Genomic DNA, 115,343 nt, shown 5'->3' with positions numbered 1-115,343 from the left:
TACCCGCCAGACGCTTGGCGAGGACAAAGCGGTCATCCTGCAAGGCCAGCAGAGCTTCTTGGCAGACCCGAGCTTTTATCCGGAAATTGAACGTCTCGTGAGCTCCCAGCACAAGTCGGCGGAACTCGCGGTCAAACAGATTGTCGACCAGTTCGTCATGATCTTCGAATCGATGCCGCAAGAATACATGCGCGAACGCGCGTCCGACCTCAAAGACATCGGAAACCGCATGCTCGCCCACTTAAGCGGTGCGCAAGGCGTCCGCCTGTCGGAAATCCGCGAAGAGATCATCCTGGTCGCGGACGATCTGACACCTTCCGATACCGTCCAGTTGAACCGGCAGTATGTGCGAGGCATCCTCACCCGCATCGGCGGGAAAACGTCGCACACCGCCATCTTGGCGCGCTCGCTGGGCATTCCGGCGGTACTCGGGATCGGTGACGCGCTGGATCTCCTGCACGACGGGGACGAAGTGATCCTCGACGGCACCGCCGGGCTGGTCATCTTGAACCCGGAAGAGAGCACGCGCCAAACCTACGAGCAGAAGCAGCGCGAAGAAGCCGACTACTTGAAGTCCCTCGAAGAATTCCAGAACCAACCTGCGAAGACTTCCGACGGCAAAACGTTTGAAATCGCCGCCAACATCGGCACGCCGGCCGAAGCGACGGCGGCAGTGGAAGGCGGTGCCGAAGGAGTCGGCTTGTACCGCACGGAGTTCCTGTTCATGAACGCGACCTCCATGCCGACGGAAGACGAACAGTTTGAAGCGTACAAGTCGGTCGCCGAAACGATGGCGGGCCGCCCCGTCGTCATTCGGACGCTGGACATCGGCGGGGACAAGGAACTTCCGTACCTGTCGTTGCCGCACGAGATGAACCCGTTCCTCGGATACCGCGCGATCCGCCTGTGCTTGGATCGACCGGAACTGCTCAGCACTCAACTGCGCGCGATCTTGCGGGCGAGTCACTACGGCAAGTTGAAAGTGATGTTCCCGATGATCTCCAACCTCAGCGAGTTTCGTCAGGCGAAGGCGATCTTCCGCGAAGTCGCCGAGCAATTGCGCAAGGAAGGCGTGCCGTTCGACGAAGCGATGGAAGTCGGGATCATGGTGGAAATTCCTTCGGCGGCGCTGCTGGCCGACCAGTTCGCCCGAGAAGTGGACTTTTTCTCGATCGGGACGAACGATTTGGTGCAATACACGCTGGCAGTCGACCGAATGAACGAGAAAGTCGCTCCGCTCTACGACTACTTCCACCCGGCTGTGGTGCACTTGATCCACCGCGTCATCGACGCTTCGCACCGTGCGGGCAAATGGACCGGCATGTGCGGCGGCATGGCGGGCGACCCGCTCGCCGCTCCGCTCTTGGCAGGACTGGGGCTTGATGAATGGAGCATGGACGCGAATTCGATCAAGAAAGTGAAACACAAAATCTCCACGCTCCACCACGAAGAGTGCAAACAACTGGCAGAGCAAGCCCTCCAACTGGGCACCGCCGAAGAAGTTCGTGCGTTGCTTGGCGGGAAGTAAGCAAAAAAGGACATCGCGGAGATGTCCTTTTTTGTTGCGTATTTTTTTCTATCGGTTGTGCGATTCGTTTTTACCTGCTGTCGGCTTGGACACCAAAGTCAGGCTGCTTAAAATCAAGAGCGCACCCACTCCCTGCACCAAAGTCATTCCTTCAGAGAGGATCGTCCACGCAAATATCGCCGTCCACACCGGTTCCAAGTTAAACACCAACGCGGCCTCCGTTGCCGTGATCTTCGCTTGCCCCCAAGATTGCAGGAAGATGGCAAGCACAGTAGCCGGTAGAACCAAGTACGCGATCCACACCCATTCCGTGATGGACCAGTGAAACAGGCCCGTATAGATGGCAGGATGAAAGGCGCCTTGCAACACAACCGCCACGGTCATCGTAATCCCCGCCCCTGCGGACTGAAGCGCTGCCAACTGCACAGCCGGCACCGTATTGGAAAGCGACGTGGTTCCCATGATCTGTCCAGTCGCCGCCACCGCGGCCACAAGCGACCAGAGGATGCCGACATGCAGGTCTACCGTCAGCGTCCCGATCATCAGAGTAGCACCGATCAGGCTGATCGTGACGGCCAGCCACGTGAGTTTTGAAGGCAACTTCCGTTGCAGAATCGACATGCCAAGCGGAGTAAAAACAACATAAAGAGCCGTAATAAATGCAACCTCGCTCACGGGAACGGTCAACATCGCCGACCCTTGCGAGAGAACCGCAACTCCAAATAAAGCGCCTGTTCCAAGACCCGTCATCCAAATTCGGATCGACAGACGATTTCGGAACAGGACAGGCAGCAGGAACAGACCTGCAAAACCGAAGCGCAACCACATCAGCACGCTGGGTGCAATCGTCGTCTCCGCTTGACGAATCACAACATTGCTGTATCCCCAGATCGCGGTCACCAACGTGATGGCCAACATGCCCAAAAGCCATGATCCAAGTCGAGAACCGGCACGGTGTTCTACGCTGATCGGATTCAACTTCATCACCTCCTTGTCATTGTACACGCCGCAAACCATATGAAAAAGCATAAAAAGACAGGAGCGTTTCCGCTCCCGTTGTTTTTTATGCAGCCGTCTGCGATTTTTGATGGCGCGACAGGAACCAAACCCCGCCAAAACTAAGCAGCAACAAGATGAAAATGACAACCCCGACCACTTCGAAGTCCAATTCCGCCCACGGGTTGAAGAACGTGAACGCCTCATAGAAGGACACGCCAAACGCCAGAGCCACGATGAGCCAGCCCATGGCTCTCGAAGCGGTGCGCCCGAACTTCCCGGACTGAGCCAGCATCCGATACGCCACAAGCGAATCGATCGTGTCGGTAAGCATCATGCCCGCCATGAAGGTCAGTCCCAAGACGAACGGAAGATAGTTGCTGTGCGCGTTGCCGGATGCCAGCGCCCAAACCGACGTCTGACTTACCGTGTCTGCCGCCAGCGCGAACACGCCGCCGATGACGATGATCATCACAGGGTTCGTCGTCTCGCGAGCCACGCGGGGGATGAACCGCCCCTTGATCCCGCGAAGTGCGAAATCTCCTTGCTCCGAACGGCTGCGCAGCAAGTTGACCGTGTTCAAGCACCCGATGAGCGCCAGCGAACAAACCGACACCCAAGTCACGACCGTATCAAAGTAGTCCGGAAACGTGAAATCCTTGGAGATCATCGAGAGAATCACCCCGACTGTCGCCACGATCAATCCGTGGCCGAACGAGAACAAAGTCCCGACCCAACGCGCCGTTTTTCTGCCTTGGCGCAAGTTGTAGCGGGTCAAGCCGTCAATACTAGCCAGATGGTCGGCATCCAAACCGTGGCGCAGACCCAATACGAAGACAAGGGCAAGCAACGAGAAATTTTCCATGTGTGCAGTTCCTCCTCAGATGTACGCTCCTCCAACAGCAAAAAACCCCATCCAAACGGATGAGGTTACGTGAACAAGTGGACAGACGACACCCTGACAGAGAATACGAGTCGTTCCATTGCACACCTCTCCTTTCCGCGAAGGCATTTGGGTGTAGCGAACGTAGGTAGGTCTCCTGGCTTCCGGATCATCGCGCTCTCTCGTCTTCCCCGATCACAGTCGGATCGAGTGACATCATGGAGAGAGAACTCCTCGGTTACAGTGGCGGGACCGCTCGGGACTTTCACCCGATTCCCTGTTACCCCTTGCTTGTTAGACAAAGGCACCTCGTTGCTGACATATGAAGTTTTACTTCTATACATACTATTCGAGCACATCTCCCGTAATCCTTCTTGCTCACGAAGCTAGACGGCGCTTTCGTTTCTGAAAAACGAAACAAAGAACTGTACCTGCAACGGAGAAGCAAGCCATCAGCGTGTACAGCGTACTCCCGCCAAACTTGTCCAAAATCACCCCGCCTGCAAAAGAGCCGATGATGCCCGAAATTCCGAAAAATAAAACCGCAAAGATCGTCTGTCCCGTTGCTTTCCATTCAGCAGGGATGATGGAATACAGGTATTGGATTGCCGAGGAATAAAAGAGCACAAACGTGATGCCCTGAAACAGCTGAAGCAACACGAGGACATACGGGTTCTCCGCCACCGACATGGAGAAAAAGCGTATGGCGTAAAAAACACCCGCTACCGCAATCACCTTCAGTTCGTTCCCCGGCTTCAAGAACCGATGGACGATTGCAAAAAAAATTACCTCCATGAGGGTCATCAGAAACCAAGCATACCCCACCAACTGATAATTCCCGCCAAGCTTCGTGATGGTAATCCCGATAAACGTATCGTTCATGCGGTGCGGGATGGCCATCGTTAAAACCAAAGCGAGGAATCCAAAGGTGTTTTTTTGGAAAAGGAAGGCTTTCAAGTCCGTCACTTTTACGGGTCGATTCGTCGTCTGGACATCTGCCAACTGTGTGCAGATCGAAAAGGCCGCGATTCCATACCCCAAAAACAAATACGCGATACTCGAGATCCCAAATATGCTGGTAAGTGTGCCGATGATCAAGGAGGCGGTTGCGTACCCAAGCGCTCCAAACATCCGGATCGATCCATAATTCACTCGATACTTCTGAGAGGTTTGCACATTGAGGCTTTCAATCAGCGGGTCGGTCGGCACAAAGAAAACATACATGAAACCGACGAGCAACAACGAAATCAAGGAAGTGGAAGCGTGGAATAAGAAGAACCCTGCCACGACAGAAGGTCCCAATATGAACAGCAACACCTTTTTGATCGTTCTCTTTTTGTCACTGAGAATCCCCCAGAAAGGCTGCGCAAAGATACTGATGACCCCTCCGATCCCCACAACAATCCCGATCTCCGTTTCAGGAATCTGTTTTGCTGAAAGATAGACCGGCAAAAAAGATAGAAAGATGGCAAACAACGAGAAATACCCAAAGTTGAAAAAACGCAATTTGAAGACAGGCATCCGATAAGCTCCCTCCCTCAATGAATCTCCCCCCGAAAAAAGCAGCATCTCATATACTATCTATTTTTCTCCCTCGTTGGAAGGACGTATGTCCCACTTTTGAAAAAACCAATGAAAAAAACATCGAATCCCTTTGATGTTACAGGTGATCCGATGTTCCTTCTAAGGTCCGGCTGTTCCGACTGCCAAGGTTCTTGGGTCGCGCCGAGTTGAAAAAATTAATTAGATCGCTCTGACGCACATTCAGACGCCCGCTTCAGCAACAGGATGCGCTCTTGCTCATTGCGAGTCATCGACGCAGCGCGTTCGAACTCGATTCTTGCTTCCTCGTACCGCCCCAGCTTCACCAAGAGATCGCCGCGAACGCTCGGCAAGAGATGATAGCCCTTCAAGGAAGGTTCCGCATTCAATTCGTCGACGATCTGGAGCCCGAACGCCGGGCCAAACGCCATGGAGATGGCGACCGCTTTGTTTAATTCGACGATCGGCGAAGGCGTTACTCTGGAAAGCGCTTCGTAAAGAGCGGCGATTTTGATCCAATTCGTCTCCGCTGCCGTCGGCGCCTGCGCATGGCAAGCCGAAATCGCAGCCTGCAACGAGTACGCCCCCAGCGGCCGTCCAAGCTTCCGGCTGCGCTCCAGAGCCGCCAAACCGCGGCGAATCAGCAACTGATCCCACCGTGCCCGGTTTTGATCCAAGAGCAGGACAGGCTCTCCCTTGGCGTTTACCCTCGCTTGAAACCTCGAAGATTGAATCTCCATCAAGGCAACCAATCCGTGAACTTCCGGTTCCTGCGGGGAGATCTCGGCCAGTACGCGTCCCAATCGCAACGCCTCCTGACACAGCAGCGGACGAAACCATTGATCTCCGGACGTTGCCGAGTAGCCTTCATTGAACATCAGGTAAATCACTTCGAGCACCGCCGTCAGACGGTCTTGGAGTTCCGCCCCTGCCGGCACCTCAAACGGAACTTTCTCGGCGCTGAGCGTTTTCTTGGCCCGGACAATTCGCTGAGCAATCGTGGATTCGGCGACGAGGAAGGATCGTGCGATTTCATCGGTGGTAAGCCCGCATAACAGGCGAAGTGTCAGAGCCACTCGAGCCTCTTGGGAGAGTACCGGATGACAGGTCATGAAGATCAGACGAAGGAGATCGTCTCCGATCTCCCCGTCCAAAACAGCATCTATGTCGTCTTCTGTATAGAGCTCCTGATTACGGGCGACTTCTACGTACTTCTGATCCCGCACCTTGCTCCTGCGCATCAGGTCGATCGCGCGCCGCTTCGCCGTCGTCATCAGCCAGGCGCCCGGATTGTCTGGAATGCCGGTCTCCGGCCACCGTTCCAGGGCAATCACCAACGCATCTTGGGCAAGGTCCTCTGCGAGTCCTACGTCCCGTACCATTCGCGTTACCCCTGCGATCAGCTTGGCGGATTCCATTCGCCAGATCGCATCGACGGTTCGCTGTGTCGTGGACGATGTCACGCTTGCTTTTGCTCCTCAACTTGTTTGCGGAGGGCGGCTTCTTTCTCCAGCGATTCGGGCGTGTTCATGAGATCCTCCACTTCATAAATCTGTCTGAGTTCAATCTCGCCCTGTCCGAACCCGTGAGGATCGGGCATGCGCATCGCCCATTGAATCGCTTCTTCCCGCGATTTGACATCGATCAGCGTAAATCCGGCGATCATTTCTTTGGCCTCCGCGAACGGACCATCCGTAACTTTGGGTTTGCCACCGGGCTCCGGATACGAAATTCGAATGCCGCCGGAACTTGGCATCAGGCCGTCAGCCGCGAGCAACACGCCCGCTTTCACCAATTCCTCGTTATATTTTTGCATGGCATCGATCAGCTCTTGGCTGGGCTTCACCCCCGCCTCGGAATCTGTTGTCGCTTTCACAATCAGCATGAACCGCATAGATGAGGACCTCCTCTTTTCAACTACCCTTTACATTTTCGGTAATTGGATAAATGCACCTGCTGTTAAGCAAAAAATGCCGCAAGCTCCTTGGAAATTCGTTTCGAATTGAGCTTCTTGGTATGGCCAAGTCCTTTTTTACTCAGCAGTTGCGCATGGGGGAGCACTTCGGCAAGTTCCTTGGCAGCATGACGCAACGCGGTCGGGCTCTCCGTGCCTTCGAGCACCAAAGTTTGCATCGTAATTGAATTCCACGAGTTGCGAGGCAGCGGTTTTGCATCCAGATAACCATCCAACAACGCCGCTTCGTACGGGAGCGTGTGAGCAACGTCCAGAAGTTTCGACCACACGCCGGGCATGATGCGCATCAAGCGAACCACGAATTGCGGCGCCCCCATGCCCTGGGTCATAAAGTATTGAACGGCGTCGGACCGGCGATTTGAGGCGATCAACTCCGTTACGTGCGCTGTGAAATCTTTCGGCGGCATGTGACCCGCCGCATCGACCACGAATGGAGGTTCATGCAAAGCCAATTTCGTGATGTTTGCCCCTCTCGCTGCGGCTTGCAAAGCAAGAGCCGCCCCGGATGACAACCCCCAGACATACGCGGAGCCGCCTGCAGCTTCGATCAGAGCTTGAAGATCTTCAATCTCGCGTTCCACAACGTAAGGCTGGGTGTCTCCGCTGTCGCCGCGGCCGCGGCGGTCGTAGTTGTAAATCGTAAAGTGGTCTGCCAACAGATTCGCCAGTTGCACGACCCCGGGAAATTTCCGATAGCTGAACGCACCCGTTACCAAGATGAGTGCCGGACCATGACCCGCTTTATCATAGGCGATTTTCGTGCCGTCCTTTGATGTTACAAAATGCATGAGAATCCTCCTCTGCAATTGGACCGTCGTGGCCTTCTATGAAGACGACGAACCAGTGAGGGTAAAATCGACACATTTACAAAAAATTTTTTTCAGGAACAAAAAAAGCCTCCGTTCCAAGAGACGAATGTTTCCGGCTAATATAGTTCTTTTCTAAGAACCGACTCCTCTTCAATTCGAACAACAAAACAGAAAATAAAGTCCTTTCCTATAATAAAGTTCTTACCTTAGCTCTGCATAAAGGGTCAGGACATAACGTTATCATTGACTATCTTGTCGGGGACATCCTCGATATGGTAGTCATTTTCAAAGATCCCCCCTCAAAAAACCCTCCACAGCACATTTCTATGGCTGGAAGGGCTCCCTTATTATCTCACGATAATCATTTTTACATTTTGGGTGGCGTGTTTAAACTGCATAAAGCACGCAAGGTGCCCGCAGCCTCTGACTCCTGGCAGTTTAACCTTGAACTTGCTGCTTCTCCAATAGCCCCAGCTATATTGCCACGAACGGTGTCGTGCTGGCCAGCAAGAGCAACGAGAACAAAATCGCGACGAAGGCGATGGCCGACATCAACTTCGCGTCTGCCAAGCCGGAGCACCGACAATCCCGACCAACGCGGCGGCAATGACGCCCGTTTTACGTGTCCAGAACAGGAACAGAATCTCATAAAGCTCCCATCTTGCCTTGTGATCTGGAAGCAAGCAACTCAGCACGGGAATCGGTCGTGCGATGATCACAAAGACCAAGACGACGAGAAGCCCTTGCAGCTCGTTATTTAGGCACTTGTTATAAAACAAGATCTTTCTTCCGATTAATAGAGGAAGAGGCACCCGTTAAAACCGGAGCCTCTTCCTGCTTCGAACAACCATCCCTTATTCAAAAACCGTTTGATACAACAAGTAAGCATTGAGAACGAGTATGATTCCCGCCACTGCCCAAGATAGAAACGTGAGCCAGCGAGGGTTCACAAACTCTCCCATCTTCCGTTTGTCACTGGTGAATTGCACCAATGGAAGTACAGCAAAGGAGAGTTGCAAGGACAGTATCACTTGACTCAAGATCAGCAGATCTCCTGTGCCTTTGGGCCCTGCGATAACGGTGACGATGACAGCGGGAATGATCGCGATCAATCGCGTGATCAATCGACGAAGCCAAGGAGCCAAGCGGATGTTTAAAAATCCTTCCATCACGATCTGTCCCGCAAGCGTTCCTGTCAGGGTTGAATTTTGTCCAGATGCCAGCAGAGCGACTGCAAAAAGAACGCTTGCAGCCGAAGCCCCAAGGAGCGGGGAGAGCAGTTGGTATGCGTCCCCGATCTCTGCAACTTCCGTGTGGCCTGTCGTGTGGAAGGTTGCCGCGGACAAGATCAGAATCGCCCCGTTAATGAATAGTGCGAACAGCAAGGCAATCGACGAATCCCACGTTGCATATTTAATCGCTTCCCGTTTTCCAGCCGATGTCTCGTCATACTTGCGGGTTTGGACGATGGAGGAATGCAAATAGAGATTATGCGGCATCACAGTAGCTCCTAAAATGCCGATCCCGATGTACAGCATTTCGGGGTTCGTAAAAATCTGTGCTGTCGGTACAAACCCCTGCATTACTCCGCTGACATCCGGTTTGGAGAGAATCATCTCGACACCAAAACAGACAGCAATGGTTGCAATCAAGGTGATGACGATCGTTTCGATGTACCGAAACCCTTTGTTTTGCAAAAGTAGGATGAGCAGAATGTCAAACGCCGTGAGCAACACGCCGATGACCAGCGGAAGTCCAAACAGCAAGTTCAGCGCAATTGCCGAGCCGACCACTTCTGCCAGGTCACAGGCGGCGATTGCCAACTCGCACAAGATCCACAAGAGGATGACAACCGGCTTGCTGTAGTGGTCCCGACATGCTTGTGCGAGGTCGCGGCCAGTCGCAATTCCGAGCCGTCCAGCCAAAGCTTGCAACAAGATTGCCATGAGGTTTGAGATCATGATGACCGAAAGAAGTGCATATCCAAATTGTGCACCACCCGCCAAGTCGGTAGCCCAATTGCCGGGGTCCATATATCCGACTGCAACCAAGTAACCCGGGCCTGCAAAGGCCAAAAATTTCCGAATCCATGATCCTGTTTTTGGGATTCCCAATGATCGATAAACTTCAGGCAGACTCGATTGGGTTTTCTGTTGTCGCCAGCCGGTCTTCGATGACGTAGCGGAGGTTGCCTCTTGTTTCATCTTGCGATCACACCTTTCTTTTAGTTGCACGAAAAAGTTTTGCACACAGGAAACTTTTGATCAAAAAAATTTTACCGCACTACAGATACACGTAGGACGACCAAAACTAGCCTCGGCTAACTTTTTTAGCCTAAGGAAACTTTTGGCTACATATTAACTCCTACTGACCTGAAAAGTCAACACTCAATTTTCATCCTTTGCGGGGAGGAGCCAGTGCCTAACGACTATGAAGCGGTCTAGGCATTGGTGCATACAAAACTCCAAAACCATTACCAAAACAAACACATCGATTCCGAGTGTTGCCGCCAGAACAAGCAGTTCAAGTAATTCCTTATATTGTTTTAAATTTTCATACATGATGATCTCCTCCGATGAATGATCTCGATGTGGACTTGTCACCCTCTTTCATCTTTAATTAATAATGATCAGACTGAATGTCATTTTTTCCACGCACATCTATTTCGGTCCCTCCCCCCCTCGTTCTTGATGTGTAACGCAAAAAAACGTGCAGCCCTCGTACTGGTAAGTACTTGTCTGCACGCTGTGACCGCGATCTCAGCACGGGATTACGGTCTTTTTTTCAGGTTGCTTTGGCGCGGGATATGGACTTCGCTTTACGCAGGACTTGTTCCAGAACCAGTACGACAAGCATCGACGCACCAGCCAACGGGAAGAGCACGCCCAATAATATCACGAGGACCAGAATGCCTTTTGGCACTTTGTACGAGGCGGGCCAAGCCGGAGCACCAACTTTACTGGCAGGTTTGCGCTCCCACCACAAGATGACGCCCGTCGAAGAAAGGCCCACCACCCCGAGCGAAATCAGTTTGGCCGTCATGCCATAGTCCTTGTACCTGAGATCGGCAAGCACTTGACCGCTATATTGGTCGATGTGCAACGTCGCCTGATCTTGCGGCCGTTCGGTGGACACGTACACTGTATACACGCCACTCGGCCCGCTGGGCATGTCATCGAAAGCCGCCATTTTGGACAACAGGTACGAGACGATGAAGACATCGTCGAAAAACTAGGCGTCAACAGCACGCCCATGCAGAATATCCTCCCGTACACCAGCGGAGTGCCGAGCAACGGCCAATATATCAACTGGTTAGGGTTCATCACAATTCCGTTTTTGGCTCTGGTGGGGTTTCTTCTGATCACGACCTTGCTCTCCTTACGCGTGAATGAGCAATAACCTGAAAAATCCAAAAACAAAACCCCAGTCGTCGGACTGGGGTTTTGTACTCTTTTTCCCTTTTTCATTCTTGCACGTTGAACTCAAACGTCGTCATCTGATGCAGTTCGCTGCTGGTGGTGTGTACCGTCGCATGATACTTGCCCGCTTTGTCGAATTTTTTCTGTACAAGAAAGCCGCCTTTTTGGTCCGAGGTCGCTTTTGCCGTTTCGTGATTGTTGTCTCCGTCGGCCCATGTCTCGATCTCCACCGTCACGTCGGCGGCCGGTTTGCCGCCGACCATCACGTTGGCCTTGAGTGTCCCCTCTTGACTGACGACGAGCGGTTGCGGCACCGTCTCGAAGGTAATGTCCATTTTTTTCACCGTGCTGCTCGTCCCATGCATCATATGCTCGTGGTCCATTTGACTGCCGCAAGCGGTCAGCATGACGGATGAGAGTGCGAGGGCTCCCCACAACTTGTACTTTTTCATGTTCATCTCGGTTCTTCTCCAAGTTCTTTTTGGATCCATCCTTGTTCATGCGCATAACTTGTGAGTTGCACTCTATTTTCCAAGTGGAGTTTTTGCAGGATGTTTTTTAAGTGGTTTTTCACGGTGTTCTCAGAGATGGAAAGTTCTTCGGCGATCCGGCGGTTTTTGTACCCGGATGCCACGTACTTCAAGATGTTCCTCTCACGGCTGGACAGCGGGTTTTTCTTGCTGGGTCGGCGCTCGACTTCAATAAACTCTTCCAACAGTTTCGTTGCCAGCCCGCGGGACATCGGCACTTCATCCATCACCACTGAAACCAGATACTCCACCCAAGATTGCGGGTTCAGGTTTTTTAGCAGATACCCTTGCGCACCTTTTTTCAACGCTTCAAACAGGTACGAGACATCGTCTGATACGGTGATCACCACGATTTTCACATCGGGATACCGAATCTTGATCTCTCTGGTTGTGTCCAATCCGTTCATGACCGGCATGTTGATGTCCATGAGAATAAGATCGGGCAGCAGGGCGCCCGTCATCTCCACCGCTTGCAACCCGTTGCAAGCTTCCCCGATGAGCACTTTCGCCGCGCGCTCTCGGTTCAGCTCGTTCTGCATGCGCTCCATCAAGGAGAACAACCCGAGCAGCAACGTCAATGTCACCACCAAGACGATCAGTGGAGACAGCCAATTTCCCATCTCCATCGAGATGTACGGCAGCAGATAGGAATGCCGCACATATTCCCAGATCCCGGTCGTCACCGTTGGAATGATGAGAATCAACCACTTCAATTGTCTATATGTCAATTCAATTTCCGCCCTGCATCACAGGTGTCATCATACCGTGTGAAACGCCTGGCACCTATAGCCCATGCTGGCTAATCTGCCGAGGCTGGGAGAAACCCTGCTGGGGATCATTGGCGTTTTGCAACAAGCGCAACCCGCAACAAGAGAAGCGGAGTGTCGATCACTCCGCTTCTCTTGTTCGATTTCGTTGGAGAGAGGTCTGAAACGCCGCAGACAATCCGTCTGGAAAACTCGGAACGCTGCCTTGGCTGATCACACGTCCTCGATTGAGAAAAACCACTTCATCTGCAACCGCTTCCGCAACGTCCAGTTGATGCGTGGAGAACAAAACGGTTTGTCCTTCCGCTTTCAATTGGACCAACAGTTCGGCAAGCGACTCCATCCAATAGGGGTCAAGGCCGTTCGTCGGTTCATCGAGAACCAGAAGGGCGGGACGTGCGAGCAAGGCTTGTGCGAACAAGAGGCGCTGCCTCATCCCTTTGGAAAAATCGGACACTTGTTTCCCGCACGCTTCCGTCAGCCCGACGATTTCCACGACTTCCGCCACCCGTTGTTTCCCGACACCGCGCAATCCACCGTAAAAGCAAAGCGTTTCCCATGCGCTCACACCGGCCGCGAATTGGAAATCATCCGGCATGAAACCGATCCGTCTCGCATATTCCATTCGATTACGCCGCCACTCCAAGCCTTGCACACGAATGGCTCCAGTCGTCGGTCTGCTGACCCCCACAACCATTTTGATGAGGGTGCTCTTCCCCGCACCGTTTCCTCCACAGAGGGCCATGACGCGACCCGGTGGAAGCGACAACGAAAGCGGCTCGACAATTTCTCTTCCGCCGGCCACTTTGCTCACCTGATCCACTTCCAAACAGAAGCTATCCACGTCCCCGCCCCCTTTCCCAGATCCAACTTGCCGCTCCTACGCATCCGTTCAACCAGAGGAGCGCGAACACGAGAGCCGAGACGGTGCCCCATTTTCCATGAATCCAATCGATCCATTGATAATACTCGGGCCCGAACACGGCGCCTCCCCCCAGTTTGATCACGGTCACGACTCGCACAAGTTCTGCCGGATTCAGCAGGGTAAGGAGCCCCAACGTCGGCTTGATTGCCGGATAGGGCAGCAGGTTCAAAACGGCGATCAACAGCGTCGGCCATGCCAATACGGTAATGAACCAAATTCCCACCCCATACGTGAGGGCTTGCCATCTGTTTTGGGCAATTGCGCCGACAACCAGGGCCAACCCGAGATACAAAACCAACACCGCAACAGAAAACAACAGGAACGTGAGCAAGCCGGTCAGGGTGACCGACTGACCCAGCAGAACACCGACCACGCCGAACAGCCCAAACCCGGTCGCCACGATGGCTAGCAAAACCGCCGTCAACCCGAGATATTTGCCGATCAGGTACGCACTTGTGGAGACCGAATACGTGGAGAGCAAGTGCCAACTGCCATCTTCTTTCTCACCGGTCAGAGAAAACGATCCCAGCAGCAAGGTCATCATCGGCAAGAGATAGAGCGTCAAGTTGATCATCATGCCGGTCGCATGCGTATACCCTTGCAACCCCATCGAGTTGTTCGATTGGATCAACAGCATCGCCAAACTAAAGACACTGAACAAGAGCAAAAACGAATACGACCACGGATTGCGAAACCCCAGCTGCATTTCACGTCTAGCGATGATCCAGACATGCATCGATTACATCCCCGATTTCATATCCGAACCCGACATGCCGTTTCCGCCGGACATGCCTTTGTTCATGTCCATCATTTTTTGCATCATTTCTTTGTTCGGTTCCCAGATGTGCTGCATCAGCTCTTGATAGGTGAGCAGTTCACCGTGCCCTTGCTTCTTCAAAAACGCCTCTGCATCCGATTTCGCTTTGAAGGAGATCACGTTATACGCCATCGGGGTGACGACATCCTTGTCAAATACGTAGGTGGCATCGTCCAACTTCACCCATTCCTGCGTGTTGTAGTCGCGAACAAACTGTGTGTCCACCTGCTCCAACCCGTTTTTCTCCGTCCATTTGAAGAGACATCCAAGATCGTCAAACTTCATCGCCTTGCCGTTTTTCTGCACCACTTCCACCGCGAACTGGTTGTTTTTCACCAACATGTTGCAGACGTCACACTTGTCCACTTTTTCATCGATCGCGACCGGCTTGGTTTCGTTCCCGCACCCGACGAGCCCTGTGCCAATCACCATCGCCGCCAAAACCGCATAGAGAATTCGTTGTTTTTTCATCGTTGCACTCTCCTTCTGATTCTTCGCCCAAACGGCATGATGCCTGCCCCGAGGAGAAGCAGGGAAATGCCAATCAACAATCCTCGTGACGAGGTTTTCTCTCGAACTCCCCTCGATGCCGGAGACATAAGCGGGGACTCGTCACGCAACCAGTTATCGGTACCGCTGGTAAACAAGTCTTGCAAAATTGCCAAACCCGGTGTCTGGAAGAACAGTTGATACGCCGGTACCGCCTCCGTCAACGACAGAAAAAACGGGGAAGCCTGATAGGAAATCTCAGAATGACCGTCTCCGTTCAGATCGAGCCCTTGATGATCCTCCCAGTAGTTCCCCTTCATGAGATTCTCATGGCTATCCGCTGCTTGCGCTTGAATCACATTGCCCGCCCAGGTGTTCGCCAGAAACTCGTTTCCGGTAGAATCCTTCATTTGCAACCCCAGAAAGTTATGCATGATTTGATTTCCCTCAACATAATTGCCTGTGGACGAATCGACGTACAGCCCGATGCGGTTTCCGTCCACCGTGTTTCGAACCACTTTGGCACCTTGGACATGGTAGAGCAGGATCCCTTGGGACTGCACATGCTCGGCCTGTTTGGTGATGGAGTTGCCCGCAATCTGACTCCCGCTGTCCTCCATCACCATCGCACCCGTCACGTTGTGCTCCAAGATGTTGCCCGCCACTTCGGACGAGTTGGAAAACATCATGTGCACCGCATATCGAGAATTTGAAATGTGGTTAGTACGCACGAAGGTACGAGCGCTGTTGTCCAAATATACGCCGTCTTGCAAGTTGTCCAGAGTAGACTCCTCGATGAGATTGTCTTGGGAATTCCGAACTTCGATCCCGTTTCCTCGTTGTTCGAGATCGGCTGTCCTCCCGTTGATCCGCACTCTCTGTACCAAGTTCCGGTTCGATTTCTCCAGTTTTATCGCCGTTTTGCCGGTCGAGATCGAAACATCTTGGATGCGGTTGTTGTCACCGTGCACCACGAGCCCCGCTTGGTTTCCTTCAAGTTGCAGTCCACGCACTGCAGCTCCGTTCGTCTCCACGAGCAACAGCGGTTCCTCGTTCACAGCGTCCCGCCGCGAAATGATACGCGTCTCGTCCCCTTCCACTTGAATGGGTTTCCGAATGTGGAGCGTTCCCTCGTACGTGCCGGGGGGCAACTTCACCAGTTCTCCCGCCTCGGCCCGATCCAGCTCCACCTGCAACTCCGAGATGCTCGTCGAGGCGTATGCCGATGAACAAATCGCCGAAACTACGACAGCAACACTGCAAAAAATCACGCGAACCGATCTACGAAGTGCGCTCATGATTCCCCACCTTTCAAAACAAAACGATTATAGCGTGACACGGGGAATCGCCGCATGACTCAATCGGGCTACTGATGTTACTTGTTTTTGACAAAACATAAAAATAGCCCAACTAGGCTATATAGGCGAAACACACTTGGGGATAGACTAAGAAACGTACGCTGGACCTTAGGAGGAACATAGATACATGAAAAAAATGAACTGGTTGGCCGCCTTCATCGTAGCAGGCAGCCTGATCACCGTTACTCAAGTTGCAAGCGCTCACGTCACCGTTTGGCCGAAAGAAACGACCACCGGTGCCTATGAAAAATACACCGTTCGAGTCCCCGTTGAAAAAGACCTCAACACCATCAAAGTTCGTGTTGAGTTCCCGGCGGGCGTCAAAGTATCCACCGTCGAGCCGATCGCCGGATGGGACTATTCCTACGAAACGAACGCAGACGGAACCAACAAAGCCATTACCTGGACGGCAACCGCAGGCGGGATCAAAAAGGGCGAATTCATCGAGTTCAACTTCATCGGCGCCAACCCCAAAGAAGTGGGTACGGGCAAACTCGCGTGGAAAGCCTATCAAACCTATGCGGACAACTCTGTCGTCGAGTGGACCGGTGAAGAAGGTTCCAAAACTCCGGCTTCTGTAACCACGATCAAAGCGGCCGGCACGACCGAGACCGATCACCATGACGAAGCGAAGAACACCACCGAGGCTTCTGCGCCGTCCACCACAACCGAAGACACCAAATCGAGCAACACCATTCCGTACATCATCTCCGGTGCGGCCCTGTTGCTCTCGTTGGTTGGCCTGTTCCGGAAACGCGCGTAAGACTCCAACCGAGAAGGGGAGCCCCATGCTGAGAAAAAGTCTGCTGCTTCTCTTGCTTCTGACCGTCGCAGTTACCTTCACCGGATGTGGGGGCGCTCATCCGGAACTGTGCGGACCCCCCAAGATAAAGGCCCACTAAAAAAGACCGTGCTCCTCTTCTACGGAAGATTGAGCACGGTCTTTTTTACGAGTACGATCGTCCAACCTCACACAAGAAATCCGAGCCCAAACATGTCGCTCCAACTCCCCACGAACAAAAAACAGCAACACCGCGAGGCACATCAGAATCCCGATTTGCGCCAACTGCAAGATCGGCCTCGAAGTGCATCCAAGTGTCGCTTGATGAGGAAGATGTCTCTCTGGTCACCTGCCCTGCGAAGCTGCCGATCCCCTTCGGCTCGATCGCTTCGAGCTTTTTTAGAAAGTCCGCCTGTGCTTCCAACAGTTTGATCTTGACCTTCGCCCATTTCAATTCTTCTTCCACCGATAGCTCGCCAACTGATCCCGTACTGCTTTTACCCCGTCGATCCGTGGCAAGTCCTTCTTCGCCGTCCCGACCATAGATCGTTGGGATTTGACTCCGACTGCCTCATCTGCTCTTCTGTCAAAAGCACTCGTTTCACTTCCCCCATCTTCCTCTCGCTCCTCATCTTTACCTCGAAAAACACAAGTGACCCACAAGAGGGACACTTTTTTCAAAGTGTCCCTCTTGTGGGTCACAGTTCAAGGACGAAGTGTTATGTAATAAAAAAGTTGTATCATAGTAGGACTCACCAACCCTGATTCCACCGTTGTGGAAAAGACCGATAATGATAATAAAGTTGTATCATGAGATGCCCATATCAAATGAGTTACGATTTTTTCGTGATAAAAAAGTTGTACCATGAAAACAAAAAAGTCGCTTAACTATAACAGGTCGGGCATCGTTGGTTTCTTTAGAGTAGGAAAATGAGACTACGACTTTGTTATTCGGGATGCAACTTTTTGTCCAGAATGGGCACTGGCATTGACCCGGCCGGTGGTACAGTTTCTCAGTTGATTTCGCAACTCTCGAATGTTGGGCGTACTTCCGTTACCTTCGAGTACCACTATGACTCGATCTTTACAACACGTTGCACCGATCCAATCCCAGTAGCCCGTAGAAAAAGGAGACCTCAAACGTGGTGTCCTTTTTCTACGGGCTACCGCCTTTGTAACTACTGGATAGCACAGTCCCGTTCCTTGATCATACTCATAACCTGTCAACGGTTCATGGAAAGGTGAGACCTAAGACAACTGGGGAGAAGTTGACACATCCCCACCCCGCGCTGCTGCTTCGACCCGCCGTTTTTGGCACCACCTCCCCGGTCGGCCCGCGCGACAACCGCATTGCTAGTACCACTCGATGCGATTTTTAGGAGTTAGTTGTATACCCACATACGAAAAATAGCGCTATAAGCCTTCTAGAGGCCATGCGCTATTTCAATTATTTTTTGTTTTTCATTCCAAGGACTTTTCAGTGGCTCCTACTAATTGGATGAATTGCCAACTGTATTGATTGCAGAGATTAAAAGTAATAAGTAATCATAATTGGGCTTGTTTCTGTAAGACGGATTTTCGCAAACCATCCGGCGTCTTGAATTAAGGCAATATCACTATCAGATAATTTGCCCTCACCGCAATAAGGACCGCCACAATCTAATTTCAGGACCCCTTGTATTATTTCGGCCCGATGAGTAGCGTTATAAATCTCCGTATCTCCTCTTTTAGCTACTACGTTTACTTTGTACGCCATCTCTTCAATCACCTCCCATTCCTTTTACTTCTACATCTAAGAATGAATACCTGTTAAACAGAGGTTAGGTTCGCAAAAGAAAAACTCCTGAATGAGTGCTTGGTGTTAAACTTGACGAATGTGGTATACACGCGTACGCTCCGTTGGAATCATTACGACTTCTCCTCCGCAATCTCATCGCTCAATGAGCATCCAATTCCATTTTCACCAATGATCTCGCACACCTTCGGCAACTCAGTTCAACCTTATTACCCTAGCGGCGTAACGGTAACGGGCCGATCCACCCACTGACACGTCGCGCGTGACAACGAGGTTGGATCCCCCAGGATCAAGTGAGCGCCACATCCCCCGCTACCGTATTTCGGTGCGATCCCCCCTGTATCGCCACTTCGCACGCGACATCGCCGTACATCCTCACCCGCTGGCTGCTTCCTCAATGTCTATAACCATCGCAAAAATCTTCCGGAATGCACGGCATTTCCAAAAGTCGGGAAAAATTGTACTTAAATTTTGTCTGCAGTCGCTGCTTCGCGGATATGCCCGATTGTAGTAATATGACTTCCTTGAACTCACCACGTTCTGCCACTGTACTGTATTGCATATTTAATATGGATGGCATTTCGGTAGGAATGTACGGTCTGCGGAACGCTGATTTATCAACAATCACACGCCGGATTGTGAGAAGCCCATTTCCATGTGGCACCTTATCGAGAAACTCACCCATATACTCGATGTCAAATAGATCATCACGAAACTTTATTGGATTAACAACTGGAGCCTCTCGACGGTCGCCCTCTTGTACTCGTTGATATCGATGGAATAGCCTGTTATTTTTTAAAGTTGTGGTGTTGAACACATGTGCCAGATCGTTGTAACGTGCAACTTCTGAATCATTTGAACGCCTGAAGAAACCATGATGGATCTCACCGTTTTTAAACGCCTCTATGTATTCACAAGTAACTCCCAATGATAAATTCATTCTTTCGCCTCCGTGTGAAATGTACGCTGATCTCATCGAGGAACCACAGGTCAAATTGAGCGTTATGAGCAACGAGGATACTGCCTCCGTGGTTCATGTGGGGTTATAGCTCCCTCCATGTCGGAGGTATCTCCGGTCGCTTGTAGACACCGCGCACAGCGTCAGTCTTAGCTCCTGCAAATCATCCCTCGTCATCGCAAGATTGCGATTGTTCGCCAAGTCAGCGCTGAGATTACTGGCCCCTCCCCATTACAGCTCCGTCTTCGGGATCGCAGCCACCGCTTCGCAACCTCCACCCCATGTATTATTCGATAAATGGATTGATGATTGCTTCGATCACCGAGAGAGACTCCCAATCGATCTCCTCTGATCTGTATTTTTCTACTTGATCCGATGCGATGATTTGTTCGCGGGCATCAGTCAGCACTTGTTCCAGCGTACACGGTCCTGAGCTTGTAATTGTGATTTCTCGGTGTTCTTTCATGCTGCCAAGGAAACCGTAACTAACAACGTAGGAGTATTTGTCCAAATAAACCCGACTTCCACTAGTCGGTTCTAGATATTTGTACGTAAATTCGACCCCTGGAACCTCGTCGAACTCACTCTCCATAGAACAGATTATCCTATATGCTTCCCTGAGCCTTGCAACCGTCCATTCATCATATCTCTCAAAGTCTCCAGAAGACTTTTTTTGCCCCTTGAATCGATCATGAAACCCCCTGTTCTTCGTGACTATGACCGGAAAATCAATTTCGCTGAATTGATCCGCTGTGATATCTACGATCCACCCGTCACATTCTATCCACGCATGAGACTGCCTACCATTCATGCCATAAACGTACGACACATTGGCAAAACCGTGATCGATTAAATACTTTGCCAGAAGATCAGATGAATCGCCACATGTACCCCGTGGGAAATTTGCAAGCGCCGGAATCTGTGGTATCCCTGATGGATCACACTTTTGCATCATCCTACGAAAACGCGATGCCAACTTCACAAGTTCGATTTGGACATCACTTTCTCCCATCTCGCATCAGCCCTCTCAGATATTGATTTTGATCGTTTCCCCTAGTTGTCACTCGTAACAGAGCAGTAGATCCACATCGGGCCGATGGAAATTAGTTCGCCGTCTTCATCAATAATGTTGTCCCCTCCGCCCTGTACAACGAAGCGGTTACAACCGGTGCAATCATCGATCATACTTCAGTGCTACTTGCATTCATCTTCAAAATTACATCGTAAACAGCTTTCGGTATTACAATTAACCGATTGGTTTGTGTTTTCGCTAGATGTAAAGGATACCTCTCTCGGTTGCATCATTCACTTCGAGCTCATTGATCATTTTCTCCGCCAATGTTCTTAAACCCTTTTTATTTAACTTCGTATTACAAAATCTGAAATCCTTCGTTTCAGATCTATGTTCTTATTGCGAGCTGGCTCTCCCTGCAGACCTCTGTTCACTCAAACTTTCAGTCCTTCTACGTATCACGTCATCAGTAATTTGAGCGAGAGCGGCGTGTGCAATCCTTGCCATAGTGCAGCTCCTGAATTGAGCGGAGAACATTGGACTTTGCCTTTGCCCTTCGAAACCAATATAGAAATGCGAAGTTGTCAATTTGGTATGGTATGACTTGTACTGTCTCTCCCCTGAGCTCGAGACAACATGTGTAGCCCCGGCACTCCCCACCGCTGGGTTTTCTTGGCATTTTGAACGCTAAGCCTCTGGTGTATCCGGCAAATAAAGTGTAGAGTGACAAAAAAGTTCTTTCAAAACGAGCTCGTGACCCGCAACACAATCACATACAGCCCTTCGTGAAGTTGTAATGAGGAGGGAAAGACGAAAAATTTAGAAATCCCCCCCTTAATACAAAGTCGCTATTTCAACCCATTTCTCATTATCTAATGATTTGTATGATGTAAGTATCCCAATAATTTCTTCAGCAAATTTCCCAAACCTACTGATGACCTGCTTGGCAATTTCATTTGCCTCTATTTCGATACATCGCCCTTTATATGGAATTTTTAGAATCTCCCCCCATTTGTGCATTGTAAGTTTCCCATCTTTAAATTGTTTGACGTGAACTAGTTCGTGAACCAATACGAACTTCGCACACAATTCAACAATTTTATTAAACCCCTCGCCATGAGCTCTAAAGAATTTATTGTTTATTGTCCTAGAAAAAGCCTCGTCATAGAAGACAACCTTCTCGATACCCTCCCAATCTTCACGAAAAATTGCCCTTGCGTTTATATTTTCCAGAACAAAACCCTCTTTGTCATATGCAAAACCTTCAAGCACAAGCTCATATTCTTTATCTTCAATATCAAGTTCTCTTTTCATTGACAAATGGAACTGTTTAAAGTCCTCACCATGTATCAACTCAAAAATCTGATCTTTAGTTACTTCTGAAGGGAACATCGCCATTTAGCACTCTCCTATCTTTACCAACTGAAACATCTTTAGTATTATCCTAACTCTATTAATCTATTATATACCAAGTTATTGAATTAGATCTCCATTGACCCCGAAATGACGCAGTCAGATCACTCAAGCCTGATGCTGCAAATCCGGTTAGCAGCAGCGCCCGATCCCGAAAACCTTTCACCTTCATGAGATCAGCTCCCTCAACCAAGTAGGCGTTTTTCACGCTTGTGCTCGACCGATGTAAGAATACACAGGCCCTCGTGCTAACGCAACGAGGGCCTGTGATCCATTATTGTTGTACAAAGTCATTTTTAGATTTGGTAGCACGAATTGACCAGGGTACACACAATGTCATCTATCACGCATCTCATCCTCACTGAACTAGGCGGACCAAACTGGCCGTCTTGGGATCATAGGCCATATTGGTAATCGAACCATCACGAATACAGATCACTGCTTCGTCAATCACGTGCAGCGGCACGAAGAACCATTCCTTCGGCCTTACAGGGTGGCCGAAGCGGTCTTGGATGGTGAGGTCGAGCTGAGCCGGTGCAAAGATACGGTGGAATATACCTTCCAGCTTTGTGCGGTTGATACCGGCCAGTTTGTAGCTGGCGACGACTTCGACATCAGCCAGCAGGTAGGTCGCATCGTTCGCCGCATTGGCGATGCGTGTCTCAACTTTGCCGCCAGTAACGCCTATTTTGTGAATCAGTTCGCGGTGCTCCGCTACGAAGGGATGATTGGACAGGCTGCGCAGGACATAGATAGTACCACTTTCAATATCGCCTTCGTCCCAGGTTGAGCTGAACAAAGGCCCGAAATCCGGCTCCGTTAAGCGTCGCCCAGCCTCATCTTTGTACAGCGCGCGCTGCAAAGACCTGAGCAGGAGATTACTTTCGGTACCATTGGAGTAAATGACTCTAAGGCGGGCATCAGGATGGCCATTCGGTGCTTGAAATTCCTCCCCCTTCTCAGCCACGTAGACAAGTTGGCCTCCCAAAATAAAGAAGTTACCCGTATTGACGCTCGCATCCTTGCCAAATGGGCGAGTTTGTCGAACGCCAGATTTGAGTTCACGCTCAGCCTGCTCAAACAGCGGCTGGAAGCGACCGAAGTCCTCACACTTCTCACGATTAGCGATTTCCTCGGCCGCACGTATTTCGGCTCGGGAGCGAACATGGCGCAGTTCTGTAATGCCGGAAGGGCCAGCCGCACCTTCGAGTTCTGAGAGCAGTGCGTCATCGTCCAGCAATCCCACTGACTTTGTATGGGACATCCCACCCCCACTCAGCAGCCCCTGGTGATCGACCGGTGCAAGAAGGGTCCTACATTCCTCTAACTCACGAATGCGATTGAGTCGCACTGCGTAGAGCCGCTCAAAAATATCTTTATCTTCCCCATACTGCGGAGCACGACCATACTGATCGACGAATCGTTGAATTTCTTTGAACCCCGCGATGATACGTTCCTCGCGCGGGGAATGGGCACTTGTCTTCACTATCTCCTGGTCCACACCAAGCAAATCGAGTAGTTCGTCATCAGAAAGCTTAGGCATTTACATCCCCTCCATTGCCTTCTGCGGCCTTCTGTTGCGCGCGATAGCGTTTAAAGGCTGCAACACCTTCGGCCATGCGCTTCTCCCATGGATCTTTCGCATTTATGTCTGGTATACGCCCACGTTCATTCTTGAATTGCAGGGCACGTTCGGCCAGCTCTCTGGCATCCTCGTATGAAATGCTTACACGCTTAGCCGCAATCGCAGCCGCAACCTGTTTCAGACTGTCCTCGCTTAACGCCTTTGCGAGGATTGCGTATGCCTCGCTGAATGGATTGATGCGGTCGATAAGATCGATGTCTAGTTCACGCACGTCCATCACGAACTTGCGCACTCCGTCGATGAGGGCAGTGTTGGCGGCCGTTTCGCTGCTGCCCACATTGCCGCCAAGTGCCGTTTGCTTTGCCTGTTGCGTCAGGTTGAGGGCAGCGATGGCGTGCTGGCGTACCGCTTCCTGATCCTCTATATCGAGGTCGGGGTACTTTTCCTTGATGATCTTGCCCATCCGAACCTGGGTCAGTTCCTCCGGCACCATTTCGCGGTCAAACAAGCCGCGCTCGATGGTGGTCTTGTCCTGAACGAATGTCGCGATCACTTCGTTCAGGTCCTCTCGACAAATGCGGACGGCTTCCTCGCTCTTGGGATCTGAGAGACCCTTGATCTCGATCTGCAATTGCCCCGTTTCGCGGTTGAAACCAACATTACATTTTTCCGGGTCATAACCGTCGTCACCGTAATCGAACCCTTGCACCGGACCGCTCGCTGGATTCTTCGGCTTGAACTCGAAGCGAGGAGAAAGGACCTGCTCCATCAGCAGGCTGGCAGCAATAGCCTTCAAGGTATCGTTCACGGCCTCAGTTACAGCCTGCTCTGAGGCGTCGGGCTCGGCGATCAGGTTGGTGAAACGGGCGCGGGTTTTGCCTGGTGCATCGCGAGTCGCGCGCCCGATGATTTGTACGATCTCGGTGAGACTCGACCGATAGCCAACCGTCAGTGCGTGCTCACACCAAATCCAGTCGAAGCCTTCCTTCGCCATGCCGAGGGCGATAATGATGTCTACATGGTCACGGTTGTTTTTATGCGCAGGGTCTTTCAGCGCAGCGGACACCTTATCTCGCTTGATCGGGTCATCATCAACCAGGTCAGCGATCCGGAGGATTCGACCACCTGGAGCCTTGACTAGCTGGAAGCCGGTTGCGGGATCTGTACCTTGCCATTCGCCCAGCTCTTCGACGATGTGCTCGACCTCCCTGATCTTGTCCTTCGTGCTCTCGCGCGAATTGACGTTCGGAATGTGGATGATGGTCTTCTCAGCCGGGTCGAGCACTTTGAGGATGTCATCGGAATATGAACCGGAGTAGAAAAAATAGCCAATGTCGAGTTGCTTCAGGTGCTCGTAGCCGTTAAGTTGCTCGTAATAAGTGTAGGTTACGGTATCGAACTTCGACTCGTCCTGCGGGGCCAACACTGCCTCAGCATCGCCCCGGAAGTAGGAACCTGTCATTGCCACGATATGCACACTGTCGCGAGCGATGAACTGCCCGAGATACAAGCCAAGTTTGTTGTCAGGGTTGGCAGAAACGTGGTGAAACTCGTCCACGGCGATCAGCCTGTTGTCGAACGCACCCACCCCGAACTTATCGACAGCGAAGCGGAAGGTGGCGTGGGTACACACCAATACCTTGTCGTCGCCTTCTAGGAATGCGCCCACCGAATTAACCTTCCCGCCATTATCGGCGCCAGGCGCGTTACACAGGTTCCATTTCGGCTCTACGCTCCAGTCGGCCCAAAAGCCAAACTTACTTAGCGGTTCGTCGTTGAAGCTCGAACCGATTGACTTTTCCGGTACAACGATAATCGCCTGCTTGAGCCCTTGATTCTGGAGCTTGTCGAGGGCGATGAACATCAGCGCCCGGCTCTTGCCGGATGCCGGCGGTGACTTGATAAGAAGGTATTGCTCGCCGCGCCGCTCGTAGGCGCGTTCCTGCATAGGTCGCATTCCCAGAGTATTGGCCTTGGTTGAACTTCCGTTACAGGCGTAGGACACCGAAACGGAAGGGATTGATTTATTCCCGTTGGTCATTCTTCTGCCTCCCTCTTGCCCTTCCTGGTCGGTTTTGTTGATGTCGTCATCTTGGTGTAAAGATCGAACAACTTTTCCAGACGTTCGGTGTCGTTGCGAAAACGACGGCCGATATAGATGCGCTCCAACACTTCGTCGTTACGTTCATGTGCCTCGCGTAGATCAGCAGGCATGTTCTCTGGATCATAGAGATCGGCGATCGTAGCCGGGAAATGCGCCTCGCGTGCCAGCAGGATGTCCTCGGCGCAGCGGGTCAGGTCGGCCATGTTCTTCTCGGTCAAAGCAGGAACCGGAAAGGTATTCCAGCCAAGTGTGTTGGAGTAGGAGAAGTCAGTCCGGAGTCTCACACAAACGGTACCGATCCAAACCCAATGCAAGCGTGAGGCAATCAGCGCCATGTTCCAGAGAGGCGCGTCAAAAATGCCGAACGTCTTGTTGGAGATGATGGTTTCTGCATCCATCAAAGTGACCGGCAGATAGTCGCGGTTCTCCGATGAAACAGATGCAACAACAATACAGTCCCGTTTTGGACGGCCCGCAATCTGGACGAATCGATGCGGCTGTGATGCAAATTTCCTAGTCGATTCAGCGTCCGATTGGAGGCGGTTCTCTGCCACCAACTTCAGTCGCTGCGCGATGAAGTCACTTTTCTTGGCGTCCTCTGCCTCATCATCCTCAATCCACAGACAATACCGCCGCCTGCCGTTGATCAATTCGTCCGAGCCGACAAAACGCTTGATGAAGGGTCGAGCAGCAACATCTTCAGCCATAACCTTCGCTACCAGTTCACTATCCAAAAACAAATGCCCTCCATCGCGCGGCATGTTGCCGAACAGCATTGGTGACTGCTGGCCAATGGGTGTCTTGGTCTTCTGCACATGGGCTACGCTATTTGGTACCAGATACGGGCTTATTGCCGAGCACTGCTTGAGCAAACCATCCTGGTACAACTTTTTCGGCGCAGAGGAACCCTTTCCTAATCCGACGATCACCACTGTAACGCCGGCGTTATGGCTGGCAAGGTTGGCCCACTTAAAAGACGTGTGCGCAAAGCGAATTTCACACCCTCGTTGAAACACCGCTGGCCACACATCAATAGCCTGCTGACCTTGACAAACGCTGTTGGTGGCTACAAATGCGCCAAGAGTGTCTTTCTCGGCATCAACGTAGTCCAAAAATTTGGCGATCCAACCTGTGACGTAATCCGTCGTCTTGGCGAGCTTGGGGTGTTTCGTCCATGCATTGATCAGGTCCTCTTTTTGCTCGTCAGTTTGCCACTTACTGCCCTTGTACGGTGGGTTGCCACAGATGTACGTTTCTCCACCCTCATTCTCAAAGTCAATCTGCGCCTGATCTAGTGACGTTTGGAATAGGTCATCAGCGTGGAGCTTCACACCTGTTCCAGTCGGTGGACAGATACTAAGCCAATCTAGTCTTAGAGCATTGCCGCAGGTGATCCAGTTGTCCGATGAGAGCGGCAAAAACTCGGATAGTGCTAGCTGCTTTCCACGATAAAGAACGTCACACTGGAACTCCGCGATGATGAGGGCCAGACGTGCAATTTCGGTCGAAAAGTCGCGTAGTTCGATCCCGCGAAAATTGGTCAACGGTATGTCACTCTTACGCCCACGGTCGCCACGTCGCTCGTTAATGGTGTTTTCAATCTCCCGCAACTGCTTGTAGGCGATGACCAGAAAGTTGCCTGAGCCACAGGCAGGATCAAATACCCGAATCTTCGATAGGCGCTTGCGCAGGTTGAGCAACATGCGAGGGTTGTCGCCCGCTATTTCAAGCTGCGCTCGTAAATCATCCAAGAATAACGGATTGAGTACCTTCAGTATGTTTGGCACGCTCGTGTAGTGCATACCGATCGCACCACGCTCCTCGTCGTCAGCCACCGCCTGAATCATAGAGCCAAAGATGTCGGGATTTATCTTAGTCCAGTCCAGATTACCAATGTGTAGCAGGTAGGAGCGCGCGATCTTGCTGAACTTTGGAACGTCTACACTACCAGAGAAGAGTCCGCCGTTCACGTAAGGGAACGCGTCTGCCCAACGTGGCAAATTTACTTTCGGGCGGTCAAGAATCTTCGTGTTCATGGCGCGGAAGATTTCGCTAATCACTTCATGCGTGTTCGAGGCGTCACGCGCGCTCATCTGCTCAATGGTATGGGTGAACATACCCGTCCCGCTGAAGATGTCGGTGTCCTCTGCAAAGAAGCAGAAGATCAACCGTGCCATGAAGTGGTTCATCTCGTGGCGCCGTTCGGCGGTTCCCCATTGCGGGTTGTCTTTCAACAGCTCGACATAGAGCCGATTCAACCGGCTCGTTGCCCGGATGTCAAAAGAACTTTCGCGTACCTGCTTTACGGTCGTGATCCCAGCGAGCGGCAGGAAAAAACCAAAGTGATCTGGGAAATCCTGATATTCACAGGCAACTGTCTCACCGGACTCCAGATCCTCTGCCTCAAAGTCTACCCCGTCAGTGGCGAGGATAAAGCGTGCCTTCGCCCTGGTCGTTGCTGGGCTTGCTTTCAGTGCGGCAAAGGTCTTGGTAACATTGTCAAGCTTGGCGACCGCAATATGGATGTTGTTCGTCTGTAGGACGCCGCCTAGATCGGACTTATTCGATTCGCCCGTACGCAGGCGCTTGATTGTCGTCTCCTTGTTCCCGAACGCCCGTAGGAAGGCAAACGGGAACTCCTCCTTATCAAAAGGCTGGATCGCCAAATCGGAGACTGCTGCTTCGATTTCTACTGGGTTCATGGCGTGTTTCTTACCTCCTCCGGCTTATCCTTAGTATGTCTTCTTTAAGGTGTCTTTTCACTTCACTTCAGCAAACCGTACTTCAGAAAAGTACGGCATGTAGGTCAAGAAATATGATGTCTCAAATGGAAGAGGTGAAAATGCTGGCTTGACACGCGAGACTTCTGAAACAGTACTTCGCCAAGAATGTTCATCATTACTCATCATATTTTTGGAGGTGCCGATCCTATTTCTATTAAACACGCTGAATAGGTGTAGCCACAAGTATGATATTTGCAGAACCTCTTTATTCCCGAGAGGTTTCTGACGAATGGAATCGAACAATCACATCTTTCTCCCTCTACCTATTGTTCAATTGTTTCCTTCTTATGTGTATGACTTGTTGAAACTGCCACAGTGACCACAGCTATTCTCCATACTTCTATGGGAACGTTACAAATCCACTATTGTTCATAAATCCCCCCAAGTTTCTATCCCCCTCCTCCAAGTTTCAAAGTTGCGCTTGGAATATCCAAAATTCGGTTTAGATAATTCTAATACAAATTAGGATGTTCTTATTTAGTTCCACACCTTCCCGCACCTCAATAAATGTGTTATAATAACCTTGAAAGAATCACCTGGGGACGATTTAGGAGGTCCAAACCCAATGAAAACAACATTCGAAATCGACATGAACGATGTTACAGAGGTCAAAAACTTGCGTAATCTGCTCTCCCTGCAATTGAAACAGTTGGGGTATGAAGAAGAGACGGAAGATGATGGCGAGGAGCTTCAACGTCCAAATATCGAATATCTGAGGGAGTTTGTGAAATGGGCATCTGATAACCAAAAAGAAGTTCTACGTTATATGAAGGCACACCCCGGCAATGTGTCTTCATACGAACTAAAACAGGCTCTTCCATTCCTAGCTCCGCAAGGAGCCCTAAGCGGTGTTTTTAGATCTGGACGGTGGATCAAACTGACCCGAGGAAGCAAAACAGGATTTCCGTTTGTCCAAGTTGAATGGGACCGCGAAAACGGCTGGGGAATCTACCGTGGTTTGACAGCAGAGGAAGCTGCGGTACTTGAAGTATGATCCTAACAAATCAATCAGGACATTAATGATGCCCTAGCAGATTGCAGACATGAGCCCTATCTATTGGTGTTACAAGACAAAATGTCCTTTACTTTGAGGCCCGACGAAACCTTGATGTACCTTTCTGAACAAACCAATATAAGTAAAAAAGTTTTTTACTGAAAATGCAGTCCTGATAGACTTCGGAATTTTATAGGGCAATAAGTTCTTTACTTGCCTTTACGGACTCAGCAAAGCGCCAGAGCGGCAGGCACCCGGTAGAACTGGCGTACTATGCGGCAGCCTGTCGGCGCGATCGGCGTGTAGACGTGCAAAACACCACAGCGACCCGGTCGCGTACGCGGCAGGCCAACTTCGAGCTCTTGCGTGCTGACGGCTTACTGTTGTTCCGTGTAGAGCTGCGCGAGGAGTTCTGCTTGGGCGGCAAGAAGGCGGTCTACGCGCAGGATGCGCTCGTGGCGGAATCGTACGATATTACTCGTAGTCCAGCTCTCCGCGTTGTCTACGGCGCGTTAGGGCGAGAAGTGGGCGGTTGCGCGCGAGTTCTTCGGCAGTAGTCATCACGCGAAATTGTCATTTCAAGTCGTCTGAGGACAAACGCTACGGCCGTGCATCCGAGATCACGAGCCAACCGGCAAACGTCGTGTGTGGCGCGACGGAAGGCTTTCCCGTCATGGTGGCGCGGAGCAACGGGGAGGTCGTCGTGACGGCGGCGTTTGAAGCGGGCAAGGAGCACAGGAACAACAATCCAGCGTAACTGGGCACAAACATTACGCAGCTATAATATTTTTGAAAAACTAAGAGAATGAAAGTTAGAGTTGGAAAAATCGCCTAATTTGACCCTTTTCATAGAGACGTGTATGCAGATATGGAACTTGCATTCGATGCGGACATCGGATACCATGGTTTTAGCAACTGGGCGTTGCTGACCTATCTTTTGAATGAATACTTGTCTAAAGGGAAGATGTCTTAGGTTATTGTAGCTGACTAGATAAAGTCATGGTGTTCCACAACGAATATCTGCCATTGAATTTTGGGAATTTCAATTTCTAATCCATTTACTGTTTAGTTTTTCGTGCGAATGTATACATATTACATGACCCAATAAGCGTTCGCACGGACGGATTGAAATTGAACATGTCTCTTTTCAAATGGCGGTAGTACCGTTGTTACACCAACGACATCATCTTGTCTCTCAGCAACCACCGTGCCACCCTCGACAAGATTTTCGTTCAGATAGATCAGCAACGCCCTTTTTGCTGCGTTGACTACGAGGAGAGGAGGAACCTCGCTATGACGCTCTTGCAAATCATAGCTGACCATCCGATCGCTAGTACGGCAGCTGGCGCACCGACGCTGGCTATCGTATGGTCATGCCTCAGGCGCCTGGGCCGCTGGCTCAAGCGGCACATTCAGTACGACATCACGCTCAGCTTCACCAACAAAAAAGAAAAAGGCGACCTCACGACGGGATCATCGCAAGCATCGCCCAACAAGGAAATGTAACACAAACGCGGGTGTGGCGGTAGGACGCCTGCACTCGCACATCAATACTTTGCGTTACAACGATCATAACACGTTTGCCAACACGGTAAAACCAACGCCCCGCCACGATAGACCGCGCAAAGCGGCAGGCGGGGCTTCTTGGCGTTGCTGTGTGGTGAAAATCGCTCTTGACACGCTGTATCATCTTCGAGATAGTCCGACGTGTACCGTGCATCGATACTACTTCCAGTAACTGATCACTACAAGCCGATGTTCCCGTAAACCACGTTATCTCAAGGCTGCCTTTTTTCACATCTGCCAACCACCCTCCTGCTGTTATACACCGTGTCGTTACTTATGGCTCCAGGCAACCATCTCTTAGGAAATCCGTAGCACGTGATGGCGGCCACTGGTGCCAACCCCAGAAAAGATCTTTTTGTCCGGTAAAGAACTTTATTTGATAGTAAACAACTTTACTTACATGAATCAATAGGGATCCTTTTACTTCACTATCGTTCTGCAACTTTCATGGCTTCAAAAATTTTTTGATTCGAAAAGCGGCATACTAGGCTAACTCCCTCAAAAAGACGCGTTTTTCTTCACAAATCCCCGCCACTTAATGAAGGGGTCTTTCTTCAACGGCTCCATTGCATACCGCAAAGGAGAAAGAAATGCAGCGACCACCAAACAATCGCAACAACAAACACGACCCAATCCAGCAACCGCCAACGACGATTCCCCAAAATCGTCGAAAATAATCAATGGAAGGGGAAAAGCAGAAGATGAAGCTTCATACCAAATAAGACAACGGTACGAACACGTTTGAAGTCAAGGCTCGTGATTGGACAGCAATCGCCGGACTTATCGCCGCAACCAGCTTCATAAATTTGATCGCACTTGAAATGATCCTGACTGCCATGATCATCCTAGCGCTCATCCTTAAGAAATAATCGTGAAATTTGGAAAGCCTGTCGTCTTCAAACGGACGTCAGGATATGTCAGCAGTCTTGTGAAAAGCCGTTGCCAGCATCCTTGGCAACGGCTTTTTTCATACAGATGATCGTTCATTCGTAAACTCATAATACTCTAAGGGCGGAAATTTCCTTGCGAAATCCAAAACAGAAGTCGATTGCAATCCAAGAAACAACTGTTCCCAGGTTATTTCATCACCGACATGAAATAACGGCCCAAAAGAATAGACCAAGTCATACACATCAGGAATTTCCGTTGAACTTACATAATGTATTTCCAGGTCTCCATAACATAAGACAAGTACGAGATCTTTGGCTAAAAGTACTCCTCTTACATTGCAATAACCTCCAACTTCTTGATCTTCCCATCTTACCGTAACTTCCTTCACACAATTATCCATTCTCTTTCCCCCTTCACGACCGAAACCCTCTTCAAAAGGTATCCATTAGTAATAATTTCACTGAACCGTTGTTGTTGTTATCACAACTTGCTACGATTTATTTGCAGGGGAGGTCATCCACTCACGTGATGCTACCGGTTGCCCTTGCAAGCTGTTCAATTTGCAGGACTCTCACCTTGGTAGGGGGAGAGAACGACATTTTGGATGGCCTCCCTAATGTCGCTTTGGTATCCCCTGGGCGACATAGATTGAAGCAAGGTAGCTAGGCGCTACCTTGTTTTTTTATGAAAGGTGTGACGGTCTTTGGAGGACGAACTCACGCTTGAGACCCAAATCAACCAATTACGCCGGCAGATGTCACTAGCGTATGAAGAAAAGGGCACCCTTACGGATGCCTGCGTCGTGGCAATCAGTCAAGAACTGGATCACTATATCGTGATCGCCCAGCGACGCAAATCAAACGCAATCACTGATACCGATCAACAAACACCAACAGAGCTTACGTAATCAAGACCCCGCGCTCGCGCAGATTTTCCATATAGGCAGCATTCATGAGATTCAGGTATTGAGTGGCCTTCTGGTACTCTCCGGTCGCTTCATGCAGAGCAGCGATTTCTTGATAGGTCATGGCCAAGTCAAGATGACGGCTGTGTTCCCGATACGTTTTGACAGCAACTTCAAAGTTTTGAAGCGCTGAAGTCGTATTCCCGCAAGCCACTTCAATTTTCCCCAAGGTCTTGTACAGGTGTCCTAAGGGCAGAGAATCCATCGCTTGGGAGGCAAAACCGTGTTGAACCGCATTTCTCGCTCCATCGAAATCGCCTTTGAAGTAATGATGAAGTGCTATTTCTCCATAGATTCGGCAAAGTTCTTCTTCGAGTGATTGCTGATTGCACGTTGTAAGGCAAGCTTCAAGGATTTGTAGCGATTCATCGGCGTTTCCTTGTTCCCGGAGCATGACTGCGTACTGGACATTGATTTTTACCCGAAGTTTGATCACGTTCAGGGCATCAAAAATCGCAATGGCATGCTGCGCGTACTCCCCTGCCTTTTCATACTCTTGGGTCTTCGCGTAACTTGACCCCATCTCCATGTAGATCAACCCGATCTCCTTGAGCTTGTTTGTTTTGTTTAGGGCTTTGTAGGCCTCTTGGTAATACATGAGCGAGTCTTGGTATTCTCCCATCTGGTTGGAAACATCGGCGAGGTGCATCAAAACTTCTGCTTTTAGCAAGGGTTGCGTATGCAACAGGTTTTCAAACAAGGCCAACGCCCGTCTCCACTCATAGATCGATTTGTGGGGCTTCTTCGACTTCATGTAGACGATCCCCAATTGAATCTGTGCTTGGATCGTACCCTCGTAGTCGAACTTTGACTCGTGCATCTTGGAAGCCTGGATGTGCAATTCTGTTGCCCGCTCCATCTCCCCCAAGTTCATACAGCAAATCCCCAATTGATATCGGAGTTCCGCTTCATTCAAGTTGGATGACAACTTCTCCTCCAAGAGCTGTTCCAACAACGTGGCTGCTCGATCGTACATCTCAGAACGAATTAAGGTACATGCCACTTTGAAAGCGTTGTTCTGCTCCATCTGGGTTGCGATATCTGCCAAGAAATACTCCAACGGTTCCTCCAGTTTTTCCGCGATCGCTTCAAGGACTTTGTAGGAGGGATTGGCCTTGTCCGATTCAATTTGCGAGATCATGCTGGGGGTGACCAGTCCTGCCCCCAATTCAGACTGTGTAAGACCTTTGGCGAGCCGTAACTCTCTGATTTTTGTACCAAGCGACATGTGAAAAACGCCTCCTGTTTCGTAGAGTTAAGGGGTGCCTTTGCAAGTTGTTGATGTCCATTGCTGTTAGCTCGGAACCCTTTATATGCAACAATCTTAACCCGTACCGAAACAACAATAAATCTTTAGTTAATTGTAGAAAAGCGGCGATTTTGAACAAAAAAGCTCCCGCAATTGCGGGAGCTTGATCAAATATTTATCACATATTAGCGAACCTTAGCAATGCCCATCGGGCCAGGATCTTCAATTGCAGCAACGTAGGATATTTGTTTGGTTATGAACAATGGACCCGGTTCCTCGACTGCTGCTGTCGAAGTAAAAGAGACCGTAAGACTTACAGCACCCCATGCTAAACAAACAGCAGCAACTGCAAGTAGCATTTTCTTCATCTTTCATCCTCCTTGGTTAGGGCATAACCTGCGGTCTCATTGTCCGGAACAATACTTTATTGATATGTTCCGCTGTCTCTAAAGCCTTAGTTATATCGCCTTTCGCTTTATAGGCTGCTTTGACAAGTTCCAATGATTCCGCCAATTCCCTGTCTAGATCCATTTTACCAAGAATCTCAGCAGACTTGAATGCCAGTTCAATGCAGTCATCAAATTTATTAATTTGTAGATGGTACCTTGAACTCGTTGTCAAGACATGAGCCAAATACTCCTCATTAGGCGCTTCAATGGCATGATCAAACAGACTAGCTGCCATTCCGATAAACCGGCCTGCTTCACTCGTCTGTTTTATCTCTAAAAACAAGTCGGCAATTCGCGCGTAGGTTAATGCCAACGTATTGAATTCCTTTGCCTCTTTTAGATTTATTGCTTGCGCTTTCAATTCTTCAATTGCTTCGTTAGGATGGTCCTGTGATAAAACATAAAATGCATAAACTCGTTTTGCTGTCCCAGCCAAATCGAAGATCTCAAGTGATTCATAGAGAGCTAATGATTGTTTTAGATACTTCCCAGCATTTTCAAGGTCACCTAAATTTCGATGCACAATACCTAGCATGTATAAGGAAGTAGCCAAGCTCAGTTGATCAGACAATTGATCGAAGTACGCTCTGGCAGACTCAAGGTACTGCTTCGCTTCCTCATGATAACTTAGTTGTCGACATGTATTTCCGATATTGTATGTGACCTGTGCTAAGAGTAGGTCAAGTTCATGGAACTTATTGCAATACTGAAATGCCATCGAATAATTCTTATAAGCATCTAGGTATTTCTTTGAGTAGTACCAAGCGTTCCCTAGCTTGTTATAGAGCTCCGCCAAAAGACGTCCGTAAGCTTCACGTCTACCTTGTAACTCTCCTGCAAGTTCTGTAAAAATCTCAATGGCACGATCTAATTCACCTTTTTTAAGATGGTATTCTCCAAGGCACAGGGTGAGCCGATACTTTTGGTGTTCAGCAACATTGTCTCGGCTAGCGAGTTCTTGAATCGATTCATAAGCCGGTTCCAGTTCTTTTTGGTGCAACAGGACCTTAATCAGATCGAGCATCACCTCATTGTCCCAAAGTCGCCTGTCGATACCGGCCTCGGCGAACAATTCACTGATCGGCTTGCCCAATTTATTGCAAATCCCCACCAAGATCTCCTCGTTCGGCAAGGTGGGGTACGAATTATTCTCCAACTGACTAATCAGTGATTCTGAGGTTACTCCTTCTGCCAGCTCTCTTTGAGTCATGCCCGCTGCTTTTCGCCATTCACGGATTTTTTGACCCAAAACCAGCATGTTTATGTTATCACCCACGCAGAGCCCTCCCGTTTCATTTTTGACTAGATAATTATAACAAAACGATAGTGTATATAACAGTATTCTAACTAATTTCCATTACTAGCTTATGCTACAATACAAAAAAGCCTCCGTCCCAAGGACGAAGGCTTTTTCTCATCTATTCAATTACTCAACCGTAACCGACTTCGCGAGGTTGCGCGGGTTATCCACATCATTCCCGCGAGCCACAGACGCGTAATACGCCAGCAACTGCAGCGGAATCACCGCGAGGATCGGCGCGAGGAACGCGCTGACTTTCGGGATGTGGATCACTTGGTCGACCGTCTTGCCGATTTCCGTGTCGCCGCTCCAAGCCAGTGCCAGCACGAACGCGTCGCGCGCTTTGACTTCTTGGATGTTGGAGATCGTCTTCTCGTACAGGTCGTCTTGCGTGACCAGCGCGATAACCGGGATGTCTTCCACGATCAGCGCCAGCGTGCCGTGCTTCAGCTCGCCTGCCGGATACGCTTCAGCGTGCATGTAGGAGATCTCTTTCAGCTTCAGCGAACCTTCCAGAGACACTTCGTAGTCCAAGCCGCGGCCGATGAAGAACGCGTGCTCACGGGAGCTCCAATCCTTCGCGAACGCTTGGATCGCCGGAGCGGTTTCCAGCACGGTTTCCGCGTGTGCCGGCATGTCGCGCAGAGCCGTCAGCATCGCCGGAACTTCCGCAGCGCCTGCCGCGCCGCGCTCTTGCGCCAGCCAACCTGCGAACAGGTACAGAGCGGTCAACTGCGTGGTGTACGCTTTGGTCGAAGCAACGGAAATTTCCGGGCCCGCCCAGGTGAAGATCACGTCGTCCGCTTCACGAGCTGCCGAGGAACCGACCACGTTGGTGATCGCCAGAACGCGGGTGCCTTGCTCTTTCGCTTGACGCAGCGCCGCCAAGGTATCCGCCGTTTCACCGGATTGGGTGATCGCGATCAACAGGGTGTTCTTGGAGACGATCGGGTCGCGGTACCGGTACTCCGACGCAATTTCGCAGTCGACCGGGATGCGGGTCAGCTTTTCGATCGCGTACTTGCCGACCATGCCGGCATGCCAAGACGTGCCGCACGCGAGGATGTGGATGCGGTCGATGTCCTTCGCGAAACCTTCCGGGAAGTTCAGTTCGTCAAACACAACTTTGGTACCGTCTTCCGAGATACGGCCGGTCAGGGTGTCGGAGATCGCTTTCGGCTGCTCGTGGATTTCCTTGAGCATGAAGTGATCGTAGCCGCCCTTCTCCGCAGCAGATGCCGACCAGGTCACTTCGAATACGTCCTTCTCTTTCGGGTTGCCGTCGAAGTCGAACAGTTTCACCGCGTCTGCCGTCAGCACCGCGATGTCGCCGTCGTCGAGGATGTACACGTTGCGGGTGTACTCGAGAATCGCCGGGATGTCGGACGCGATGAAGTTTTCGCCTTCGCCCAGACCGATAACGAGCGGGGATTGCTTGCGAACCGCGATCAGCTTGCCCGGTTCTTGCTTCGCCATGATGCCGAGCGCGTACGCGCCGTGGATGCGCTTCGATACTGCCAGAACGGTGTCAAACAGGTCGCCGGTCCACATGTCGTCCAGCAGGTGCGCCACAACTTCGGTGTCGGTTTCAGACAGGAAGGTGTGGCCCTTCGCGATCAGCTCTTCACGCAGGGATTGGTAGTTCTCGATGATCCCGTTGTGCACGATGGTGAAGTTGCCGTTGTCGTCTTGGTGCGGATGGGCGTTGTTGTCGGACGGACGTCCGTGCGTCGCCCAACGGGTGTGGCCGATGCCTTGGGAGCCGGAGAGACGGTCTGCGCCGTCGACCAGTTCCACGAGGTTTGCGAGACGGCCGACCGATTTCTTCACGGAAACCGCACCGTTTTCAAAAATCGCGATGCCCGCCGAGTCATACCCGCGATATTCCAATTTGCTCAACCCGTGCAAGAGAACGTCCTGCGCTTGCTTGCTGCCGATGTAACCTACGATACCGCACATAATCAAAAATCCTCCTCGTGGTTTGGAGGCAATAGGAAACCGAGCCTGTGCCGATGGCTACAAGCGCCCTGTGCCTCACTTCTATTATTTTTCAAAAAGCTGTGTACCATAAGCGTCTCTTGTCCCGTCAGTCGCCCAACGGATTTCGAAAACCGCTCTGTCGGTGTGGCACAACGCTCACCGGGAGGCATCCGCCGAAATCTCGATACTCCTCCACCTCGTCAACTGCCCGTGGTCTTTCTCCGCTCATACGGTGCAGTTCAGGCGCTTTACAAAAAAACAATCTGTCCTATGCCCCCGCATCACCTCCCCTAAAGGTATCGTATGCCGATCAAGGAAAGTTGGGGAGCCGAAAAGCTCCCCTACCCTTTATCTTTCGCCTTGTACTCGGCGTACGACTTCTGCGATGTCGTTCACATAGCCACGCAGCGCTTCCTCTTCCGGACCTTCCGCCATCACGCGGATCAGCGGTTCCGTACCGGACGGACGCACCAGCACGCGGCCGTCAGCCCCGAGGGCTTCCTCCACGCGTTGGATCGCCGCTTTGATCTCTGCACTCTCCTGCCAGCCGTCCTTGGTCGCCACGCGGACGTTGACCAAGATCTGCGGGAACGAGCGCATGATCGAGCGAAGCTCGCTCAGCGGTTGCTGCGATTCTACCATGATATCCGTGAGATGCAGGGCTGTCAAGAGACCGTCCCCGGTGGTGTTGTGTTCCAGCAAGATGATGTGGCCCGATTGCTCGCCGCCGATCGCGTATCCGCCCGCGCGCATCTCTTCCATGACATAGCGGTCGCCGACCGCCGTGATTTTCACGTCGATGCCCTGTTCGCGCATCGCTTTGTGGAAGCCGATGTTCGACATGACGGTGGAAACGACGGTGTTGTGCGTCAACGTCCCGCGCTGTTTCATCGCACGCGCCAGAATCGCCATGATGTAGTCTCCGTCGACGATCTCGCCCTTCTCATCCACCGCGATCAAGCGGTCCGCGTCGCCGTCAAACGACAGCCCGAGCGCCGCTTCGTAGCGCAGCACCGCTTCCTGCACTTGCTCCGGGTGCGTCGAACCGCAGCCGACGTTGATGTTCGTGCCGGTCGGCTCGGAGAAGATCTCCACCACCTCGGCGCCAAGCGAACGGAACAGATCGCCCGCGATGTACGACGCCGCGCCGTTGCCGCAGTCGAGCACGACTTTCACGCCGTCAAACGAGTTGCGGATTGTCGACTTGTGGAAGTTGATGAACTGCTGGTAGGTGTCTTGGCGCTCCAGCATCCGGCCGACGTGCTCGCCCGTCGGGCGCGGCAGTTCGTCGACTTCCGCGTCCAAGAGGCGCTCAAATTCCGCTTCCTGCTCGTCGGTCAACTTGAACCCGTCGCCGCCAAAAAACTTGATCCCGTTGTCCGGAACCGGGTTGTGCGACGCGGAGATCATGACGCCCGCGTCACAGCCCAGTTTGCGGGTCAAGTACGCCACGCCCGGCGTCGGAATCGTGCCTAGGCGCACGACGTCAACGCCGACCGACATAATGCCGGAGATCAGCGCCGCGCCGAGCATTTCCCCGGAGATGCGGGTGTCCTTGCCGACTGCGATCTTATGACGCTTGCCGGTTTCCCCGCGGGTCAAAACGTACGCGCCGGCGCGGCCGAGTTTGTACGCCAATTCGGGAGTCAGTTCTTGGTTCGCAACACCGCGAACGCCGTCAGTGCCAAAATAACGTGCCATGTATGTGTTAGCTCCTTCGCTTGAGAAGTTCAAAGGTACGCAAAAAACAACGCAATACTCCCATTCTCCCATACCTTGTAAGGATTCTCAACAAAAAAAAGTCCCATACCCGCAGTTGCGAGGCTGGGACTTCGGTTATTTCTTGAACTCAAGGGTCATCTCGGCAGGCGTTACAGACACCGCTTTGACAAAGTTCGGCGTCGTCACCTGCACGCGCATCGCATGCTGCCCGGCGGTTTGGTTGCTGCCGTCGACGAACACTTGCAGATCGGACGGCTGCAGCTTGTCCAGCAGAGCCTTGGCGCCTTCGACCGTCACGGAAACTTGCTCCGGCGCGCCGATGACGTTGTACGACTGGCCTTCCTTGAGCCCCGTCACTTTCACCGTCAGACCGTCAAACGTCCGCCGCACCGCCGCGGTGACGTTGACGGTGATCTCCACTTCCGCCGGTTCCAGCGCCGTCAAGCCGTCCAACAGCGGGAGTTTGATCTTCTGTGCCGTGGTTTTGTTCAGACCGGTCAAGTCGATCACCGGCACCGGATAGTTGTCGAGCGCTTCCAGCGCCGTCGGGTTGCCGTACGCGGTGACGGTCTGCGTCTGCGTGACGCTCTCCACCGCAAAGCCCGGCGCGAGATCGCCCTTGAACTGCAAGCGCAGCGGCAACGCTTTGGACGGGTGGTTGACCGGAATCGTCACGTCCGCCCGGTCGTGGTTCAATTTCACGCCCTTGACCGCTTTGCCGGACTCGTCGAGCGGCGTCAGCGGCACCGACGTGTGGATCGACTCCTCGGCGTTGTCGAGCGTCACCGTGGCGACGACAGACGCCACCGTGGAGAGCACCGATTTCGGACCGGAGACGACGACGCTCTTCGGCGAGATCACCGCTTCGCCGACGTTAAGCCCTTCCTTGGGCTTGCCTTCCGCGTTCAGCGTCACTTGAAACTCCTGCACGACGTTCGCTTCGAGCTTCACCGTGACGGTCGGGTTGTCGGACGTGACGCCGGAGGGCAAGCCTTGGACGAACACCGGCACTTCATGCGTGCCTTCGCCGAGCTTCGTCGCGTCGGCGATCACGTTGATCGAGTCGCTCTGCGCGATGGCGTTCATCACGTCAAAGCCGGGACCGCGCAAGTTCAGCGTGACTTTCGGCTCGCCGTCGAGCGTGAAGTTGTGCTCGTCGTACAGCACTTTCACCGGCTTGTCGCGCAAAGGCTGCGAAATTTGCATGATGCCCGAGCCGACCGACGTCGTGCCGTCCTCGCCGGAATGCACGATCAGCCAGAGCAGCACCGCGAGGATCGACGCGATGATTTTGACGACGGTGTTGTTGCGCAAGAGGCGGTCCATCATCTCAAGATCCCGCCTTTCCCTTGAACAGTGTGAAGCGGTCCGTTTTGACCGGCACCAACAAGTTCGTCAAAAATTCGCGGAACGATTGCTCATCGAGGTTGCGTGTCAATTTCCCGTCCGCCGCCAAGGAAATCTGCCCCGTCTCTTCGGAGACGATCACGGCGACCGCGTCGGACTGCTCGGAGATGCCGATGCCCGCCCGGTGCCGCGTGCCCAGTTCCTTGGAGATCAGCGCGTTGTCGGACAACGGCAGAAAACACGACGCCGCGATCATATGTTGCCCGCGAATGATCACCGCTCCGTCGTGCAGCGGCGTGTTCGGGATGAACGTGTTGATCAACAATTCCGAAGAGACGACCGCCCCGATGGGAATTCCGGTCTCAATGTGGTCGGAGAGGCCGGTTTCCCGTTCGAGGATGATCAGCGCGCCGATTTTGTTCTTGGCGAGTACCGATGTCGCTTTGGTCAGTTCATTGATCGTCTTCGGAATGTCCTCTTCCTCTTGGAACAGCGTCGTCCCGCGCGACGAGAAGAACTTGCCGCGTCCGAGCTGTTCAAGACCGCGGCGCAATTCGGGTTGAAACACGACCGGAATCGCAAACAGCCCGATCGTGAGAATTTTGTCCAGTAACCAACTGAGCGCGCCCAATTGGAGTGTGTGTGCCAGACCCGTCGCCAACAGAATCATGACGACACCCTTCAAAAGTTGCACGGCCCGGGTGCCGCGAATCATCATGATCATGCGGTAGAGCACGAAGGCGACGATGATGATGTCCAGCGCGTCTAATAGCCGAAAGGAACTCACCATGTTCGTAAATGTCGTCTGCAAATCCGCCACCTGCTGCCTTCTCATCGGATTCCACGGAAATCAATCTTATCATGTCCGTTCGTACCGTATACCATTTCGCTTTGGAAGGTGGTTTCCCTTTTACAAAACAACAAAAAAGAGCAGAAAACTTCTGCTCTTTGCACAACAGCTTTACAACCTCTCCAAAATCGGCTCTATTTGACCAATCCGTCCCAAACCCGCTTGGCGTAAAAAACGACTTTCTCCATCGCCTGGTCGACTTCCTCGGTCTCGCCTGAGATGTCCGCGCCCGCCATCCGGTAGACTTTGCCGTTGAGCGCAATGACATTGCCGTTGACTTTGCCCCGCACTTCGACATCGCCGTTCTCGATCGTGATGTCGCCGTTGTACTCGGTGCCCGCCGGAACGATCACTTTGTTGTCGGCGACGATCAAGCCTTGAGTGTTGTCCGCTTGCAACGCAAATTTCGACGGCGCCGACAGCGAAATGCCCAAGCCGAAGACCAGCAAGACAGCGGCGGCGATCCCGGTGTACTTCATGACCGGCACGCGCCAATTGCGCTTGGGCGGATGCATCGTGTTCAACTCGGCCATCAGGTTCTCCGTAAACCCGGCCGGCGCCTTGACCCATACCGCGCCGGTGAGAAGTTGAATCCCGCTCCCCATCGCTTTGAGTTCTTCTTGGCAATCGGCGCAGCGGGCGAGGTGCGCTTCAAACTCATCCCGTTCGGCGGGGCTTAAATCTTCGTCGAGGTATTGGTGAATTCGTTCGTTCATGTGTTGGCTGCTCACTCCTGACACCTCCTAACGACTGTGGTGTTTTAACCCTTCGCGCAACGCTTCCCGTCCGCGGTGAATGCGCGTCTTGACGGTCGAAACCGGGACTTCGAGGATGTCGGCGATCTCCTGCAGCGACATGTCGTGCAGGTATTTCAAGATCACGGCCGCCCGATAGTTCTCCGGCAACGAATCGATGGCTTCTTGGACTTCGCGCTGCGTCTCCGTCCGCACCACCTCTTCTTCCGGCGTCCGGTCCGGGGCCGCGATGCGGGTGTACATGTCTCCGCCCTCAATTCCGTCGACTTCCGCGTCGAGGGAGTAGTCGGCTTTCTTCTTTCGCATGCGGTCGATGCACAAATTCGTGGCGATTCGGTAGATCCACGTCGAGAACTTGTGCGTGTTGTTGTATTTGTCTAAGTTCTTATAGGCTCGCAAAAAAGCTTCTTGGGCGATGTCTTCCGCCTCTTGCGGGTTTCCAAGCATCCGATAGGCGAGATTGTACAGTTTGTCCTTGTACAATTCAACCAACTCGGCGAACGCGAGACGGTCGCCTTTTTGGGCTCTCTTGACGATCCGGATTTCAATGAGTTCCATTATCTTCCTCCGCCGTTTTCCTCCGGCTTACAGGGTATACGAACCGGGTCCGAAAAAGTTTCACATCTCATTTCTTTTTCCCCTTCGCCTAAATAATTCCTCCTACCCCCGCGATTTTGACACAGGAGGGCGTGTTCTTTCAGTTCCTCATTCCTCGTTTGTAAAAAGTGATTAACCTGTATTGATTGAATTTAATGTACGTCTTATACTAGATGCTAGTTGAGAAATTTGAAACTTTTTGTCTAAAAGGCGGTCGATCAGCGTGCCGGAACATCAACTGACTCAGATGGGCTCTCGCATCCGCATGGCCCGATTGCAACAAAATCTCTCCATGGATGAAGCAGCGCAGGGTTTGTGCACCGTCGAAACCTTGCGACGAGTAGAGGAGGGACGGGGGTTTGCAACTGTAGATTTGCTTGGAAAGCTGGCTTTGCGATTGGGGGTCGCAGCCGATGAATGGTTGAGCGAGTCGGAAACGTTTCCCACGTTGTCCCCGGTGCCGATGGACATCGGGCAGGCGTATTTTGTCCGCGAGACGTATCGGCATATTCTGGACAGCATCGCGGTGCAAGAGCAAGACCCGACGCTTCCGCTCGACGCAAGACGCCATCTGGTGTTGGTCAAGACCGAAGCCCTGCTGCGCTTGGATTTCGTCAAGGAAGCCCTGCGCGAGCTGGTCGAAGCGATTGCGACGGCGTTTGGGAAGAAGACGCCCGAAGACAAGCTCTACCTCGCCAAACTGCATCTGCGCTTGGGCGAAGTCTATGAGCGCAAAGCCGAACGGGTCGTCGCCAAGCATCGGCCGTCGAGACCGGGCGGCGAGTCGGTGACGTTTTTCCTGCCCGGCAGCGGTTCTTCTCCTCGTGAAGAAGCGCTGGTCGAAGGGTATCTGTCGTATATGCGCGGCTATCTGCTGGTGGACAGGCTCCAGCATCCCGAAGCGCACGGGTTGGCGGATCAACTGGCCGACGGTCTGAGCCGCGTCGCCGACGCGATGGGCGGTGCCCGTTCGATCACCGCGCGCCTCCTTGAGTTGGCGCACGATGCGTCCGCGCGCGATCCGCGTCTGGCGTTCAACTACCTGACGCAAGCCAAAGCGCTCCAGCGGTCGCTCGACCGCCGGGAGATGCGGGACGAGCTCTCCGAAGCCCTGCAGGAAGTCCGCCGCAAGCAAGCGAATCCCGAAGCGGTGCTGCGCGACGTGTTGCGCGACGTGCGCAAGGGACCGCTTGGCGACGATGACCGCATCCGCTTGATCAATTCGTTTTCGAATGCAGCCGAGCACTGTTTTTCTCAACAACGGTACGAAGAGACCGGCGAGCATCTCAAAAAAGCGCGCGACTTGATCGGCAACGGGGTGTTGCCCATCTTCATCACGCGCACGTATTATACGACGCAGGCGCAGTATTCGCTTCTGTGCGGGGAGTATGAAACAGCTGTCGAGCACGCCATGATCGCCTACGAGAAAGCCCAGGAGATGAATTTCCCCGAAGAGGCTGTCTCGGCTCTGCAACTCGCCGCCGACGCGTACAAGAAACAGGGAGAGGCCGCCAAAGCGGTCGACGTGCTTCGTCAGGCAGGAGATTTGCTCGCCCGCGGGGAGAGCGCCGCCACGAAGTACATTCACGAATAAGGGTGATAGGAAAAAAAGCCTTCGACACCAAACCGGGTCGAAGGCTTTTTTTGTGTGCAAATGGAGTTAGACGGACGCTTTCTCGCGCAGCCCTTGGATGAGAACGGCAGCGACTTCCGGGCGGGTGAATTCGACCGGCAGCGCTTCGCCGTTGCGCAGTTTCTCGCGGACTTTGGTGCCGGAGAGGGTCAGATGGTCTTCCTTGCCGTGCGGGCACGTCTTGGTCGAAGCCATCGACTGGCATTTCGTGCAGTAGAAGCTGTGTTCAAAAAACAGCGGCTGGATGCCCAGTTCTTCGGCGGTGAAGTTCGAGAAGATCAACTGCGCGTCGTACGTGCCGTAGTAGCTGCCGACACCCGCGTGGTCGCGGCCGACGATGAAGTGCGTGCAGCCGAAGTTTTTGCGCACCATCGCGTGGAAAACCGCTTCGCGCGGGCCCGCATAACGCATCGCGGCCGGGAACACGCCCAGTTGCACGCGCTCCGCCGGGTAGTAGTTTGAGAGCAGCACTTGATACGATTCCATCCGCACGTCCGCCGGAATGTCGTCCGACTTCGTCTCGCCGACGAGCGGGTTCAAGAACAGGCCGTCGACGATCTCCAGCGCGGATTTTTGAATGTATTCATGCGCGCGGTGCACCGGGTTGCGGGTTTGGAAGCCTACGACCGTCTTCCAACCGCGATCCGCAAACAGCTGACGCGTTTCTTTCGGGTCGAAACGGAAATCCGGGAAGTCCTTGTTCGGGTCGCGCTCCAAGAGCCAGATCGGGCCTGCGAGGTAGACGTTCGGGCGGGCGTAGAGCTTGGCGACGCCCGGATGCGCGTCTTCGGCGGTGCGGTAGACGTTCTCTGCTTCCCGGACTTTATCCGGCGTGAATTTTTCGGTGACGTCGAGCAAGCCGTAGATCACGCCGTCCTCGCCGACCAGCGCGACGCTTTCGCCGACTTCAATCGCTGCGGCCGCTTCTTCCGTGACCGGCAGCGTGATCGGCAGCGACCAGACGGTGCCGTCTGCCAAGCGCATGTTGTCTACCACGTTGTTGTAATCGGCACTGCCCATAAACCCGGTCAGCGGCGAGAACGCACCGACGGCGATCAGTTCCAAGTCCGACAGCGCGAAGGCGTCCAACGCGACTTGTTTCAGCCCCGCCGCGCGCTCCCGCTGTTTTTGAAGTTCCTCTCCTGTCAGCACGCGGTCGATCAACGTGCCTCCGTGTGGTGCAATCAATCCGCTCACAGCAGCAACCTCCCATTTCCTGTTTATTTCATCAACATCTTATACCCTGCCATGAAGATCAATAAGAACAGGGCGCTTTTGACAAAGCCTTCCGGTACTTTGGTGGTCATTCGGCTGCCGATCAAGATGCCGGGGATGGAGCCGATCAACAGCTGGCCGACCAGCGTGAGGTCGACGTTGCCCATCGTCAAGTGCGCAAGACCCGCCACGCCGGTGACGAGCACCGCTTGCACGATGTCCGTACCGACCAGTCGAGCGACCGCAATCGGATAGATGACCACGAGAAACGCCATGAACAGCGTGCCGGAGCCAACCGAGGTCAACCCGACAACAAACCCGGCGATCACGCCGAGCCAGATCATTTTCTTGGCGTCCGGACGAACGACTGCCGCCGCTCCGGTCTCGGCAGCGGCGGCCGTCTCCAATTCGCTTCTGCGGCGTTGCCGCTGCGCCAAGGCGCGGTACAACTGCCAGATCATAAACAGCGCGATCGCCAAATAGGTGACGCCGAGCAGTTTGCCGACGATGCTTTGCACGGAATCGGCAAAGCTTTTTTGCAAGAGCATCATGGTGACAGCACCGGCCAATGCGCCGGGGACGCTGCCCATGGAGAGCAAGCGGACGGCGACCCAGTCGACCGTTTTCTGCCGCCAATGCTGCCAGGCGCCGAACAGTTTGGTGATCGAGGAGTAAATCAGATCCGTTCCCACCGCCACCGTCGGGTTGACCCCGAACAGGAAGATCATCATCGGCGTCATGACCAATGCGCCTCCCATGCCGGTCAACCCCACCAGCAAGCCCACGACAAAACCGCCTATCGACACTTCCCAATTCATTGCACAGCCTCCTCCAAGGCAAGATAAGCCGTTCTAGAGGGGCGGTCCTGTCGGGGGCTTACATCCGTATGCAACCCTCGCAAGTCCGCCTTATTTATGCAGACCGCACTCGGTCTTGTCGTTGCCGGACCAGCGTCCTGCGCGCGGGTCTTCGCCCGGTGCGACGGCGCGGGTGCAGTGAATGCAGCCGATCGACGGATAGTTTTGATCGTGCAGCTTGTTATACGGAACATCGTTGGCGCGGATGTACGCCCATACGTCTTCCCACGTCCACAGCGCAATCGGGTTGAACTTGATCAGGTTGAATTTGGTGTCGACTTCGATGACGCCGGCGTTGGCGCGCGTCGGTGCCTGATCGCGGCGAATGCCGGTGATCCATGCGTCGAGCGTGGAGAGCGCACGCGTAAGCGGCTCGACTTTGCGAATGTTGCAGCACGCGTTCGGGTCGTTCGACCACAGGTTGTCGCCGTGCTGGTCGGCTTGTTCTTCCAAAGTCAGCAGCGGAGAATACTTGATCAAGTTCGCGGAGTACTTGTTCAAGATCTCATCGCGCACTTGATAGGTCTCTTCGAAGAGTACGTCGGTGTCGAGGTAGAAGATCTTGGCATCCGGCTTGATTTTGACGATCATGTCGACGAGTGCGACATCTTCGGCGCCAAACGAGCACGCGAACGAGATGTTGTCGAACTTCTCGAAAGCCAGTTGCAGAATTTCTTGCGGAGTCTTGCCTACGTATTGTTCATTCAATTCAGCCACTTGTTCGGCTGTCAGCAGCAATTGTTTGGTGCTCATGCCACACGCTCCCTTTTCCCATGTTCTTTGTAAGATATACAGGTCAGATGCGTAGGGTTCCTACTCTCCCAAACCCGACTTTTCAGGTAATTATATCCCCCTTTTCTCCAAACCGTCAATACCAATGTGGTTACTTGGGTTTAAGCTAAAAAAAAAGACACTCTTGCACAGGGCAAAAGTGTCGATTTTTATACTTCGTGTAAGCACTTACATCTACATCACCGCTTCGCCGAGCAAGGAGCAGACCAAGTCGACGGCGGTGCGGGCGGTCTTGTTGTGCTCGTCGAGGATCGGGTTGACTTCGACGACATCGCACGAGACGACTTTGCCGGACTGGTAGAGCAACTCCATCGCGAAGTGCCCTTCGCGGTAGGTGATCCCGCCCAGAACCGGCGTGCCGACGCCCGGTGCCATGTCCGGGTCGATCGAGTCCAAATCGAGCGACAAGTGGATCCCGTCCGTGCCGTTTCCGGCGACGGCGATCGCTTCTTCCATGACTTTGTGGATGCCGAGCTTGTCCACTTCGTGCATGTCGAACACTTTGATCCCGTGCTTTTTGAGCAAGTTGCGCTCTTCCGGGTCCACGGAGCGCGCGCCGACGATGACGACGTTCTCCGGTTGAATCTTCGGCGCAAACCCGGCGACGTTGACGAGCGTCTCGTGCCCGACGCCGAGGCAGCACGCCAGCGGCATGCCGTGGATGTTGCCCGACGGCGTGGTGTTCTCGGTGTTGAAGTCCGCGTGGGCGTCAAACCAGATCACGCCGAGTTTCTTGTACTTCTGGGTGATGCCGGCGATCGACCCGATGGCGATGGAATGGTCGCCCCCGAGGATGATCGGGAAGTGATCCTGTTCGAGGACGTTCGCCACTTTCGAGGCGAGGTCTTCGGAAACTCGGGTGACTTCCGGCAGATATTTCAATTTCTGATTTTCGACTTCATGTGATTCTGCTTGCGGTACGTGTACGTTGCCTTGATCAAGCACGGTGTAGCCGAGGCGTTGCACGCGCTCTTTGAGTCCGGCATAGCGGATTGAGGCCGGGCCCATGTCGACGCCGCGCCGGCCTTGGCCGAGGTCCATCGGCACGCCGATGACGCTGATCGTTTTCTTCATATGCAGTCCCCCCTGTATCAACGCTTACTGGTTTATCATACCATATTTGCTCGGTGTTAACTCGACCAGCTGGACGCGTTCGCCGCCCGCCCGCAGCACCCGCTCCACTTCTTGCTCGCGGCAGGTGAACAGAAAGATCTGGCGGTTTCGAGCTTCTTCGAGCAGCACGGTCAGCACGGCGTCCAAGCGCTCGTCGTCATAGCGGCGGAACGGCTCGTCGAGCAAGAGCGGCAACGTCTCGCCGCCCGGAATGCTCCAGCCGGACAGTGCCAAGCCCATTGCAAACGAAATCTGGTCGATCGTGCCTTCGCTGAGCGACGCCAAATCGACGGTGTGCCCGGAGTCCGGCGAAATCGCTTGAACGCGGTCCGCGCTGTCCAAGGTGAGATCGCCGTAGCGGCCCTCGGTGATGCGCGCCGCCACGCCGGCGAGAGTGGACGCAAATTGCGGGGCCACCGTCTGATAGAGTTCCTCCCGCACTTCGCCCCATACTTCTTGAGCGAGCAAGAGGGCGCTGCGCTGTGCTTCAAGGTGCGCGAGATCCGCTTCCGCTTGCTCCTTCTCCATGAGCAGGTCGGAGAGCGACTTCTGGCCTTCCACCAGCGTGCGGTAGCGAACGGCGGCTTCCGTGACGGTGGATTTTTTTTCGAGCAAGAGGCGTTCGGCGGCGTCCCAACTCTGGTAGAGTCCCTCCAACTCGGCTGTCGTCACGTCTTCCGGCTGGTAGAACAGCGACGGCGTCTCCGTCTGCACGCCGAAGCGGGCGGCGATTTCCTCCCAGCGCGTCAGGTCGGTCGCCAGCTGTTGCAGCTCGAAGCGCAGTTGGTCCGCCTCGCGCTCCCAGATCGACGCTTGCTGCTGCAGGGCTTTCGCTTCGCTGAAGCGGCGCTCCCACGACGAGATGACGTGGCGCAACTGCTCGGTGTCCATGCGCGACGCTTGCGACTCTTCGCCGCCGATTTGGCGGAGCATACGGCGGGCGAGGATGTCGCGCTCGCCCTTCGCCCGCGACACTTCGCCGGAGAGCCACAGCGTCTGCCGTTCGTACAGCGCCGCTTGTTCGCGGGCTTTCAGCAGGTTGTTCCACTTCTGGCGGTACTGGCGCGGCGTGTCGACGTTGAAGTCGGCGAGCAGGTCTTGGAGGTACGCTTCCAAGCGCGCTTGCTCAGCCTGGTCTGCTTCCTGCTCCAACGCTTCCCGCTCCCGTTCGGCGTCCCAGTGTTCGATCTCCGTCTGCAAGCGCGGGATGCTGAGCGCGGTGACGACCGCAAGCGCCAAGAGCGCGAGCACTGCCAAGATCGCCGCCCAGTGCAGGAAGGTGAGCGGCGTGCTCAACACCGCCGCCGCGCCGAACATCCAGACTTTGCCGCGGGCCTGCTTTTGCTTGGCGGCGAGCGTCTCGCGCTCCGCCGGGTCGGCCGTCCGGGCGGCGGGCTTTTCGTTTTCGTACCACTCCAAGCGCTGGGCGGTGCGTTCGACTTCCAACAGTTGGCCCTCGTCAAAACGGCGGTGCTCCGCCACATAGCGCATCGCTTCCTGCGACTCCTCTTGAAGCACGTCGAGGCGCTTTTGGTAGTTGTCGAGTTCCTTCTTGGCGTTGAGCAGGCGGTTGAAGTCGTTCTGCAGTTCGCGGTACGTCTCTTCGTTGAGGCCGGAGAGCTCTTCAAGCTCGGCGGATCGGTTTTGCTCCAGCAGGAGGGTGAGGTGGTCGATTCGCCCTTGGACCCGACCGCGCTTCGCTTCCTGCAGGCTTACGTAGTGCGTCAGTTTTTCGATCAGTCTGCCGCGCAGTTCCTGCTCCTCCCGCGCGAACTCCTGCCACTCCGTCTCGGTCTGCTCCGCTTCTTGACGCGCCCCCGCTTGCGTGCGCTCGCGCTCCAAGGCGTCGTTGAGCGCGCGGCGGCGTTCGTCGACCAGCTTCACCGCCGCTCCGTACGGCTTGGAAGCGGCGCGCTCAGAACCGAGAGCGTCCAGTTGCTTTGCGATCGCTTCTTCGGCGAGGCGCATCTGTTGCTGGTCTTGCGTCGCCATCTCCCGCCCTTCGCCCGCCTGTCCGCCTTGGCGCACGGTGCTTTTCAGCCACGCCAGTCGGTCGCGCTCCGCCACCGGCCCCACGCACAGCGCATGGGAAAAAAGATCGCGGTCCGCCCCCAACAGGCTTTGCGCAAACGCCGGTTCCTTGCGGGAGTCGAGGTCAAACCGCCCCGTCACCTCTTCGCCCGTCGCGTTCAGAAACAGCCGCACCCATTCGTCTTCGCGGCGCAAGTTGCGCTCGATGCGATAGTCCGCTCCGTCTGCGTGAAACCAGAGTTTGCCTCCGTAGATCCCCGTCTGCCACGGGCGGTACTTCTGCTCCTCGTCCAAGTAGACGGTGCGCTTGCGCTTGGGGTTTTTCTGGCCGTAGAGCATGGCGAGCAGGAAATGTTGCAGCGTGCTCTTGCCCGCTTCGTTTTTGCCGTAGATGACGTTGAGGCCGCCGCCGAACTCAAAGTCTTGGTCGGCGTAGCGTCCGAATCCATCGATTCGGGCTTTTTGAATCTTCATGAGGTCACCGCCTTGCCGCGTTCATACGCGTGTAGTCCGATCACCAACGCTCGCTCCAGCAAGCGGCGTTTCGCTTCGTCCGGCTCTGCGGCGAGCCGCTCGCGCATCTTGGCGACGAACCGCCCCGGAGCCGTGGCGGGCGCGTAGGCATCGCCGTCGAGGTCCGGGTGCGTGCGGTCGGTCAAGCGCAAGTGAAACGCGAGGTCGGCGAGGCGTTCGGCGAGGTCTTGCAAATCGAGCTGCAGCGCCGGGTCGACCGCGCCGACCAGCACCGCCTCAACCAAGTCTTGACCTTGCCAATTTGCCGGAACGGCTTCGCGAATCCGGTCGGCCGCTTCCAGCAAGTGACTGCACCCGTCGAGGTCGATCTCCAGCCGGCGGTAGGCGCGCTGTGCCAGCGCAAGCCATTCGACGCGGGCACCGCCCCGCCCCACGTGCAGAAGAAACGCGCCGTGCTCGTCCGTCTCGTCAAAGCCCAACGGCTCCAGCGACCCGGCGTACGCCGCTTGCAAGAGTCCGCCTGCGTCGAGCAGGACTTGCGCTTGGTGATAATGGCCGAGGGCGACATAATCGGCACCCAAGGACAGGAGTTCGTCACGGGACACCGGCCAATAGGGGGTCTGTTCGGGAGATTCATAGGAGCCGTGAATCATCACGACGTGCAGACCGCCGTCATCCGGCACTTTATACCCGCGCATCGGGTTCTCGCGCACCCACTTCTGCCCGTAGCCGTAGCCGTGCACGGTCAAGCCCAGCTCCGGCAGGCGTTTGGCTTCCACTTGCGGGCCGAAGATGTGCACGTTCGCAGGCCACTCGCCCCACGAATAGGGGTTGCCCGGCAAGAGGGCGTCGTGGTTGCCGGGGGTGATCAACACCGGGCACTCGAGCAGCCCGAGCAGGTGCCGCACTTCGGCGGCCTCCGCTTCGCTGACCCACTCCGCTTCAAACAGGTCGCCCGTCAGCAGCACCCCGTCCACTTGATACGTTTGCGCCGCTTCGCACAAGAGGCGAAACGTGCCGAGCACTTCCCGACGGCGGCGGCGGGCTTTCTCCACCCCGAACCCGCTCCCGGAAAATGCCGTCCCGATATGCAAATCTCCTGCCTGCAACAGTTTGACTCTCTCGCGCATGTTCATCCTCCGCTCCCTTGTGTCCGACTCCATTTTCTATCGTACTAGTTCTGGACGAGCGCCGTTTTTCCCTTCTGCAACAGGGGTTTGAGGGTTGTGCAGGTGCAAAATGTGGTAAGATAAGAGATAGCTTTGAAACGAGAGAGGGATTTCTGTGTCTGATATCGTAGACGATTTTGAAGTGGAAATGATGCCGGACCTCGACCTGCTCCTGCTCAGCTGGACGCAGATGGTCGCCATCGAGATGATCGCGCCGGACGAGGAATCGCAAGCTGCCAAGACCGACCTCGCCGCGAAGTTGCAAACCGACTTCGGCGTGACCGACCTGCTGTTGAAGGAACGCACGTATACGCATTATGTCGTCAGCTTCCGCGAGAAGAACCGGGAGCGCGAGATGGAATTTGAAAACGAAGAAGTCGAGAGCATCTACAACCTATAGGGAGGTGCCCCCATGCGCAGAGGTTTCCTGCGGGGCCTGTTGATCGGCATCGTGAGCGCGGTGCTGATCGCACTCTATCAATGGCTGCGCTACCGCCCGGACACGTTCGCCGAATTGTCCACCCGCATCTCGAACGGGGTGTTTCAAATCGGTCTGATCTACTTGATCATCGGGGTCGTGGTTTTCTCGCGCCTGTTCAGTTTTCGCCGCCGGATGGGCGTGCCGAACTACTTGGCGATGATGAAGTTCAAAACGATCGAAGAGAAGCGTGAATACGAAGAAGCCAACCGTGCACTGAACGAACGGGATGCACAATCCCTCCGAGAGCGCGGGAGGGACATCACGATGTTGATCTCGGCGCTTTTGATGATTGTGGTGTCGATTGCGTTTTCGGTCAACCAGCTGTAAGCTTCCAAACCATACCTAGCAAAAAACCGCACGTCCCTTCGTCAGGGCGTGCGGTTTTTTGCATTCGTTGCAAGAGGATTAGACACTCTTGTCGAACAAAAGGCCGATCGTTTTCACGAATTCCTTTTCGAAATCGACAAAGTCCTTCGAAGGGATTTGGTTGATGACTTCACCGTTTGTGGGCGACACGTATTTGACGATGACGCGGTCAATCTCTTCGTCATAATTGATCTGCACTTGCGATTCGTTCATTTGTTGCAAATACTTCCCCATCGTCTGAACGGCCTGGTGAACCTGATCCTCTTTGACGTTTCCTCCGGTTGCAACAGGTTGAGGTTGAACGTGTCCGGCTGCCGTTGTTGCGGCAACCGTTTCTGTCATACGAGTTGCTTCTGTCGTCAATCGCATGTCAGAGGATATGTGCATCTTCATTCACTCCTTCGGTTGTATTTCACGCAACCGGTTCCTCAGGCTAAGATGTTATCCACAGACATTCGAGTAAGAATTCAACAGATTTGAGGAGGTTCCGTCACGTAATCCACAAGAATTGTGGATGATGTGGATAACTTATCCACATCGTGAAGCACAGATCAATTTTTACGGTCAAAAAAAGCAGACCCTGCCATCATCGGGGAATTGTAACTTTCCTGCGCCCGCCTTGCCGTTTGCATCTTGGCGTTCTTGCTTTGCGCCTCCAGCAGATGCTCCCGCAACATGTCGCGCATGCGGCTGTCCGCCACCTGCGCCTGTTGGACGCGCTCCCGTTCATCAGCTGAAAGCTCCTGATCCGGTTTACTCATGCGGGCCAAAACGGTGCCGCGCTCCGTCAACAAGTTGGTCACGCGGTCAACATCGAGGTCTTCGCCAGACTGGTGAAGGAGCTCAATGATTTCGAGAGTCTTTCCTTCAAAAGCTTCAACATGCTTCAACATAGACCACTCGCTCACGCCGATCATGCCCCATTCCCAGAGGCGACGCGAGCCCCGCCTGCTTGTTGAACGCGCGCCAGTTTGATCGCCTCGTTCCACGTATCTCGAAGCTCTTCCAGCAAGCCGATCACATCTTGGATCGGCGTCTGGTTTTTTTTGATGTTCGCTTGTACGAGCTGTTCATACATGAATTGATAGAGCGGCATCAATCCCTGGGCGACTTCATATTCCATTTTGAGCGTAGACATCAGTTCAAGCAGGATGTTCTGCGCTTTGAGCAGGTTGGTATTGACCGTTTCATAGTCTTTATCTTCAAGACCGATCGATGCTTGTTTCAAGAAACGGATCGCCCCGTTGAACAGCATCAGTGTCAACTCGCCGGGGGTTGCGGTCATCGCTTGCGTGTTGCTATACGACTGGTACGGATTCTTCATCATAGAAACAAGTCCCCCTATTGGTCATTGTTTAGTTGCTGGACATCATGCTGGAGAACATGGAGCTTTGCGAGTTTGCTTTGTTCATGGCAGCTTCCAGTTTCGAAAATTGGTTGTAATACTGTTGTTCATAGGTAGACAGTTTATTGTTGGCGTCTGTAATTTTGGTGGACCAGGAACTAATCTGCAATCCCAACGTACTGGTGTCAGCCTGCGAGGTCGTACTGCCTGCCAAGCCGGTAATCTCTTTCATTTTCGCGTTCAGCACCGTGTACAGGTTGGAGGCGAACCCGCCGTCCAAGTTGGGCTTGACCGACGTGCTGCCGTCCGGTTTGGTCACCGTCGAGACCGTATTGGCTTTCCCGAATAAGCTCATCACTTGGTCCGGGTTCGACATCAGCGTTTCTCTCAGCTTGGCTTCATCGAGATACAGCTTGCCGTGTTCCATATAACTGGTGGAGTTCCCCGGCTTGGCCGTCGTGATCCCCACCTGATCCAACGAATTATACTGGCCCGCCGGCACGCCCGTCATCGTTGCGCCCAGCACAGAGCGGAATTGGTTTAACGCGCTGTTGAGCGTCATGTCGTTTTGCAACAAGCCGGACTGCGCTTTGTCATTCCAGTTCGCGATGTCGGTGTCTTTCATGGACGCTTTCTGATCATCTGTCAACGGAGGAAAATCGCGGTACCGCTGCTCATGGGTTTTGTCGTACACCTTGGAGATGATATCGTTGTAGGTATTGACAAAGTTTTTCACGGCATCCACCGCTTTGTCCACGTCTGCCGTCACGGTGATCGTGACATCGTACGGCACGTTGTTTCCGGACGCATCCTTGGCGGGAGGTTGCAACAGTTGGAAGTTGATGTTGTTGAGCGTAAAGGAGTTCGAAGACTGATGGATGTTCGAAACTCCGTTAAAATTCACGATCGCGTCTTGACCTGCAGCCGTTGCGGTCGTCACACCCGTCGCCGCCAACCCAAGGTTCGACAACAAATTGCCGTCTCCGCCGGTATCCGCGTCCGTCACGCTCAAGTTGATCTGCGCGACGGCGCCGGTTTTGCTCGTGTTCAGATACATACGTTGCGTCGTCGTGTCGTACGATGCGCTCACACCGGTCGTACCGGATTGCGCGTTGATCGCTTTGACCACATCGCTGACGGTGGCGCCGTCGTTGATCGTGATGTTGGTGCCGTTGACGCTGAGCGTGGTCGCACTGGCGGCCATGCTTGCCGTCGAGGAGACGGTGGATGAACTGACCATCGCGCCGCCGGTCGCCAGCTGTTGCACGGTGAGAGTTTGCGTTCCGATCACAGCGTTCGGATTCCCCGACACCGAGACGGCCGAGCTGCCCGCCGTGACTTTTTTCGCAGCCAACGTCGAGGAGAATCGCAGGGCGTTTGCAGCGTCCTTCAATTGAGAAAGCATCGTGTTCATGCTGCGGTACTGATCGCGTTTCCAGACCAGCGTCTGTTGCTGTTGTTTCATTTTGTCAACCGGTACCTTTTTCGCTTGCATCATCTGTTTGACGAGCGAGTCAACGTCCAATCCAGACGCAAAGCCGGAGATATGTGTCGTCATCCTATATCACCCTTTCACGCAGTCTACTTATCCAGTTATTTCGACGAAATCCGCCCGCTTTTTCAGCGGGAAATTCCCTCAAAAATCTCGATAGTCGCTCTTTTTCACCGATTTGCGCAGGTTTTGATGCCTTATTCCCTAGCGAACCCATTTGCAAAGGGGAAATGTCCGCGCAATCGCCGATTTGATCTCTTGCAGACGTTCTGTTTTTCCCAATTGCTCGTACAAGCGAGCCAAACGTTCATGGTTGGCGTACGTGGCCTCCCGCTGGAACGCTTTCTGGTACAGCACTTCAGCGTCCTCCGAAAAATGACGGCGGAAGCAGAGATCTCCCAGCGTCAGCAGCACCTCCACGGAAGGTTGCGTCCCTCCATACAGCGGAAGCAGCAGGTCCAGCGCCGTTTGCGTATGCCCGGCGTCATCCAAGGCCTTGGCCATGCTGCATTGGAACGCGACCGGCATCTGGGTCAGATACGGGGAGAGCCATTCAAACAGATCATATTCTTTCAAGACCAGCAGCTGCACGGCGAGATGAAGCAACAGATCGGCTGCGTCTTCAGTCAGGGGTTCTTGTTTCGGCGTTTGCCGCTTCATCAGGTCCCCGATAAACTTTTTGTCCTTGGTACGAAGATTGAGGAATGCCTCCGCCCGTTTGAACAGCGACAGATCTTGCAACAAGAACGCGGTGAGCATCAGGTCTTTCAACACATCGGGTGAAAACGTCTCCTGTTTGCTCCACTCGTCGCGTGCGTCCTCGTAACGTTGGGCATACAAGCGGGAAACCCCTCGAATTTCAGGTGAGAACACCTCATCGGGGAACAGTTGCAAGTACCGATCCAACAGCGGGTGCCGAATTTCGTAGCAGACCGCAATGATCGTTTTCAACACGGACAAGTCGGAGAGCGGAACGACGAGGTTCAATTGCTGATACATGTCTTCCGCCGAAACGCCCGATTCAAACATGGTCTTCAGATAAAACTTCAAGGCCGGGCGATAGTCCGGTTTTTGTTGCAAAGCCTGAAATGCCATGTCAAAAGCCTCTTCGAGCCGACCTTGTTTTTTATGGAGAACGGCTAACCTGTAGACGGATTGGTAGGAGCCTGCCCCTTCAAAGGAGACATCGTCTCGGGTGTCGCCGAGTTGTAAGCAAGTTTGATAAATCTCTTCTGCATCTTTCCAATATCCAAGCTCTTCATACGCAATTCCCATCGCGTAATAATAGTCGGTAAACCCTGGATGAACGGCAATCGCATCTTGCATGATTGAGATGCTTTCTTCGTACCGCTTCATGTAGTGCAAACATTGCGCCATGTTCAAAAGCAGGAAGCGGACAAACGTGTACTTCACGCTTAACGGGTACGCTTTTTTGAACGACGCGAGCGCTTTTTCATACTGACCCGTGTTCATCAAGGAAACGCCGTAGTTGAACAGATTATAGCCGCTCGGGTTCTCGGAGACCTCTTGTTCCACGAGTTCCAGATTCCGAATCTTTTTGTTTTTGCTTTTCACCACATCCGGCAGATACCCTGTGTGCAGGATCGTAAACGTCGCATCTGCGTTGGTAAGATCTTCGTGTTCCAAGACGTACAGGTTCTCATGCAATTTATTGCGGTAGGTGAGACCGGCGCTGCGTTTGAACAGTCGAACGGCCATATGCACGACGACCGAATCGGTCATCAAATTCTTGATCGGCACTGAATAATAGTCGGCCGAAAGTTTCAAGTCTTCCGGAAGGGTTGCATTCTTCTCCAAGTATTCATCGGCATCGAGCACGAGGATGTAGTCGCCTGTTGCCTGTTGCAGAGAGAAATTGCGCGCCGCCGAAAAATCGTGAATCCACTCAAAGTGGTACACCTTGGCTCCGAACTGCTTGGCGATTTCCACCGTCCGATCTGTTGATCCGGTATCGACGATGATGATTTCCTCGACAAGTCCTTTGACGCTCTCCAAACAGCGCGGCAGAACTTTTTCCTCGTTTTTGACGATCATGCACAATGAGACGGACGGTGTACGCATGAGTTGCCCCTTCCCTTTCCATACAGAAATTCGATTGAAATAAAAAGGACTCTAGGAAACCTAGAGTCCTTTTCCTGAAACCGGCGATTAACGCAGGAGTTGGAGAACGCCTTGCGGTTGTTGGTTCGCTTGTGCCAGCATCGCTTGGGAAGCTTGAACCAGAATGTTGTTTTTCGACAGAGCCATCATTTCTTTCGCCATGTCGGTGTCGCGAATGCGGGATTCCGCAGCGGTCAAGTTTTCCGAGGTAGATGCCAGGTTGTTGACGGTGTGCTCGAGGCGGTTTTGCAGTGCGCCGAGGGTGGAACGAGCTTTGGAAACGGTGTCGATCGCAGTGGTAGCAGCATCCAAGTCAGCCGGGTTGACCGAGGAGATGTCGGTGGTCATTTTGATGTTCATAACGTCGGTGGAAGTTTCGTTGATTTGGATCGAAACGTCGAGGGAACCGTCGAGCAGGCTAATGCCGTTGAACTTGGTGTTTTTGCCGATGTTGCTGATTTCAGCGGTCAGCGCTGCGATTTCAGCGGTGATGTTCGCTTGGTCGTTTGCGTTGTAGGTGCCGTTTGCATTCTCGGTGTACAGTTCTTTGATGCGAACGAGCATGTCGGAAACTTCGTTCAGCGCACCTTCAGCGGTTTGTACGAGGGAGATGCCGTCTTGCGCGTTGCGTTGAGCTTGGTCCATGGAGCGGATTTGGCCGCGCATTTTTTCCGAGATGGAGAGACCTGCAGCGTCGTCAGCAGCGCGGTTGATGCGCAGACCGGAAGACAGTTTCTCCATGGATTTGGAAGCTTTGTCGGTGTTTACAGACATTTGGTTGTGGGTGTTCAGAGCGGAAATATTGTGGTTGATAATCATTTCGTTTTCCTCCTTGAAATGTCGCCCCGCATCCGTGCGGGACCCTTGTGTAGTGACGAACGGTTGTGCCGCTCGCTCTACTCTATCTATCGTCTGGATAGACGGGTTTGATTAGAGAGATTCCCCATGATATCCACTGATTTTCGGCAATTACAGCATTTTATCTCCGCTTTTCTTGCCTACTTGCTCACTTTTCGTCGTTTTTCAAGTTTTTGTACTCAGACAGCAAATCTGCAAACGGCGAGGTCTCCAGAGCCCCTTGGTTGGCTGTGACGATCTCGTCAAAGATCTCTTTGCGGAGGACGCGAACAGAACGCGGAGCCTGAATCCCGATCTTGACGGTGTCTCCCTCTTTTTCCAAAAAGGTAATTTCGATGTCGTCGCCGAACATCAGCGACTCTCCGATCTTGCGCTTGAGCACGAGCAATGGTTATTCCTCCTCGGGGCGCGGGAACATCGGCACCTTCGTTTTGTAGGAGCTGTTGTGCAACACCACCTGCGAAGCCACTTGTTGTGCGGTGTTGAATACGAGCGGAGCCAACAAGTTCATGGTGGCGTCGCGCAACGATTCGCGCGCGGAGACTGTCACCCACACGGCCAGTTCCTCCGGTTTGACATTCGAAAGCCGTTCAATTTCCTCTTCCGGCAGCTCAAACTCATAACTCGAATCAAAGGCGAACGGGTCCGCCAACAAAAAAGAAACGCTTGGGTTGTCGATCGCCTGCAAGTAGGCAAACGGTGTCGCGGCATCCGGTCGAATCAGCGCGAATTGCTCATGCCGCTCAAAACCGAGCAACGGTTTGGGAAACGCAAAAACGGCAGTCTCCTCTACATCGACACTTCCCAAGCGGTGAGATTGAATAACCATCGTGTCATTCCCCCATTCTCATAAAGAAGGAGCGGGATGACCCCGCTCCCTAAAACTCCATATTCATGTATTGCCCTTTGACATCGATTTGCAAACCGTTCTGCTGCGCCACATACGTCCGCACGTTGCCGGGACTGTACTGGGACTCAACAGGATGCGGAGTCACCTGAATCACAGCTTTCTGCGGCTGCACTCGAATGTCCAACGGGTGCGGGGCGTACGATAGTTTCACATACGGCCCCGTATACGGACCGACATAGTCGATCGGCATCGTTCCTTCATTTTGCTTTTGCAATGCCAGATCCCCGATCGAAGGCCCGCTGATCTCCGCCAATTGCCAGCCTTCTTCCGCAATCTTGCCAATCGCGTCGAGCACGCCGCTGCGGACTTGAGAGGCCACCGAATCCAACATCCGTTGCGAAGAACGATAGCCCAGCGACGATTGTCCTTCCGTCGAGTCGATCTCCAGCTTGCCCGTTCCTTGACTGATCTCCAAGACCGCCGCCGGCTGTTCGATCTGGAGATCAGCCGGGCGTTGCCGGAGATCCAGCTGCGCGCGAGTGCTCTCGATACCCAGCTTCGCATATTGTTGGCTGATCTGCAAAGTCAACATGGACAAGCCCTCCTCATCCTTCGTCTGTCATCCCTCTAGCGCAGATAATCCACCAACGTCGGCTGAATGATCCGCGTGCCGGACGCCATCGCGGCGCGCTGAACCGACTGCGCGGTCGTCATGTCTGTAATCGTCTGCGCGATATCGGCGTCCGTTGTTTTGGAAAGCAACGTGGTGACGTTGAGGTTGACATCCTTCAAACGGTTTTGAATCAATTCCAAGCGGTTGCTTCGAGCGCCGACGCTCGAACGAACTTGCAGCACGCGGTTCAACCCCGTTTCCAACTTGTCCATGGCGCTGGCAATGCCGGCCGCGTCGCTGGAATTGAGCGAGTCTGTCAGGTTCCTCATCACGGCAAACAGGTTGTCGGACGTCGGCATTCCCGCCGCCGTCGTAGGGGGCCCAAACACTTCATCGCCGTTGACGTTGACCTGCAGAGAAACGCCCTCGCTCATCTGATAGTTAATCACTCCGTCGTCCGTCTGTTGATACATCGCGTTGGCGAGGTCATACGGACGCGTGTCGGTTTTCTGGCCGTTGAAAATGTAGCGGCCGGAAAACTGCGAGTTGCTCAGGTCGACCAACTGCTTATACAGTTGATCCATCTCTTCTCCGATCGCTTTGCGGGCGTCGGCGGGCACCGACCCGCTGGCTCCTTGCACCGCCAATTCCTTGGCGCGTTGCAACACTTCGTTGATCTGGCCGAGCGTGGTATCCAAATACTCCAATTGCGACTGACCCGCCGACGCGTTGCTGACGTATTGATCATTGGCGGCCAGTTGCGCGGTATAGCGCATGGCGTACCCGACGCCGACCGGGTCATCGGAGGGGCGGTTCAGCTTCAAACCGGAAGACAAAACCTCCTGGTAGGTGTTCATCCGTTCGTTGCTGAGGTTTAAGTTATGCATGAATTGGTTGTTCATCATCGATTGCGTGATACGCATGAGAATAGCCCCTCCTCTTAATTCGACATCAAGCGGTTGATAATGATATCGAGCATGCCGTCAATCGTGTTCACCAGGCGGGCGGCGGCGCCGTACGACTGTTGGAATTTGATCATGTTCGCCATCTCTTCGTCGATCGACACACCGGAAATCGATTGCCGCTGGTTGTCAATTTGCATGAGCAGCGTATCTTGGTTCTTGACTTGACGATCGGCCGCTTGCGCTTGCGATCCCAATTGGCCGATCATCGCGCGCATGTAGTCCGATACGGTGCCGGTGGTGAGAATGGCGCTGTTCGGCGGCAGGCCGTTTTTGAAGTCGATCTTCGCACTGTTGGCTTCCCCCAGCATGAACGCCACGTCGCCGTTGCCGACTTTGACTTGCGTGTTGTTGCTGCTGTCTTGGTACGTGGTATAGGAAGCCGCCAAATTGCGCACGTCATCGGTGATCGCTTTGGACAGACGGATGTTCCCGGCGGTGAACGTCGTCGAACCGTCCGAGGTTTCAAAAAGCGGTCCCGCCTGCGTGGTCGGCTTCTGCATCGTAAAACCGAATTGGTGCATGCCGTTCAACCCGTTAAACGTGATCATCGAACCCGCCGGGATCGTGTAGCCGGCCGGAATGGCGTCGCCCTGTTTCATCGTGGTGCCGTTGGCCAATTTCACGTCGAACGGAAGCGTCGTGACCGTCGAGTCAAACGTGTAGGAATTCGGCAACGTTGCATCGATCTTGCCGTTGACCAACCCGTTGACCAACGAGTTGAGCTGATCGCGGTAGATCGAAACATATTGGGAGATCGAAGCCTGCATCCCGCCCAATTCGCCGCCCACGACCGGCGGATTGACCGTGTTGGTCGTCGAGTCGTAGGCGAGGACCACCGGCGGGTTGACACCGTCCACAACCATCGTGGAGCCGATCGAAACTTGGTAAGTTCCGTCCGGAAGTTCCTTCGCGGTCGTATCGGCAGCTTTGGACAAGAGATCGACCAGATAATCGCGGCGGTCTCGAAGATCGTTTGCTTTGTCCCCCAACACTTCCAACGTCTTGATCTGTTTGTTCAAATCGACGATCTGGCTGGTGTATTGGTTGATCTCCATCACTTTCGTACCCGCGTCATCGCGTAAGTCGCTGTCGAGTTCCGAAAGCTTCGCATCCATCGTGTTCAAGGTGTTTGCCAAATCGAGCGTCGCTTGCTTCACCACAGAACGAGCTTCCAGCGAGTCCGGATTGCGTCCCAATGTCTGCCACGAGGTGTAGAAATTCGTGAGCACTTTGGAAAGCCCGGTGTCTGACGGCTCGTTGAAGATCGCTTGCAACTTATCGAGCGCGTTCTGACGCACTTCCCACTCGCCGGAAGTTTTGTTTTCGTTGCGGTATTGCGCGTCGAGGAAGCTGTCGCGAATCCGCTCAATGCTCACCACGGTCACGCCGGTGCCAAGTTGCCCCGCTTGCGTCGATTTCGCGAGGCCCGGATATTCCATCGAAGGCGTCGCCACCAAGTCCACGCGCTGACGGGAATAACCCGGCGTGTTCGCGTTCGCGACGTTTTGCCCCACCGTGTTCAGACCTGCTTGTTGGGCAAACAGCGCGCGTTTCCCAATCTCAAGACCGTGAAAAGTAGATGTCATCGTCAGAACCTCCGTTATGCTTTTGAATCAAAAAAGGACGTGCGCCCCGTCTGATAAGGCGAATTGCTTTCCCCGCTGTCGCCGTAGGTCGGGACAGAGGGCGATTGCGTCAAAAGTTCTATGGTCAAGTCGACCAACTGCATCGATTGATCCAGCAACAGTTTGTTTTGTTCGTTCAAATCCTTCAGATCAAACAGCACTTTGCGCAGACGAGCTGTCAATTCTTGCAGCGTCGAGGCTTCCGGGTCGTTCTTGGACAACTCGTGCAGCTTCTCGGCGGTCATGTCATCGGCCGAAGCCCCGACTCGCAAAGCGTACAATCGAACCAAGCCGGCGCGCTCCTTCTCCAAGCGGTCAATCGTCGGAATGTGCTTCATCTCCCGTTGCACGAGGAGATTCAACGTTTCTATATCTCCTTTGATCAAACTGTCTCGTTTCAGTTGAGACAGTTTCAACAAAGCTTCATGCTCTTGCAGCAGGGACTGGATGACATTGCATATCGGCTTTAATCCACTCACAGCGCGACTCCTCTCTAGTACCCAGTCAAAACGTATTATGAATAGCCTTCTTATCGGCAGCCCCTTACCTATGGATGACTCTCAAAATCTGAATTCTGAAAAAAGGAGCGCCCGAATCCTCTCGCATGCTCCCATTTTCATAGAGATCGCCCTTTGCAATCCGCGGCTCAGGAGTCAAGACAAACCAGGAGGAATTGTCAAACCGTACCCCTTGTTCTATAGTAATCGTGAAGGGAAGTGTCCCGATGGATTTGTTAAGTGAATTAATGAAAATTCAATTATTAAGAGTTGAAGATACCACGAAACTTTGGCAACAACGGCATCCGGGCTCTACTACGAAACATGTCGACGAAACATTTCAAAAAAAGCCCGCCTCTCAGCGTCTCCATATCGCGTATCTGATGAATCATTCGCGCGTTTGCGGAGGCGTTAAAATCATTTTGGAGCATGCGAACCAACTGGTCTCCCGCGGTCATGCAGTGACCCTCTTAAGCAGAGATCCCCGACCTGACTGGTTCGATCTCAAGGCGGACTACGTGGAAGTGCCGAGAGCGGCCTCTTTTGGACAAGTCCTGCCCAAAGTCGATGTGATCGTCTGCACGGTCGTAGAGCAGGTGCCGGAATGCTTTCTTCAGCAGCAAGCCCCGGTGGTTTTGTTTGAGCAAGGCGATTCCTATTTGTTTGAATTTGACAAACTGGACGCCCAGGAACAAGACTATTTCAAACAACTTTGGTCGTTTCCGGTGCCGAACGTTGTCGTCTCCTCCGTTTTGGTGTCCGCACTTCAGCGCAATTTCGGACGAGGTGCAAACGTGTTGCCGAACGCGTTAAACAACCGTGTTTTCTACCCTCGAACTGAACAGCCGGAATCTCCCTCATCTCCTAAACCGCGAATTCTCTTTCTCGGACAGGAAAATCACGACTTCAAAGGCATTCCTTTGATCCGCGAAGCATTGCGTCAAGTCCGTCAAACAGGGCGCGAGTTCGGGGAGGTCTGGGTGTCGCCAACTGCTCCCGCTTCCGATTTTGACGGAGAGTTGATCGTGAACCCCAGCCAAGAGACATTGGGCAACGTCTATCGGTCGTGCGACATCTTCGTTTCCGGTTCGTATTATGAATCGTTCTCTTTGCCGCCTCTGGAAGCGATGGCTTGCGGCTGCGCGGTGGTCTCGACCCACAATCAAGGCGTTCAGGAGTACGCCGTGAACGGTCATAACTGTCTGCTGGGACAAATAGGCGACCCCACCAGTTTAGCCGAACGGATCATCGACTTGCTCGATCATCCCGAGAAGCGAAACCGGTTGGTGCTCAATGGCTATCAAACCGCTTCGTCCTATAAGTGGGAAGCCGTCATGCAAGAATGGGAGACGTACCTCTCCGGCGTCATCCACTTATGGAACACCCAAAACGCACAAACAGTCCCTCTCACTTTGCGTATCGAACAATTGCCCAAAGGGCTTCTTCCTGAACAAGTTCGCGCCAGAATTCATGAAATCCAAAACTCCATGCAGGAAGACTGGTGCCTCTGGCTGGTCGCAGGAGAGTCGATTGAAGAAGAATCTGTCGCCTCTGTCAAACGCGCTCTTCAAATCGGACTCCCCGCGAGATTGACTCTTCAAGTCCACTACGAAAGCGATGTCCCTGAACATCCAATTGTCCGCAGGGAGGATCGATTGTTCCGACGCGGCGAACAGCAGTCCCCTCCGGCAAGCGAGCGATTCACGCTCCCGGTTTCCATCGTTGGCGGCAGCGAAAGCTACTTCCTCCCACCGTGGCTTTCCGAACTTCGTGACGCCTATGTGACGAAACAGTACCAGGAAATGATCACGCTTGCGCAAAAGCGATTTCCCGAACTGTCCGCACGAGAACAATTGGTTGCGATCAAATGGCTTGTGCTGGCTTTGTTGGAACTCAACCAGTTCCAACAAGCGCTCTCCTTGATTCAAGAAGGGCTTCAGATGGACGGCTCGTACAGCGATTTGTTGTATCTTTACTCGCGCATTGCGATGATATTGAACCGTCCTGATCTGAGCAAACCGATCCTTGAATCGGCAAGTTTGATCGGCACCGCTTGGCATTACGACGATTCATTTCTCGAAATGAAAAAGCTCTGCGAACTTTACTTGTAATCCCGATCAGCAAAAAAGCCTTGGCCGCATACGATGGCGACCAAGGCTTTCTCTTACTCTCCGTAGGCTTCAAGAATTTTTTGAACGACAGCGTTCGTTTCAACTTGATAGGTGCCGTCTTGGATCTGCTTCTTGACAGCCGTGAGCCGCTCTGCGTGATCGACACTCTCCGACTGCGAGACCTCACGTGCTTTCTCCAAAGCTTCTGCCGAGATCGATACTGCGTCTTGCTTGTTGTATGTTGACGAGGACGTGCACTTGTCTTGATCCGTGAACCGGTTGGCTTGCTGATATTTCTGCACCTGAGAGATGCGGTTCGATTCATTAATTTTCACGGCAATCACCTCACAATAAAAAACCGACACTTAGTTATCCCCAGTATCGGCTCTTGCATGCATGAAGTTGAGGCTTGAAAAAAGACGTTTTGCAAGATCAAGGTAAAAATACTCACGTATGCTCTCTCTTTCGCGCCGACAGACCTATCCTTGCGCCGCCTATCGATCGCGTTTATGGAAGTAGTCCGCTCGGGGACCTTTCAATTCCTGATGACGCAAACTTTCCTGTGTCGCGGACAGTCCTTTTTGCAGCTTGTCCTTGCACGATTTGCAAAAGCGATCGATCTGAATCGGCGTGCCGCAGTTGTCGCACGGGTAGTTGAGGTTCGGGTTGTCCAGGGTCTGAACCCGACCTTCGCGAATAAAGCGTATGATCGTCGAGACCTCTACGCCCGTCCCTTCGCTGACTTCGTACATCGACGCGCGGCGATGCTCTTGCAAGTAGTCGCGAACGAGAAAAAACAACTCGTCGTCTTCCTTGCTGCATTCTCCGCAGATCTCCGAAAACATGCGATTGTATAATCTCCCGCAACGTTTGCAGTTCGCGAGTGCCATCCTTCACCCTCCTGTCCCATTCGTCATTTATTATATCAGACGTTCTCAGGATGCAAAAGATGATTCAGACTCTTGAAAATCGGCGCATCACCAAAACGGCGTTGTGACCGCCGAACCCGAGCGACTGCGACATCGCCGTCCGCAGCCGCGCGGCGCGGGCGACGTTTGGCACCACATCAAGACCGCAAGCCGGATCGGGCTCGCGATGGTTGATCGTCGGCGGCAAAAACCCTTCGCAAAGCGCCAAGATCGTCGCGATCGCTTCCACCGCTCCGGCGGCCCCGAGCAGATGTCCCGTCATCGACTTCGTGGACGAAATCGGCACGAGATCGGCGTGCTTGCCGAGTGCATTCCTCACGGCGAGGGTTTCAAAGCGGTCGTTGAGCACGGTAGCCGTTCCGTGCGCGTTGATATAGTCGAGATCGGTTGACGCGACACCCGCGTCTTGCAACGCGCCCGCGATCGCTTCGGCAAGCCCGACCCCCGTCGGAACGGTGATGTGCGACCCGTCGTCCGTCTGCGCATAGCCGAGAAGTTCCGCCAGCGGCTTGGCGTTGCGGGCGCGTGCGTGCTCTTCGGCTTCGAGGATCAGCACGCCCGCCCCTTCGCCCATCACGTAGCCGTCGCGCGTGCGGTCAAACGGCCGGCATGCGGACGCCGGGTCTTCCCAGCGCTCGCTCATCGCTTTGGACGAGCAGACGCCGGCAAACGATACCGGCGTGAACGGCGCTTCCGCACCGCCCGCAATCACGGCGTCGCAGCGGCCTTCGCGAATCCACTGCGCCGCTTCGCCGATCGCAATCGTGCCGGACGCGCAAGCGGCCGACATCGTGCCGACCGGCCCCGCCGCCCCGCATAGTTTCGCAAGTGTTGCGCCGAGCCCGGAAGAGCCGAACAGAGGGAACAGCTTGGGCAACAATTGCGAGAGTTCCGGAACTGCACCGTCTCCAAAACGAAACCCGCACGCAGCCGGATCTCTTCCGTCCCGCAAGACGTGCGCCAATTCCAGTTCGCGAATCGCGCCGCGCGAAGTGCCGAGCAGCACGCCGAGGCGCGCCGGATCGACCGCCCCTTGCAAGCCCGCTTGGTTCCACGCTTCCTGCCAGGCAAGCCTTGCGAATTGCACAAACCGCAACTCCCCCGGCTCCGGAAAAAACGGAACTTCTCCGCCGCCCTTCGTGCGCACGCCGGACGTATCCAGTTGTCTCAAGAGGGAAATTCCGCTTCGCCCCGCCCGCAGCGCGTCGGCAAACAGCGGCACGCCCGCGCCAAACGGAGTGACCGCGCCGATGCCTGTCACGACGACGCGGCGTCGCGTGGAGTTTGTTTTTGTCATATGGGCTCTACCACCTGTGCATTCGAGTATCGGCCTCCAAGACTTGACCGGAAATGGAGGACGCTTCTTGAGAAGTCAGCCAGACCGCCAACCGCGCCGCTTCTGCGGACGTTTGCATCCGTCCAATCGGAATCGCGGCAAGCAGGCGTGCTCGTTCGGAATTCGAGAGGGCGTCGGTCATCGCCGATTCGGTGACGGACGGTGCGACGGCGTTGAGCGTGATCCCGTGCGGGATCTCTTCCAACGCCGCCGCTTTGATCAGCCCGATCAGCGCGGCTTTGCTCGCCGCATACGCCGATTGTCCGGCGCGGCCGTGCAGCGCGGCGTACGACGTGAACGCGACGATCCGCCCGTACCGGTGCGAGCGCATGACGGGGAGACACGCTTGCAACAGTCGAAAAAGCGACGCGGTATGAATCTCCAGCGACTCGTCGAAGTCCCGCTCCTGCGTTTGAATCAACAGTTTATCGCGCGCCACTCCCGCGCTGTGCACGAGGATGTCGAGCCTTCCGCTTTGCTCGTGAATCTGTTGCACGGCGCGGCGAATGCTCTCCCGGTCGAGCAACTCCAGCGGAAGGGCGACTGCTTGGACGGCATACGTTTCGCGCAGATACGCCGCCCGTGCTTCGGCGCTCTCCCGCTGCGAGCGATATCCCAGATAGACATCCTCGCCCCGTTGCGCCAAGAGTTCCGCCACAGCGCCTCCGATCGCGCCGGACGCGCCGGTGACGAGCGCGATGCGTTTCTTACCGGACTCTGGCATACCACACCAGCCCTTCTGCGAGTTTGCGCGTTCCTTGCCAGACGGTGCCCTGGCGTTTGCCGATGCCGCGCCGCTCGCCAAGCAGCGCGACTTCGGCGTACAGCGGTTCGTCGACGTTGCCCGCCTCGAACAGCGTAAAGTCGTCCAAGCCCGTCATCAGCGTCCGTTCTCCGACAGACGCTGCCGACAACACGGCGAGCGCGCCCGTCTGCGCGAGAAATTCAACGGCGTACCAGAGCGGGACGCTCGGGAGAAGACCTGCGCCTAGCGCTTGCAAGTCAACACTTGGAACATGCGATTTCGCCGTGGCCCGCTCTCCCGGCACCAACTCCACCACAGATTCCACAAATAAAAAAGGCGCTCGGTGCGCCAAGATGCGCAACACGTCTTCAGACGCCATCTGTCTCCATCCTTCGTCCTCAATCAAATTGTCAACCGCACAAGAAAAGCAGGTTAACAAAACCAGTCTAAAGCCTCTACCTCGCCACCGTCAACACGTACACCGCCCGCGCCCCGGCTTCGTGCAGTTTTTTTGCGCAGGCGTTTGCCGTTGCGCCTGTCGTGTACACGTCGTCCAGCAGACAAACGACTTTGCCGGCGACTTCCATGCTGAATTCCGTAAGCCCCAGTTCCCCCTCCATGCCTTCCAACCTCTGCTGCCGATCCCGCGCGATTTGCGCCCGTCGTTTGCCGAGCCACTTCAACGCTTCACACACGTCCACCCGAACCGCACGTCCCAATTCCCGCGCCAACAATCCCGCTTGGTTGAACCCGCGCTCGCGGCGCTTCTCTTCGGAAATCGGCACCGGCACCAACAGTGCGATGTCGCGGTCTGCCAACTGCCCCGCCCAAACGTCGGCGAGATATCCGGTGAGAATCGGCAAGACTTCCGTGCGGCGGTCTTTTTTTAACGCGAGTATCAGTTCGCGAAGTCTGCCGTGATAGGGACCGTACGAGCAAGCTTTGAGAAAAAACGACTCCTCCCGGCGGCGGCAGTCGTAGCAGACCGACCGCCCCGGCGAGTGTTTGCCGCACGAACGACAAAGAGGCGGTGCGCTCGCTTGGACTTGTGCCAAGCAGAGAGCGCAAACCGCCTCTTCGGTGGTGTGTGTGAAGTTTTGGCGGCACAGCAGGCAATGCAACGGGCGCGGGAACAGCAAGTTCAGCAACGCCTCCCGCCAGCCGCTCTGCTTCATCGGATCGCGTAGATGACCGCAAGCAGGCCGGGGCCGACGTGCGTCCCGATGACCGGGCCGAGCTGGGTCAGTTCCAATTGTGCTTCCGGGAATGCGTCTTGCATTTGCGCAAGGAACGCTTCGCCGTCCGCTTTCACGTCCGAGTAGACGACGGACGCGTGAAGTTTGCCGTCGGTGCCGACTTTCTCATGCATGAGTTCGATGACGCGGGCGAGGGCTTTTTTGCGGGTGCGGACTTTTTCGAACATTTCCAGTTTGCCGTCGTTGACCCGCAGCACCGGTTTGACTTGGAGCAACGAGCCGAGCATCGCCGAAACGCCGGACACGCGGCCGCCGCGATGCAAGTGTTCCAAGGAATCGACGACAAAGTACGCGCCGATCTGGTCGCGCAACTGAAGCAAGCGGGAGACGATCTCGTCCTTGGACAGACCTTCTTCGCGCAGTTTGGCAGCTTCGAGCACCATGTAGGCTTGGCCCCATGCGGTGATCTTCGAGTCGATGACCGAGATGTCGCCGCCGACCATCCTGGCAGCCGTTTCCGCCGAGTTCACGGTGCCGGACAAGCCGCTGGAGAGCAAGACCGCGATCACGCTGTCGTGCGTTTTCAGGAGTCTTTCGAAGTTGGTCACCAACTCTCCCACGACCGGTTGAGAGGTGGTCGGCAGGGCTTTTTCCGAAGCGAGTCGCACGTAGAAGTCGTCCGAGGTGATGTCAAAGCCCTCGCGGTAGGAGTCGTTTCCGAAGTTGACCATCAGCGGCACGACGGTGATGTTGTATTGCTCAAGAATATCAAGCGGCAGGTAAGCGGCGCTGTCCGTTACCAACGCGATTTTGCTCATGGAAGAGTCCCTCCTATGTAAAAATCGATCCCTTTTCTTACAATTCCGTGTGTACAGTATACCCGATTTAGCAAAATCCCCCAAGGGGGTTGTTCGTTTCCAAACGGCAAAAGCACATCCTGTGCGGATGTGCTTGCTTTTACTTGATTTTTTTGATTCTCTTGATGCGTTTACATTTCCGGTTGCTTCTTGGGCAAGTACACGCGAAACCGACTTCCCTCTCCGACTTTCGAGGAGACGTCCACCCGCCCGTGATGCACCTCAAGGATGTGCTTGACGATCGAGAGGCCCAGTCCGGTGCCGCCGGAGCGGCGGGCTCGCGCTTTGTCGACGCGGTAGAAGCGCTCAAACAGCCGCGGCAGATCTTCTTCCGGAATCCCGATCCCCGTGTCTTGCACTTCCATCAGCACTTCGTCGCCCAAGTCTTCCACGCGCACCGTGACATGACCGCCGGCGGGCGTGTACGCAATGGCGTTGCCCAGCAGGTTGATCAGCACTTGCTGCACGCGGTCGGCGTCCGCTTCAAACTCGACTTTGCCCGGCGGAAGTTGCATCGAAAGCTGAACGTCCGCTTGCTTGGCTTGGTGGCGGTACTGCACCAGCGTGCGCTCCACCACGTTCACCAAGTCGACCGTCCCCAAGCGGAACTGGATGTGCCCGGACTCGATCTTGGAAAGTTCCAACAGCTCGTTGATCAAGCGGGTCAAGCGCGTCGATTCATCGTGAATGATCTGCAAAAACTGCTTGGTGATCTCCGGGTTTTCCATCGCGCCGTCGAGCAGAGTTTCCGAGAACCCGCGCACCGCCGTGATCGGCGTGCGCAATTCGTGCGAGACGTTGGCGACAAATTCGCTGCGCATGCGCTCCAAGCGCCGCCAGTCGGACACGTCGTGCATCAGCACCACCGCGCCGGCAATGCGGTTGTAGTTGGAGTGAATCGGCGTGATGTAGACTTCGACGGTGCGCTCAACCGGCTTGTAAAACGTCACTTCCTTCTTCTGCTCCGTGCCGACGAGGATCGCTTCGTCGACCAAGGAAGACAGCCCGAAGTTGCCGCCCGCCTCCCAGTGCCACTTCTGCATCATCTCGTCCGCTTTGACGCCGATCAGTTTTTCCGCCGCTTGGTTGACCATCGTCACACGCCCCGAGCGGTCGACGACGAACACGCCGGAGACCAAGTGCGAGAGAATCCCTTCCACTTTGCCTTTTTGCTGCGTGAGGTCTTCAATCTGATCGGACAAGCGTGCCGCCATCGCGTTGATCGAATCGGCCATCAAGCCGAGTTCATCCCGCCCGCGCTGGTACACCCGCTCGTCGAACGCGCCCTCGGCGATCTTGCGCGTCGTCTGCGTGATCGCTTCAATCGGAGCGGCGATGCCGTGCGCAAACCGCAAGCCGAACAGCGACGCGAGGACGGCTACGATCAACAGCGAAATCCCGATACGCCCCCACAGCCACGTCAGCGTGTCGTGCGCGACTTCCAGCGGCACCGCCATGCGCACGACGGCGACCGGCTTGTCGTCGCCGAGCACAGGGACGGCGAGGTAGAGCATGTTGAACTGCGAGTACGACGCTTTGCGCACGTTCGTGCCCGTCGTGCCGTGCACCGCCGCCGACACTTCCGGCAAGCGCAGTTGGTTTTCCGACGATTCGCTGTCCAGACGCGAATCGACCAACACGTTGCCCTCCGTGTCGAGGACGGTGACGCGCCCGCCCGTTTCCAGCGACGTGCGCGAGACCATGTCTTGCAGCTCTGTGGACGGTTCGTGCGCTTCGTTCAATTTCAAATACGGAACGACCCATTTGGCGAGCAGGGAAGTTTCTTCCTGGACTCGATCCTGCATGGAATCCATGTACATTTTTTCAATGAATTGCAGGGTGTACACCCCGAAGACCGAGAGCGCCAACCCGATGAGAACCACATAGGTCAGCACGATCCTTCCGCGAATGCCCCTGAGTCCCATCATTCACCCCGAACGAGTTTGTAGCCGACGCCGCGCACCGTTTTGATGTACTCCGGCTGTTTCGGGTCGCGCTCCAACTTGTCGCGCAAGTGCGAGATGTGCACGTCGACGATGCGGGTGTCGCCCGCAAATTCATACCCCCACACTTTGTCGAGCAAGTGGTCGCGGCTCATCACGCGGCCCATGTGCTTGGCGAGGTAATGCAGCAGTTCAAATTCGCGCGGCGTCAAATCGACGTGCTGTCCGCGAATGGAGACTTCGTAGCGGTTCACATCCAGCAGGATCTCACCGCAGTTGTACACGCCCTCTTCTTCGCCGCTGTCTTCGTTGGCGCGGCGCAACACCGCTTTGACGCGGGCGACGAGTTCGCGGGGCGAGAACGGCTTGGTCACGTAATCGTCCGCGCCCATCTCCAGACCCAAGATGCGGTCGACCTCGTCCTCCTTGGCTGTCAGCATGATGATCGGCGTGGAGATGCCCTCTTTGCGCAGTCGCTGGCACAGCTCCATCCCGCCGATGCCCGGCAGCATCAAGTCGAGCACGACCAAGTCCGGGCGCGGCGTCTCTTGCAAAATTTCATACGCGCGCGTGCCGGTGTCGGCCGTCAGCACGTCAAATCCCGCTTGCTGCAAATTGTACTCGACCAGTTTGGAAATCGATTCTTCGTCATCTACCACCAGAATGCGGGAAGCCGCCATGGGGGAACACCTCCTGGATGTGTACCTGCTAGTGTGAAATCCGATCGCAGAGACCGGAGTATCGGTGTTGGTTGTCGGCGTTCTGCACAGCGTATTGCAACGCGCCTTTGTTTCCGACGAGCATGACCAACTGCTTCGCCCGCGTGACGCCGGTGTAAAGCAAGTTGCGTTGGAGCATCACCCGGTGCTGAAACACGACGGGAAACACGACGCAGGGATACTCGCTGCCTTGGCTCTTGTGCACCGACACGGCGTACGCGAGCGTCAAGTGATCCCATTCGCCCGCTTGATACGTCACCAGCCGCGACTCGCCGCCTTCGGGAAACTCGACGGTGAGGTCTTCCTCGTCCGGGTCGAGCGACACGATGCGTCCGACGTCGCCGTTGTAGACGTCCTTTTGATAATGATTGCGAATTTGCATGACTTTGTCGCCTTCGCGAAACTGCTTGTGTTCTCGCTTGTCCAACGACTTCGGGTTGAGCGCCGCTTGCAAGTGCAGATTCAGCGCGTCCACACCCAGCGGCCCCTTGCGCATCGGCACGAGCACTTGGATGTTGTCGAGCGGATTTCCCTGCAAATAGTTCGGCAGACGGCGCGTGACCAGATCGAGCACGTACGCGATCACGTCGTCCACACCCCGCTGTTCCACAAAAAAGAAATCCTTCGCCGACTGCGGCAACTGCCCTTGGTTGATGCGGTGCGCGTTTTTGACGATGTAGCTCTCTCCCGCCTGGCGGAAGATCGTCAGCAAGCGTACCACTTTGGCACGGCCGGAGTCGATCACATCCTGCAAGACCCGGCCCGCGCCGACGCTCGGCAGTTGGTCGATGTCGCCGCACAGCACCAGCCGCGCGTCGTCGGGCAGCGCCCGCAACAAGCAATAAAAAAGGTACAGGTCGATCATCGACGCTTCATCGACGATAAACACTTTGCCTTCCAGCCGGTTGTCTTCGTTGCGTTGAAACTTCAAGCCTTCGCCCTCGACCTGCCCGTATTCGAGCAAGCGGTGCAACGTTTTCGATTCCACGCCGGTGCTTTCCGTCATGCGTTTCGCCGCTCGCCCGGTCGGGGCGGCGAGCACGGGGCGGATGCGCTGTTTGGCGAGCGCGGCGATCATCGCTTTGACCGTCGTTGTCTTGCCGGTGCCGGGGCCGCCTGTGACGACGACGAGCCGCTCGGTCAGCACGGCCTCCACAGCTTCGCGCTGCAGCGGTGCCAGCGAGAGCCCTTCTTCGCGCTCCACGTCGTCGATCACGCCCGCGTCCAGTTCGTCGATGGCGCTTTCGGCGTCGATCAGCCCGCGCAGGCGCTCGGCTGTTTTTTCTTCCATAAGATAGAAGCCGGTCAGGTAGACCCGCCCGTTCTCCACTTTGACCCCGCCGGTGCGCTCTTCCGTCAAACTTTGCAGCGCGGCAGGGAGATGCGGGGCAGTGTCGGGGCCGAGCAGACTGATACTTTTTTCCAGCAGCTCTTGGAGCGGAAGGTAGACGTGACCGCTCTCGTCGGCGGCGGTTGAGAGCGCAAATTTCAGTCCGAACTTCAAGCGCGAGGGCGCGAGCGGCGGGATGCCGATCTGCTGCGCGAGCGCGTCGGCCGTCTTGAAGCCGATGCCCGGCACTTCGTCTGCCAACCTGTACGGGTTCTCTTCCAAGACCGACACCGATTGGGCGCCGTAGCGTTTGTAGATGCGCCCGGCGATACCGGTCGAGACGCCCTTGGACGCCAGATAGTAGACGAGCGATTGCACGCCGCGGTGTTCGCGGAAGCTCGCCAGAATCCGCTCCGCTTTCTTCTCGCCGATCCCTTCGATTTCCGTCAGCCGCTCGGGAGCGCGCTCCAACACGTTCAGCGTCTCCAGCCCGAAGTGACCGACGATCTTCCGGGCGGTCGCTTTGCCGATGCCCTTGACCGCGCCGGACGAGAAGTAGTCCAACAGGCCGTCGACCGTCTGGGGAATCACTTTCTCCCACGTCTGAACTTGCAGCTGCGGGCCGAACTTGTCGTGGCGCGTCCACGTGCCGGACACGCGGACGGGGTCTCGTTCCCTGATCCCGGGCATGAGACCCACGATCGTCAAAATCGACTTGGAGTCTTCCGTTTCCAGCGTGGCGATCGTGTAGCCGTCGTCCTCCGCTTGAAACGTCACTTTCTTGACGCGTCCTTCATATGTTTCCAAAAAAAATCACCTGCTCTCCGTCCAACACGTCTGTACTGGATTTCGAGCAGGCGACCCTCATGTCCTGCCCGTCTCTGTCAGATATTCAAGTCGGTGCGGTCTCCGCTGACCATGTAGATGACCCATTCGCCGATGTTGGTGGCGTGATCGCCGATGCGCTCAAGGTTTTGGCACACCATCAAGAGCAAGATCGCTTGCTTGACGTTCGACGAATCGCGCTCCATCAGCTCTTGCAGTTCGTTGAAGATCTGTTTGTACAGCGCGTCGACTTGATCATCTTTCTCCGCCAGGGACAGCGCCAGTTGAACGTCGCGTTTGACGTAGGAATTCAGAGCTTCGTGCAGCATCTCTTTGATCATGCCCGCCATCTTCGGAGTGTCGACCAGCGGTTTGACCAGCGCTTCGCCCTGCAGGCGGCGCGTGGTCTTCGCGATGTCCACCGCGTGGTCGCCGATGCGCTCCAAGTCGGTGACGATCTTCATCGCCGTGCCGATCACGCGCAGGTCGGATGCCATCGGTTGCTGCAGCGCGAGCAACTTCAAGCACAGCGATTCGATCTCGATCATGCGCTCGTTGATCTGGCGGTCGTTTTGAATGACGTGTTCTGCGATCTTGAGGTCTTGGTTCGCCAGAGACTTCACGGCATGGTAGATCGCTTCTTCGACCAGCACACCCATTTTCAAAATGCTTTGCTGCAACTCTTCGAGTGCGTAGTGAAATCCTTTTCTAGCGTCCACAAGGTTTCGCTCCTTTATCAACAAAATCGTGAATCAACCGAATCGGCCGGTGATGTAATCTTCCGTGCGCTGGTCGCCGGGGTTGGTGAACAGTTTGTCGGTCTCGCCGTGCTCCACCATCACGCCGTTTAGGAAAAACGCCGTGGTGTCGGAGATGCGTGCCGCTTGCTGCATGTTGTGCGTCACGATGATGATCGAGTATTTGTCTTTGAGTTCTTGGGTCAACTCTTCCACTTTCAGCGTGGAGATCGGGTCGAGCGCAGACGTCGGTTCGTCCATCAAGAGCACGTCCGGGTCGACGGCGAGCAGGCGGGCGATGCACAGACGCTGTTGCTGGCCGCCGGACAGACCCATCGCCGATTTGTTCAGGCGGTCTTTGACTTCTTCCCAGAGCGCCGCTTGGCGAAGGGATTTTTCCACGATTTCGTCGAGGTCGCGCTTGCGCTTGATGCCGTGGATGCGCGGGCCGTACGCGATGTTGTCGTAGATCGACATCGGGAACGGGTTCGGGCGCTGGAAGACCATGCCGACGCGCTTGCGAAGCGAGACGACGTCGGTGTCGTCCGCGTAGATATTCTGGTTGTCGACGAGCACTTCGCCCGTGATCTTCACGCTCGGGATCAAATCATTCATGCGGTTGAGCGTGCGCAGGAGCGTCGATTTGCCGCAGCCGGACGGACCGATAAACGCCGTGATCGAACCGGCTTGCATCGAGAGGTCGATGTCGTAGAGCGCTTGGTTGTCTCCGTAAAACAGGTTGAGGTTCTGGACGCGGATTTTTTCTTGAACGGCGGTCATAGTCACAATCGTTCCCTCCTTAAGTCAAGTGCAAAGATTAGGAAGATTTCCCGGCCATCTTGCGCTGCAAGAAGCGGCTCGGCAGGGCGATCACCAAGTTGAGAATGAGGACGACGAGAACGAGCAGAGCGGCTGTGCCTTCCGCGATTTGCGTGGCATCCGGCACGAGACCTTCCGAGCGCACATACCAGAGATGCACGGCGAGCGTTTCACCGGACGCCATCACGTTGAAGTCCGGAGCGAAGCGCGACACCGAGACGCCGGCGGTGAAGATCAAGATCGCCGATTCGCCGAGCGCGCGGCCCGCAACGAGGGTGATGCCGGTCACGAGGCCCGGGAGCGCCGTCGGCAGCAAGACTTTGCGAATCGTCTGCCACTTGGTGGCACCCAGTGCCAAGGAAGCTTCGCGGTAAGAATCCGGCACGGCGCGCAGGGTTTCTTCCGTGACGCGCACCAAAACCGGGAGATTGAGCAACGAGAGCGTGAGCGCCCCGCCGATGATCGAGTAGCCCATGTGCAGCGTCGTGACGAACACGAGCAGACCGAACAGGCCGAAGACGATGGACGGGACGGACGCGAGCATTTCGGTCGCGAGGCGGACGAGGTCGGTGAAGCGGTTTTTCTTGGCGTATTCCGAGAGCCAGATCCCCGCCCCGACGCCAAACGGAATCGAGAAGAGCAGCGACAGCGCCAAGATGTAGAACGAGTTGAACAGCTGCGGCCCGATGCCGCCGCCGGAGAGCATCTCTTCCGGCTTCTTGGTCAGAAACTTCCACGAGATGTGCGGGAGACCGGCGCTCAAGATGTGCCAGAGAAACCACGCGAGGATCGCGAGAATTCCCAGGCCGACCAGCCAGAACATGCCCGTGGCGAGTCGATTCGTCAGTTTGGAGTTCATTACACAGCCCTCCTGCGTGCCACGATTCGGATGATGAGAATCAGAGACAGAGAGACGAGCAACAGCACAAGCGACATCAAGAACAACGAGTTGCTGAGCGTGGAGCCAAACGGCGCGTTCAGCATCTCTTTGACGATTTGCGTGGTCAAAACGGACGTCGGGTCGCCGAGACCCTTCGGCAGCAGCGGCGCGTTGCCGATGACCATCTGCACGGCCATCGCTTCGCCGATCGCACGGCCCATGCCGAGGATCACGCCCGTCAAAATGCCCGGCGTCGCCGCGGGAATCAACACTTTGCGAATCGTCTGCCAGCGGGTGGCGCCCAGCGCGTAGGACGCTTCTTCAAGCGACCCCGGCAACGTGCGAATCGCGTCTTCGGAAACGGAGAGGATCGTCGGCAGAATCATGATCGCGAGGATCAGCGCGGCCGGCAAGACGCCGAATCCCGCCGTGCCGGTCAGTTTGCCGACGATCGGCACGAACGTGGTCAAGCCAACCAGACCGTAGACGACCGACGGGATGCCGACGAACAGGTCGGTCGCCGGGCGCATGATCTCGCGCATCCAGTTCGGCGCGATCTTCGACATGAACACGGCACCCAAAACCGCAAACGGAACGGCGAGCACCAGCGCAAGGCCGGTGACGATGAACGACCCGAGGATGAACACGCCCGCGCCGAACTTGTTCTCCGACGGCGTCCAATCCAGCGAGAAGAATTGCAGAACGCTCACGTCGGCAAACGTCTTCAGCCCTTGGCTGCCGACGAAGAGGATGATCGAAAAAATAATCAGCGACACAAACGCCGCGCTGCCGATAAACAACCAGTGCATCATGCGGTCTGCCCGGCGGCGGCGGTTGTTCCAGCTCGGCGGTGCCGATGCACAGCGATCATCGTGCGTTTCTTTGATCGCGATATCCATGGAGAGAACCTCCTGTTCATTACCTAATTTCATGAATATTTTAGACAACTTTTACAATTGGTTTTTGACATAGGGGTAGGGACGATGAGCGATCACCGTCCCTACCCCCGTGGTGTTGCTGAAGGCTTGAGCTTACTTTTTCATTTTGTTGACCGGAATGAACTTCAGGTCTTTGACGTCTTTGCTTTGGAACTCGTCGGACATGATGTAGTCGAGGAACGCTTGGGTTGCTTTGTCCGGCGTTCCTTTGGTGTACATGTGCTCGAACGCGAACAGTTTGTAGGTGCCGTTGTAGATGTTGTCTTCGCTGTACGCGACGCCGTCAAACGACAGCACGCTGATGTCCGGGGTGATGTACGGAGCGTCGATGTAGCCGATCGCGCCCGCGGTTTGTTGAACGGTTTGACGAACAGCGCCGGTGGAGTCTTGCGCGATTGCGTCTTTCGCGAAGTCCTTGTCAGCCGGGAGCACCAGTTGCTTGACGAGTTTGCGGGAGCCGGACGATTCCGGACGGCCGACGATGGTGATCTTCTCGTCTTTGCCGCCAACGTCTTTCCAGTTGGTGATTTCGCCGGTGAAGATCTTGCCCGCTTGATCCTTGGTCAAGTTGGTGACGTTTACGTCCTTATTGGTCACGAGCACGAACGGTGCGACGACGACTTGGTGGTCGACGAGGCCCTTGTCCGCGTAGTCCTTGCCAGATTCAACATCGGACATCCCGATCGTGACGGAGCCTTCTGCCACTTGCTTGAGGCCGGTGCCGGAGCCGCCGCCGGAAACGTCGATGGTTACGTTTTTATTTTTATCTTGGAACTCGGTCGCAGCTTGTTTGACGAGCGGAAGCAGCGCCGTGGAACCGGAAGCGGTGATTTTGCCAGAGATGTCAGTTTGTGCGGTGTCCGTGGTTTTGCCTGCGTCACCGGTTTTCGAACCGCCTTGAGCAGAAGAATCAGAAGATCCGCAACCTACCATCAGACCAGCGGCCAACGTTGCTGCCATACCCATTGCGACCGCTTTTTTCGACACGTTCAACACGGAAAGTCCCCCTTTTAGGTCCCTTAGAAATGTTCTCACATTAGATGTGTTTGATCACTGCCCTACGACTACTATCCTATCAGCCGAACGTAAAGCTAGTTCCGCCCTTTCGTTAAGGGATTGTAAAACGGGACACAAAAAAAGAACCCGACCCGCACAGGCGGCATCAGGTTCTCATCTGCAACTCGGAAGCAAGCAAGTTCTCAAACTCCGCCGCCGGCAGCGGACGGGAGCAGAGATAGCCTTGGTATTCGTTGCAGCGGCGTTCGCGCAGGAACTCCAACTGCTCTTCCGTCTCCACGCCCTCGGCGATGACGTTCAAGTTCAACGAATGCGCCATCGCGATCACCGCCGTGGCGATCGCCGCGTCGTCGGCGTTTTTCGTGATGTCGCGGACGAAGCTCTGGTCGATTTTCAGCGTGTGGATCGGAAATTTCTTCAGATACGAGAGCGACGAATAGCCCGTCCCGAAGTCGTCGATGGAAATCTGCAACCCAAGGCTTGAGAGCTCAAGCATCGTGGAGATCGCCCGGTCGACGTTGGTCATCGTGATGCTCTCCGTCAATTCCAAATCGACGTACTGCGGCTCGATGCCCGTCTCTTCCAAGACGGCGCGCACTTTGGAAACCAGCGTCGGCTGGGCAAACTGGTGCGCGGAGAGGTTGATGGAGACGCGAATCGGCGGGTATCCGGCGTCCTGCCAGCGCTTGGTCTGCTCGCAGGCGGTACGCATCACCCATTCGCCGATCGGCACGATCAGATTGGTTTCTTCCGCCAGCGGAATGAACAGTCCCGGCGAGACCATGCCCCGCTCGGGGTGCTGCCAGCGCACGAGCGCTTCCATGCCGATCATCTGTCCGGTCTCGATGTCGATTTGCGGTTGGTAGTAGACGCGGAACTCCCCGCGCTCAATCGCTTTGCGCAAGTCCTTCTCCAATTGCAAGCGCTCGACGGCGTGCACGTTCATCACCGACTCGTACTGCTGGACGTTGTTGCGTCCGTGGTCCTTGGCGCGGTACATCGCCATGTCGGCGTTCTTGAACAGGGTTTCGGTGTCTTCCCCGTCGTCCGGGTACCACGAAAGCCCGATCGAAGTCGTGATAAAAAGTTCATGCTCTTCAATCCAAAACGGCTCTTCCATCTCACGCAACAGGAAATTCGCCCGCTCCACGCCGTCCGACTTCTGCTCGAACTCCGCGACGATGATAAACTCGTCCCCGCCCAGACGATACAGGGTCTCGCCGGTCTGCAAAACGCCTTGCAGACGCCTCACCACCGCTTGCAAAAGCAAATCCCCCATGCGGTGCCCGAGCGTGTCGTTGACGAACTTGAAGCGGTCGAGGTCGAGGAACAAAACCGCGAGCCGCTTGCGTTTTTTGTGAACTTCGGCGAGCTTTGCGGTCAACTGGTCCTGAAACAAGATGCGGTTGGGCAGACCGGTCAGCGAGTCGGTGATCAATTGGTTGTAATACCGCACCGACATCTCTTCGGCATCTTCCAAGCGATTCTCCACGCGGCGGTAGATGATGACCAGCAAATACATGCCGTACAGCGTCGCCGGGATTCCGACCAGCCCGACGAGACCGCTGATTTGCGCGAGAGCTTCGGCGGTGGGCCCCGAGAAGTACTTGAGAACCAACCCCAAGTACGAAAGCAGCAACAACACGGAGTACAAGATGTTATAGCGGCGGCGCAAGCGCTTCGAAATCACGTCATAGCCGCGGAACAACAACCGCAAACAGAGCAGCCCCAGCTGAATCGCGTTGATGATCAGCGCGCGCAACGCCACATTCTCCGGGTCAGCCTGAACCCAAGGCAAGCCGAGCCAACGATGGTCTTCCGCTCGCTCCAATCCAAACGTCACAAGCAGCACAATCGCAAAGGAAGCGATGCTGCCCAGCAGCAGCGGCTTGACGATTCCGCCAAAACGACGGGACGTGTGCAGTTTTCTCTCCGGCATTCTCAATCCCCCACCTTATAAACGAAAGGGCCGATACAATAACCCCGACTCATTCACGTAACTTGATCTACTATTATCCTTTCAACGAAGTTTCTTTTAATCCTTCCGTATTCTATTTTAGAACAAAAAAAGCAGAAGCGCATTACGCTCCTGCTCCATTTGTCCGAAATTGTCGAATGCTCTTCTCCAAAAGGACAGCTGTCTGTTCCAAGCGTTCCACCGCCTGGTGCACACGCTCCATCGCGGCGAGCTGTTCCGCAGACGCCGCCGCGCAAAATTGCGAGGAGGCAGCCGATTGTTTGGAGTTCATCGAGAGAGCTTCCACCGCCTGAACGACGCGCCCGGCTTCCTCGTTCATCACTTCCGACAGCCCGGTGATCGCCTCGATCTCCTCCGCAGCCGTCCCCGCCGCCGCCACGATGCGCTCCAACACGACTCCCGCAACGCCTACCAACTGCAACCCGGTCTGCACGTCTTGGGTTCCGGCGGTCATCGCCTGCACCGCCGCGCGGGTGTCTTGTTGAATTTCATCGATCAGCAACGCGATTTGGCGGGCGGAACTCTCCGATTGCTCCGCCAGTTTGCGCACTTCGTCGGCGACGACCGCAAATCCGCGCCCCTGCTCGCCGGCGCGCGCCGCTTCGATGGCGGCGTTTAACGCCAACAAGTTCGTCTGCGAGGCGATCGACGTGATGGCGTCCACGATCTTCTCCACTTCCTCCGAACGCCGTTCCAAGCGGGCAATCGCCTGTCCGATCCCGCCGACTGTCGAGTGAATGTCGTGCATCTGCCGGACGGCGCGCTGCACCGCTTGGTTTCCCTGCTCCGCTTCTTGCGCGGTGGCGTTGGAAATCTCGGTGACACGGTGCGACGTCTGGACGATGCGCGACAGCCGCTCCGCCATGCTCTCCAACGCTTCGGCGTTTTGCAGCGTCGAGTGCGCTTGCCATTCGGCGGTGCCCGCCACTTCCTGCACGACCGCCGCCACTTGCTTGATTCCGCCTGTCGTCTGCTCGGCGTCCACCAACAGCTCTTGTGAAGACGCCGCCACTTCCAACACCGTTTGTTCGACGCTTTGAATCAGACGGCGCAAGTTGCGCACCATCTCGTTGACGGTGCGCCGCAGCGCGCGAATTTCCCGCACGCCCCGCTCTTCGTTGAGTTCCACGGAGAGGTCGCCCTCGGCGACGCGCTGCATCACGCCTTGAATCCGCATGATCGAGCGGCGCAGCCGCACGGCGAACAGGCGCACGCCGAGGAAGCCGATCCCCATCACCGCGATCACGAGCCCGGCGGTGACGTTGCGCACGTGCATCAGCGGCTGCAAAATTTCATCGTCCGACACCGCCGCCACATACAAGAGACTGCGCTCCGGCAAAAACTGAAACGCATACGTCCGCGCCGCTCCGCTTTCCGAGCTGCGGAGGACGCCGGACTTTTCCTTCAACATCTGTTCATACAGCGGCATCGAGATCTCCAGAGGTTCTTGGGTCTCCAACGTCGAAATCGCGCCGGTTTTTAACAAGTTCGATTGCAACGACCACCCCAGTTGGGTGAACTGGCGCTGCTCGCCTTTCAACAGGTATTCCACATTGCGTTCAAATTCACGGTTGTCAGAGGTCTCCAGCAAGAGGCTCATCTGCTTGGACACCGCCGCCGCGTGTCCGGACAGCTGAAACTCCGCCGTTGCTTTCAAATCTTTTGCCACGACGACGTAGACGGCCGCGCCCATCGCGACGACGGCCAGCAACAACAGTCCCGTCACAAACAGCGTCAATCGGGTTTGCACAGACATGCCCTTGAGGTGGTTGTCATTTCTCATCTGCAGATCACCCTCCTTAACCAGTATCGCAGGATTAAAGGAAGGGAATATAGACGAACCGTGTAGTTCACGTTAACACCTTGTAAAAACGGAACAGCGCTTGACGGACGGCGTAATAAACTTTCAATTCTGAAAATACAGGTCACTTTGGCGGCTTTTCTGCATACACTGTAGCAAGGACGACAACCATTGTGGCGAGTCACTTTTTCATTACCTGACCTCCTTCTACACGATTGGACCTCTTCTGCTGGCGGAAGAGGTCCCTTTTTTGCGAGTTGCGTGCAAGCAAAAAACCCCCAAACGCACGAAGAGAGACGCTTGCGGGTTGGGGGCCCGTCAAGGTCTCTCTTCGCTGTGGGGGGTAGGGGGATTACAAAAAGGGAAAAAATGAGAGAATGCTAACCGGATGAGTCAAACGCTGAAAATAAAAGTATCCTCTTCGGACGCTTGCCGAAAAGGATACTTAGCGAACCATGGGGTGGTGGTCCGCAACCGTATCAATCAGCAACCTGGCAATCATGACCGAGTTAGGGAGACTCGGTGTTAGACCCATGGCTTTGCGTCCCCGCCTTTCAACGGGTTTGCCTTTATTGATTGACTCATCATCTGATTTCATTATATGTCGTGTAAGAGCTTGTTTGCATGGGTCTAAAGACCCAATTCGCTCCAAAATCCGGCCAAAGTCGGCACGACTTCTTGCGGCGAGACGCGGCCTCGCAAATCGAAGATGCACGGTACGTGCCGGGTGCGTTGCGCAAGGTGCGGCATCATCGCTTGGTAAGGATCGACGCCCTGCGCGTGCAAGAGCCGGATCGTCGGACGACGGCTGGAAATCGCTTCGACGATGCGGGTCGTCTCATCCCGCGAGCCGCAGTCGATGACGAGAATTTCCAATTGACTTCCGACAAACGGTTCGGCGGTCGTCAACGTCCGGAGGATGCCTTCCATGTAAGAGGCCCCCTCCTGGACGATCATCACCGCCGTGACCGGAACTCTCTTGCGGCTCTTCGACATCAAAAAACGAAAGATCCGCCAGAGCATGACACAAATCCCGTACAACGCAAATCCCCAGATAAAAAGGGCGAGCACTCTCAACACCTCCTCCGTGGATGGTATCAAGATATGCCGCCCTGCTTATCCAACGTGTCGTTTCTGCTCGAAATACTCTTACAATTTGACCCAGCAGCGCTTGGCCGCCGTGATCACCGCTTGCGTGCGGTCGTCGACGCCGAGTTTGCCCAAGATGCTGGACACGTGGTTTTTGACCGTCTTCTCCGAAATGAACAGCACTTCGCCGATCGTGCGGTTGCTTTTGCCCTCGGCCATCAGCTTGAGAATCTCCATCTCGCGCTGGGTCAAGATGTCCTGCCACTCCAGCGACAGAGAGGGTTCGCTCTGCTCAAAGTCGCCCTCGTACACTTGGTTGCTCAAGCGCTTGAACTCGTCGAGCAGCTTCGTGGTGATCTGCGGGTGGATGAACGACGAACCGCCCGCCACTTGGCGAACCGCTTCCACCAACGTGTTCGATTCCACGTCTTTGAGCAGATAGCCGTTGGCGCCGGCGCGGATCGTTTCAAAAATATACGCTTCATCGTCATGAATGGAGAGAATGAGGATCTTGATGTTCTCGTCTTGCAGTTTGATATCCCGCGTGGCTTCCACACCGGTTTTCTTCGGCATGTTGATGTCCATCAGCACCACGTCTGGGCGCATGTCGAGCGACTTGTGGACCGCCTGTTCTCCGTCTTGGCACTCGCCGACGATGTCCATGTCATCCTCTAATTCAAAAATCCGGCGCAACCCCTGCCGAAACAGCGTATGGTCATCTGCTAAGAGCAGTCTGATTTTTTCTTTCTGCATCTTGGCCTAACCTCCTCATTCGTCTGTGATCGGCAGCGAGAGAATCACCTTCGTGCCTTTTCCCCGATTCGATTTGATCTCCAACCGCCCTTCCAGCAACTGGATGCGTTCCTTAATGCCCAAGAGTCCGAAATGCCCGCCTTCGGGTCCGGACGTGGCTTCGCTTACATCAAATCCGATTCCGTTATCTTCTATATGCACGTTGACTTGCTTCTCCGTCAGCTCCAAGCGGACGGTCGCCGTCGACGCTTTTGCATGCTTCCAGATGTTGTTGAGCGCTTCTTGGATCGAGCGGAACACCGCCACTTCCAAGGAATTGTTGAAGCGCTTCTCCCGCCCGAAGACTTTCAGCTCCGTGGCGATCTTATACTTATCTTGGAAATCGGCCATGTAGCGTCGCAGTGTCGGTGCGAGTCCCAAGTCGTCCAACGCCATCGGACGCAGGTCGAAAATGATCTGGCGCACTTCCGAGAGCGAAGCGCGCACGCTGTCTTTGAGTTCGCGCAACTCGCTGCGGACTTTCTCGACATCGCGGTCGAGCATCTTCTCGCAGATTTCCGCGCGCAGCACGACGTTGGCCATCGTCTGCGCCGGCCCGTCGTGTATCTCGCGGGCGACGCGCTTGCGCTCTTCCTCTTGCGCTTGAATGACGCGGATGCCGAGGAAGCGGCGCTGCTCGACGTTCTTCAAGACATTGCCGATCTGACTCAAATCCCCCGATAGATAGGAAAACGCAACGCCCAACTGGGTGATCAGCGCTTCGGCACGGGCAATCGTCTGCTCCAGATTCCGCAGCCGCCGGTCGAGGTCGTCGCGGCGGGCGCGCAGTTGCTGCTCGCGCTCGCGGGTGACCAGCACTTGCGTCTGGACTTTATGCGCATCGTCATACGCCTGCTTGATCTCCGATTCGGAATGACGATCAAAATCGCGGGAGACTTCCACCAACTTGTGCCGCGCCAACGTGTAGGCGCGCTCCAAGCGTTCCACTTCGCGGATCGTTTCCGCCACTTGGCGTTGAATGCCCAACGCGTCCTCGCGCATCGCTTGCTCTTCCTTGCGCGCGCTCTCCGCGATTTCGAAGACTTGGTTCTTGCCGTCCTCGATCGCTCGAAGCGTTGCGTTAACGGCCGTGTCCAACATCTTCGCATCAAATTCAATCGGCACTGTTAATACCCCGCTTTGGAACAGTCTATATAGTTTAATTCCATATCTTTTGTCGAAATCCTGCAAGATAAAAAAAGGGGGGCGCAGATGGGTCGTCCGCGCCCCCAAGCAATGGGGTAAGGGTGATATGCCATAGTAGTACGCAGGGGCGGGGGAGGGTGTGGGGGTCGAATGTGAGGGACTGCGAAAAGTTTTTTTCGAGTTTCGACTTCGTCTCTTAAGAATACGTGGACATTCGACAAAAAATCTCTTATTTTTTGAAAAATTCCTGATCATCCTATCTAAAAACAAGCGTGCGGGCGCGAAAACAAGGCGTGAGGAGGTGGTCTTTCACTCAGAACAACTCTTAACTTTGATTTTAAATTAGTGGATTGCTACCATAAACTTATCAAATCTAGCGAATCCACGGTCGATCAGATAAAGGAGGCTTACCCCTATGAACAATATGTCTTTAGGTCAACGCATCCGCCAGGCACGCAAGGAACAAGGACTGACGCAAAACGAGCTCGCGCAAGGCATCGTCACGTCGAGCATGATCTGCCAGATCGAGAACGGCAAAGCGTTCCCTTCTTATCAAGTTTTGCAATCTCTCGCCGAACGCCTGAACAAGCCGATCGAGTTTTTCGTCAGCGACACGGACGCCAACAAACGCCAACGCTCTTCGTACACGCTCGCCAAAGCGTTGATGGCTTCCGATTCGTACGAAAAAGCGTATTCGCTGCTCAAAACGCTGCAGGAGTCGCACGGCACCGAGCAAGACGAGTTTCAGATGACGCTCTCGGAGTGCTGCCAACGCCTCGGCAAGTTTGAAGAAGCGAGCGAACCGCTCGACAAACTGCTCACCCACGCGATGCACAGCGGCGACATTTCGCGCCAAGTCACGATCCTGCAGCGCTTGGGCGACATCGCCGAGCAATCCGGGCAGTACCAACTGGCGCTCTACCACTGGCACAAAGCGTACGACCTGTTCAACAAAGGGGAGCTCGATCCGGCGATCAAGTCGCGCCTGCTGACGGCCATCGGCAACACCTACCACAAACTCGGCTACTTGGAAGAGTCGCTGCGATTCCTCCAAGAAGCGTACGAATCCCGCGAGTCGTTCTTGACGCTGGAGGAAGTCGGGCAGATGTACTTGAACCTCTCGCTCTCCTACCGCGACAACAACGACTACAAACAAGCGGCGTACTTCTCGGAGCAAGCGTACATCATCTTCCGCAGCCTCACCAACATGAAGCTGGCGACCGACGTGAAGCGCTCGCTCGGCGTCCTGCACGGCAAACAAGGCCAAACGATGGAAGCGCTTGCGATCTTGGAAGAATGCATGGATCTGTACCAGCGCGACGGCGATCTGTACAACCTCGGACTGACCGAGTTGGAGATGGCGCAACTGCTGCAAGGCAACGGCGACATTGAAGCGGCGATTGAACGCCTGCATGCCGCTCTCGACAAATTCAGCCAAAACGAGCTGGAAACCGCCCGCGCTCACCATCTGCTCGCCGACATGTACCGCCACAAACAGGACCTGCCGACGGCGATCCAGCATCTCAACAACTCGCTGCACCTCTACCAAAAGCAAGGCCAATCGGTCGGCTTGATCGAAGCGATGAGCCTCTCCGTCAAGCTCTACGAAGAGTTCCGCCAAAGCAAGTACGGCGAACCGATCACGGCGTAATACGGATCATGAAAAAACCTCCGGCCTTCGGTCAGGGGTTTTTCTTACCTCACCTCGACGACAGGGGCGGTTATTTTTTTGCAAAAAAAGCCCTGCCACGGGAAAGCGGCAGGGCTTTGCTTTTCTAACTCTCTTACAGACCAGCACCGGTGCGCAGGGTTTCTGCTTTGTCGGTGCGCTCCCACGGGAGGTCGAGGTCGTGACGGCCGAAGTGACCGTATGCTGCGGTTTGACGGTAGATCGGACGGCGCAGGTCGAGTTCCTTGATGATGCCTGCCGGACGCAGGTCAAAGTTCTTCTCGACGAGCTCGACGATTTTGTCGTCTGCTACTTTGCCGGTGCCGAACGTGTCCACCATGACGGAAACCGGACGTGCAACGCCGATTGCGTACGCCAGTTGCACTTCGCACTTGTCTGCCAGACCCGCTGCGACGATGTTCTTCGCCACATAACGAGCTGCATACGCTGCGGAGCGGTCAACTTTGGTCGGATCCTTGCCGGAGAACGCGCCGCCGCCGTGGCGAGCGTAGCCGCCGTAGGTGTCAACGATGATCTTGCGGCCGGTCAAACCTGCGTCGCCTTGCGGGCCGCCGATAACGAAACGGCCGGTCGGGTTGATGAAGTACTTGGTGTTTTCGTCGACCAGATCAGCCGGGATCACAGCGCCGATCACATGCTCTTGCAGGTCTTTCTTGATCTGCTCAAGGGTGACTTCCTCTGCGTGCTGCGTGGAGATGACGATGGTGTCGATGCGAACCGGCTTGTCGCCTTCGTACTCGACGGTGACTTGGGTCTTGCCGTCCGGACGGAGGTACGCCAAGGTGCCGTTCTTGCGAACTTCGGTCAAACGGCGGGACAGCTTGTGCGCCAAGGAGATCGGAAGCGGCATGAGCTCTTCGGTTTCGTTGACAGCAAAGCCGAACATCAAGCCTTGGTCGCCGGCGCCGATCGCTTCGATTTCCGCGTCGGACATTTGGCCTTCGCGAGCTTCGAGCGCTTTGTCAACGCCCATCGCGATGTCGGCCGATTGCTCGTCGATCGAGGTCAGAACCGCGCAGGTTTCCGCGTCGAAGCCGTACTTCGCACGGGTATAGCCGATTTCACGGATCGTTTCACGAACGATCTTCGGAATGTCGACGTAGGTCGAGGTGGTGATTTCGCCCGCTACGAGAACGAGACCGGTCGTAACGGAAGTTTCGCACGCGACGCGCGCATTCGGGTCTTTTGCAAAAATCGCGTCAAGAACGGCGTCGGAGATCTGGTCGCAGATCTTATCCGGATGCCCCTCGGTGACGGACTCAGAGGTAAACAGATAACGTTTTGCCATGAGTTGGGCCCCCTTTATGTATTGATTTCCGCAGACAGTTGTCGTTGGACTTGCTATTTTTTTTACAGAAAACATGATAAATGTACTGCATTCCCTAGAATGTGTCAATGAGAACTGTTCCATACGCATGAAATTCGACGAGATGTGAAAAAGTACCGATAGAAACGAAGGCCCCGGTTGCACCCGGAGCCTTCCGTTACAGGGTATTCAGTTTGCATAGCCGTTGACGAAACGCTTACTGTTTGCCCGAAATCAACGCCGCCTGCGAGAACGCGACCAGTTTGCGGACCATGTGGCCGCCGACAGCGCCGGCATCGCGGGTGGTGATGTGTCCCCAGTAGTCTTCGCTGCCTTGGTAGACCGGCAGGCCCATCTCTGCCGCGATTTCATACTTCATGTCGTCAAGCGCCTTGTGTGCCTGCGGGACCAGTTGGTCCTTGTTGCGTCTGCCGCTTCCGAGTGCCATGTCGTATGCACCTCCACTTGGGGTTTCCGACGGGACTTCTGTCGGTACTTCTAGTGTGTGCATCGCCGCTCGTCATACCCTGCAAAGAACTTGGCGGCTACGGTTCATTTTTCATCTGTTGGACGACGCCCTTCAATTTCTCCGGGTCGTACTTCCAATAAGAGACTCCGTACAGATCCAAGAAATCTCCCGGCACGGTGTAGGCGCTGACTTTCGCGCCGTCGCCGTGCATCGAATACGCCAGTTGCCCCATGTCGTTGATCGCCATGTCGGTCGTCAGCGAATCGCTCATGCCGCGCAGCGCTTTCGTCCAGTCGAGAAGCGAAGCGTCCTTCATCTTCGCCGTCAGCGCTTCGAGGAAGAGCTGTTGGCGCTGCACGCGGGCGATGTCGCCCAGCTCTTCATGGCGGAAGCGCACGACGGCGAGCGCTTGCTGACCGTTCAGATGCTGGTTGCCCGGTTGCAGCGACACGGTGCCTTCCGGGTCGTAGATCGGCTTGTCGACGTTAAAATCCAAACCGCCGACCGCGTCGATCATCTTCACAAATCCCTGGAAGTCGATCATCAGGTAGCGGTCGACCGGCAGTCCGGTCAGGTCGGTGACCGTCTTCTTCAAGCGGTCCATGCCGCCGATGGCGTAGGCGGCGTTGATTTTTTCCATCCCCGTCGGCAGCTGCACGCGGGTGTCGCGCGGGATGGAGAGCATCGACGCTTGGTGTTTCGCCGGGTCGATGTGCGCCAAAATCAGCGTGTCGGTGTTGAAATTTTGACGGCGCTGCGCTTCGCCCGACTTCGGGTCGCGGTCAACGCCGATGATCAAGACGTTGACCGGCTTGCCCTGGGCAATCGGCACAACCGCCGCGTCGGACTGCACCACTTTGCGCTCCAGATACCACCCGTACGCCGCCATCCCGGTCAAGCCGATGACGAACACCAACAGGAACAAGATCAGAAACAGCCGCCCCCACTTGATCTTGCGCTTGGGTTTTGGCGGCGGGGTCGGTTTGTTCGTGCGCACAACGGAAGCGTTGCTTCCATACGGTTTCCCCTGATAAGCCACGGTTTCATATCCCCCATTGCGTACTCAATCAAATCAAAAACCACACAGGAATGGAATCCCTCTGAACGAATTTCTCCTGAACAAAAAAAGGCTCTGACGTTTGTTTAGACGCAGAGCCTGTTTCTTTTGTTACTGAACCGTGTACGCGCCGCGCACCATGAGGTAGGCGGTGCCGTTCCCGACTTTCATTCCGCGCCCGTCGTTACGCGGTGTGAGCAGCAGGTGGTTCAATTCCACATTCGCCCCTTGCGCGAGGTCGGTGCCGCCCGTGACGTCGGAAACGCCGCCGTTGCTTGAGGCGATCGCGGTCGCCGTACCGCCGCGCAAGATCAACTCCGTTCCTTCTCCGCCCTTGATCGTCTGCCCGGCGTTCAGGGTGACGACTTTAAACGACATGTCGGCCGGAGCGGAAGTTCCTCCCGTGCTGCCGGTGTTGCCCGTGCTGCCGCCGCCGGATACGCCCGCGACTTTTTGGTCCACATAGCTTTTGGTGACGATCGGGTCGTCCGCCGAACCCGGCGCGCTCGGCGTGTCCGCTTTGGAAACTTGTCCGATCGTCACGCCGATCGCCAGCGTCAACACCATCGTGCCGAGGAAGGTCAGTGCTTTTTTCATGAGTGCAAATCCTCCAGTCCCAATATCTGCTGAGACTCTTTTTCGACACAAAACGCAAGGCGTCCTGCAGGACGAAAGACCTTATTTTTTCCGATTTTTGTCGGTGAGGACGGTGATCACGAATTTCGGCAGCACCAATTGCCGCCGCCAGCGGCTCGGTTGCGACAACAGACGGTGCAGCCATTCCAGCCGCAACTTCTGCCACAGCTTCGGCGCGCGTTTGACGACGCCCGCGAAGATGTCGATGCAGCCGCCGATGCCCATCGAGACGGGTACGCCCAGCTCCGATTTGTGCTTGGCGATAAACAGCTCTTGGCGGGGCGCGCCGAGTCCGACCAGCAGGAGGTTCGGTTTGAACGCGCGCACCGCCTCCAAGACATCGGGCAGATCGTGCTCCTTGAAGTAGCCGTCACGTCCCGCGATGCGCAGGTTCGGATAGCGCTTGCGGAGATTCTCGACCGCCAGACGGTTCGACTCCGGCGTTGCGCCGAGCAAGAACACGCCAAGACCCTGATCGGCGCAATGCTCGATCAGGGCGGTGGAGAGCTCCACGCCGGTCACCCGTTCGCGCAGAGCTTCTCCGTAGTATTTAGAAGCCCAGACCGCGCCGATGCCGTCCGGGGTGATCAGATCCGCACTCTCCAGAAGTTGCTTGAAGCCCGCGTCCGAACGCGCCAACATGATGATTTCCGGGTTGGCGGTGATGATGTGGCGGGGTTGTATTGTGTTTTGCAGGTCTTGCTTCAATTGTTGCAGCGTTTGGCTGAACGTCAGCGTGGAAAACCCCACGCCCAAAATGTGAACTTGGTTCTGCATCGTTACGCATTCCCTCGCTTTAGCGCTTGCAATTGAACGCTCATCTTGCGCAATTCCGCCTCGTCGACGTAGAAATACCAGAGGTGATCCGCCTTGGAGATGCGGTTTTGCCCGTTGAGTGAGAGCGTTTTGATCCCGTCCTCACGGGTGCCGGAATAGCGCATGACCAGCGCCATCCAGTCGCGCGGCGGCACGTCGGTTTTGACGTGCTCGCCCATGATGTCGAGCATCTTGACCAGTTTCGGCCAGTTGGACGGCTCGCTTCCTTTTTGAATCATAGCACGAATCACGCGCTGCTGTCTCTGCATTCGCCCCGTGTCCGCCATCGCGTCGGCGCGGAATCGGGCGTAATCGAGCGCGAGTTGGCCTGTGGAGAGGGGTTGGCCTTGCTTGAGGCGGATGTTCGTGCCGTCGGTCGGGTCGTAGTAGCGCATGTCCTTCTCGGCGGCGAGATCGAGCCCGCCGAGCGTGTCGACCACTTGCCGAAAGCCTTCAAAATCGACGGTGGCGGTGTGGTCGATTTGGATGTTCAACAGGTTCTCGACCGTCTTCTTCATCAACGGCAAGCCGCCCCAGCTCATCGCGTGGTTGATTTTCGTCCAGCCGTGCCCCGGCACGTTGGCGCGCGTGTCGCGGGGGATCGACATCAAGTAGAGGTCTTGTCCGTTTGGCGGCAGCGTCGCCAGCACGATCGTGTCGGAGCGCGCCGCTTCGCCCTTGCGCGAGTCGACGCCCATCAGCAGAAACGTCTGCCCTTTTGCGGCGTCCGCTCCCGAGAGCCTGCCGGACAACCATTGGGAAAAAGGGTGCGCGGCCGGTTTGGGAGTAGGAGGAACGGGTGTCGTCGCCGACGGTTCTCGGCGGGGTTCAAGCTTTCCCTCGGCTCGGGACGGATCCTCCTGCTTGCGGGGCTCCTCCCCGGTTGTGAACGCACGGGGAGCGGGACGTGACAGGGAATTTTTGGCCGATGGAGCGGGATCTTCCGCTTCGAGGTTGGCAGGCGGCAGGTGCAGCCGCTCCCGTTGAACGGTGTACCAATCCTTGATGACGTCCGGCTTCACTTGCCGCTTGGGAGCCTCTTGCTGTTCGGCAACGCGGGGTTGCAAAGCTGAGGGCCGGTATATCTGATCCGCCGCGCGGTAAACCTGATAGAGTCCGTAGCCTCCGACCACGAGGAGAACACCCAGAACGGTCGCCAGCACGGTCCATACACGCCGGAATCTCGATCTGCGGGGGGTAGTGCGAGCCACGTTGAGTTCCCTCCTCCATCTTGATTTCTGGGCGTAGTATCGGGCATTTCGAAGGGTCCCATGCAGGGCAAGTTTTGCCATGCCGCGCTTTCCATCGGGGGGTCAAACTGGTATACTAGTTCTGTATTTTGACCGCTAGAGGGAGCAGAGCTAATGCCGCGCATATTAATATCCGGTTATTACGGATTCGACAACTTAGGAGATGACACCGTCCTGTACGGCATCATGTCGAGCATTCGCAAGGAACGTCCCGATGCGGAACTCGTCGTGTTGTCCAACCAGCCGACGCGCACGGAAGCCCTGTTCGGCATCCAAGCGTTCAACCGCTGGAACTTCGGCGTGATCTTCCGCGAACTGATGCGTTGCGACATGTTGGTCATGGGGGGCGGGAGTCTCTTGCAAGACGTGACCGGCGGGCGCAGCATCTTGTATTACTTGGGCATTGCGCGATTGGCGAAGATGCTCGGCAAACCGATCGTGTTCTATGGACAAGGCATCGGGCCGATCTCCAAGCCGCTCAGTGAGAAACTGATCCGCAAAGTCGTCAACCATGTCAATTTGATCACCGTCCGCGACGCGAAGTCGCGCGACGACTTGGAGATGTACGGCGTCTCGAAGCCGGAGATGTACGTCACGGCCGACCCGGCGTTTGCGATCAACACCGAGCTGTTCTCCAAGGACGCCGGTGCGAAGATGCTCAGCGAATTCGGCGTGAAGTCCGCCTACTTGGGCGGCACGCAAAAGATCGTCGGCATCGCGATTCGCAACTGGTCCACGCCGCACCCGTTCCATAAAATTTTGGCGCAAAACGCCGACGATCTCATCCGCGCCGGATGGAAAGTCGTGTTCATTCCGATGCAATATCCCGGCGATGTCGGCGCCTCGCAGAAAGTGCTCTCCTACATGAAGGAGCGTGCCGTCCTGCTCAACCGACAGTTCTCGTTTCGCGATATTGCGAATATCATTGCCAACACCGACCTGATTATCGGGATGCGGCTGCATTCGCTGATTCTCGCGGCGCACTGCGGGGTGCCGTTCGTCTCGCTCTCGTACGACCCCAAGATCGACCGTTTCGTACAGCGCGTCGGCTACGACCGCAAGATCGACGCCGTCAACAACGTCACGTACGAAAGCTTGCGCGAAACCATCCAAGACTGCGTGGAGAATCTCGACCGCTACAAGGTGATGATGCGCCCGCACGTGGAAGAATTGCGCCAAGAAGCGGAGAAGAGCGGGGAATTAGCAGTTCGCTTTCTTAGTTAACCGGATATTTTATCAATATTCCCTCGATTAACTATTGTTAATTCTGCGCGAACTGTCTAAAATAAGAGAAAGACCTTTTCACGAAACGAGGTTTTGCGAATGGACACCTACTTGGAAGAAATCGAACGCATCCGCCGAAAGTTGAACGAAGTTGTGAAGGAGTACCACGGGGATTTGTTGCACCCGATCGTCCTCCAAGTGAGCCAACAGCTCGATCGCTGCATCGTCACTTATCACAGCAAGCAGTTGCAATAGTTGCTCCTTCCTGAGCAGTGTGTCCGTGTGTTAGACCTGCGTATGCATATCGCAACAAACGAAAAACCTCCGTCCGGCTTCCCGGTTGCGGAGGTTTTTTGTTGTTCGTTCAAGACCGCCATCTGTTGTTTGAGTTCGCCCAGATGCTTCATCATGTTGACGGTCTTGTTCGTCCAGCCCTTGTGCTTGCCGTTGTCGTGGTGACTCCGCCCTTGGTCGTGGCTTTGCGTCCCTGTCTTTCAACAGGTTTGCCTTAACGGGAGAAACTGTCCGCCTATCTCTTTCATACTACGAATCCACCACCGGGGTCACAAGCGGAAAAGTCCCGGCTAAAATGCGCGCACATCCAGAATTTCAACGCCCAACACCTTGTTGGTATCCGGATAGATCGCGCCTTGCGCAGACGTGTTCAGCCACGCATAGCCGTAGTAATACTCCCCGTACGAGTCGTAAAACCCCATGCCGCCGCTGTCGCTCGTCACGCCCTGTTCGGAGACCGCGCGGTTGAGATCGACAAACAGGTAGACCGCACTCTGATCTCGTTCCGCTTGGTCGTGCGCCGTCTGCGTCTTGGCGCCTTCCACACGTCCGTCGCGATAGATCCGCAACGTATGCGTGCCCGGTTGCAGCAACAGCTGTTGCGTCGGCGTGGTGCCCGTGCCCTGCGCCAACAGATGCAGATCGCCTTGGAAGCCGTCCGGCACCTTCAGCGTGATTTCCATGCCGTTGGAGGAGCGCTTGGTCTCTTGCTCCAAGTACGCCCGGAAGTTCGTCTCAAACGCCGACTCCGTCACGCCTGCCGCCGCTTGGAAGGCGTTCGCGCCCCCCGACAAGTATCGATTCAAGTAGTTCATGAACGCGGGCTTGCCGTACGTCTGCACGTAGTATTGATAGGCGAGGTAATCTTGCAGCTCGGTGTTGTATCCGGCGCTGGTCATCGCGTCGATCGTGCCTTCTTTCTTCGAGAGCAGCGGTTGGTACTTGCCCTGCTCCACGATGCCCAGCACATAGTCGCGCAGCATCCCGTCCATCTGGCGGCGCATCACCGCCGGGTCGGACTGAAATTCCGCGTCAAGCCCCGTCTGCCACGCCAAGCCTTCATGCACCCACGACGGCAGCGAGAGCCCGCCGTTTTGGTTGAGCAGGACGTGCATCATCTCATGCGCCACCGTCTGCGTGCGCAGGCGGTCGTCGGTCAATTTGTCGAGGGGAAGCAAGATGCGCGAGCCGTACGTCACGCCTTCCGCCTGTGCCGCCACAGAAGCCGCATCCGGGTCTTGCCCGTACTTGGCGATGTTCTGACGGTATCCTTGCGCGGAGTTGGAGAGGTAGATCCAGACGGGCTGCTGGTAGCTCTTGCCGATCTCGTTTTGCACGAGGTCCGCCAGCGCTTTTTGACGCACCAGCGCTTGCATACGAGCCGTCATGCCGTCTTGAAGATGAAGCGTGTCATCGCCGATCACGCGGACTTTCGGCGCGTTGACCGAGTGGATCGTCACACGGCCCAGCGCTTCGTTCCACAACACTTCGTCTCCAAACGATTCCGCCACAAACCGCACCGGCACCATCGTCCGGTCGTTGACCAGTTGCGCCGGCACGTCGAGCCCCATCGGCACGCCGTTTTTCGTCGCGACGTTCTTGCCGATCGTCAAACGCAGCACGGTGCCGTCCTTGGCCGCCGTCGCCGTCTGCGTCGCGTCGTCCCAGCTCACATCGGCGCCCAACGCTTCAAAGATCATCCGCATCGGCACGAGCGTGCGGTATTGAAACACCTGCGGCTGCACATCAAACCGAATCCATTCTCCGTCCACATACACATCGGGCCGCTCCGGCGTTGCCGCCGACGCGCTTCCCGCGGCGAGAAGTCCGCCGAGGGCGCACCCGCAGAGCAACAGAGCGTGCGTCCAACGCTTCCACGACTTCATACGTTCCACACCTCCCCGATCCTCCATGTGAAATCCCATTCGTTCTACAAGTCCGTTTTTTAAAAGTCCGTATAGATAAAACGCTCGCTCGGCCCTTCCGCGATCAGATACACCGCGACCAGCAAGAGGGCGAGCAGAACGCCCTTGGCAAACGCTTTGAGCATGGATCAGACCCCCCACATGCGTTGTAAGAAAATCAACGAATGATGCAGCGACGGGCTTGCAAAAAACACCCAGCCCAAGCAGACGAAGTGAAACGTCAGCGCCCACGCAAACAGTTGGCCCAACGGGCACGGCAACAGGCGGGTTTGCGGGCGGTACTTGCTCCAGATCTTGTTCAGAGCTTGTCCCGCGCCGTGCCACATCCCCCAGACGACAAACGTCCAGTTCGCGCCGTGCCAGAGCCCGGAAATCGTCATCGCGATGAACAGGAACAAAAGTCCCTTGAGAAACCCCTTGCGGTTGCCGCCCAGCGGAATGTAGAGGTAATCGCGAATCCACGTGGACAGCGAGATGTGCCAACGCCGCCAGAACTCGCCGAGACTGCGGGAAATATACGGCCAGTTGAAGTTCTCCGGCAGATGAAACCCGAAGCACTGCGCCGCGCCGATCGCCACGTCGGAATAGGCGGAGAAGTCGAAGTAGATCTTGAACGCATACGCGTACATCGCCACCCACAGCGCGCCTGTGCCCGCGCTGCCCGGATCGGCAAACACCGGCGCGAACAACGGGTTCAGCGAATCGGCGAGGGCGATCTTCTTGAACAGGCCGATTCCCATCCGGAACAGCCCTTGGCAGACATCGGCGGCGGTAAACGAGATGCGGTCTTTCTCAAACGACTGGATGCGCTTGATCGGACCTGCCACCAGCGACGGGAAGAAGAAGATAAACAGGAAAAACTCCCGCAGCGTCACCGGCTTTGCTTTGCCCTTGTACACGTCGACGAGGTAATGCACAAATTCGAACACAAAAAACGAAATCGCCAGCGGCACCGCCAATTTGACGACCGGCAAATTGCCGCCGAACCATTGGTCGATCGTCGTGACCGCCATCTTCCAATATTTATAATAGAAGAGCAACGCTACCGAGAACACGATCCCGAGGACGGTCCACCGCTTGGACTGCGCCCGCGAAACGGCGTAGATGCACAGCGTCAACACCACAAGCAGGAAAAAGTGCGCCAGGCTGTCATACGCGTAAAACACAAACCCGGCGAGGATCATCACAAACGGCCGAACTTTCGCCGGAGCGAGCGTGTACAACAGCAACGTCACCGCAAAAAACACCAAAAACGTATACGTCGTAAAAATCATGGGCGAAGTCCTCCCTTGGCCTCAATCTCAGCGGCCAGCAGGTCCGCCACGCGGTGGTTGCCGTCCTTCAGCATGTGGTCGTAGTCCCCGAACTGCGAAGCGGGAATCGCCCGGCTCAAGTCAAGAAACCACGCGCCTCGGTTCTCCAGTTGTTTCTTCAAATAGTCTTGGTTGGCGTGCAACTGCCCCAAGTCAAAAAACTTGCCGATCAGCGTGTCGTTTTGCGGCGCGAGGTAGTAGAGCACGCGGATGCCGTGCGAGACGGCATAGTCTTGGAAACGCTCCAGCATCTGCACGGAGTCGTTTTGCTCGGTGAGCGGCCCTTGCTCGTAGATGCGCGCCATCGTGGCGCGTTCCTTGTCGTCCCACGTCTTCGCCGTCCACGGCACGCCGATGATCGGTTCGGCCGCCGCCGGTTGCTTTGCCGGAGCGGGTTTCGGGGAAATCGTGTCCACGGCGTCGCGGATGTATTGGCGCGGCTCTGCTCCAAACAGGGTTTTGTTGATCTCCGTCCGGTACTGCCCGATGTTCGTGTCCTTGAGCGCGGTTTGCACGACTTCTTCCACGCGGTTGCCCGCAAACACGCCGTGCGGAACGTCTCGTTCGAATAAATATTCACGCTTGAGGGTTTTGTTCGCCAGCGCCCCTTCGTCCAAGATGCGCTGCGCATAGAACACCACGTTCACATCGACGACGACGAGGTCGGGGTGCGCGTCGGCGGTCAATTTCAGCATGGCGTAGAGATCGGCGGGACGCGCGCCCGGATAGGCGAGGTTCGCAACCGTCGCCTGCGGGAGTTGTTTTTGCAAGTCTTGCCTCAGAAAGTATGGAATCGTCTCGTTTTCGTAGACGACGGAACCGTACATGGTGGAGTCGCCGAGGGCGATCACTTTTGGAGAACTCTTGGCTTTGAGGTCGGCGACGGCGTTGTCCAGTTGGATGTTCTGCTCATAGAACGTGTCGTCCAACACCAAGCGCTCGCCGAGTTTCGTCTCCGGCGCAAACGTGCCGGCCCATAGGTCCGCCGCCACAAGTGTGGAGAGGAGACCCAGACTCAGGGCGAGTAATTTTTTCACAAGTCAACCTCCTGGAGATGCGTGTGACACTCTCTCACTCTATCATACAACCCGTACGCCGATAAACATAAAAAAGAGCCGCCCCGGTACGGGACGGCTGTGAATGTTTCCCTTTTCGTGAAGAAATACGACTCAAACTTCCGGATCGTAGATCGACTTAGCTGGAACCGGATTCGGATCGACAATCGATGCCTCTTGGTGCAAATTCACGCCTACGAATGAGAACACAACTGCCAGAGCGACTACCAAAGAGAATACTGCTTTCTTCATAGATAAAGCCCCCTCACCCTGAGTCCCTCCTGCATGGAGGTCGTCATTTTTTGCATAAATACGCTCGCTTTGTCGAGCTCCCCACGCGAGTCGTATATGCTGACAATCTGAGCATAACACTTAGACGCCTCTCCAAGCAAGCCGAATTTTTCAAAAAGAGCCACGGAACTTAACATATACTCTAATGCACGATCGTAGTTTTGAAGTTCCTTGTACATAATTCCCAAAGTTCGATGGACGAAAGCTCGTTCGCTGTGCTCAGCCGGCAACAGTTCCAACGCGCGGAAACACCATTTCTCCGCTTCTTGATAGTTCTTCTGGCGGTAATTCAAGATGCCCATTTCCCCGTAGATATTGGCGACCATTTCCTGTTCGCCAATCGACTTGAATTCCTCAATGCACTCATCAAACTGCGCCACCGAGTCCTTGAAGTTCCCCAACTCGTATTGAATGATGCCGTAGTTTTGTTTGGAACGGTACTCCAGCAACTTGTTGCTGACGCTGCGGAACATCGTGATCGCCGTTCGGGTGTTTTCAGCCGCTTGCTCATAATCATGCAGACGGTAGTAGGTGTTCGCCAACCCTTGGTATGCATCTCCCAGCAGATGCAGGTTGGAGGTTCCTTGCAGCGTTTCGATCGCTTCTTTGTAATACAACAGCGCAACGGACGCTTCGCCCAAGTGCGACAGGGTGACCGAATACCGAATGTACAGCACGCCGCGGTCTTCCTTGGGGAAGTCCTGCACTTTGGTCAACTCTTTGAGCGCTTGGTTTAAGTAATGTTTGGCGAGCACATAGTCCCGCGCCTGCATCTTCGCCCAACCGAGCTTCATGTACAGCTTGACCGCGCGGGATCGGTCGCGCTCCAGCGCAATCTCTTCGATCATACCCTCTAAAAGCTTGTTCGCTTTTTCGAACTCTTTGGAAAACACATAGGCGTCCGCCAAGTCGAGTTTGACTTCATCGGCATGGTGCTCATCAGCGCCGTCGAGACTTTCCAAGACGGAGATCGCTTTTTGGTAGTCCTTGGACCCCATCAGCGACTTCGCCAACTTGTAGCGGGTGTCCTCTTCCAGTTGGTCTTGCATATCCATCAGAAACTCATCGATCGGCACGTTGAGTTTTCGGGAAATTCCTTCGAGAAGTTTAAAGGAGGGGTTTGCTTTGTCCGATTCAATCTGTGAGATCATACTCGGGGTGACGAGACCCTCCGCCAACTCCGTTTGCGTGATGCCTTTGCGCATGCGCCATTCGCGAATTTTTTGTCCTAGCGATTTATCCATAAACGTTTCCCCCCAGAATCGGTCTTTACCAGTCAAAGATCGTCGCTTGCTATTTACGATTATGATATCTGATACGTAGGTGTTTTGAAAGCTGGATGCTCGGTTTGAGTACACATTTTCGAAACACAAACAAACTTTACAACGGAGGACTTTCCGTTCCAGGTAACCGCTTCCTTGATTTGACGAGGCTCAACCCCCATCCGATCACGATCGGAGAGACCAAGTAGAGCACTCCGATTGCGATTTCCTTTCCATTGCCTCCGAATAAAAACGGCAGCGCCATCTGAACGGCGTCAAACGCCACGTGCGCAAACAGCACCGTTTCGAATCCCCAAGTTAAGTAGCAATACCCGATCAACAGCCCGAACAGCGTCAATTCGATAAACCGCGTGTACACAGGGTAGATCGGGTACAAGCTGTGACCGAGGGCCCATACCATCGCCGGCAAGAGACACGCGAGGAACGAGCTCTTCCAGTACCGTTTGAAAAACGTCACGCCGAACAGCCGGTATGTGGTTTCTTCTTGGAGCCCGGCCATCCACGCCATCAAGGGCATCAACAGCGGGAAGGTCATGTTGGACGGCGACATGGAGAAATCGTTTTCAAACCAGACGCCGAACACGTGCTGCGCCACCCAGTAAAACGCGTTTTGCAGCGTTAACCAGATGAAGCACAGCGCCCATCCCCGCCACATCGCCCGGCGCAGACAAACGCCCCACTCCGGACTGCGCCACGGCGTCCAGAGCTTCGGGTTAACCTCCTTGACGAGCCCGCCGCCCGTGGCGATCAGCACATACGAAGCACCGCCGACCAACACCGCCAAAATCGCCACGACGACGAGGACGACCACAAAACCGATCGTCTGCGCGGCCCCCGTGCTGCCCGCTTCCACAAATTGCTGACGAAGCGTCGGCCATTCGTTGAGGTTGGAGAGCGCAAACAACCCGGTCACCAACAAGGACATCCACAGCGCCGACCACCACGGCTTTTTTTGCTTGTTCAAAAACAGAAAGACAAACGCCAACACGAACAAAACGAACGTGAAAAACAAACTCAACCCCGTCAAGATCATGCCGATCTTCTCTTGACGGTCATGCCAGGTTTGAAACGAGACCGGCGTTTGGTACGTGTACGAAACTTGACGCACGAGGTCGCCTGTGATGCGCACCTCGTAGGATAGTGTCAGATCGCCAAGCTGCCACTCGGATGCCGGGACTTTGTATTCGTAGAGATAAGTGCGGAAGTTCGGGTCGTCCTTCGGCAAAGCAGGCAAGTCGCCGGAGCGCTTGCTTTTGAGAGAAGAAGTTTCCGTCGCGACCGTCAAGTCCGGGACTTGGACGCCCAACGCTGTCAGCGCTTGCATCGCCAGTTGTTTGCGTGCTGCTTCCTCGAGATTCTGCGCGGGAGCTGCGTCTGTTCGCTGCCAGGTGACAATCTGTCCCGTATCCGGGTCGATTTTGGTCGTCCAGTGGTTCCGACCGTTCGGCTCGTTGTATGTGACCGTCCAGTAGACGATCGGTCGGCCGGAGTACCCTTTTTTCACAAATTCCTGTTGCAAGTTTTGTTGACCTAAATAACCGTCTGCGAGTTGGTCGTTTTGCATCAACACGGTGGACGTGTATCCAGCGGTGTCCACGCCGTGTTCTTTCCAAAAAGCGGCCGCTTTTGCTGCCGCGCCCTCGCTGTCGACAGCATACGTCTGCCGTACCGAAGGATCGCTCCAGGAAGTTACGAGAAAGAGGAGAAGTCCAAGAATTCCGCCTACCCATAAATACCTGTCCTTTATACTTTTCCCGCCCCTCATCAACATTCCTCCCTATTTACGCTTCTTTCCAGTGTATACCACACTAAACTTACACATTCAACCCAAAAAGGAGAAGCCGCTTCGCACTGCTTCTCCTCTCAATCGTTGCCGTTTGGTGCACCTGTGATCGAGAATAAAAAATCCGCCCGCGCGCGAGGCGGGGCGGATTTCCCTGTTACGGAGTCGGTTCGGACGGGTCTGCCGGTGTGGACGGATCAGCCGGTGCAGACGGGTCTGCCGGTGCAGTCGGTGCAGCCAATGCGGACGGGTCTACGACGGTGATGGTGAATTGCAAGGTGGCATCGGTGCCGCCCTTGTTGTCAGACGCATGCAGCGTGACCGTGGTTTGGCCTGCAGCAACGCCATGCACCGTCAGAACGCCGTTCACCAGCGTGACTTGCGCGACGCTGTCGTCGGTATTGGAATCCAGCGAGTATTGCAGCTCGTCCAGATCTGCGTCCCCGAACACATCGCTCAAGGTAAACGTCAAGTCTTGATCGCCCAGGTTCACCGTCTGGTCGGCAATCCCGCCGCCGATGAGGTACGGGTCGTTGTTCGGGGTCGACGGCGCGGTTTCGCTCACGTTGACTTTGAACGTCATCGATACCGATGCGCCCGTGCTGTCCTTCGCAACTACCTTGACGGTCGTGGTGCCCGGCGCGACGTTATGGACAGTCATGATGTTGTTGTCCAGCGTGACTGTTGCCACGCCGCTGTCGGTGTTCGAATCCAGCGTGTAGGTCAACTCGTCCATGTCCGGATCTTGGAACACATCGTTCAGGTCGACCGTGTAATCCGAGTTGCTCATCCAAGTGTTGAGGTCCGGCAACGGGTCAACCACTTCCGGAGCGTGGTTGACAGCCGGATCGAAGGTGACTTTGAAGGTGATGGACGCGCTCTTGCCGCGGGTGTCGGTCGCCGTGACGGTGATCGTAGCCGTACCCGTCGCGACCGCGCGCAGGCGCAAGCTCTCCCCGGTGACCGCCGCTTCACAGACGTTCGGATTGCTGGAAGACGCCGACAAGGTCAGCGAGTCATCCGGCGTGTCTTTGAAGATAAAGCGCAAGTCGATGTGCGGAGTCGGTTCGTTCACCGGCTGCTTGAGGTCGTTAATCTTCCAGACCGCGTACGGAGCCGCGTCGTCCACGACGGAGTAGTAGGTATTGTCCACTCTCATATGCCCGAAGGAATCCACGAGGTACAAGTGGTAATCCCCTTGCGCCAAGCCCGCCGTGGGGATCATGCCCGTCATGCCTTCCCCGAAGCCCGCCACGGAGACGGAAGCGGCTTGTTTCTGGTTGACGAGATCCTGCAGCCCTTGGGGGGACAGCACGCGGACGCCTTTGGGTACGAGGTAGATCGTCGAACGCTTGTTCACGGTGACGTTCAAGCCGTCGCCCGCGACAATTTGACGGTTCCACGACGACGGGTCCTGAACTTTTTCCGACCAGACCAACAGAACTTCCGGAACGACCGATTCGGATTCGGCAAACAGTTGCTGCGCGGTTTCCAAAAGCGCGGTCAACTCGTCACGGACCGAATAGTCGGAGTTGTTGACGAACTGCGTCGCTTCCCCGATCGCCCCGAGGTCCACGCCGTCCGCAAGAGCCGTGTGCGTGTTGTCGGTGAACAGCGATTCGACGACGGACGGCGCCAGCGCCCCTGCCGCGTCATACAGCTTGATCTCCGCATCGATGTAATCGCTGTAATTCGGAATGAAGATCCCGGTCGTCATCGAACCCAATTGGATGGTCTGATCGAGATCGAGCAGCATCGAGATCAGCCCTTTGTCCGCCATCGTCACTTGGTCGGGTGCCGGAATGAAATCCACACCGGAGAAGAATCCGGACTCCAGATCCAACAGGTAGACCAAGTTCAGATCGTCCATCACCGCGTAGATCGCCGGCGTCAAATCGCTGAGGCCTTTGATGCGCTGCATGGCATCGGCGAACGTTTGCAGCGCTTCGTCGCGGCTCAGGCCGGTCAAACTCGTCGGCATCGGATCGAGCAACGCGTCGAACATGTCCGCGGCGACATAGAACTTCTCTTCGTCGAAATCGGGTGCCAGATGTTCTTTGTCCAAGTCGCCGTTGCCGTCGGTGGCAAACAGGGCGTCCGTTTTGACGCGCACGACTTGAACGAGCTTGTCCAAGCCCGTGAGTTCATCGGTCAGTCCGCCGTTGGCGCGGGAAGCTTTGACCGCGTTCACCGCTGCGTCAAGCACTTGCGGGTCGATCGTGTTGATCGTGTTCTTGTCGATCGACGAGGCGTTCGGCAGTTTTGCCAGTGCTGCGATGGCCAACGCCAGGAATTTGTCGTGATCGGCTTGCGTGACAACTTGCGAAACTTTTTCTTGGTCGGCGTGTAATTTGTCGAGACCCTGAAGCGGAGTTTTGAGTTTTTTGACCTCGTATTCGACGACCAAGGATTGTGCCCATTCCAATTGCTCGCGAACCGCTTCGTAATTGTCGAGGGTGATCTCTTCCGGTTCAGGCAGGTCATCCAACGCTTTTTGAACTTTTGCATATAGATTGTTCCAAGTCTTAGCGGGGTTCGAGTTGTTCGGGTTGTCCTGATTTCCGTTTCCTTGACCGTTGCCCGATCCGTTGCCTTGCTCATCACCGTGGCCGTTTCCATTGCTCTTGCCGATCTGGCCTTTGACTTTGTCATAGTCCTTGACCACATCGGAGAGTTGAGTACCATTGGGCACTTGGATGCTTTGGAGCGCAGTGTCCGGCATCAAGCTGATCTTGGTGTCTTTGTCGGTGATGTTCAGGTTGCCAAACGTGCCTTTGCCGTCGAGTACGAGGTTTTTGACGCCCGTTGCGACCGTCACCTGAGGCAACGTGACGCCCTCTCCCGCCTCAAGGCGCGAGTCGGTGTTGACTTGCATGGCGTTCACTTTCGTGCCGCCCTTCGCTTGCACGTGAACGCCCTGTTTGTTGATGTCGACGTTGCCAAGCGTCGCGTCTTCAAGCACGACCGTGTTGTCATCGCCGCCGTTGATCACCGTGTTGCCGCTGACGTTGACGTTTTTCGAGTAGAAGTCATGCTGCACGCCCGCGCCGATCTCGAAGTCGCCGCCCACGGTCAAGTTCAACACGGAGACGTAATCGGCCGAGACTTTCACGTTGCCGTCGATCGTCGCGCCGCCGGCGTCCAGCACGGCGTTCCCGCTGAATTCCGCAGCGCCGGAAGCCGGTTCTGCGCCGCCGTTTACGAGTTCCAGATAGGTGATCTTGGTGATGACTTTGTCTTTCATGTCAAAACGCATCTTCGCGTTCTTGAGAGCTTTGGCGTTTTGGACGCTGAACAGCGGTTTCAAGTTGCCTGCCACTTGGTACGGCATGCCTTTGACCGTGACAGTGCCGTCTGCCGCGATGTTGAAGGAGGACGGAACTTTGTTTACGTAGTTGACCGCGACTTGCGCCACTTCTTGACGCTGCGCCGCATGGCTCGGGTTAAAGTTCTGACCGTCGCCGCTCATCAAGCCCATCGACAGCGCCGCTTGCACGTACGGCTTGGCCCAGCCGCTTACGCTCGCGGAGTCGGCAGTCGCGAGTTCTCCGCCCGACACGGTGCCTTCGCCCGCTTTGACGAGCAACACCGCGAGCTCTTCGCGGGTGATCACATCATCCGGACGGAACGTGCCGTTGCCGTCGCCAAGCATCACGCCGGCGTTTTTCACCGCTTCGATATACGAAACGCCCCAGTGGCCCGCCGGAACGTCGGCAAACGACGACGCCGTAACGCCCGGCACGTCCAAATGCAAGAGGCGGGTCAGCAATACGGCAAACTCCGCGCGGGTAATCGTATCGGTCGGACGGAAGCTGCCCGACGGGTCGCCGTTCATCAGTCCGAGGTCTTTCACTTGCACGATGGCGTTTTGTGCCCAAGAATCCGCTTTCTGCAGGTCTGCGATGTTACCAGAATTTACAGCCGCCCCTGCAACCGACGGAGCAAGCGCCGTCGTCAGTACCAGCGAAACTGCCAGCCATTTGTTGATTTTTTTCACGGAATTAGTCCCCTCACCTAGTAATCTCTGTTTATAGGGTACATCGTCTGGATGCCTCAATTCAAGAACTTTTGAAAAAATCTCTCAATATCTTTTAACGAGTATGCAAGCTCACTGTCGGAAGCGTCGCTTCCACGCGAATCTGCAACGCTTTCAGCACATCGACCGACAAGTACGTCGACCCGCCGATCACGCGCGCCGCATTCCCCGACAGCCGGCTTCCGTCGATCGTCACAGCGCCGTCTGCGAGGCTCACGACGACGCGATGACCTTGGAGGGTGAACTGTGCCTCGTCTCGCTCCGGCACCCATGCGACAGGCGCTCCCAGCATCTCGACGGTGTAGCGCAGCGGGAGGTACAAGTGCCCGTCCGCTTCGATCGGTGCCGGGAGGGTCTTGTCGTCGGCGTTCAAAGTCACCGTCTGCGCGCGGCTCGGTTCCAGATCGGCGAGCGCCGCGTTCAAGAAGCTCTCCGGGCGCGTCATCCGCACATCGGGAGTGAGGCCGACATGATCGGGGGACTTGCCGTCGGCCAGCATCCACTGGTCGACGGAAACTTTCAGATACCCGCCGTTCGGGAGTTCAATCGGCTCTTGCATCGTGCCTTTGCCATACGACGTTTCGCCGACGAGTTTGGCGCGGTTGTTTTTTTGCAGCGCACCGGCGAGCATCTCCGAAGCGCTGGCGGAGTTGCGGTCGATCAGCACATCCACGGGAATTTGGTCGTCGCCCGCGGCGTCCGCTTCCAGTGAGACGACATCGCCGTCTTGGTGAATTTGCAAGATCACGCCCTTGGTCAACAGGCTGTCTGCGATTTCCAACGCGCTTTTCACCAAGCCGCCTCCGTTGCCGCGCAAGTCGAGCACGAGTTTCTTCGCTCCCTTGGACTGCAGGTCGGCGAGTGCTTTGCTGTATTCTTGGGTCGTGCGGTCGCCAAACGAGTAGATGCGGATGTAGCCGACTCCGTCGCCGAGGTCTTTCTCGGCGACCATCGGCAGTTCGATCGCTTTGCGGGTCAGCGTGACCGTCTTCGGAGCGTCGGAGCCTCGCAACATCGTCAGCGTGACGGTCGTGTCCGCCTTCCCGCGCAAGAGATCGGCGAGTTTGTCGAGCGCCGACGGGTCGGCGGGGGTGTCGTCGACTTGGATGATGCGGTCTCCCGCTTGCAGCCCGCCCTGTTCGGCCGGCGTGCCGGGGTAGACGTCCTTGACGACCAGCGCTTGTCCGTCTTCGCTGTGTTCCAGCAACAGCCCGACGCCCGCGTACGCCTGCTCAATGGCGTTGACAAACTGCTGGTACTCCTCCGGCGTGAAGTAGTTGCTAAACGGATCGTTCAACTCGTTGAGCATGCCTTGGATGGCCGCTTGCAAGAGCTTCTCTTGATCCGGATGTGTAAAATGATCGTTGACGAGCAACGTGTAAACTTTTGTGAGGGTGTCAAGATTCTTGGTGTCAACTGCAGCGGATGCCCCGCTCGCCGGAGCGAGCAGCAACAGCCCCGCCATGAGCGGCGTCATCCATTTGGTCTTCCAATTCATGAAAAAACCCCCTTTGCGCACCAGAATTCGGTGTGCGAAGGGGGTTTTCCTGCTGTTACAGACGCTTGAACATGCGCATCATGTTCGCGACGACTTTCGCCGCTTCTGCGCGGGTGATGTTCGATTGCGGTTCGAAGACGAGCAGCGGTTTGCCTTTCGGGTCCGAGTTCGCCATCGTGCGACCGACCATCAGCTTGCTTTTGTAGACCGCTTCGATTGCGGTACGAGCGTAGATCGAGATGCTACCGGAGTCGGTGAAGATCTTATCGAGGTTCTTCTTGGAAACGTCGTAGTCTTGGCCGAGCTTCAAGTTCATCGCCAGAGCGATCATAACCGCCGCCTGTTCGCGGGTGACTTTGTCATCCGGTGCGAACTGGCGGGTGCCGACACCGCGCACGATGCCCTTCTGACCGGCGGTTTCAATGTAGCGCCAGTCCCAGTACGGGCTTACTTGCAGTGTGTGCGGCAAGTCGAGGAACAAGTAGTTGTTCGGGTCGTAGTTCAGCGGCAGGTCGAGAGCTTTGACCATCATCTCCGCAAATTCACCGCGGGTGGTCGGCTCATACGCGCCGAACTCGCCGCCGTCCTTGGAGTTCATGATGCCGCGGGCAAACAGCACTTCCATGTCATCGCGGGCAAAGTCATGCGTTTCGGTGTCGTCAAACCCGTAGGTGTTCAAGAACACCGCGTAGTAGCCGAATCCGTCCATCGAAGCGGAGATCGTGTGCGACTTGGTGTCAACCTTGCCGCCGATGTTCTCCCAGTCGAGCGAGCCGTTCTGGTCGAGCAAGCCGTAATGCCAGATCGACACACGGTTTGCGGCGAAGTCGCGGATCGCGTCATCGTACTTCAACGTGATCGTGCCGCGGTTGGTCGGCTTCATCCAAGAAGTCGGCAGAGAGCGGCTGATGAAGTTGTACTTCGAGAACGGCGAACCGGTTTGGTTGTAGTTCAACTCGTCGCCGTAGTACGGTTGCATCCCGTTGACTTGCACATAGCCCGGCTGCGTCGTATCGTTGTAGCCGGCGTCAACCCAGAACAGCGAAGACGCGTATCCGAAGTGCGGCTTCATGCTCAACATCGACTTCAAGAACGGATCCCCGTTGATGTTGACCACTTGGCCCAGATGGTTGAACGTCTTCTGCGTGCGACCGTCTACCGGGTCGGCGATGCCAAACAGGAATTGTTGCTTGTCAAACAGTTCGATTTTGTTCGTCGTGTCGTTGTACGGCGTCAACATCGTGCCTTTCGGGAACGAGACGCTGATTTTGCCGTTAAACACTTTCATGTTCGTGTTGGAGCTCAGAGCGGTTTTGTACTGCGCGCCGACCGTGTCGGTATTCGCATACACGACATCGAATTGGTCGCTCGATTGCTGCGTGCCGCGCACGACCGAATACTTGATCGTGTTCGTGCCCGCTTTCAAGCCGGTCACTTCGTACTTGAAGTACGTTTCACCGTTCTCGGTGATCTTGTCCATCGTGTTCTTGCCGATCAGGACTTTGTCCGCGCCGTCCGCTTTGATGACGACTTGAACAAAGTTTTGGTTGACCACGCGCTCTTGCGGAAGCAGCGGCGAGAGCACTTGATACGGCGGGTTGCTGCGGACGATGGAGAGCGGTTTGAACGTGGTGATCGGGCCCTTGATCCCCTTGAAGACATAGGAGTTCGTGCCCAGCGTCAGCGGCAAACCGGTGATGCGGTAGTACGGAGTTCCGTTCGTGCTGATCAAGGCGGGCTCGATGTCAACGGTGATGCCGTTGACCGTAAACGGAGCTGCCGGTGTCATCGTGCCGTCGGGGTTGAACGTGATGGTGAAGAACTGAACGCCGTCCTTCATGATCACCGCTTTGTCTGCGTTGCCGACGGAGAACAGGATGTCGGCCGACTTCTCGGTGGTGTCGTAGGTGGAGTCAGAACCGTTCTCCAGTACGAATTTGCCTTGCAAGTCTGCCACGTTGCGCGAAGAGGCAGACGCAGCCGGCGGAACCGGAACCGGGAACGGTTTGTCGATGATCGGTGCATCGTTGGTGAAGTAGTACACCGTCAGACGGGTGGTGATCGGAATGCCCTGCGCCGTCGCTTCAATTTTGATTTCGTTGGCGCCTTCGTTCAGGACGTTTTTCAATTGATTCGGAGACGTCGGGTCGCCGTTGACGACCGTAAACGTGTTGGTCGCCGTGTTGACCGTCGCGTGCTTCACGACGCCGTTCACGGAGACTTTGATGTTCTGCTTCTCGGTGTTGTCCACGAAGTTGAACAGGTGACCGCTGAAGTCCGGCAAGTCGGTTTGCGTAAAGTTGTCGCCGTCATAGATGCCGTATACGACGATCGACGGAACCGGCGTGTAGCGGATGTTGATCGGCGTAAAGTTGTCGATGTTGCCGCTGTCTGCAATGGAGAAGTTCAGCGTCATGTCGCCGACAAACGGCAACTTGATGATCTTCAGTTCGCGCGAGCCGGCACCCGGCGTGTCGTCGCTGGCGACGACCGTGAAGTCGGTGCCGTTGACGAGGTTGACGGTGTTGCCGTTTTGCGAAACGGAAAGCTGCGGCGTGAAGGCGCCGGCGTTGTTTTGCGCGACGATCTTCGCGTAGATCGGCAGCGTGGAAATCCCGGAGGAGAAGATGCCCGGCGTACCGCCGGTGTCGGTCGCTTCATCAACGCCGTACACCTGTTGGACATCGTTGATGGAAGCTTTGGAGCTGTCTTTGTAGACAAACGCAATCTTCGAGATCAACGGTTTCTTCGACGTGGAGCCGGAACCGTCGTAATACTGACCTTGGAGCGTAAACGTATAGGTGCCGTTCGTTTTGATCGGCCATCCGGCCGAAGCGGTGATGCCGGAGAGATCTACGAACACCGTGTAGATCTTATGGCCTCTCTGGTCATCGATCGGCGGGTCGACGATCGTGACTTTCCCGTTGAGTTGCGGATCGGCGGTCGGAACTGCAAACACGCCGGCCGTGTCACGGGCGAGGTCCACTTCGTCCAGTTGCAGTTTCGGGTCGGTCGTGGTGCTGGCCGGAACGGAAATCTGCGCTTTGAAACCTTTCGGAAGACCGGTTGCGGAAGAAACGACTTTGCCGCCGTCAATCTGCACCGCATCTCCCGCGCCGTTGTTGATGTCCGACTGCATGTACACGTTGTACATCGCGCCCGGACCGTCCAAGTAGATCACCTTGCGCGTGATCTGATACACGCGGTTGTCCGTTTTGGCAACGAACACCAGCGTGTTCAAGCCTGGATTCAACGCAAAGTTCGAAACCGAAAACTTATCGGTGCCGTACTTGGTTGCGTTGACGCCGTTGATGGTCACCGCTTGCGCGTTGGCCGTCGAGATCAAGAAAAACTGACTCGCCGTATCCACGAATTGCGGGTTGTTGTCGTTCAGTTTCACGCCGCCGTTGAGCGAGATGTCCAAAATGACCGGAGCGGCGTCATAGAAGATGTAGCAAATGCCCTCGACTCCGCTGGGAGTGGAGACGGTGACTTTGTTCATCCCCACGAACAGCGCGACGTTCTGAAGGGTGAATTCTTGGCTGGAAGGACCGGAAATCACCGGTGTTGCGTTCGGCACTACTTTCGGAGTGCCTTTGTCCACCCAGTTTCCGCCTGCATCCAGCACTTGCAGTTGGACTTTGTACGATAAAGTCGACGGTACAGTTTGGGAGAACTGCCCGTGAAACTGGTCGATGACAGGGACGTTCACCGGATTGACCTGAGCTTCCGTGGGAGTTTTCCCGAAGGCAGGGAACGTAAAGTATTGCGAGCTGGCCGCTTGCACAGGCGAGATGGGGATCAATGTGATCAACATCACCAGCGCAATGAGCAAGCTCAGCAAACGACTATGTCTGCGAGCCACCCTTATATCCTCCTCTGCAGTAGTTTTCTCGTGCCTACTTTTTCGACAGGTTCTTACACAAGTCCTGCCGAAGATTGTAAATTGGAATGTTGCCAAATGTTGTGATTGGATGGATGAGCAAGACGCATCCTGTCGAGGTTTCGCGAAACTTCCCTTCCTATCTTTGGCACCCCGTAACCCTATTCGCACCTTTCGCTAAAATTCCTTCCCTTTCGACCCTTAAAAAATAAAAAACACCCTCGTACGAAGTCGCATCCGCCGCTTCGTCCGAGGGTGTGTTGGTTTTTATTGAATCAATTCGAGCACGAAGCTCTTGAGGGAATCCAGTTTGCTCTGCGCGGCGTTGCGGTCGTTGTCGACGGCGCTGAAGTAGAACTTGATCTTCGGTTCGGTGCCAGACGGGCGGATCGCCACCCACGAGCCGTCGGTCAGCACGTACTTGAGGACGTTTGCCTTGGGCAACCCTTCGATGCCTTGGGAGTAGTCTTTGGCTGCTTCCACGTCGAGCCCGCCGATCGTCGTCAGCGGCGTGCGGCGCAGTCTCTCCATCATCTGCGCGATTTTCTCTTGGCCTTCCTTGCCTTTGAACGTGAAGGAAAGCAGGTCTTCCAGGTAGGTCCCGTACGTTGCGTAGACTTCCTCCAGCACTTGCGAAAGCTTCTTGCCTTGGCCCTTGTAGTAGGCGGCCATCTCGGCGGCCATCATCGCCGCTTGCACGGCGTCTTTGTCCCGCACGAAGTCACCGATCAGATAGCCGTAGCTCTCTTCGTACCCGAACAAAAACGTATGTGCTCCGCTCTCTTCGTACTCTTGGATTTTCTCCCCGATAAACTTAAAGCCGGTCAACACATCCACGCAAGTCACGCCGTTTCTCTCCGCAACGGCGCGGCCGAGGTTGGACGTGACGATCGTCTTGAGCATGACGCCGTTTTCCGGGAGCGTGCCGTTCGCTTTGCGCTGTTCGAGGATGTAGTGCAACAGCAGCGCGCCGGTCTGGTTGCCGTTGAGCACCGCAAACTCGCCCGACGCATCGCGCACCACCACCCCGACGCGGTCGGCGTCCGGATCGGTGCCGAGGATCACGTCGGCGTTCACGCGCTCCGCCAACTCCATCGCCAACGCAAACGCTTGACGCTCTTCCGGGTTCGGCGATTTGACGGTGGAGAAGTTCGGGTCCGGCAGTTCTTGCTCCGGGACCACATGGACATGCTTGAATCCGAGTGCTTGGAGTACGCGGCGCACCGGTTGGTTGCCGGTGCCGTGCAACGGCGTGTATACGATCCGCACGTCGTCCGCGACGGCACGGATCGCTTCCGGTTGCAGGGACAGCCCGACGAGGCGCTGCGTGTACAGATCGTCGATCTCCTCGCCGATCATCGTGACGAGCCCCTGCGCGATCCCCTCTTGAAGCGTCAACGCCGGGAGAGACAGTTCGTCCGCCAGTTGCCCGATCTCCGCCAAGATCTGATCGGCCGCTTGCGGCGGCAGTTGCCCGCCGTCATCGCCGTAGACTTTGTACCCGTTGTATTCCGGCGGGTTATGGCTGGCAGTGACCACGATGCCGCCCGCCGCGCCGAAATGACGCACGGCAAAGGAAAGTTCCGGCGTCGGACGCAGCTCTTCAAACAAGTACACGCGCACGCCGTGATACGCCAAAACTCCCGCCGCCTCGGCTGCAAATTCCGGAGACATGTGCCGGGAATCGTAGGCGATGACGACGCCCCGTTCCCGCGCGCCGTCGACATGCTGAGTCAGATAACGGGCCAGTCCTTCCGTTGCGCGTCGAACAGTGTATTTGTTCATCCGATTCGTGCCGGCGCCAATCACGCCGCGCAAACCACCGGTTCCAAATTCAAGATGTCGATAGAAACGGTCTTCCTTCGCTTGTTCATCCGGGATGCTTTGTAAGTCCTTGCGCAGTGTCTCTTCGAGATGCGGAAACTCAAGCCAACGCTGATAAGCAGTTTGGTACGATTCCATTTCCAAAGACCTCCTGTCAGTAACACCCTTACGGAAAAGGTTCTTCATCTTTCAATCCTATTCCTTCAAATGAAAAAAACTGCCTCTGATGGGCAGTTTTTAGACGATTTCGATGTTAAATTGGCTGAGATCCGCGTTGGGTTTCAGAACTTGCGAGGCATGCCAAGCAAACGTCCAGAGACGTGCTTCGCCAAACTTCAAAAACCCGAAATCTTCCAGCTGGAAGATCCCGCTTGCGACTCTCTCGCCGTTTTTGTCGAGCAGATACATCCGCAATTCTTCCAAGGAAATCTCTTCGCCCAGTTCGCGTCCGTTGCGAATGAAGACACGAACAAAGTATCCGCCGTTCAACTCCCCCGCTTCAAAAGGAACAATGTTCACTTCCCCGATCAGGAGAGGCGGCATCTGCGTCAAAATTTCACGGTAGCGATCCTTTTCGATTGCGTTCATTTGCTCTTCTTGACCTTCCGTAAAAGCCAAGTGCATCCCTTTGATCAAAGTCGCCGTGGTCGGGATACTGCTTTCATCAACGGGCTGTTCGGTTTCAAGCTGTTCCGCCTCTTTTCGTTTGGCCAACAGCCGCTCCATAAACGAATTTCGTTTGTTTTCCATAATCGTCCTCCAAAGAATATCTACCTGTCAGTATACCTAAAAGCGCGGACAAATACCAACGGAATCGAGTAAGAGGGGGTGACTAACCCCCGTCCTCTCACACCACCGTACGTACCGTTCGGTATACGGCGGTTCATGATGT

Annotated in this window: 101 protein-coding genes, 1 pseudogene and 3 riboswitches (1 of these 105 running past the window's edge); of the genes and pseudogenes, 14 read left to right on the top strand and 88 right to left on the bottom strand. The window is 55.1% G+C overall.

Annotated elements, in window-relative coordinates; genetic code table 11:
• Nucleotides 1-1,528, top strand: partial view of a phosphoenolpyruvate--protein phosphotransferase gene (gene ptsP / locus EL26_RS06245; protein ID WP_038085749.1) — the 3' portion only. The gene continues 197 nt to the left of window position 1, outside the view; 1,528 of the gene's 1,725 nt are visible here — the last part of the coding sequence; its start codon lies off the left edge, out of view; it ends in the stop codon at nucleotides 1,526-1,528.
• A gap of 48 nt (nucleotides 1,529-1,576) precedes the next feature.
• Here the strand turns inward: ptsP and EL26_RS06240 are convergent, their stop codons facing one another.
• The 9 genes from EL26_RS06240 to EL26_RS06200 form a co-directional block, all read right to left on the bottom strand.
• Nucleotides 1,577-2,506, bottom strand: coding sequence for a DMT family transporter (locus tag EL26_RS06240; protein WP_161780673.1), 930 nt, complete (start codon nucleotides 2,504-2,506; stop codon nucleotides 1,577-1,579).
• Nucleotides 2,507-2,591: 85 nt separating this feature from the next.
• Nucleotides 2,592-3,389, bottom strand: a complete 798-nt coding sequence (locus EL26_RS06235; protein ID WP_038085746.1) for a HoxN/HupN/NixA family nickel/cobalt transporter — start codon at nucleotides 3,387-3,389, stop codon at nucleotides 2,592-2,594.
• Nucleotides 3,390-3,536: 147 nt separating this feature from the next.
• Nucleotides 3,537-3,734, bottom strand: a riboswitch (cobalamin riboswitch).
• A gap of 51 nt (nucleotides 3,735-3,785) precedes the next feature.
• The gene (locus tag EL26_RS06230) at nucleotides 3,786-4,928 is read right to left on the bottom strand and encodes an MFS transporter (RefSeq protein WP_038085744.1); all 1,143 of its coding nucleotides are present in this window, start codon (nucleotides 4,926-4,928) and stop codon (nucleotides 3,786-3,788) included.
• A 218-nt stretch (nucleotides 4,929-5,146) separates the two neighbouring features.
• Nucleotides 5,147-6,367 (bottom strand): RNA polymerase sigma factor, encoded by a 1,221-nt coding sequence (locus EL26_RS06225; RefSeq protein WP_420802055.1) that lies wholly within the window; start codon nucleotides 6,365-6,367, stop codon nucleotides 5,147-5,149.
• Between the two features lie 41 nt (nucleotides 6,368-6,408).
• Nucleotides 6,409-6,843: a YciI family protein gene (locus EL26_RS06220; protein WP_038085738.1), complete on the bottom strand. Its 435-nt coding sequence runs from the start codon at nucleotides 6,841-6,843 to the stop codon at nucleotides 6,409-6,411.
• Nucleotides 6,844-6,908: 65 nt separating this feature from the next.
• Complete coding sequence (locus EL26_RS06215; protein ID WP_038085737.1) at nucleotides 6,909-7,712, bottom strand: alpha/beta fold hydrolase; 804 nt, start codon at nucleotides 7,710-7,712, stop codon at nucleotides 6,909-6,911.
• A gap of 875 nt (nucleotides 7,713-8,587) precedes the next feature.
• A complete protein-coding gene (locus EL26_RS06205; RefSeq protein WP_038085733.1) occupies nucleotides 8,588-9,937 on the bottom strand; it encodes an Nramp family divalent metal transporter in 1,350 nt (449 codons plus the stop codon).
• A 183-nt stretch (nucleotides 9,938-10,120) separates the two neighbouring features.
• Entirely contained in the window at nucleotides 10,121-10,294 is a 174-nt protein-coding gene (locus EL26_RS25365; protein ID WP_161780672.1) for a hypothetical protein, read from the bottom strand.
• 223 nt (nucleotides 10,295-10,517) lie between these two features.
• A complete protein-coding gene (locus tag EL26_RS06200; protein WP_152559184.1) occupies nucleotides 10,518-10,883 on the bottom strand; it encodes a hypothetical protein in 366 nt (121 codons plus the stop codon).
• Nucleotides 10,884-10,994: 111 nt separating this feature from the next.
• Between EL26_RS06200 and EL26_RS24900 the strand changes: the two are divergent.
• Nucleotides 10,995-11,132, top strand: a pseudogene (locus EL26_RS24900) (disulfide bond formation protein B); the annotation flags it as partial.
• Between the two features lie 64 nt (nucleotides 11,133-11,196).
• On the opposite strand, the gene EL26_RS06195 reads toward EL26_RS24900, so the two are convergent.
• The 6 genes from EL26_RS06195 to EL26_RS23520 all read right to left on the bottom strand — a co-directional run bounded on the left by EL26_RS06195 (nucleotide 11,197) and on the right by EL26_RS23520 (nucleotide 15,978).
• Nucleotides 11,197-11,610 carry a FixH family protein gene (locus tag EL26_RS06195; RefSeq protein WP_038085729.1) on the bottom strand — a complete coding sequence of 138 codons (414 nt, stop codon included), beginning with the start codon at nucleotides 11,608-11,610 and terminating at the stop codon, nucleotides 11,197-11,199.
• Entirely contained in the window at nucleotides 11,607-12,410 is an 804-nt protein-coding gene (locus EL26_RS06190) for a response regulator (protein ID WP_173424609.1), read from the bottom strand. Before EL26_RS06190 ends, EL26_RS06195 begins: the two co-directional genes overlap by 4 nt.
• A gap of 160 nt (nucleotides 12,411-12,570) precedes the next feature.
• A complete protein-coding gene (locus EL26_RS06185) occupies nucleotides 12,571-13,254 on the bottom strand; it encodes an ABC transporter ATP-binding protein (RefSeq protein ID WP_274518873.1) in 684 nt (227 codons plus the stop codon).
• Nucleotides 13,255-13,285: 31 nt separating this feature from the next.
• Nucleotides 13,286-14,110, bottom strand: coding sequence for an ABC transporter permease (locus EL26_RS06180; protein WP_038085725.1), 825 nt, complete (start codon nucleotides 14,108-14,110; stop codon nucleotides 13,286-13,288).
• A 3-nt stretch (nucleotides 14,111-14,113) separates the two neighbouring features.
• The gene (locus tag EL26_RS06175) at nucleotides 14,114-14,662 is read right to left on the bottom strand and encodes a nitrous oxide reductase accessory protein NosL (protein ID WP_038085724.1); all 549 of its coding nucleotides are present in this window, start codon (nucleotides 14,660-14,662) and stop codon (nucleotides 14,114-14,116) included.
• Nucleotides 14,659-15,978 (bottom strand): right-handed parallel beta-helix repeat-containing protein, encoded by a 1,320-nt coding sequence (locus EL26_RS23520; protein WP_081857017.1) that lies wholly within the window; start codon nucleotides 15,976-15,978, stop codon nucleotides 14,659-14,661. Before EL26_RS23520 ends, EL26_RS06175 begins: the two co-directional genes overlap by 4 nt.
• Before the next feature lie 187 nt (nucleotides 15,979-16,165).
• Here EL26_RS23520 and EL26_RS06165 point away from each other — a divergent pair, with 187 nt between their 5' ends.
• Complete coding sequence (locus tag EL26_RS06165; RefSeq protein WP_038085723.1) at nucleotides 16,166-16,801, top strand: YcnI family protein; 636 nt, start codon at nucleotides 16,166-16,168, stop codon at nucleotides 16,799-16,801.
• Between the two features lie 184 nt (nucleotides 16,802-16,985).
• Here EL26_RS06165 and EL26_RS06160 read toward each other — a convergent pair whose 3' ends face one another.
• From EL26_RS06160 to EL26_RS06120, 8 genes are all read right to left on the bottom strand, one after another.
• Nucleotides 16,986-17,285, bottom strand: coding sequence for a hypothetical protein (locus EL26_RS06160; RefSeq protein WP_152559183.1), 300 nt, complete (start codon nucleotides 17,283-17,285; stop codon nucleotides 16,986-16,988).
• A 1,062-nt stretch (nucleotides 17,286-18,347) separates the two neighbouring features.
• Nucleotides 18,348-18,575, bottom strand: coding sequence for a hypothetical protein (locus EL26_RS06150; protein ID WP_038085719.1), 228 nt, complete (start codon nucleotides 18,573-18,575; stop codon nucleotides 18,348-18,350).
• Nucleotides 18,576-19,008: 433 nt separating this feature from the next.
• Nucleotides 19,009-19,554: a hypothetical protein gene (locus EL26_RS06145; protein ID WP_038085717.1), complete on the bottom strand. Its 546-nt coding sequence runs from the start codon at nucleotides 19,552-19,554 to the stop codon at nucleotides 19,009-19,011.
• A gap of 304 nt (nucleotides 19,555-19,858) precedes the next feature.
• The gene (locus tag EL26_RS23515) at nucleotides 19,859-20,584 is read right to left on the bottom strand and encodes a hypothetical protein (protein ID WP_052036055.1); all 726 of its coding nucleotides are present in this window, start codon (nucleotides 20,582-20,584) and stop codon (nucleotides 19,859-19,861) included.
• An 834-nt stretch (nucleotides 20,585-21,418) separates the two neighbouring features.
• A complete protein-coding gene (locus EL26_RS06135) occupies nucleotides 21,419-21,982 on the bottom strand; it encodes a hypothetical protein (RefSeq protein ID WP_038085716.1) in 564 nt (187 codons plus the stop codon).
• Between the two features lie 373 nt (nucleotides 21,983-22,355).
• Nucleotides 22,356-23,540: a GIY-YIG nuclease family protein gene (locus EL26_RS06130; protein WP_038085714.1), complete on the bottom strand. Its 1,185-nt coding sequence runs from the start codon at nucleotides 23,538-23,540 to the stop codon at nucleotides 22,356-22,358.
• Nucleotides 23,533-25,623 carry a DEAD/DEAH box helicase family protein gene (locus EL26_RS06125; RefSeq protein WP_038085712.1) on the bottom strand — a complete coding sequence of 697 codons (2,091 nt, stop codon included), beginning with the start codon at nucleotides 25,621-25,623 and terminating at the stop codon, nucleotides 23,533-23,535. The genes EL26_RS06130 and EL26_RS06125 overlap by 8 nt, the downstream gene beginning before the upstream one ends.
• Nucleotides 25,620-28,388, bottom strand: a complete 2,769-nt coding sequence (locus EL26_RS06120; RefSeq protein ID WP_038085711.1) for a class I SAM-dependent DNA methyltransferase — start codon at nucleotides 28,386-28,388, stop codon at nucleotides 25,620-25,622. The genes EL26_RS06125 and EL26_RS06120 overlap by 4 nt, the downstream gene beginning before the upstream one ends.
• Before the next feature lie 646 nt (nucleotides 28,389-29,034).
• Here EL26_RS06120 and EL26_RS06115 point away from each other — a divergent pair.
• From EL26_RS06115 to EL26_RS06105, 3 genes are all read left to right on the top strand, one after another.
• The gene (locus EL26_RS06115; protein ID WP_038085707.1) at nucleotides 29,035-29,463 is read left to right on the top strand and encodes a hypothetical protein; all 429 of its coding nucleotides are present in this window, start codon (nucleotides 29,035-29,037) and stop codon (nucleotides 29,461-29,463) included.
• A gap of 532 nt (nucleotides 29,464-29,995) precedes the next feature.
• Nucleotides 29,996-30,220 (top strand): hypothetical protein, encoded by a 225-nt coding sequence (locus EL26_RS06110; protein WP_038085704.1) that lies wholly within the window; start codon nucleotides 29,996-29,998, stop codon nucleotides 30,218-30,220.
• Between the two features lie 536 nt (nucleotides 30,221-30,756).
• Nucleotides 30,757-30,969, top strand: coding sequence for a hypothetical protein (locus EL26_RS06105; RefSeq protein ID WP_038085701.1), 213 nt, complete (start codon nucleotides 30,757-30,759; stop codon nucleotides 30,967-30,969).
• A gap of 1,027 nt (nucleotides 30,970-31,996) precedes the next feature.
• Here the strand turns inward: EL26_RS06105 and EL26_RS24895 are convergent.
• A complete protein-coding gene (locus EL26_RS24895) occupies nucleotides 31,997-32,320 on the bottom strand; it encodes a hypothetical protein (protein ID WP_152559182.1) in 324 nt (107 codons plus the stop codon).
• A gap of 303 nt (nucleotides 32,321-32,623) precedes the next feature.
• On the opposite strand from EL26_RS24895, the gene EL26_RS06100 reads away from it, so the two are divergent.
• A complete protein-coding gene (locus EL26_RS06100) occupies nucleotides 32,624-32,827 on the top strand; it encodes an aspartyl-phosphate phosphatase Spo0E family protein (RefSeq protein WP_038085699.1) in 204 nt (67 codons plus the stop codon).
• Here the strand turns inward: EL26_RS06100 and EL26_RS06095 are convergent.
• The 9 genes from EL26_RS06095 to sigW form a co-directional block, all read right to left on the bottom strand.
• Nucleotides 32,820-34,112 (bottom strand): helix-turn-helix domain-containing protein, encoded by a 1,293-nt coding sequence (locus EL26_RS06095; RefSeq protein WP_038085698.1) that lies wholly within the window; start codon nucleotides 34,110-34,112, stop codon nucleotides 32,820-32,822. The genes EL26_RS06100 and EL26_RS06095 overlap by 8 nt on opposite strands.
• A gap of 206 nt (nucleotides 34,113-34,318) precedes the next feature.
• Nucleotides 34,319-34,501, bottom strand: coding sequence for a hypothetical protein (locus tag EL26_RS06090; RefSeq protein WP_038085696.1), 183 nt, complete (start codon nucleotides 34,499-34,501; stop codon nucleotides 34,319-34,321).
• A gap of 16 nt (nucleotides 34,502-34,517) precedes the next feature.
• The gene (locus tag EL26_RS06085; protein WP_038085694.1) at nucleotides 34,518-35,858 is read right to left on the bottom strand and encodes a helix-turn-helix domain-containing protein; all 1,341 of its coding nucleotides are present in this window, start codon (nucleotides 35,856-35,858) and stop codon (nucleotides 34,518-34,520) included.
• Between the two features lie 150 nt (nucleotides 35,859-36,008).
• Nucleotides 36,009-37,841, bottom strand: coding sequence for a glutamine--fructose-6-phosphate transaminase (isomerizing) (gene glmS, locus EL26_RS06080; protein WP_038085693.1), 1,833 nt, complete (start codon nucleotides 37,839-37,841; stop codon nucleotides 36,009-36,011).
• A 369-nt stretch (nucleotides 37,842-38,210) separates the two neighbouring features.
• The gene (gene glmM, locus EL26_RS06075; protein WP_038085691.1) at nucleotides 38,211-39,563 is read right to left on the bottom strand and encodes a phosphoglucosamine mutase; all 1,353 of its coding nucleotides are present in this window, start codon (nucleotides 39,561-39,563) and stop codon (nucleotides 38,211-38,213) included.
• Between the two features lie 135 nt (nucleotides 39,564-39,698).
• Nucleotides 39,699-40,913, bottom strand: a complete 1,215-nt coding sequence (locus EL26_RS06070) for a CdaR family protein (protein ID WP_038085689.1) — start codon at nucleotides 40,911-40,913, stop codon at nucleotides 39,699-39,701.
• Nucleotide 40,914: 1 nt separating this feature from the next.
• Nucleotides 40,915-41,721, bottom strand: a complete 807-nt coding sequence (gene cdaA, locus EL26_RS06065; RefSeq protein ID WP_038085850.1) for a diadenylate cyclase CdaA — start codon at nucleotides 41,719-41,721, stop codon at nucleotides 40,915-40,917.
• Nucleotides 41,722-41,915: 194 nt separating this feature from the next.
• Nucleotides 41,916-42,512: a zf-HC2 domain-containing protein gene (locus EL26_RS06060; protein ID WP_038085688.1), complete on the bottom strand. Its 597-nt coding sequence runs from the start codon at nucleotides 42,510-42,512 to the stop codon at nucleotides 41,916-41,918.
• A 12-nt stretch (nucleotides 42,513-42,524) separates the two neighbouring features.
• Nucleotides 42,525-43,094, bottom strand: a complete 570-nt coding sequence (gene sigW / locus EL26_RS06055) for an RNA polymerase sigma factor SigW (RefSeq protein ID WP_038085686.1) — start codon at nucleotides 43,092-43,094, stop codon at nucleotides 42,525-42,527.
• Between the two features lie 262 nt (nucleotides 43,095-43,356).
• Here sigW and EL26_RS06050 point away from each other — a divergent pair, with 262 nt between their 5' ends.
• The gene (locus EL26_RS06050; protein ID WP_081857016.1) at nucleotides 43,357-44,727 is read left to right on the top strand and encodes a helix-turn-helix domain-containing protein; all 1,371 of its coding nucleotides are present in this window, start codon (nucleotides 43,357-43,359) and stop codon (nucleotides 44,725-44,727) included.
• A gap of 66 nt (nucleotides 44,728-44,793) precedes the next feature.
• Here EL26_RS06050 and sat read toward each other — a convergent pair whose 3' ends face one another.
• The 6 genes from sat to EL26_RS06020 all read right to left on the bottom strand — a co-directional run bounded on the left by sat (nucleotide 44,794) and on the right by EL26_RS06020 (nucleotide 52,378).
• Nucleotides 44,794-45,963 carry a sulfate adenylyltransferase gene (gene sat / locus EL26_RS06045; protein ID WP_038085683.1) on the bottom strand — a complete coding sequence of 390 codons (1,170 nt, stop codon included), beginning with the start codon at nucleotides 45,961-45,963 and terminating at the stop codon, nucleotides 44,794-44,796.
• A gap of 23 nt (nucleotides 45,964-45,986) precedes the next feature.
• Nucleotides 45,987-46,799 (bottom strand): sulfite exporter TauE/SafE family protein, encoded by an 813-nt coding sequence (locus tag EL26_RS06040; protein ID WP_038085681.1) that lies wholly within the window; start codon nucleotides 46,797-46,799, stop codon nucleotides 45,987-45,989.
• Nucleotides 46,800-46,889: 90 nt separating this feature from the next.
• Nucleotides 46,890-47,591 carry a phosphoadenylyl-sulfate reductase gene (locus tag EL26_RS06035; protein WP_081857015.1) on the bottom strand — a complete coding sequence of 234 codons (702 nt, stop codon included), beginning with the start codon at nucleotides 47,589-47,591 and terminating at the stop codon, nucleotides 46,890-46,892.
• Nucleotides 47,592-47,804: 213 nt separating this feature from the next.
• Nucleotides 47,805-48,704, bottom strand: coding sequence for an arginase (rocF, locus tag EL26_RS06030; protein WP_038085679.1), 900 nt, complete (start codon nucleotides 48,702-48,704; stop codon nucleotides 47,805-47,807).
• A gap of 24 nt (nucleotides 48,705-48,728) precedes the next feature.
• Nucleotides 48,729-51,248 (bottom strand): ATP-binding protein, encoded by a 2,520-nt coding sequence (locus tag EL26_RS06025; protein WP_038085673.1) that lies wholly within the window; start codon nucleotides 51,246-51,248, stop codon nucleotides 48,729-48,731.
• Nucleotides 51,245-52,378, bottom strand: a complete 1,134-nt coding sequence (locus EL26_RS06020) for a metallophosphoesterase family protein (RefSeq protein ID WP_161780671.1) — start codon at nucleotides 52,376-52,378, stop codon at nucleotides 51,245-51,247. The genes EL26_RS06025 and EL26_RS06020 overlap by 4 nt, the downstream gene beginning before the upstream one ends.
• A 154-nt stretch (nucleotides 52,379-52,532) precedes the next feature.
• Between EL26_RS06020 and EL26_RS06015 the strand changes: the two genes are divergently transcribed.
• Together EL26_RS06015 and EL26_RS06010 are read left to right on the top strand one after the other, a co-directional pair.
• On the top strand, nucleotides 52,533-52,817 hold the full coding sequence (locus tag EL26_RS06015; protein ID WP_038085668.1) for a hypothetical protein: 285 nt from the start codon (nucleotides 52,533-52,535) through the stop codon (nucleotides 52,815-52,817).
• A gap of 12 nt (nucleotides 52,818-52,829) precedes the next feature.
• Nucleotides 52,830-53,225, top strand: a complete 396-nt coding sequence (locus EL26_RS06010) for a hypothetical protein (protein ID WP_038085665.1) — start codon at nucleotides 52,830-52,832, stop codon at nucleotides 53,223-53,225.
• A 78-nt stretch (nucleotides 53,226-53,303) separates the two neighbouring features.
• Here EL26_RS06010 and EL26_RS24445 read toward each other — a convergent pair whose 3' ends face one another.
• From EL26_RS24445 to EL26_RS05950, 12 genes are all read right to left on the bottom strand, one after another.
• Nucleotides 53,304-53,606 (bottom strand): flagellar protein FlaG, encoded by a 303-nt coding sequence (locus tag EL26_RS24445; protein WP_161780670.1) that lies wholly within the window; start codon nucleotides 53,604-53,606, stop codon nucleotides 53,304-53,306.
• 209 nt (nucleotides 53,607-53,815) lie between these two features.
• Nucleotides 53,816-54,181: a hypothetical protein gene (locus EL26_RS06000; RefSeq protein ID WP_038085661.1), complete on the bottom strand. Its 366-nt coding sequence runs from the start codon at nucleotides 54,179-54,181 to the stop codon at nucleotides 53,816-53,818.
• Nucleotides 54,178-54,591: a flagellar export chaperone FliS gene (gene fliS / locus EL26_RS05995; RefSeq protein WP_038085659.1), complete on the bottom strand. Its 414-nt coding sequence runs from the start codon at nucleotides 54,589-54,591 to the stop codon at nucleotides 54,178-54,180. Before fliS ends, EL26_RS06000 begins: the two co-directional genes overlap by 4 nt.
• 28 nt (nucleotides 54,592-54,619) lie before the next feature.
• Nucleotides 54,620-56,167, bottom strand: a complete 1,548-nt coding sequence (gene fliD / locus EL26_RS05990; RefSeq protein ID WP_038085656.1) for a flagellar filament capping protein FliD — start codon at nucleotides 56,165-56,167, stop codon at nucleotides 54,620-54,622.
• A gap of 138 nt (nucleotides 56,168-56,305) precedes the next feature.
• Nucleotides 56,306-58,183 carry a glycosyltransferase gene (locus EL26_RS23510; RefSeq protein WP_081857012.1) on the bottom strand — a complete coding sequence of 626 codons (1,878 nt, stop codon included), beginning with the start codon at nucleotides 58,181-58,183 and terminating at the stop codon, nucleotides 56,306-56,308.
• Nucleotides 58,184-58,270: 87 nt separating this feature from the next.
• Complete coding sequence (locus EL26_RS05980) at nucleotides 58,271-59,041, bottom strand: flagellin N-terminal helical domain-containing protein (protein ID WP_038085653.1); 771 nt, start codon at nucleotides 59,039-59,041, stop codon at nucleotides 58,271-58,273.
• Between the two features lie 187 nt (nucleotides 59,042-59,228).
• Nucleotides 59,229-59,462: a carbon storage regulator gene (locus EL26_RS05975; protein ID WP_238546069.1), complete on the bottom strand. Its 234-nt coding sequence runs from the start codon at nucleotides 59,460-59,462 to the stop codon at nucleotides 59,229-59,231.
• Nucleotides 59,463-59,471: 9 nt separating this feature from the next.
• Nucleotides 59,472-59,909 (bottom strand): flagellar assembly protein FliW, encoded by a 438-nt coding sequence (fliW, locus tag EL26_RS05970; RefSeq protein WP_038085649.1) that lies wholly within the window; start codon nucleotides 59,907-59,909, stop codon nucleotides 59,472-59,474.
• A gap of 49 nt (nucleotides 59,910-59,958) precedes the next feature.
• Nucleotides 59,959-60,522: a DUF6470 family protein gene (locus EL26_RS05965; RefSeq protein WP_038085647.1), complete on the bottom strand. Its 564-nt coding sequence runs from the start codon at nucleotides 60,520-60,522 to the stop codon at nucleotides 59,959-59,961.
• 35 nt (nucleotides 60,523-60,557) lie between these two features.
• Nucleotides 60,558-61,466 (bottom strand): flagellar hook-associated protein FlgL, encoded by a 909-nt coding sequence (gene flgL / locus EL26_RS05960; protein WP_038085644.1) that lies wholly within the window; start codon nucleotides 61,464-61,466, stop codon nucleotides 60,558-60,560.
• Between the two features lie 17 nt (nucleotides 61,467-61,483).
• Nucleotides 61,484-63,094: a flagellar hook-associated protein FlgK gene (flgK, locus tag EL26_RS05955; RefSeq protein WP_038085641.1), complete on the bottom strand. Its 1,611-nt coding sequence runs from the start codon at nucleotides 63,092-63,094 to the stop codon at nucleotides 61,484-61,486.
• A 14-nt stretch (nucleotides 63,095-63,108) separates the two neighbouring features.
• Entirely contained in the window at nucleotides 63,109-63,612 is a 504-nt protein-coding gene (locus EL26_RS05950; RefSeq protein ID WP_038085637.1) for a flagellar protein FlgN, read from the bottom strand.
• Nucleotides 63,613-63,857: 245 nt separating this feature from the next.
• Between EL26_RS05950 and EL26_RS23505 the strand changes: the two genes are divergently transcribed.
• Entirely contained in the window at nucleotides 63,858-65,741 is a 1,884-nt protein-coding gene (locus EL26_RS23505) for a glycosyltransferase family 4 protein (RefSeq protein WP_081857010.1), read from the top strand.
• A 53-nt stretch (nucleotides 65,742-65,794) separates the two neighbouring features.
• Here EL26_RS23505 and EL26_RS05935 read toward each other — a convergent pair whose 3' ends face one another.
• From EL26_RS05935 to EL26_RS05840, 20 genes are all read right to left on the bottom strand, one after another.
• The gene (locus tag EL26_RS05935; protein ID WP_161780669.1) at nucleotides 65,795-66,076 is read right to left on the bottom strand and encodes a flagellar biosynthesis anti-sigma factor FlgM; all 282 of its coding nucleotides are present in this window, start codon (nucleotides 66,074-66,076) and stop codon (nucleotides 65,795-65,797) included.
• Between the two features lie 159 nt (nucleotides 66,077-66,235).
• Nucleotides 66,236-66,631, bottom strand: a complete 396-nt coding sequence (locus tag EL26_RS05930; protein WP_038085629.1) for a TIGR03826 family flagellar region protein — start codon at nucleotides 66,629-66,631, stop codon at nucleotides 66,236-66,238.
• A 64-nt stretch (nucleotides 66,632-66,695) separates the two neighbouring features.
• Nucleotides 66,696-67,967 (bottom strand): beta-ketoacyl-[acyl-carrier-protein] synthase family protein, encoded by a 1,272-nt coding sequence (locus EL26_RS05925; RefSeq protein ID WP_038085627.1) that lies wholly within the window; start codon nucleotides 67,965-67,967, stop codon nucleotides 66,696-66,698.
• Between the two features lie 7 nt (nucleotides 67,968-67,974).
• Entirely contained in the window at nucleotides 67,975-68,730 is a 756-nt protein-coding gene (locus EL26_RS05920; RefSeq protein ID WP_038085626.1) for an SDR family oxidoreductase, read from the bottom strand.
• Complete coding sequence (locus EL26_RS23500; RefSeq protein ID WP_052036052.1) at nucleotides 68,714-69,130, bottom strand: hotdog family protein; 417 nt, start codon at nucleotides 69,128-69,130, stop codon at nucleotides 68,714-68,716. The genes EL26_RS05920 and EL26_RS23500 overlap by 17 nt, the downstream gene beginning before the upstream one ends.
• 76 nt (nucleotides 69,131-69,206) lie before the next feature.
• The gene (locus EL26_RS23495; protein ID WP_152559181.1) at nucleotides 69,207-69,926 is read right to left on the bottom strand and encodes a ComF family protein; all 720 of its coding nucleotides are present in this window, start codon (nucleotides 69,924-69,926) and stop codon (nucleotides 69,207-69,209) included.
• On the bottom strand, nucleotides 69,923-70,765 hold the full coding sequence (locus tag EL26_RS05905) for a DegV family protein (protein WP_038085623.1): 843 nt from the start codon (nucleotides 70,763-70,765) through the stop codon (nucleotides 69,923-69,925). Before EL26_RS05905 ends, EL26_RS23495 begins: the two co-directional genes overlap by 4 nt.
• A 170-nt stretch (nucleotides 70,766-70,935) precedes the next feature.
• Nucleotides 70,936-72,732 carry a two-component system histidine kinase PnpS gene (gene pnpS / locus EL26_RS05900; RefSeq protein ID WP_081857009.1) on the bottom strand — a complete coding sequence of 599 codons (1,797 nt, stop codon included), beginning with the start codon at nucleotides 72,730-72,732 and terminating at the stop codon, nucleotides 70,936-70,938.
• Nucleotides 72,729-73,427: a response regulator transcription factor gene (locus EL26_RS05895; RefSeq protein WP_038085618.1), complete on the bottom strand. Its 699-nt coding sequence runs from the start codon at nucleotides 73,425-73,427 to the stop codon at nucleotides 72,729-72,731. The genes pnpS and EL26_RS05895 overlap by 4 nt, the downstream gene beginning before the upstream one ends.
• A gap of 28 nt (nucleotides 73,428-73,455) precedes the next feature.
• Entirely contained in the window at nucleotides 73,456-75,603 is a 2,148-nt protein-coding gene (gene recD2, locus EL26_RS05890) for an SF1B family DNA helicase RecD2 (protein ID WP_038085616.1), read from the bottom strand.
• 77 nt (nucleotides 75,604-75,680) lie between these two features.
• Nucleotides 75,681-76,340, bottom strand: coding sequence for a phosphate signaling complex protein PhoU (gene phoU, locus EL26_RS05885; protein ID WP_038085613.1), 660 nt, complete (start codon nucleotides 76,338-76,340; stop codon nucleotides 75,681-75,683).
• Between the two features lie 33 nt (nucleotides 76,341-76,373).
• Nucleotides 76,374-77,138: a phosphate ABC transporter ATP-binding protein PstB gene (gene pstB / locus EL26_RS05880; RefSeq protein WP_038085610.1), complete on the bottom strand. Its 765-nt coding sequence runs from the start codon at nucleotides 77,136-77,138 to the stop codon at nucleotides 76,374-76,376.
• A gap of 37 nt (nucleotides 77,139-77,175) precedes the next feature.
• Complete coding sequence (gene pstA, locus EL26_RS05875; protein ID WP_038085608.1) at nucleotides 77,176-78,036, bottom strand: phosphate ABC transporter permease PstA; 861 nt, start codon at nucleotides 78,034-78,036, stop codon at nucleotides 77,176-77,178.
• Nucleotides 78,036-78,956, bottom strand: a complete 921-nt coding sequence (gene pstC, locus EL26_RS05870; RefSeq protein WP_038085607.1) for a phosphate ABC transporter permease subunit PstC — start codon at nucleotides 78,954-78,956, stop codon at nucleotides 78,036-78,038. The genes pstA and pstC overlap by 1 nt, the downstream gene beginning before the upstream one ends.
• Before the next feature lie 132 nt (nucleotides 78,957-79,088).
• On the bottom strand, nucleotides 79,089-79,991 hold the full coding sequence (locus tag EL26_RS05865; protein WP_238546064.1) for a phosphate ABC transporter substrate-binding protein: 903 nt from the start codon (nucleotides 79,989-79,991) through the stop codon (nucleotides 79,089-79,091).
• A 166-nt stretch (nucleotides 79,992-80,157) separates the two neighbouring features.
• Nucleotides 80,158-81,951, bottom strand: a complete 1,794-nt coding sequence (locus tag EL26_RS05860; RefSeq protein ID WP_052036050.1) for a putative bifunctional diguanylate cyclase/phosphodiesterase — start codon at nucleotides 81,949-81,951, stop codon at nucleotides 80,158-80,160.
• A 142-nt stretch (nucleotides 81,952-82,093) separates the two neighbouring features.
• Nucleotides 82,094-83,773 carry a methyl-accepting chemotaxis protein gene (locus EL26_RS05855; RefSeq protein WP_052036049.1) on the bottom strand — a complete coding sequence of 560 codons (1,680 nt, stop codon included), beginning with the start codon at nucleotides 83,771-83,773 and terminating at the stop codon, nucleotides 82,094-82,096.
• 500 nt (nucleotides 83,774-84,273) lie between these two features.
• A riboswitch (cyclic di-GMP riboswitch) is annotated at nucleotides 84,274-84,369 on the bottom strand.
• Between the two features lie 52 nt (nucleotides 84,370-84,421).
• The gene (locus EL26_RS05850) at nucleotides 84,422-84,862 is read right to left on the bottom strand and encodes a glycosyltransferase family protein (RefSeq protein ID WP_038085604.1); all 441 of its coding nucleotides are present in this window, start codon (nucleotides 84,860-84,862) and stop codon (nucleotides 84,422-84,424) included.
• A gap of 78 nt (nucleotides 84,863-84,940) precedes the next feature.
• The gene (locus EL26_RS05845; protein ID WP_038085601.1) at nucleotides 84,941-85,633 is read right to left on the bottom strand and encodes a response regulator transcription factor; all 693 of its coding nucleotides are present in this window, start codon (nucleotides 85,631-85,633) and stop codon (nucleotides 84,941-84,943) included.
• 15 nt (nucleotides 85,634-85,648) lie between these two features.
• The gene (locus tag EL26_RS05840) at nucleotides 85,649-86,797 is read right to left on the bottom strand and encodes a sensor histidine kinase (RefSeq protein WP_238546063.1); all 1,149 of its coding nucleotides are present in this window, start codon (nucleotides 86,795-86,797) and stop codon (nucleotides 85,649-85,651) included.
• Nucleotides 86,798-87,233: 436 nt separating this feature from the next.
• Between EL26_RS05840 and EL26_RS05835 the strand changes: the two genes are divergently transcribed.
• Nucleotides 87,234-88,469, top strand: a complete 1,236-nt coding sequence (locus tag EL26_RS05835; RefSeq protein ID WP_038085599.1) for a helix-turn-helix domain-containing protein — start codon at nucleotides 87,234-87,236, stop codon at nucleotides 88,467-88,469.
• Between the two features lie 133 nt (nucleotides 88,470-88,602).
• Here the strand turns inward: EL26_RS05835 and metK are convergent, their stop codons facing one another.
• The 6 genes from metK to EL26_RS05805 all read right to left on the bottom strand — a co-directional run bounded on the left by metK (nucleotide 88,603) and on the right by EL26_RS05805 (nucleotide 94,003).
• Nucleotides 88,603-89,796: a methionine adenosyltransferase gene (gene metK, locus EL26_RS05830; RefSeq protein WP_038085597.1), complete on the bottom strand. Its 1,194-nt coding sequence runs from the start codon at nucleotides 89,794-89,796 to the stop codon at nucleotides 88,603-88,605.
• A 235-nt stretch (nucleotides 89,797-90,031) separates the two neighbouring features.
• Complete coding sequence (locus tag EL26_RS05825; protein ID WP_038085594.1) at nucleotides 90,032-90,262, bottom strand: alpha/beta-type small acid-soluble spore protein; 231 nt, start codon at nucleotides 90,260-90,262, stop codon at nucleotides 90,032-90,034.
• Nucleotides 90,263-90,359: 97 nt separating this feature from the next.
• A complete protein-coding gene (locus EL26_RS05820) occupies nucleotides 90,360-91,322 on the bottom strand; it encodes an LCP family protein (RefSeq protein ID WP_052036048.1) in 963 nt (320 codons plus the stop codon).
• A 129-nt stretch (nucleotides 91,323-91,451) separates the two neighbouring features.
• Nucleotides 91,452-91,937 carry a hypothetical protein gene (locus EL26_RS05815; protein ID WP_052036047.1) on the bottom strand — a complete coding sequence of 162 codons (486 nt, stop codon included), beginning with the start codon at nucleotides 91,935-91,937 and terminating at the stop codon, nucleotides 91,452-91,454.
• Nucleotides 91,938-92,018: 81 nt separating this feature from the next.
• Nucleotides 92,019-92,753, bottom strand: a complete 735-nt coding sequence (locus EL26_RS05810) for a WecB/TagA/CpsF family glycosyltransferase (protein WP_038085591.1) — start codon at nucleotides 92,751-92,753, stop codon at nucleotides 92,019-92,021.
• Nucleotides 92,754-92,755: 2 nt separating this feature from the next.
• Nucleotides 92,756-94,003 (bottom strand): LCP family protein, encoded by a 1,248-nt coding sequence (locus tag EL26_RS05805; RefSeq protein ID WP_161780668.1) that lies wholly within the window; start codon nucleotides 94,001-94,003, stop codon nucleotides 92,756-92,758.
• Nucleotides 94,004-94,156: 153 nt separating this feature from the next.
• Here EL26_RS05805 and csaB point away from each other — a divergent pair, with 153 nt between their 5' ends.
• Together csaB and EL26_RS24440 are read left to right on the top strand one after the other, a co-directional pair.
• The gene (gene csaB / locus EL26_RS05800; protein WP_038085588.1) at nucleotides 94,157-95,266 is read left to right on the top strand and encodes a polysaccharide pyruvyl transferase CsaB; all 1,110 of its coding nucleotides are present in this window, start codon (nucleotides 94,157-94,159) and stop codon (nucleotides 95,264-95,266) included.
• A gap of 99 nt (nucleotides 95,267-95,365) precedes the next feature.
• Nucleotides 95,366-95,521 carry an aspartyl-phosphate phosphatase Spo0E family protein gene (locus EL26_RS24440; RefSeq protein ID WP_081857007.1) on the top strand — a complete coding sequence of 52 codons (156 nt, stop codon included), beginning with the start codon at nucleotides 95,366-95,368 and terminating at the stop codon, nucleotides 95,519-95,521.
• A 196-nt stretch (nucleotides 95,522-95,717) separates the two neighbouring features.
• A riboswitch (cyclic di-GMP riboswitch) is annotated at nucleotides 95,718-95,784 on the bottom strand.
• A gap of 66 nt (nucleotides 95,785-95,850) precedes the next feature.
• On the opposite strand, the gene EL26_RS23490 is transcribed toward EL26_RS24440, so the two are convergent.
• From EL26_RS23490 to EL26_RS05750, 11 genes are all read right to left on the bottom strand, one after another.
• Nucleotides 95,851-97,446: a copper amine oxidase N-terminal domain-containing protein gene (locus EL26_RS23490; RefSeq protein WP_052036045.1), complete on the bottom strand. Its 1,596-nt coding sequence runs from the start codon at nucleotides 97,444-97,446 to the stop codon at nucleotides 95,851-95,853.
• Between the two features lie 167 nt (nucleotides 97,447-97,613).
• A complete protein-coding gene (locus tag EL26_RS05790) occupies nucleotides 97,614-98,759 on the bottom strand; it encodes an MBOAT family O-acyltransferase (RefSeq protein ID WP_038085585.1) in 1,146 nt (381 codons plus the stop codon).
• Nucleotides 98,756-99,835 carry an SGNH/GDSL hydrolase family protein gene (locus tag EL26_RS05785; RefSeq protein WP_038085582.1) on the bottom strand — a complete coding sequence of 360 codons (1,080 nt, stop codon included), beginning with the start codon at nucleotides 99,833-99,835 and terminating at the stop codon, nucleotides 98,756-98,758. The genes EL26_RS05790 and EL26_RS05785 overlap by 4 nt, the downstream gene beginning before the upstream one ends.
• 132 nt (nucleotides 99,836-99,967) lie before the next feature.
• The gene (locus EL26_RS25360) at nucleotides 99,968-100,105 is read right to left on the bottom strand and encodes a hypothetical protein (protein WP_161780667.1); all 138 of its coding nucleotides are present in this window, start codon (nucleotides 100,103-100,105) and stop codon (nucleotides 99,968-99,970) included.
• Nucleotides 100,102-101,388: a helix-turn-helix domain-containing protein gene (locus EL26_RS05780; protein ID WP_038085578.1), complete on the bottom strand. Its 1,287-nt coding sequence runs from the start codon at nucleotides 101,386-101,388 to the stop codon at nucleotides 100,102-100,104. The genes EL26_RS25360 and EL26_RS05780 overlap by 4 nt, the downstream gene beginning before the upstream one ends.
• 136 nt (nucleotides 101,389-101,524) lie before the next feature.
• Complete coding sequence (locus EL26_RS05775) at nucleotides 101,525-103,024, bottom strand: CPBP family intramembrane glutamic endopeptidase (protein WP_038085576.1); 1,500 nt, start codon at nucleotides 103,022-103,024, stop codon at nucleotides 101,525-101,527.
• A gap of 343 nt (nucleotides 103,025-103,367) precedes the next feature.
• Nucleotides 103,368-107,207, bottom strand: a complete 3,840-nt coding sequence (locus EL26_RS23485; RefSeq protein WP_052036044.1) for an S-layer homology domain-containing protein — start codon at nucleotides 107,205-107,207, stop codon at nucleotides 103,368-103,370.
• Between the two features lie 94 nt (nucleotides 107,208-107,301).
• Nucleotides 107,302-108,744, bottom strand: a complete 1,443-nt coding sequence (locus EL26_RS05765; RefSeq protein ID WP_052036043.1) for a S41 family peptidase — start codon at nucleotides 108,742-108,744, stop codon at nucleotides 107,302-107,304.
• 55 nt (nucleotides 108,745-108,799) lie between these two features.
• Complete coding sequence (locus EL26_RS05760; protein WP_152559180.1) at nucleotides 108,800-112,609, bottom strand: S-layer homology domain-containing protein; 3,810 nt, start codon at nucleotides 112,607-112,609, stop codon at nucleotides 108,800-108,802.
• Between the two features lie 285 nt (nucleotides 112,610-112,894).
• Nucleotides 112,895-114,589 (bottom strand): phospho-sugar mutase, encoded by a 1,695-nt coding sequence (locus EL26_RS05755; RefSeq protein WP_038085572.1) that lies wholly within the window; start codon nucleotides 114,587-114,589, stop codon nucleotides 112,895-112,897.
• 99 nt (nucleotides 114,590-114,688) lie between these two features.
• Complete coding sequence (locus EL26_RS05750; protein WP_038085569.1) at nucleotides 114,689-115,201, bottom strand: SLAP domain-containing protein; 513 nt, start codon at nucleotides 115,199-115,201, stop codon at nucleotides 114,689-114,691.
• Between the last annotated feature and the right edge of the window lie 142 nt (nucleotides 115,202-115,343).

The organism is Tumebacillus flagellatus (genome assembly GCF_000714935.1).
Taxonomy (GTDB): Bacteria; Bacillota; Bacilli; order Tumebacillales; family Tumebacillaceae; genus Tumebacillus; species Tumebacillus flagellatus.
Note: the sequence above shows the minus strand (reverse complement) of the source record. Positions and strands in the feature narration are given on the sequence as shown.

Bases quoted from the DNA above. Each gene is read 5' to 3' on its own strand.
- fliS (WP_038085659.1), bottom strand. From the start codon at position 54,591: ATGATGAAGAATCCGTACCAGTCGTATAGCAACACGCAAGCGATGACC.
- pnpS (WP_081857009.1), bottom strand. From the start codon at position 72,732: ATGATGGGACTCAGGGGCATTCGCGGAAGGATCGTGCTGACCTATGTG.
- EL26_RS06125 (WP_038085712.1), bottom strand. From the start codon at position 25,623: ATGACCAACGGGAATAAATCAATCCCTTCCGTTTCGGTGTCCTACGCC.
- EL26_RS05755 (WP_038085572.1), bottom strand. From the start codon at position 114,589: ATGGAATCGTACCAAACTGCTTATCAGCGTTGGCTTGAGTTTCCGCAT.
- EL26_RS06115 (WP_038085707.1), top strand. From the start codon at position 29,035: ATGAAAACAACATTCGAAATCGACATGAACGATGTTACAGAGGTCAAA.
- EL26_RS05790 (WP_038085585.1), bottom strand. From the start codon at position 98,759: ATGATTTTTACGACGTATACGTTTTTGGTGTTTTTTGCGGTGACGTTG.
- EL26_RS05895 (WP_038085618.1), bottom strand. From the start codon at position 73,427: ATGGCGGCTTCCCGCATTCTGGTGGTAGATGACGAAGAATCGATTTCC.
- pstC (WP_038085607.1), bottom strand. From the start codon at position 78,956: ATGGATATCGCGATCAAAGAAACGCACGATGATCGCTGTGCATCGGCA.
- EL26_RS06120 (WP_038085711.1), bottom strand. From the start codon at position 28,388: ATGAACCCAGTAGAAATCGAAGCAGCAGTCTCCGATTTGGCGATCCAG.
- EL26_RS06150 (WP_038085719.1), bottom strand. From the start codon at position 18,575: ATGGCGTACAAAGTAAACGTAGTAGCTAAAAGAGGAGATACGGAGATT.
- EL26_RS05845 (WP_038085601.1), bottom strand. From the start codon at position 85,633: ATGCAGAAAGAAAAAATCAGACTGCTCTTAGCAGATGACCATACGCTG.
- EL26_RS24445 (WP_161780670.1), bottom strand. From the start codon at position 53,606: ATGACAGAAACGGTTGCCGCAACAACGGCAGCCGGACACGTTCAACCT.
- EL26_RS06130 (WP_038085714.1), bottom strand. From the start codon at position 23,540: ATGCCTAAGCTTTCTGATGACGAACTACTCGATTTGCTTGGTGTGGAC.
- EL26_RS23515 (WP_052036055.1), bottom strand. From the start codon at position 20,584: ATGGGAGAAAGTGATGTCCAAATCGAACTTGTGAAGTTGGCATCGCGT.
- EL26_RS06035 (WP_081857015.1), bottom strand. From the start codon at position 47,591: ATGAGCACCAAACAATTGCTGCTGACAGCCGAACAAGTGGCTGAATTG.
- EL26_RS25365 (WP_161780672.1), bottom strand. From the start codon at position 10,294: ATGTATGAAAATTTAAAACAATATAAGGAATTACTTGAACTGCTTGTT.
- EL26_RS06090 (WP_038085696.1), bottom strand. From the start codon at position 34,501: ATGAAGAAAATGCTACTTGCAGTTGCTGCTGTTTGTTTAGCATGGGGT.
- EL26_RS05835 (WP_038085599.1), top strand. From the start codon at position 87,234: ATGAACAATATGTCTTTAGGTCAACGCATCCGCCAGGCACGCAAGGAA.
- EL26_RS23490 (WP_052036045.1), bottom strand. From the start codon at position 97,446: ATGAAGTCGTGGAAGCGTTGGACGCACGCTCTGTTGCTCTGCGGGTGC.
- EL26_RS06020 (WP_161780671.1), bottom strand. From the start codon at position 52,378: ATGCGCGAGAGAGTCAAACTGTTGCAGGCAGGAGATTTGCATATCGGG.
- rocF (WP_038085679.1), bottom strand. From the start codon at position 48,704: ATGAAGAAAACGATCAGCGTCATCGGCGTGCCGATGGACCTCGGCCAA.
- EL26_RS06010 (WP_038085665.1), top strand. From the start codon at position 52,830: ATGCGCAGAGGTTTCCTGCGGGGCCTGTTGATCGGCATCGTGAGCGCG.
- EL26_RS06135 (WP_038085716.1), bottom strand. From the start codon at position 21,982: ATGGCGATGTTCCCTTCAGAAGTAACTAAAGATCAGATTTTTGAGTTG.
- glmM (WP_038085691.1), bottom strand. From the start codon at position 39,563: ATGGCACGTTATTTTGGCACTGACGGCGTTCGCGGTGTTGCGAACCAA.
- EL26_RS06235 (WP_038085746.1), bottom strand. From the start codon at position 3,389: ATGGAAAATTTCTCGTTGCTTGCCCTTGTCTTCGTATTGGGTCTGCGC.
- EL26_RS25360 (WP_161780667.1), bottom strand. From the start codon at position 100,105: ATGAAGAAAGCAGTATTCTCTTTGGTAGTCGCTCTGGCAGTTGTGTTC.
- EL26_RS06180 (WP_038085725.1), bottom strand. From the start codon at position 14,110: ATGCATGTCTGGATCATCGCTAGACGTGAAATGCAGCTGGGGTTTCGC.
- EL26_RS05905 (WP_038085623.1), bottom strand. From the start codon at position 70,765: ATGAGCAAAATCGCGTTGGTAACGGACAGCGCCGCTTACCTGCCGCTT.
- EL26_RS05965 (WP_038085647.1), bottom strand. From the start codon at position 60,522: ATGTTGACTTTGCAGATCAGCCAACAATATGCGAAGCTGGGTATCGAG.
- metK (WP_038085597.1), bottom strand. From the start codon at position 89,796: ATGGCAAAACGTTATCTGTTTACCTCTGAGTCCGTCACCGAGGGGCAT.
- flgK (WP_038085641.1), bottom strand. From the start codon at position 63,094: ATGACATCTACTTTTCACGGTCTTGAGATTGGGAAACGCGCGCTGTTT.
- EL26_RS06175 (WP_038085724.1), bottom strand. From the start codon at position 14,662: ATGAAAAAACAACGAATTCTCTATGCGGTTTTGGCGGCGATGGTGATT.
- EL26_RS06025 (WP_038085673.1), bottom strand. From the start codon at position 51,248: ATGAAGATTCAAAAAGCCCGAATCGATGGATTCGGACGCTACGCCGAC.
- EL26_RS05765 (WP_052036043.1), bottom strand. From the start codon at position 108,744: ATGAATTGGAAGACCAAATGGATGACGCCGCTCATGGCGGGGCTGTTG.
- EL26_RS05780 (WP_038085578.1), bottom strand. From the start codon at position 101,388: ATGGATAAATCGCTAGGACAAAAAATTCGCGAATGGCGCATGCGCAAA.
- EL26_RS06095 (WP_038085698.1), bottom strand. From the start codon at position 34,112: ATGTCGCTTGGTACAAAAATCAGAGAGTTACGGCTCGCCAAAGGTCTT.
- EL26_RS05980 (WP_038085653.1), bottom strand. From the start codon at position 59,041: ATGATTATCAACCACAATATTTCCGCTCTGAACACCCACAACCAAATG.
- csaB (WP_038085588.1), top strand. From the start codon at position 94,157: ATGCCGCGCATATTAATATCCGGTTATTACGGATTCGACAACTTAGGA.
- flgL (WP_038085644.1), bottom strand. From the start codon at position 61,466: ATGCGTATCACGCAATCGATGATGAACAACCAATTCATGCATAACTTA.
- EL26_RS05860 (WP_052036050.1), bottom strand. From the start codon at position 81,951: ATGCCGGAGAGAAAACTGCACACGTCCCGTCGTTTTGGCGGAATCGTC.
- cdaA (WP_038085850.1), bottom strand. From the start codon at position 41,721: ATGGTGAGTTCCTTTCGGCTATTAGACGCGCTGGACATCATCATCGTC.
- EL26_RS06165 (WP_038085723.1), top strand. From the start codon at position 16,166: ATGAAAAAAATGAACTGGTTGGCCGCCTTCATCGTAGCAGGCAGCCTG.
- EL26_RS24440 (WP_081857007.1), top strand. From the start codon at position 95,366: ATGGACACCTACTTGGAAGAAATCGAACGCATCCGCCGAAAGTTGAAC.
- fliW (WP_038085649.1), bottom strand. From the start codon at position 59,909: ATGGTTATTCAATCTCACCGCTTGGGAAGTGTCGATGTAGAGGAGACT.
- pstB (WP_038085610.1), bottom strand. From the start codon at position 77,138: ATGACCGCCGTTCAAGAAAAAATCCGCGTCCAGAACCTCAACCTGTTT.
- EL26_RS06195 (WP_038085729.1), bottom strand. From the start codon at position 11,610: ATGAACATGAAAAAGTACAAGTTGTGGGGAGCCCTCGCACTCTCATCC.
- EL26_RS06105 (WP_038085701.1), top strand. From the start codon at position 30,757: ATGACGCTCTTGCAAATCATAGCTGACCATCCGATCGCTAGTACGGCA.
- EL26_RS05825 (WP_038085594.1), bottom strand. From the start codon at position 90,262: ATGGCACTCGGAAGCGGCAGACGCAACAAGGACCAACTGGTCCCGCAG.
- EL26_RS23510 (WP_081857012.1), bottom strand. From the start codon at position 58,183: ATGCGTACACCGTCCGTCTCATTGTGCATGATCGTCAAAAACGAGGAA.
- EL26_RS05810 (WP_038085591.1), bottom strand. From the start codon at position 92,753: ATGCAGAACCAAGTTCACATTTTGGGCGTGGGGTTTTCCACGCTGACG.
- glmS (WP_038085693.1), bottom strand. From the start codon at position 37,841: ATGTGCGGTATCGTAGGTTACATCGGCAGCAAGCAAGCGCAGGACGTT.
- EL26_RS06205 (WP_038085733.1), bottom strand. From the start codon at position 9,937: ATGAAACAAGAGGCAACCTCCGCTACGTCATCGAAGACCGGCTGGCGA.
- fliD (WP_038085656.1), bottom strand. From the start codon at position 56,167: ATGACGACACATATCTCCGGCTTTGCGTCTGGATTGGACGTTGACTCG.
- EL26_RS06000 (WP_038085661.1), bottom strand. From the start codon at position 54,181: ATGATCGGCGTGAGCGAGTGGTCTATGTTGAAGCATGTTGAAGCTTTT.
- EL26_RS06070 (WP_038085689.1), bottom strand. From the start codon at position 40,913: ATGATGGACCGCCTCTTGCGCAACAACACCGTCGTCAAAATCATCGCG.
- EL26_RS06145 (WP_038085717.1), bottom strand. From the start codon at position 19,554: ATGAATTTATCATTGGGAGTTACTTGTGAATACATAGAGGCGTTTAAA.
- EL26_RS06230 (WP_038085744.1), bottom strand. From the start codon at position 4,928: ATGCCTGTCTTCAAATTGCGTTTTTTCAACTTTGGGTATTTCTCGTTG.
- EL26_RS05920 (WP_038085626.1), bottom strand. From the start codon at position 68,730: ATGCCAGAGTCCGGTAAGAAACGCATCGCGCTCGTCACCGGCGCGTCC.
- pstA (WP_038085608.1), bottom strand. From the start codon at position 78,036: ATGAACTCCAAACTGACGAATCGACTCGCCACGGGCATGTTCTGGCTG.
- EL26_RS05855 (WP_052036049.1), bottom strand. From the start codon at position 83,773: ATGAGAAATGACAACCACCTCAAGGGCATGTCTGTGCAAACCCGATTG.
- EL26_RS05925 (WP_038085627.1), bottom strand. From the start codon at position 67,967: ATGACAAAAACAAACTCCACGCGACGCCGCGTCGTCGTGACAGGCATC.
- EL26_RS23520 (WP_081857017.1), bottom strand. From the start codon at position 15,978: ATGAGCGCACTTCGTAGATCGGTTCGCGTGATTTTTTGCAGTGTTGCT.
- EL26_RS05930 (WP_038085629.1), bottom strand. From the start codon at position 66,631: ATGGCACTCGCGAACTGCAAACGTTGCGGGAGATTATACAATCGCATG.
- EL26_RS24895 (WP_152559182.1), bottom strand. From the start codon at position 32,320: ATGGATAATTGTGTGAAGGAAGTTACGGTAAGATGGGAAGATCAAGAA.
- EL26_RS06220 (WP_038085738.1), bottom strand. From the start codon at position 6,843: ATGCGGTTCATGCTGATTGTGAAAGCGACAACAGATTCCGAGGCGGGG.
- EL26_RS23500 (WP_052036052.1), bottom strand. From the start codon at position 69,130: ATGGCGTCTGAAGACGTGTTGCGCATCTTGGCGCACCGAGCGCCTTTT.
- sigW (WP_038085686.1), bottom strand. From the start codon at position 43,094: ATGGAACTCATTGAAATCCGGATCGTCAAGAGAGCCCAAAAAGGCGAC.
- EL26_RS05815 (WP_052036047.1), bottom strand. From the start codon at position 91,937: ATGAAAAAAGCACTGACCTTCCTCGGCACGATGGTGTTGACGCTGGCG.
- EL26_RS05750 (WP_038085569.1), bottom strand. From the start codon at position 115,201: ATGGAAAACAAACGAAATTCGTTTATGGAGCGGCTGTTGGCCAAACGA.
- EL26_RS23495 (WP_152559181.1), bottom strand. From the start codon at position 69,926: ATGAAGCAGAGCGGCTGGCGGGAGGCGTTGCTGAACTTGCTGTTCCCG.
- EL26_RS06225 (WP_420802055.1), bottom strand. From the start codon at position 6,367: ATGGAATCCGCCAAGCTGATCGCAGGGGTAACGCGAATGGTACGGGAC.
- EL26_RS06040 (WP_038085681.1), bottom strand. From the start codon at position 46,799: ATGAATTGGGAAGTGTCGATAGGCGGTTTTGTCGTGGGCTTGCTGGTG.
- EL26_RS23505 (WP_081857010.1), top strand. From the start codon at position 63,858: ATGGATTTGTTAAGTGAATTAATGAAAATTCAATTATTAAGAGTTGAA.
- EL26_RS06215 (WP_038085737.1), bottom strand. From the start codon at position 7,712: ATGCATTTTGTAACATCAAAGGACGGCACGAAAATCGCCTATGATAAA.